This is a genomic window from Spirillospora sp. NPDC047279 (assembly GCF_040643285.1).
GTDB lineage: Bacteria > Actinomycetota > Actinomycetes > Streptosporangiales > Streptosporangiaceae > Spirillospora.
In genome coordinates, this window is record NZ_JBEYUA010000003.1 from 470099 (window position 1) to 580675 (window position 110577).

The 110577-nt window shown below is 72.2% G+C and carries 111 protein-coding genes (2 of these 111 only partly in view); 66 read left to right on the forward strand and 45 right to left on the reverse strand.

Going from position 1 to position 110577, the window contains the following annotated elements; genetic code table 11:
* A protein-coding gene (locus tag ABZ810_RS09425) for a nitroreductase family deazaflavin-dependent oxidoreductase (RefSeq protein WP_358401365.1) crosses the window boundary here: on the forward strand, positions 1–375 show its 3' portion. Its footprint begins 3 nt before the window's first position; 375 of the gene's 378 nt are visible here — the last part of the coding sequence; its start codon lies off the left edge, out of view; the stop codon is at positions 373–375.
* A gap of 57 nt (positions 376–432) precedes the next feature.
* On the opposite strand, the gene ABZ810_RS09430 is transcribed toward ABZ810_RS09425, so the two are convergent.
* The 7 genes from ABZ810_RS09430 to ABZ810_RS09460 all read right to left on the reverse strand — a co-directional run bounded on the left by ABZ810_RS09430 (position 433) and on the right by ABZ810_RS09460 (position 5883).
* Positions 433–1209: an ABC transporter permease gene (locus ABZ810_RS09430; protein ID WP_358401367.1), complete on the reverse strand. Its 777-nt coding sequence runs from the start codon at positions 1207–1209 to the stop codon at positions 433–435.
* Positions 1206–1979 (reverse strand): ABC transporter permease, encoded by a 774-nt coding sequence (locus ABZ810_RS09435; RefSeq protein WP_358401369.1) that lies wholly within the window; start codon positions 1977–1979, stop codon positions 1206–1208. The genes ABZ810_RS09430 and ABZ810_RS09435 overlap by 4 nt, the downstream gene beginning before the upstream one ends.
* A complete protein-coding gene (locus tag ABZ810_RS09440; RefSeq protein ID WP_358401371.1) occupies positions 1976–2893 on the reverse strand; it encodes an ABC transporter substrate-binding protein in 918 nt (305 codons plus the stop codon). Before ABZ810_RS09440 ends, ABZ810_RS09435 begins: the two co-directional genes overlap by 4 nt.
* Before the next feature lie 159 nt (positions 2894–3052).
* A complete protein-coding gene (locus ABZ810_RS09445) occupies positions 3053–3700 on the reverse strand; it encodes a TetR/AcrR family transcriptional regulator (protein WP_358401373.1) in 648 nt (215 codons plus the stop codon).
* Between the two features lie 102 nt (positions 3701–3802).
* Positions 3803–4465 (reverse strand): TetR/AcrR family transcriptional regulator, encoded by a 663-nt coding sequence (locus ABZ810_RS09450; protein ID WP_358401375.1) that lies wholly within the window; start codon positions 4463–4465, stop codon positions 3803–3805.
* Between the two features lie 98 nt (positions 4466–4563).
* Positions 4564–5268: a lytic transglycosylase domain-containing protein gene (locus ABZ810_RS09455; RefSeq protein WP_358401377.1), complete on the reverse strand. Its 705-nt coding sequence runs from the start codon at positions 5266–5268 to the stop codon at positions 4564–4566.
* Positions 5269–5370: 102 nt separating this feature from the next.
* Complete coding sequence (locus ABZ810_RS09460; RefSeq protein WP_358401379.1) at positions 5371–5883, reverse strand: MarR family transcriptional regulator; 513 nt, start codon at positions 5881–5883, stop codon at positions 5371–5373.
* Positions 5884–6092: 209 nt separating this feature from the next.
* Between ABZ810_RS09460 and ABZ810_RS09465 the strand changes: the two genes are divergently transcribed.
* The 10 genes from ABZ810_RS09465 to ABZ810_RS09510 all read left to right on the forward strand — a co-directional run bounded on the left by ABZ810_RS09465 (position 6093) and on the right by ABZ810_RS09510 (position 15973).
* Positions 6093–6896: an ABC transporter permease gene (locus ABZ810_RS09465; protein WP_358401381.1), complete on the forward strand. Its 804-nt coding sequence runs from the start codon at positions 6093–6095 to the stop codon at positions 6894–6896.
* Positions 6896–7750 (forward strand): ABC transporter permease, encoded by an 855-nt coding sequence (locus tag ABZ810_RS09470; protein ID WP_358401383.1) that lies wholly within the window; start codon positions 6896–6898, stop codon positions 7748–7750. Before ABZ810_RS09465 ends, ABZ810_RS09470 begins: the two co-directional genes overlap by 1 nt.
* Entirely contained in the window at positions 7747–8865 is a 1119-nt protein-coding gene (locus ABZ810_RS09475; RefSeq protein ID WP_358401385.1) for an MlaD family protein, read from the forward strand. Before ABZ810_RS09470 ends, ABZ810_RS09475 begins: the two co-directional genes overlap by 4 nt.
* A complete protein-coding gene (locus ABZ810_RS09480) occupies positions 8862–9950 on the forward strand; it encodes an MlaD family protein (protein ID WP_358401387.1) in 1089 nt (362 codons plus the stop codon). Before ABZ810_RS09475 ends, ABZ810_RS09480 begins: the two co-directional genes overlap by 4 nt.
* Positions 9950–10984: an MlaD family protein gene (locus ABZ810_RS09485; RefSeq protein ID WP_358401388.1), complete on the forward strand. Its 1035-nt coding sequence runs from the start codon at positions 9950–9952 to the stop codon at positions 10982–10984. The genes ABZ810_RS09480 and ABZ810_RS09485 overlap by 1 nt, the downstream gene beginning before the upstream one ends.
* Positions 10984–12039: an MCE family protein gene (locus tag ABZ810_RS09490; RefSeq protein WP_358401390.1), complete on the forward strand. Its 1056-nt coding sequence runs from the start codon at positions 10984–10986 to the stop codon at positions 12037–12039. Before ABZ810_RS09485 ends, ABZ810_RS09490 begins: the two co-directional genes overlap by 1 nt.
* Entirely contained in the window at positions 12039–13157 is a 1119-nt protein-coding gene (locus ABZ810_RS09495; protein ID WP_358401392.1) for an MlaD family protein, read from the forward strand. Before ABZ810_RS09490 ends, ABZ810_RS09495 begins: the two co-directional genes overlap by 1 nt.
* Positions 13154–14464, forward strand: coding sequence for an MCE family protein (locus ABZ810_RS09500; RefSeq protein WP_358401394.1), 1311 nt, complete (start codon positions 13154–13156; stop codon positions 14462–14464). The genes ABZ810_RS09495 and ABZ810_RS09500 overlap by 4 nt, the downstream gene beginning before the upstream one ends.
* A 23-nt stretch (positions 14465–14487) precedes the next feature.
* Positions 14488–15417 carry a hypothetical protein gene (locus ABZ810_RS09505; RefSeq protein WP_358401396.1) on the forward strand — a complete coding sequence of 310 codons (930 nt, stop codon included), beginning with the start codon at positions 14488–14490 and terminating at the stop codon, positions 15415–15417.
* Between the two features lie 91 nt (positions 15418–15508).
* Complete coding sequence (locus tag ABZ810_RS09510) at positions 15509–15973, forward strand: MarR family transcriptional regulator (RefSeq protein ID WP_358401398.1); 465 nt, start codon at positions 15509–15511, stop codon at positions 15971–15973.
* A 61-nt stretch (positions 15974–16034) separates the two neighbouring features.
* Here the strand turns inward: ABZ810_RS09510 and ABZ810_RS09515 are convergent, their stop codons facing one another.
* Together ABZ810_RS09515 and rpsD are read right to left on the reverse strand one after the other, a co-directional pair.
* Positions 16035–16922, reverse strand: a complete 888-nt coding sequence (locus tag ABZ810_RS09515; protein WP_358401400.1) for a TauD/TfdA family dioxygenase — start codon at positions 16920–16922, stop codon at positions 16035–16037.
* Between the two features lie 106 nt (positions 16923–17028).
* Positions 17029–17637, reverse strand: a complete 609-nt coding sequence (gene rpsD, locus ABZ810_RS09520) for a 30S ribosomal protein S4 (protein WP_358401402.1) — start codon at positions 17635–17637, stop codon at positions 17029–17031.
* A 104-nt stretch (positions 17638–17741) separates the two neighbouring features.
* Between rpsD and ABZ810_RS09525 the strand changes: the two genes are divergently transcribed.
* Together ABZ810_RS09525 and ABZ810_RS09530 are read left to right on the forward strand one after the other, a co-directional pair.
* A complete protein-coding gene (locus ABZ810_RS09525) occupies positions 17742–18527 on the forward strand; it encodes a DUF2470 domain-containing protein (RefSeq protein ID WP_358401404.1) in 786 nt (261 codons plus the stop codon).
* 202 nt (positions 18528–18729) lie between these two features.
* Positions 18730–19917: an aminotransferase class I/II-fold pyridoxal phosphate-dependent enzyme gene (locus ABZ810_RS09530; protein WP_358401406.1), complete on the forward strand. Its 1188-nt coding sequence runs from the start codon at positions 18730–18732 to the stop codon at positions 19915–19917.
* Positions 19918–19975: 58 nt separating this feature from the next.
* Here the strand turns inward: ABZ810_RS09530 and ABZ810_RS09535 are convergent, their stop codons facing one another.
* Complete coding sequence (locus ABZ810_RS09535) at positions 19976–21163, reverse strand: DUF5925 domain-containing protein (RefSeq protein WP_358401408.1); 1188 nt, start codon at positions 21161–21163, stop codon at positions 19976–19978.
* Positions 21164–21216: 53 nt separating this feature from the next.
* A complete protein-coding gene (locus tag ABZ810_RS09540; RefSeq protein ID WP_358401410.1) occupies positions 21217–22035 on the reverse strand; it encodes a lysophospholipid acyltransferase family protein in 819 nt (272 codons plus the stop codon).
* Positions 22036–22155: 120 nt separating this feature from the next.
* On the opposite strand from ABZ810_RS09540, the gene ABZ810_RS09545 reads away from it, so the two are divergent.
* The gene (locus ABZ810_RS09545; RefSeq protein ID WP_358401412.1) at positions 22156–23007 is read left to right on the forward strand and encodes a hypothetical protein; all 852 of its coding nucleotides are present in this window, start codon (positions 22156–22158) and stop codon (positions 23005–23007) included.
* A gap of 32 nt (positions 23008–23039) precedes the next feature.
* On the opposite strand, the gene ABZ810_RS09550 is transcribed toward ABZ810_RS09545, so the two are convergent.
* Positions 23040–23717 carry a uracil-DNA glycosylase gene (locus ABZ810_RS09550; RefSeq protein ID WP_358401414.1) on the reverse strand — a complete coding sequence of 226 codons (678 nt, stop codon included), beginning with the start codon at positions 23715–23717 and terminating at the stop codon, positions 23040–23042.
* A 252-nt stretch (positions 23718–23969) separates the two neighbouring features.
* On the opposite strand from ABZ810_RS09550, the gene ABZ810_RS09555 reads away from it, so the two are divergent.
* Positions 23970–25433: a wax ester/triacylglycerol synthase family O-acyltransferase gene (locus ABZ810_RS09555; RefSeq protein WP_358401416.1), complete on the forward strand. Its 1464-nt coding sequence runs from the start codon at positions 23970–23972 to the stop codon at positions 25431–25433.
* Here the strand turns inward: ABZ810_RS09555 and ABZ810_RS09560 are convergent.
* Positions 25420–26418, reverse strand: coding sequence for a hypothetical protein (locus ABZ810_RS09560; protein ID WP_358401418.1), 999 nt, complete (start codon positions 26416–26418; stop codon positions 25420–25422). The genes ABZ810_RS09555 and ABZ810_RS09560 overlap by 14 nt on opposite strands.
* Positions 26419–26725: 307 nt before the next feature.
* On the opposite strand from ABZ810_RS09560, the gene ABZ810_RS09565 reads away from it, so the two are divergent.
* Positions 26726–28012 (forward strand): MFS transporter, encoded by a 1287-nt coding sequence (locus tag ABZ810_RS09565; protein ID WP_358401420.1) that lies wholly within the window; start codon positions 26726–26728, stop codon positions 28010–28012.
* Here the strand turns inward: ABZ810_RS09565 and ABZ810_RS09570 are convergent.
* The 4 genes from ABZ810_RS09570 to lpdA form a co-directional block, all read right to left on the reverse strand.
* Positions 28002–28805, reverse strand: coding sequence for a tyrosine-protein phosphatase (locus tag ABZ810_RS09570; RefSeq protein WP_358401421.1), 804 nt, complete (start codon positions 28803–28805; stop codon positions 28002–28004). The genes ABZ810_RS09565 and ABZ810_RS09570 overlap by 11 nt on opposite strands.
* Before the next feature lie 46 nt (positions 28806–28851).
* Positions 28852–29301, reverse strand: coding sequence for a PASTA domain-containing protein (locus tag ABZ810_RS09575; RefSeq protein ID WP_358401423.1), 450 nt, complete (start codon positions 29299–29301; stop codon positions 28852–28854).
* Positions 29302–29368: 67 nt separating this feature from the next.
* Positions 29369–30211 (reverse strand): dimethylargininase, encoded by an 843-nt coding sequence (ddaH, locus tag ABZ810_RS09580; protein ID WP_358401710.1) that lies wholly within the window; start codon positions 30209–30211, stop codon positions 29369–29371.
* 260 nt (positions 30212–30471) lie between these two features.
* Positions 30472–31878, reverse strand: a complete 1407-nt coding sequence (lpdA, locus tag ABZ810_RS09585; protein WP_358401712.1) for a dihydrolipoyl dehydrogenase — start codon at positions 31876–31878, stop codon at positions 30472–30474.
* Positions 31879–32135: 257 nt separating this feature from the next.
* Here lpdA and ABZ810_RS09590 point away from each other — a divergent pair, with 257 nt between their 5' ends.
* Complete coding sequence (locus ABZ810_RS09590) at positions 32136–32861, forward strand: hypothetical protein (protein ID WP_358401425.1); 726 nt, start codon at positions 32136–32138, stop codon at positions 32859–32861.
* A gap of 97 nt (positions 32862–32958) precedes the next feature.
* On the opposite strand, the gene ABZ810_RS09595 is transcribed toward ABZ810_RS09590, so the two are convergent.
* From ABZ810_RS09595 to ABZ810_RS09605, 3 genes are read right to left on the reverse strand one after another with little or no spacing between them, the layout of a single operon-like run.
* Positions 32959–33387, reverse strand: coding sequence for a DUF4115 domain-containing protein (locus ABZ810_RS09595; protein WP_358401427.1), 429 nt, complete (start codon positions 33385–33387; stop codon positions 32959–32961).
* Between the two features lie 14 nt (positions 33388–33401).
* Positions 33402–34082: a methyltransferase domain-containing protein gene (locus ABZ810_RS09600; RefSeq protein ID WP_358401429.1), complete on the reverse strand. Its 681-nt coding sequence runs from the start codon at positions 34080–34082 to the stop codon at positions 33402–33404.
* Complete coding sequence (locus tag ABZ810_RS09605) at positions 34079–34465, reverse strand: hypothetical protein (protein ID WP_358401431.1); 387 nt, start codon at positions 34463–34465, stop codon at positions 34079–34081. Before ABZ810_RS09605 ends, ABZ810_RS09600 begins: the two co-directional genes overlap by 4 nt.
* Positions 34466–34682: 217 nt before the next feature.
* On the opposite strand from ABZ810_RS09605, the gene ABZ810_RS09610 reads away from it, so the two are divergent.
* From ABZ810_RS09610 to ABZ810_RS09630, 5 genes are all read left to right on the forward strand, one after another.
* Positions 34683–36071: a family 2B encapsulin nanocompartment shell protein gene (locus tag ABZ810_RS09610; RefSeq protein ID WP_358401433.1), complete on the forward strand. Its 1389-nt coding sequence runs from the start codon at positions 34683–34685 to the stop codon at positions 36069–36071.
* The gene (locus ABZ810_RS09615; protein ID WP_358401435.1) at positions 36064–37455 is read left to right on the forward strand and encodes a family 2B encapsulin nanocompartment shell protein; all 1392 of its coding nucleotides are present in this window, start codon (positions 36064–36066) and stop codon (positions 37453–37455) included. Before ABZ810_RS09610 ends, ABZ810_RS09615 begins: the two co-directional genes overlap by 8 nt.
* The gene (locus ABZ810_RS09620) at positions 37452–38495 is read left to right on the forward strand and encodes a family 2 encapsulin nanocompartment cargo protein polyprenyl transferase (protein WP_358401437.1); all 1044 of its coding nucleotides are present in this window, start codon (positions 37452–37454) and stop codon (positions 38493–38495) included. The genes ABZ810_RS09615 and ABZ810_RS09620 overlap by 4 nt, the downstream gene beginning before the upstream one ends.
* Before the next feature lie 87 nt (positions 38496–38582).
* Positions 38583–38834 carry a hypothetical protein gene (locus tag ABZ810_RS09625; protein WP_358401439.1) on the forward strand — a complete coding sequence of 84 codons (252 nt, stop codon included), beginning with the start codon at positions 38583–38585 and terminating at the stop codon, positions 38832–38834.
* Between the two features lie 54 nt (positions 38835–38888).
* Positions 38889–39875 carry an aldo/keto reductase gene (locus ABZ810_RS09630; RefSeq protein ID WP_358401441.1) on the forward strand — a complete coding sequence of 329 codons (987 nt, stop codon included), beginning with the start codon at positions 38889–38891 and terminating at the stop codon, positions 39873–39875.
* Between the two features lie 206 nt (positions 39876–40081).
* Here ABZ810_RS09630 and ABZ810_RS09635 read toward each other — a convergent pair whose 3' ends face one another.
* The gene (locus ABZ810_RS09635) at positions 40082–40429 is read right to left on the reverse strand and encodes a carboxylesterase family protein (RefSeq protein ID WP_358401443.1); all 348 of its coding nucleotides are present in this window, start codon (positions 40427–40429) and stop codon (positions 40082–40084) included.
* 23 nt (positions 40430–40452) lie between these two features.
* Positions 40453–41352, reverse strand: a complete 900-nt coding sequence (locus tag ABZ810_RS09640) for an LLM class flavin-dependent oxidoreductase (RefSeq protein ID WP_358401445.1) — start codon at positions 41350–41352, stop codon at positions 40453–40455.
* A gap of 147 nt (positions 41353–41499) precedes the next feature.
* Here ABZ810_RS09640 and ABZ810_RS09645 point away from each other — a divergent pair, with 147 nt between their 5' ends.
* Positions 41500–41973, forward strand: coding sequence for a hypothetical protein (locus ABZ810_RS09645; RefSeq protein WP_358401447.1), 474 nt, complete (start codon positions 41500–41502; stop codon positions 41971–41973).
* On the opposite strand, the gene ABZ810_RS09650 is transcribed toward ABZ810_RS09645, so the two are convergent.
* Complete coding sequence (locus ABZ810_RS09650) at positions 41888–42475, reverse strand: TIGR03086 family metal-binding protein (protein WP_358401449.1); 588 nt, start codon at positions 42473–42475, stop codon at positions 41888–41890. The genes ABZ810_RS09645 and ABZ810_RS09650 overlap by 86 nt on opposite strands.
* A gap of 68 nt (positions 42476–42543) precedes the next feature.
* Between ABZ810_RS09650 and ABZ810_RS09655 the strand changes: the two genes are divergently transcribed.
* Positions 42544–42990 carry a MarR family transcriptional regulator gene (locus tag ABZ810_RS09655; RefSeq protein WP_358401450.1) on the forward strand — a complete coding sequence of 149 codons (447 nt, stop codon included), beginning with the start codon at positions 42544–42546 and terminating at the stop codon, positions 42988–42990.
* An 81-nt stretch (positions 42991–43071) separates the two neighbouring features.
* Complete coding sequence (locus tag ABZ810_RS09660) at positions 43072–43926, forward strand: class I SAM-dependent methyltransferase (protein WP_358401452.1); 855 nt, start codon at positions 43072–43074, stop codon at positions 43924–43926.
* Here the strand turns inward: ABZ810_RS09660 and ABZ810_RS09665 are convergent.
* Positions 43901–44782 carry a LysR family transcriptional regulator gene (locus ABZ810_RS09665; protein WP_358401454.1) on the reverse strand — a complete coding sequence of 294 codons (882 nt, stop codon included), beginning with the start codon at positions 44780–44782 and terminating at the stop codon, positions 43901–43903. The genes ABZ810_RS09660 and ABZ810_RS09665 overlap by 26 nt on opposite strands.
* 89 nt (positions 44783–44871) lie before the next feature.
* On the opposite strand from ABZ810_RS09665, the gene ABZ810_RS09670 reads away from it, so the two are divergent.
* Positions 44872–46269, forward strand: coding sequence for an MFS transporter (locus ABZ810_RS09670; RefSeq protein WP_358401456.1), 1398 nt, complete (start codon positions 44872–44874; stop codon positions 46267–46269).
* Here ABZ810_RS09670 and ABZ810_RS09675 read toward each other — a convergent pair.
* Both ABZ810_RS09675 and ABZ810_RS09680 read right to left on the reverse strand, forming a co-directional pair.
* The gene (locus tag ABZ810_RS09675; RefSeq protein ID WP_358401458.1) at positions 46258–46917 is read right to left on the reverse strand and encodes a DUF5701 family protein; all 660 of its coding nucleotides are present in this window, start codon (positions 46915–46917) and stop codon (positions 46258–46260) included. The two genes, ABZ810_RS09670 and ABZ810_RS09675, sit on opposite strands and share 12 nt — an antisense overlap.
* A 109-nt stretch (positions 46918–47026) precedes the next feature.
* Positions 47027–47881 (reverse strand): GNAT family N-acetyltransferase, encoded by an 855-nt coding sequence (locus tag ABZ810_RS09680; RefSeq protein WP_358401459.1) that lies wholly within the window; start codon positions 47879–47881, stop codon positions 47027–47029.
* A gap of 95 nt (positions 47882–47976) precedes the next feature.
* Here ABZ810_RS09680 and ABZ810_RS09685 point away from each other — a divergent pair, with 95 nt between their 5' ends.
* Positions 47977–48840, forward strand: a complete 864-nt coding sequence (locus ABZ810_RS09685; RefSeq protein ID WP_358401461.1) for a thermonuclease family protein — start codon at positions 47977–47979, stop codon at positions 48838–48840.
* On the opposite strand, the gene ABZ810_RS09690 is transcribed toward ABZ810_RS09685, so the two are convergent.
* From ABZ810_RS09690 to ABZ810_RS09740, 11 genes are all read right to left on the reverse strand, one after another.
* On the reverse strand, positions 48837–49433 hold the full coding sequence (locus tag ABZ810_RS09690; RefSeq protein WP_358401463.1) for a ThiF family adenylyltransferase: 597 nt from the start codon (positions 49431–49433) through the stop codon (positions 48837–48839). The genes ABZ810_RS09685 and ABZ810_RS09690 overlap by 4 nt on opposite strands.
* Positions 49430–49663 (reverse strand): hypothetical protein, encoded by a 234-nt coding sequence (locus ABZ810_RS09695; RefSeq protein WP_358401465.1) that lies wholly within the window; start codon positions 49661–49663, stop codon positions 49430–49432. The genes ABZ810_RS09690 and ABZ810_RS09695 overlap by 4 nt, the downstream gene beginning before the upstream one ends.
* Positions 49663–50034: a Mov34/MPN/PAD-1 family protein gene (locus ABZ810_RS09700; RefSeq protein WP_358401467.1), complete on the reverse strand. Its 372-nt coding sequence runs from the start codon at positions 50032–50034 to the stop codon at positions 49663–49665. Before ABZ810_RS09700 ends, ABZ810_RS09695 begins: the two co-directional genes overlap by 1 nt.
* Positions 50031–50996: a hypothetical protein gene (locus ABZ810_RS09705; RefSeq protein ID WP_358401469.1), complete on the reverse strand. Its 966-nt coding sequence runs from the start codon at positions 50994–50996 to the stop codon at positions 50031–50033. The genes ABZ810_RS09700 and ABZ810_RS09705 overlap by 4 nt, the downstream gene beginning before the upstream one ends.
* Before the next feature lie 117 nt (positions 50997–51113).
* Complete coding sequence (locus ABZ810_RS09710) at positions 51114–52871, reverse strand: VWA domain-containing protein (protein WP_358401470.1); 1758 nt, start codon at positions 52869–52871, stop codon at positions 51114–51116.
* Positions 52872–53141: 270 nt separating this feature from the next.
* Positions 53142–53276, reverse strand: a complete 135-nt coding sequence (locus ABZ810_RS09715; RefSeq protein ID WP_358401472.1) for a hypothetical protein — start codon at positions 53274–53276, stop codon at positions 53142–53144.
* A gap of 148 nt (positions 53277–53424) precedes the next feature.
* The gene (locus ABZ810_RS09720) at positions 53425–54420 is read right to left on the reverse strand and encodes a helix-turn-helix transcriptional regulator (RefSeq protein ID WP_358401474.1); all 996 of its coding nucleotides are present in this window, start codon (positions 54418–54420) and stop codon (positions 53425–53427) included.
* Between the two features lie 263 nt (positions 54421–54683).
* Positions 54684–55490 carry a hypothetical protein gene (locus ABZ810_RS09725; RefSeq protein WP_358401476.1) on the reverse strand — a complete coding sequence of 269 codons (807 nt, stop codon included), beginning with the start codon at positions 55488–55490 and terminating at the stop codon, positions 54684–54686.
* A gap of 10 nt (positions 55491–55500) precedes the next feature.
* A complete protein-coding gene (locus ABZ810_RS09730) occupies positions 55501–57690 on the reverse strand; it encodes a serine/threonine-protein kinase (RefSeq protein ID WP_358401478.1) in 2190 nt (729 codons plus the stop codon).
* Positions 57691–57714: 24 nt separating this feature from the next.
* Positions 57715–59784, reverse strand: coding sequence for a serine/threonine-protein kinase (locus ABZ810_RS09735; RefSeq protein WP_358401480.1), 2070 nt, complete (start codon positions 59782–59784; stop codon positions 57715–57717).
* A gap of 238 nt (positions 59785–60022) precedes the next feature.
* Positions 60023–61453 (reverse strand): MFS transporter, encoded by a 1431-nt coding sequence (locus tag ABZ810_RS09740; protein WP_358401482.1) that lies wholly within the window; start codon positions 61451–61453, stop codon positions 60023–60025.
* A gap of 108 nt (positions 61454–61561) precedes the next feature.
* Between ABZ810_RS09740 and ABZ810_RS09745 the strand changes: the two genes are divergently transcribed.
* The 13 genes from ABZ810_RS09745 to ABZ810_RS09805 all read left to right on the forward strand — a co-directional run bounded on the left by ABZ810_RS09745 (position 61562) and on the right by ABZ810_RS09805 (position 77012).
* Positions 61562–62350, forward strand: a complete 789-nt coding sequence (locus tag ABZ810_RS09745; RefSeq protein WP_358401484.1) for an SAM-dependent methyltransferase — start codon at positions 61562–61564, stop codon at positions 62348–62350.
* 12 nt (positions 62351–62362) lie between these two features.
* The gene (locus tag ABZ810_RS09750) at positions 62363–63511 is read left to right on the forward strand and encodes a methyltransferase (RefSeq protein WP_358401486.1); all 1149 of its coding nucleotides are present in this window, start codon (positions 62363–62365) and stop codon (positions 63509–63511) included.
* 102 nt (positions 63512–63613) lie between these two features.
* Positions 63614–65332, forward strand: a complete 1719-nt coding sequence (locus ABZ810_RS09755) for a GTPase domain-containing protein (RefSeq protein WP_358401488.1) — start codon at positions 63614–63616, stop codon at positions 65330–65332.
* Positions 65329–66954 (forward strand): YfjP family GTPase, encoded by a 1626-nt coding sequence (locus tag ABZ810_RS09760; protein ID WP_358401490.1) that lies wholly within the window; start codon positions 65329–65331, stop codon positions 66952–66954. Before ABZ810_RS09755 ends, ABZ810_RS09760 begins: the two co-directional genes overlap by 4 nt.
* Before the next feature lie 108 nt (positions 66955–67062).
* The gene (locus ABZ810_RS09765) at positions 67063–67950 is read left to right on the forward strand and encodes a M48 family metallopeptidase (protein WP_358401492.1); all 888 of its coding nucleotides are present in this window, start codon (positions 67063–67065) and stop codon (positions 67948–67950) included.
* A gap of 12 nt (positions 67951–67962) precedes the next feature.
* The gene (locus tag ABZ810_RS09770; protein WP_358401494.1) at positions 67963–68922 is read left to right on the forward strand and encodes a polyphosphate kinase 2 family protein; all 960 of its coding nucleotides are present in this window, start codon (positions 67963–67965) and stop codon (positions 68920–68922) included.
* Positions 68919–71672 (forward strand): HAD-IC family P-type ATPase, encoded by a 2754-nt coding sequence (locus tag ABZ810_RS09775; RefSeq protein WP_358401496.1) that lies wholly within the window; start codon positions 68919–68921, stop codon positions 71670–71672. Before ABZ810_RS09770 ends, ABZ810_RS09775 begins: the two co-directional genes overlap by 4 nt.
* 165 nt (positions 71673–71837) lie before the next feature.
* The gene (locus tag ABZ810_RS09780; RefSeq protein ID WP_358401498.1) at positions 71838–73214 is read left to right on the forward strand and encodes a nucleobase:cation symporter-2 family protein; all 1377 of its coding nucleotides are present in this window, start codon (positions 71838–71840) and stop codon (positions 73212–73214) included.
* Positions 73215–73363: 149 nt separating this feature from the next.
* Positions 73364–74119, forward strand: coding sequence for a nitroreductase family protein (locus ABZ810_RS09785; RefSeq protein WP_358401499.1), 756 nt, complete (start codon positions 73364–73366; stop codon positions 74117–74119).
* On the forward strand, positions 74116–75072 hold the full coding sequence (locus ABZ810_RS09790; protein ID WP_358401500.1) for a zinc-binding dehydrogenase: 957 nt from the start codon (positions 74116–74118) through the stop codon (positions 75070–75072). The genes ABZ810_RS09785 and ABZ810_RS09790 overlap by 4 nt, the downstream gene beginning before the upstream one ends.
* Positions 75069–75797: an enoyl-CoA hydratase/isomerase family protein gene (locus ABZ810_RS09795; protein ID WP_358401502.1), complete on the forward strand. Its 729-nt coding sequence runs from the start codon at positions 75069–75071 to the stop codon at positions 75795–75797. The genes ABZ810_RS09790 and ABZ810_RS09795 overlap by 4 nt, the downstream gene beginning before the upstream one ends.
* Positions 75798–75843: 46 nt before the next feature.
* On the forward strand, positions 75844–76329 hold the full coding sequence (locus ABZ810_RS09800; protein WP_358401504.1) for a MaoC family dehydratase: 486 nt from the start codon (positions 75844–75846) through the stop codon (positions 76327–76329).
* 20 nt (positions 76330–76349) lie between these two features.
* The gene (locus ABZ810_RS09805) at positions 76350–77012 is read left to right on the forward strand and encodes a TetR/AcrR family transcriptional regulator (RefSeq protein WP_358401506.1); all 663 of its coding nucleotides are present in this window, start codon (positions 76350–76352) and stop codon (positions 77010–77012) included.
* 112 nt (positions 77013–77124) lie between these two features.
* Here the strand turns inward: ABZ810_RS09805 and ABZ810_RS09810 are convergent, their stop codons facing one another.
* Genes ABZ810_RS09810 through ABZ810_RS09820 form a run of 3 tightly spaced genes read right to left on the reverse strand, consistent with a single transcriptional unit; the run spans position 77125 to position 79186 of the window.
* Positions 77125–77640, reverse strand: a complete 516-nt coding sequence (locus ABZ810_RS09810) for a flavin reductase family protein (protein ID WP_358401507.1) — start codon at positions 77638–77640, stop codon at positions 77125–77127.
* A complete protein-coding gene (locus tag ABZ810_RS09815; RefSeq protein WP_358401509.1) occupies positions 77637–78455 on the reverse strand; it encodes a VOC family protein in 819 nt (272 codons plus the stop codon). Before ABZ810_RS09815 ends, ABZ810_RS09810 begins: the two co-directional genes overlap by 4 nt.
* A complete protein-coding gene (locus tag ABZ810_RS09820; RefSeq protein ID WP_358401510.1) occupies positions 78452–79186 on the reverse strand; it encodes an enoyl-CoA hydratase/isomerase family protein in 735 nt (244 codons plus the stop codon). Before ABZ810_RS09820 ends, ABZ810_RS09815 begins: the two co-directional genes overlap by 4 nt.
* 206 nt (positions 79187–79392) lie before the next feature.
* Here ABZ810_RS09820 and ABZ810_RS09825 point away from each other — a divergent pair, with 206 nt between their 5' ends.
* Genes ABZ810_RS09825 through ABZ810_RS09875 form a run of 11 tightly spaced genes read left to right on the forward strand, consistent with a single transcriptional unit; the run spans position 79393 to position 91675 of the window.
* Positions 79393–80907, forward strand: a complete 1515-nt coding sequence (locus ABZ810_RS09825) for an ABC transporter substrate-binding protein (protein WP_358401512.1) — start codon at positions 79393–79395, stop codon at positions 80905–80907.
* An 11-nt stretch (positions 80908–80918) separates the two neighbouring features.
* A complete protein-coding gene (locus ABZ810_RS09830) occupies positions 80919–81752 on the forward strand; it encodes an ATP-binding cassette domain-containing protein (protein ID WP_358401514.1) in 834 nt (277 codons plus the stop codon).
* Positions 81749–82759: an ABC transporter permease gene (locus tag ABZ810_RS09835; RefSeq protein WP_358401516.1), complete on the forward strand. Its 1011-nt coding sequence runs from the start codon at positions 81749–81751 to the stop codon at positions 82757–82759. The genes ABZ810_RS09830 and ABZ810_RS09835 overlap by 4 nt, the downstream gene beginning before the upstream one ends.
* 7 nt (positions 82760–82766) lie before the next feature.
* Positions 82767–83657 (forward strand): ABC transporter permease, encoded by an 891-nt coding sequence (locus tag ABZ810_RS09840; protein WP_358401517.1) that lies wholly within the window; start codon positions 82767–82769, stop codon positions 83655–83657.
* A complete protein-coding gene (locus ABZ810_RS09845) occupies positions 83654–84457 on the forward strand; it encodes an ABC transporter ATP-binding protein (protein ID WP_358401519.1) in 804 nt (267 codons plus the stop codon). Before ABZ810_RS09840 ends, ABZ810_RS09845 begins: the two co-directional genes overlap by 4 nt.
* Before the next feature lie 48 nt (positions 84458–84505).
* Entirely contained in the window at positions 84506–85939 is a 1434-nt protein-coding gene (locus ABZ810_RS09850; protein WP_358401521.1) for a hydroxymethylglutaryl-CoA synthase, read from the forward strand.
* Complete coding sequence (locus ABZ810_RS09855) at positions 85936–87120, forward strand: acetyl-CoA acetyltransferase (protein WP_358401523.1); 1185 nt, start codon at positions 85936–85938, stop codon at positions 87118–87120. Before ABZ810_RS09850 ends, ABZ810_RS09855 begins: the two co-directional genes overlap by 4 nt.
* An 11-nt stretch (positions 87121–87131) precedes the next feature.
* Positions 87132–88055 (forward strand): SDR family NAD(P)-dependent oxidoreductase, encoded by a 924-nt coding sequence (locus ABZ810_RS09860; protein WP_358401525.1) that lies wholly within the window; start codon positions 87132–87134, stop codon positions 88053–88055.
* Positions 88056–88068: 13 nt separating this feature from the next.
* Positions 88069–88596 (forward strand): VOC family protein, encoded by a 528-nt coding sequence (locus tag ABZ810_RS09865; RefSeq protein WP_358401527.1) that lies wholly within the window; start codon positions 88069–88071, stop codon positions 88594–88596.
* Positions 88596–90122 carry an AMP-binding protein gene (locus tag ABZ810_RS09870; protein WP_358401529.1) on the forward strand — a complete coding sequence of 509 codons (1527 nt, stop codon included), beginning with the start codon at positions 88596–88598 and terminating at the stop codon, positions 90120–90122. Before ABZ810_RS09865 ends, ABZ810_RS09870 begins: the two co-directional genes overlap by 1 nt.
* Positions 90119–91675, forward strand: a complete 1557-nt coding sequence (locus ABZ810_RS09875; protein WP_358401531.1) for an AMP-binding protein — start codon at positions 90119–90121, stop codon at positions 91673–91675. Before ABZ810_RS09870 ends, ABZ810_RS09875 begins: the two co-directional genes overlap by 4 nt.
* Before the next feature lie 11 nt (positions 91676–91686).
* Here ABZ810_RS09875 and ABZ810_RS09880 read toward each other — a convergent pair whose 3' ends face one another.
* Positions 91687–92571 carry an MBL fold metallo-hydrolase gene (locus tag ABZ810_RS09880; RefSeq protein WP_358401533.1) on the reverse strand — a complete coding sequence of 295 codons (885 nt, stop codon included), beginning with the start codon at positions 92569–92571 and terminating at the stop codon, positions 91687–91689.
* 163 nt (positions 92572–92734) lie between these two features.
* Here ABZ810_RS09880 and ABZ810_RS09885 point away from each other — a divergent pair, with 163 nt between their 5' ends.
* From ABZ810_RS09885 to ABZ810_RS09940, 12 genes are all read left to right on the forward strand, one after another.
* The gene (locus ABZ810_RS09885; RefSeq protein ID WP_358401535.1) at positions 92735–94300 is read left to right on the forward strand and encodes an AMP-binding protein; all 1566 of its coding nucleotides are present in this window, start codon (positions 92735–92737) and stop codon (positions 94298–94300) included.
* A gap of 69 nt (positions 94301–94369) precedes the next feature.
* Positions 94370–95521 carry an acyl-CoA dehydrogenase family protein gene (locus ABZ810_RS09890; RefSeq protein ID WP_358401537.1) on the forward strand — a complete coding sequence of 384 codons (1152 nt, stop codon included), beginning with the start codon at positions 94370–94372 and terminating at the stop codon, positions 95519–95521.
* A 13-nt stretch (positions 95522–95534) separates the two neighbouring features.
* Entirely contained in the window at positions 95535–96593 is a 1059-nt protein-coding gene (locus ABZ810_RS09895) for an acyl-CoA dehydrogenase (protein ID WP_358401539.1), read from the forward strand.
* 102 nt (positions 96594–96695) lie between these two features.
* The gene (locus tag ABZ810_RS09900) at positions 96696–97763 is read left to right on the forward strand and encodes an LLM class flavin-dependent oxidoreductase (protein WP_358401541.1); all 1068 of its coding nucleotides are present in this window, start codon (positions 96696–96698) and stop codon (positions 97761–97763) included.
* Positions 97760–98749, forward strand: coding sequence for an LLM class flavin-dependent oxidoreductase (locus tag ABZ810_RS09905; RefSeq protein ID WP_358401543.1), 990 nt, complete (start codon positions 97760–97762; stop codon positions 98747–98749). The genes ABZ810_RS09900 and ABZ810_RS09905 overlap by 4 nt, the downstream gene beginning before the upstream one ends.
* Positions 98746–100332 (forward strand): class I adenylate-forming enzyme family protein, encoded by a 1587-nt coding sequence (locus tag ABZ810_RS09910; protein ID WP_358401544.1) that lies wholly within the window; start codon positions 98746–98748, stop codon positions 100330–100332. Before ABZ810_RS09905 ends, ABZ810_RS09910 begins: the two co-directional genes overlap by 4 nt.
* Positions 100329–101315: an LLM class flavin-dependent oxidoreductase gene (locus tag ABZ810_RS09915; protein WP_358401545.1), complete on the forward strand. Its 987-nt coding sequence runs from the start codon at positions 100329–100331 to the stop codon at positions 101313–101315. The genes ABZ810_RS09910 and ABZ810_RS09915 overlap by 4 nt, the downstream gene beginning before the upstream one ends.
* Before the next feature lie 39 nt (positions 101316–101354).
* Positions 101355–102329, forward strand: a complete 975-nt coding sequence (locus ABZ810_RS09920) for an enoyl-CoA hydratase/isomerase family protein (protein ID WP_358401546.1) — start codon at positions 101355–101357, stop codon at positions 102327–102329.
* An 8-nt stretch (positions 102330–102337) separates the two neighbouring features.
* The gene (locus ABZ810_RS09925; RefSeq protein ID WP_358401548.1) at positions 102338–103321 is read left to right on the forward strand and encodes an LLM class flavin-dependent oxidoreductase; all 984 of its coding nucleotides are present in this window, start codon (positions 102338–102340) and stop codon (positions 103319–103321) included.
* The gene (locus ABZ810_RS09930; protein WP_358401550.1) at positions 103318–103635 is read left to right on the forward strand and encodes a VOC family protein; all 318 of its coding nucleotides are present in this window, start codon (positions 103318–103320) and stop codon (positions 103633–103635) included. The genes ABZ810_RS09925 and ABZ810_RS09930 overlap by 4 nt, the downstream gene beginning before the upstream one ends.
* Entirely contained in the window at positions 103632–104390 is a 759-nt protein-coding gene (locus ABZ810_RS09935) for an enoyl-CoA hydratase-related protein (RefSeq protein ID WP_358401552.1), read from the forward strand. Before ABZ810_RS09930 ends, ABZ810_RS09935 begins: the two co-directional genes overlap by 4 nt.
* Positions 104391–104427: 37 nt before the next feature.
* The gene (locus ABZ810_RS09940; protein ID WP_358401554.1) at positions 104428–104973 is read left to right on the forward strand and encodes a helix-turn-helix domain-containing protein; all 546 of its coding nucleotides are present in this window, start codon (positions 104428–104430) and stop codon (positions 104971–104973) included.
* Here the strand turns inward: ABZ810_RS09940 and ABZ810_RS09945 are convergent.
* Entirely contained in the window at positions 104951–105778 is an 828-nt protein-coding gene (locus ABZ810_RS09945) for an alpha/beta hydrolase (protein ID WP_358401556.1), read from the reverse strand. The two genes, ABZ810_RS09940 and ABZ810_RS09945, sit on opposite strands and share 23 nt — an antisense overlap.
* Positions 105779–105931: 153 nt before the next feature.
* Between ABZ810_RS09945 and ABZ810_RS09950 the strand changes: the two genes are divergently transcribed.
* Positions 105932–106126 carry a hypothetical protein gene (locus ABZ810_RS09950; RefSeq protein ID WP_358401557.1) on the forward strand — a complete coding sequence of 65 codons (195 nt, stop codon included), beginning with the start codon at positions 105932–105934 and terminating at the stop codon, positions 106124–106126.
* 51 nt (positions 106127–106177) lie between these two features.
* Positions 106178–106819: a methyltransferase domain-containing protein gene (locus ABZ810_RS09955; RefSeq protein WP_358401559.1), complete on the forward strand. Its 642-nt coding sequence runs from the start codon at positions 106178–106180 to the stop codon at positions 106817–106819.
* On the opposite strand, the gene ABZ810_RS09960 is transcribed toward ABZ810_RS09955, so the two are convergent.
* From ABZ810_RS09960 to ABZ810_RS09970, 3 genes are all read right to left on the reverse strand, one after another.
* Positions 106772–107482 carry a helix-turn-helix domain-containing protein gene (locus ABZ810_RS09960; protein ID WP_358401561.1) on the reverse strand — a complete coding sequence of 237 codons (711 nt, stop codon included), beginning with the start codon at positions 107480–107482 and terminating at the stop codon, positions 106772–106774. The two genes, ABZ810_RS09955 and ABZ810_RS09960, sit on opposite strands and share 48 nt — an antisense overlap.
* A gap of 75 nt (positions 107483–107557) precedes the next feature.
* A complete protein-coding gene (locus ABZ810_RS09965) occupies positions 107558–108400 on the reverse strand; it encodes a hypothetical protein (RefSeq protein ID WP_358401563.1) in 843 nt (280 codons plus the stop codon).
* Positions 108397–108807, reverse strand: a complete 411-nt coding sequence (locus ABZ810_RS09970) for a hypothetical protein (RefSeq protein ID WP_358401565.1) — start codon at positions 108805–108807, stop codon at positions 108397–108399. The genes ABZ810_RS09965 and ABZ810_RS09970 overlap by 4 nt, the downstream gene beginning before the upstream one ends.
* 297 nt (positions 108808–109104) lie before the next feature.
* On the opposite strand from ABZ810_RS09970, the gene ABZ810_RS09975 reads away from it, so the two are divergent.
* A protein-coding gene (locus ABZ810_RS09975; RefSeq protein ID WP_358401567.1) for a BBE domain-containing protein crosses the window boundary here: on the forward strand, positions 109105–110577 show its 5' portion. The gene runs 120 nt beyond the window's last position; the window shows 1473 of its 1593 coding nt (coding positions 1–1473); the start codon lies at positions 109105–109107; its stop codon lies beyond the right edge, outside the window.

The window sequence follows — 110577 nt, forward strand, 5'->3', positions numbered from 1 at the left end:
AGCAGAGTGCTGGTGCCAAGGCCGGTCCGAAGGTTCAACCGCGTCGTCACCAACCGGGTGCAGGGGGTCTGGGCGCCCTACCTGCTGCCGTGGGCGGTCATCGTCCACCGCGGGAGGCGGACGGGACGCGAGTACCGGACGCCGGTCACCGCGTTCCGCAGCGGTGACCGCATCCTGGTCGGGCTGCCGTACGGCGCGGACACCGACTGGGTGCGCAACCTGGTCGTGCGGGGGCACGGCGGCGTCGAACGCGCCGGGCGCGTCCGGCGCATCAGCAACCCGCGCGTGCTCGACTCCTCGTCGGCCGGAGAGCTGCCGGCGCCGGCCCGGCACGCCGTCCGCTACATGGACATGCTCGTCGCCGACCTCGACTAGCGCTCCCGTCCGGGACCCCGGGCCGCGGACTGCGGACCCGGGGCCTGGACGGGACGGCTATCCGAGCGCGCGATGCCAGGCGAGGGCGCGGCGTTCGAGCAGCAGGAACAGCGCGTTGAGCGCGACGCCCAGCACGCCGAGCAGGACGATGCCCGCCCAGACCGCCGCGACGTCGAACGAGCGCTGGGCGTCCAGGAGCCGGAAGCCGATCCCGTCGGTGCTGCCGTTCATCTCCGAGATCACCATCAGGATCAGCGCGAGCGAGAGGCTGAGCCGCAGCCCCGCGAAGATCTTCGGCGCGGCGGACGGCAGGTAGACCCGGGTCAGCCGTTCGGCCGGGGAGAAGCGGAAGACCCGGGCGATGTCCAGGTGCTGCGGGTCGATCGAGCGGGCGCCCTCGGCCGCGTTGAGCAGCACCGGCCAGACGATGCCGAACATGATGGTGGCGAGCTGCATCTGGGTGCCGCCGCTGAACAGCGCGATGAAGAACGGCAGCAGCATGATGGGCGGGATCGCGTAACCGAACGCGATCAGCGGGCGGACGTAACCGTACAGGCGCGCGGACCGGCCGAGCGCCGTGCCGATCGCGATGCCGGCGACCGCCGCCAGCACCCAGGCCGCGAGCAGCCGGGTCAGGCTGGCCCGGAAGTCGGCGGAGGCCTCCTCGGTCAGCCACAACCGCGACGCGGGCCCGCTGAACCACAACTCGTGCATGCGGACGACGATGTCCGACGGCGGCGGGAAGTTGGGGTCCTCGGCCCCGCTCGTGACGGTCTGCCACAGCAGGACGGCGAGCGGCACCGGCAGGAGGAGTACCAGCAGCCTGATGATCATGAGGCCTCCGACCGGACCGAGGAGTGCCAGCGGAAGAGCCGCCGTTCGACGCCGCCGAACCCGAGGTTGAACAGCAGCCCGATCATGCCCGCCCAGAGCGTCGCGGCGACGATCATCTCGACCCCGTCGATGCTGCTCCCCGCCCTGATGACGAACGTGCCGATGCCCGCCGTGCCGCCGCCCATCAGTTCCGCGCTGATCGCCAGGATGAGCGCGATCCCGGCGGAGAGCCGGATCCCGGTGGCGATGAACGGGGCGGTGCTCGGCAGCGACACGCGCAGCAGGACGCTCAGCCGGCCGAACCCGAAGCTCCGCAGGGTGTCCTTGGCCAGCGGATCCACCTCCCGCAGCCCGTAGACGGTGTTGATGAGGATCGGCCAGGACGCGCCGTACACGATGATGGCCAGCTGCATGTCGCGGCTCTCGGGCAGCAGCAGGATCGCCAGCGGGATGATCGCGACCGACGGGATCGGCCGCAGGAACTCGATGAACGGACGGGCGGCGGTCTCGGCGAGCGGGACGGACCCGAGGAGGAGCCCGAGCGGTACCGCGACCAGCACGGTCAGCAGCAGCCCCAGCGCCCAGCCCAGCAGGGTCGAGCCGACGTCGGCGAGGAAGCCGGGGTCGGTGGCCAGGCCGGCCGCGCGGTCGAGGATCGCCGAGGCCAGCGGCAGCACCTTGGGGTCGATGGCCCCGGTGCGGCCGACCGCCTCGGCGACCCCGACGAAGATGACGACGCCGAGGACGCCGCGGCGAAGGTCCGGGCTCATCCGTTGACGTCGGCGATCGCGGCCGACGCGTCCGCCTTCTCCTTCAGGTAGCCGTACTGCCGCATCACGTCCGGCACCCGCTGGATCTCGGCGGTGTCGAGCGAGGTCGGGAACGTGGGCACGGCGACGGCCTTGGCCGTGGCCGCGTCGATCGAGGTGTAGGTCGGCAGGATCGCCTCCAGGTTCGCGCGGTCGGCGGCGAGCAGGCCCTGTGCCTTGAGCACCGCGCGCTGGAACGCCGCGGCGGTCTTGGGGTTCTTGCCGGTGAAGCGCTGCGTCATCACCCAGCCCGCGATCGGGAAGTCCTTGAGCGGCCCGGTCATCGTGTCGGCGACGCTGCGCAGGCCCAGCTTGCCCTTGCCGCCGGTGATGAACGGCTCGGTCATCCAGGCCGCGTCGACGTCGCCCTTCTGCAACGCCGGGCCCATGTTGGGCAGCGGGTACTCCAGGAACCGCACGTCCTTGGCCTCCACCCCGGCGGACTTGAGGGTGACGACGCTGGACAGCTCACCGATGTTCTTCAGCGTGTTGACCGCGAGGCGCTTGCCCTTGAGGTCGGCCGGCGTCTTCGCCGGGGAGTCCTTGGTCACCATGATCATGAACAGGTTGGGCTGGGCCGCGGCGGCGGGCGCCACGATCTGGATGTCGTTCTTGCGTTCACGGGCGATGAACAGCGAGACGTAGTTGGACAACGTCGCGTCGAGCGCGCCGCTCAGCAGCTTGGGCGTGGCCGCGGCACCGCCCTGGATGATCTCGACTTTGACGTTCAGGCCCTCCGCCTGGAAGAAGCCCTTGGATCGGGCGAGCATGACGGCGGCGGAGTCGGCGATGGGCAGGACGCCCACGGTCAGGTCCGACTGCTCGAGACCGTTCGGCCCGGAGCCCTTGTCGTCATCGCCGCCGCAGGACGCCAACGTGAGGAACAGAGTGGTCGCGAGTACGGGTGCGAATGCGCGAATGAGCCTCAAGGCCCCTCCCGGGGGAAAGATCGCCATAACCCTCTGTGTAGTGAGTACGCCGAAGCGGCCGCTCCCGCAAGAGCGTGTTATGGCCGTGTTACCGGGGAGGCGCGCTTATTTGGGCGGCGCGAAGAGCGGGCGGATGCCGGCCAGGAACTGCCGGATGACCGGACGCTGGTCGCGCGGCGAACGGCCGCGCAGGTCGAGGACCGGATCGAGCCCGTCGTAGTACGGGGCCAGCGCCAGGTAGGGGAGCGTCATGAGGAACAACGTCGCCAGCACGTCGCGGTCGGCGTCGGCCCGGATCTCGCCGCGTTCCTGCCACAGCTGCAACGTCGGGTGCAGCACCTGGAGGTAGTGCTGGTTGGCGGTGTCGCGCACGACCGAGCGCACCGAGTTGTCGAGCTCGAAGTTGGTGGCCGCGGTGACGGCGCGTTCGAGCGGGTGGTCGGCCATGTACTCGGTCCACTCGCACAGCACGTCGAACAGCCACTCCTCGAAGGACTGCTCGAAGTCGAGGAGCGCGATGCGGCGTTCCATCTCCTCACGGATGCGGCGCGAGGTCTCGTCGCAGACGAACGCGAAGAACTCCAGCTTGTCGGTGAAGTACTGGAACAGGGAGCCCTTGGCGATGCCGGCCTCGCGGGCGATCGTGTTGAGGCTGCCGGTGGAGTAGCCGTGGTCGCCGAACTCGCGCATCGCCACTTCGAGCACGCGTTCCCGCTTGGCCACGTTGAGGCGGAACCAGGTCGACGTCGGCATGGGAGCGGGGGATCTCCAGTCGTGGGACGACGGTGTGCCAGGGGCGTGTCAGGGGCGTGTCAGGGGCGTGTCAGGGGCGCGCGAGTACGTAGAGTAGCGAGCTTATCGGGCGAGGCGGATCAGGATACGGCAGACCTCATCGATGATCTCCGTCGCCTCCGCCTCGTCGTCGGCCAGCGCGATCTCGCGGCCCGCCTCGCCGATGACGGTGGTGAGCACCAGGCTCAGCACCTGCGTCGCCCGTTCGCCCTCGTCCTGGCCGCGCAGCAGCTTGGTGTTCTGGCCGATCCACTGGCGGGCGCGGCCCCGGCGCATCAGCGAGAAGCCGGACGGGCCCTCGCCGCCGTGGAAGAGCCGCGCCGCCTCGCGCTGCTCCCAGCACACCTCCAGGTAGGCGCGGGCGCCGGCGATGAACAGCGTGATCGTGTCGGCCTCGCCGGCCTTGCGGGCGGCCGACACCGCCGCGGCGGCGCTGCGCTCCTGCTCGGCGGTGAGCTCCTCCCACAGGGCGAGGTAGAGACCGGCCTTGCCGCCGTAGTGGTGGTAGAGGCTGCCGACGCTGATGCCGGAACGTTCGACGATCTCGGCGATGCCCGCGTCGGCGTAGCCGCGGTCGGCGAAGACGGTCTGCGCGGCGTTGAGCAGCGCCTGCCGGGTCGCGTCCGCCCGTGCCCACTGCCGTCCGCCGCCGGCGCCTTCGGCCGGGCCGGTCGCGCCGTCGTTCGCGCCGCCGCCGTTGTCGTGCCGCGCCCTGCTGCTCCGCATCCCTCCATGGTCTCGCATGAGCGCCGCCGGGCGCGCGCGGGATCGATTGTCAGCGGTTCAGTACCGGCCGGTCGGAATCGCCGGGCGATATCGGCCGGTCAGTACCAGTTGTGGGATTGCCAGAACGCCCAGGCGCCGCACGGGTCCTTGTAGCGGGCCTTGATATAGCCGAGCCCCCAGGCGATCTGGGTGGGCGAGCTGGTGCGCCAGTCGGCGCCGGCGCTGGCGAGCTTGGAGCCGGGCAGGGCCTGCGGGATGCCGTAGGCGCCGCTGGAGGGGTTCTCGGCCCGCTCGTTCCAGTGGCTCTCCTTCGTCCAGAGGATCTTGAGCGACGGCCAGCAGCGGTCCCAGCCCTTGAGGGCGTTCATCTTCCTGCCGTAGGCCATGTTCTGCGTGGAGCTGGGGTTGGAGCGGGCGAGCCGCTCGCGCTCGCGCTGCGCCTCCAGCTTCCTGCGCGCGGCCGCGTCGCGCTTGGCCTTCTCCTTGAGCTCCTTGAGCTCCTTCTGGTGCTGCTCGTACGCCCGCTTCTTGGCCATGGCGATCGCGTCGGCGGCGACCGGGTCCATGTCGGAGCCGCTCACCTTGGCGAGCATGTCGTTCGCGGTCAGGGCGCTGATGTCGCCCTTGGGGGCGCTCTTGCCGCCGCTCAGCCGTTCGAGGTCGACGAACACGATCCCCGCGGAGATCGCGACGATCGCCACCGCCGCGATCGTCACGTTGCTGGTGAGCACGCGCCGGACGACGCCCGGCCCCTTCTCCTCGGGCAGCGGGGTCTTCCTGCGTGTGCCGTGACTCTGGGGCATGGGAGTAGATTGCCTTATCGCCGGAGTGGTTTCGCCCTCGTTGACCCGGTACGTACGCCGCGTCACTCACGGTTCATCCTGCTGGAGGGCGTGATCGGCGATCTAGAAGTCGTGATCTCCGATCGCCAGCCGGGCCGGCTGCAGCGCTCCGAAGATCTCCTCGTGCATGGCGCCGAGGGCCGCCAGCGCGCCTTCGGGCGCCTCCAGGGCCAGGTTGACCGCGCCCGCCAGGTCCCGCCCGGCGTCGGTGATCTGGACGAGGGTCGCGCGCCGGTCGCGCGGATGCGGGGTGCGCGTCACCAGCCCGGCGGCCTCCAGCTGGTCCACCGTCAGCTTGACCGACGTGGGGTGCACCATGAGGATCCGGCCGAGCGAGCTCAACCGGGCGCGCCCGTTGGTCGTGAGTGCAAGAGTGGTCAGCAGGAAGTAGCCGGGCCGGCTCAGGTCGAGCTTCTTCAGTTCGGCGTCCAGCGCCTTCTTCACGAACTGGTGCAGGCGGCTGATGGAGCAGACGGCCATGAAAGCCCAGGGTTCGCCCGGCATTCCCTGGCCGTCCCAACGGTCATGGATGCCGGCCACCAGCGGGTCCACGCGTCCTTGTGTCTCGGTTCGCACCGGCTGATCGTAGCTTCGGACAAATCAGGAAGTAAGTACTCGCTTCTTAGACCTTCTTCCAATAGAGTGCTCCAAATCACAGCCTGATCCCTGAGTTGTCATGCGATGCCAAAGATCGGGCCGTGGTCATCGGATGGGCGCCAACGTCCGAGACAGAAGGAGGCTGGAGTGACCCTTCCACCTGCCCCCGACGGGGAGGGTTCCGCCAGATGGCCCTGAGCCTCAACAAGGCCCCGGACCTCGCCCGCAGACGGGTCGGGCGCACGCTCGACGAGACCGGCCTGCTCGCCGTCACCTTCCTCGAAGGCATACGGCGGACGTGGGACGTCCGTCAGTGGTGGGGCGAGTTCATCGAGCAGTGCTGGTTCCTCGCCCGCGTGACGAGCGTTCCGGTCATGCTCATCGCCGTCCCCCTGGGCGCGACCATCTCCCTGCAGGTGGGCGACATCGCCCGGCAGCTCGGTGCCGCCTCCGGCACCGGCGCCCTGCTGGTCGCCGCGATGATCCAGCAGGTCGCGCCGCTGGCCGCCGCGCTGCTGGTCTCGGGAGTCGGCGGGTCGGCCATCACCTCGGACATGGGCGCCCGCAACATCCGCGACGAGCTGTCCGCCATGGAGGTCATGGGCATCAACCCGGTCCACCGGCTGGTGACACCGCGGTTGTGGGCGGCGAGCACGGTCTCGATGTTGCTCTGCTCGGTCGTGATCCTGGCCGGCGTGCTGGGCGGCTACTACTTCAACGTCATCCAGCAGGGCGTCAGCCCCGGCGCGTTCTTCGACGGGTCGACCACCCTGCTGCAGTTCTCGGACCTGCTGATCACCCTGTTCAAGGCGTGGATCTTCGGCTTCATCGCCGCGGCGGTCGCCTGCTACATGGGCATGAACTGCGATTACGGCCCGGTCGGCGTGGGGCGCGCGGTCAACCAGGCGGTGGTGGTCACCTCGATCGTGGTGTTCCTCACCAACTACGTGCTGACCATGATCTACCAGGTCCTCTTCCCCCCGAGGTTTTGATGGTCGCCATATCCCCCGTACGCAAGCTCGGCCGGGCGGTCTCGGACCGCTCGGCGGGACTGGTCGCCTCGGCGAACCTCCCGATCTTCCTCGGCCGGGTGCTCTACCACCTGTTCTTCGACATCATCCTGCGCCGCAAGTACGGCAAGACGCTGCTCAAGCAGGTCAGCGACATCACCGTCGGCGTCGGCGCGCTGGTGATCGGCGGCGGCATGATCTTCGTCATCGCGACGATGTCGCTGGCCACCGGGGCCATGGTCGGCCTCCAGGGTTATCCGGGCTTGGAACGTATCGGCGCGGAGGCCTTCACCGGCCTGGTCGCCAGCTACTCCAACGTCCGCGAGGTCACCCCGATCATCGCCGGGGTCGCGCTCGTCGCCCAGGTCGGCACCGGCTTCACCGCCGAGATCGGGGCGATGCGGATCTCAGAGGAGATCGACGCGCTCGAGGTCATGGGCATCAACTCGCTGGCCTACCTGGTGTGCACCCGCGTCGCGGCCGGCGTCATCGCGCTGGTGCCGCTCTACCTGGTGTCGCTCTTCATGGCCTTCTGGGCCACGAGGTTCATCACCATCCAGTACTTCGGCCTCTCGCCCGGCATCTACGACTACTACTTCCACCTGTACCTGCCGCCGATCGACGTGTTCTACAGCGTCATCAAGGTGGCGGTGTTCGCGTTCATCATCATGTTCGTCCACTGCTACCGCGGCTACTACGCGGCGGGCGGTCCGGTGGGCGTCGGCGTCGCGGCCGGGCGGGCGATCCGCGAGTCGACCATCCTCATGATCCTGATGAACCTCGTCCTCTCGTACATCTTCTGGGGGCACGGCAGCACTGTGAGGTTGACCGGATGAGCGAGGAACCTCTCTCCAACCGATCCCGGACGGCCTTCGGCCTGGTGGGCGCGGGCGTCATCGCCGCCGCCGCGGTCTTCGTGGTGCTCGGCTCGCAGCAGGGCACCGCGGGTTCGACCTACTACTCCGCCACGTTCGGCCGGGCCGGGCAGGGACTGGACCCCGGCAAGTCGGACGTCAAGATCCGCGGCATCACGGTCGGCACCGTCGAGACCGTCAAGCTCGACAAGGCGGGCAAGGTCAGCGTGCGGATGCGGGTCGACAAGGGCATCAGGGTGGCCGACACCTCCAGTGCCCGGATCGAGCCGGTGTCGGTGTTCGGCCCCAAGGACCTGGTGCTCGAGCTGGGCGCGCACGAGCTCACCGGCCCCTACCTGTCGAACGGCGGCACCGTCGCGCAGACCACCGACCCCCAGGAGCTGTCCGACACCGCCTGGCCCGCCTACCGGCTCACCAAGGCGATCAACCCGGACGAGGTGGCCGCGATCGTGCACACGTTCGGCGCCGGGCTTTCCGGGCAGGGGCCGGCGCTGCGCCGCACCATCGACAACGGCGGCAAGGTGATCGACGCCGCGCACGCCAACCGCGCGGTGATCCAGAGCCTCATCAACGACATCGGGCTGCTGGGCGGCACGGTCGGCGGCAAGGGCGGCACCATCGTGCGGTTCACCGGCGACTTCAACGACCTGGCCCCCGCGCTGAACGGCAACCCCGACAAGGTCTCCCAGCTGCTCGACGAGGGCGGCGAGCTGGCCGACCGGGTCGGCACGTTCACCGCCCAGCACGGCAACAACCTCAGCTCGGTCATCGACGGCGGCGGCGACGTCATCTCCGTCATGGCGCGCCAGCGGCGCAACATCCCGCTCCTGATCGACAGCGTCAACGGCTTCTTCGCGCTGCTCTCCCAGGTCATCCGGGTGCCGGGCCCCGAGGGGTCGCTGCTCGCGCAGGCGCGCGCACCGCTGCCGCTCGACCTGTGCGGCATCTTCGTGGACGTCTGCCCGCAGGAGCCCAAGCAGACCGCCTTCCAGATCAAGACCGACCCCGACGCCGACCCCAGGGCCGGCAACACGCCGCGCAACGGCACCACCAACGGAACGGGGGCGCGGCCATGAGCCCTCTCAAGCGCACGACCGGACGCGGGCCCCAGTGGGGCGTCACCATCAAGTTCGGCGTCTTCGTCGTGATCACCGGGCTGCTGACGTTCTTCATCGGGCAGCAGATCCTCGGCACCAGCTTCAACAAGCGCTACAAGCTGAGCGCGACCTTCGACGACGTCACGGGCCTGCTCGAGGGTGACGTGGTCAAGGTGGCCGGCGCCCCCGTCGGCCAGGTCAAGAGCATCAAGGTGGAGCGGGGCAAGGCCGTCGTCGGGATGGAGATCGACCACGACGTGCGGGTGCCCGACGACTCGACCGCCGCGATCCGCTGGCGCAACGCGATGGGCCAGCGCATCGTCTACCTGGAGCCGGGCACCAGCCAGGCCAGGCTCGCCGCCGGCGCCCGGGTGCCCAAGACCCGGTCGGTGGTCGACCTGGGCGACGTCGTCAACAGCCTCGGGCCGATCACGCGCAACCTCGACCCGGTCCAGATCAACAAGATCCTCTTCTCGTTCTCGCAGGCGCTGGACGGCAACGAGCAGAACATCAACCTGATGATCCAGAACCTGGACGGCCTGCTCCAGACGTTCGCCGCCCGCAAGCAGACGATCAGTTCGATGATCAAGGACTACGAGACGGTCAGCAGCGCGGTCGCCGTCCGCGACCGGCAGATCGCCGCCAGCGTCGACAACCTCGCCGAGCTGACCAAGGTGTTCGCCAACAACCACAAGCTGCTCGAGAACGCGGTGGTCGAGGTCGCCGGCGTCACCACCAACCTCAACCAGGTGCTCGGCGGCAACGACGCGCAGCTCGCCCGGATCGTCGGCAACCTCGCCAAGTTCGCCGAGACGTTCCGCCTCAACGTCGACAACCTGGAAAAGATGGTCCAGAACCTCCCGCTCACGATGCGCCAGCTGTTCGCCTCCGCCAACGGCGGCAACTTCCTTCGGACGAACGCGCTGTGCCTCAACATCGTGCAGGGGCCGTGCCCCTTCCCGATGGAGTTCCCCAAGACCGAGAGCCAGGCGCAGCAGGGCCCGTCCCAGGCGGACCTCGCCAAGCTCAAGGCGATGCTCACCGGCAAGACGGGGGGCAACTGATGGCGCTCAAGTCGCTCCGCGACGTCAACCACAAGGTCGTCGCCATCGTCTCGCTGAGCGTGCTGGCCGCGTGCTGCGTCTTCGCGTTCGCCGTCGGGCAGCTTCACCTGTTCGACCGGGGCTACACGATGAGCGGGGTGTTCTCCGACACCGCCGGCCTGAAGACCGGCCAGGACGTCCGGGTCGCGGGCGTCAAGGCGGGCCGGATCACCGCGGTCGAGCCCGACTTCAAGCAAGGCGCCGTCATCGTGACCTGGCACATCGACGCGGGCATCGACCTCGGCCCGGCCACCCGGGCCGAGATCCAGACGGCCACCCTGCTGGGCGGCCGCTACCTGCGGCTGACCGGCCCGGTGGCCAAGCCCTACATGTCCGAGGTCACCGAGGGGCGCCGGCGCATCCCGCTCGAGCGCACCAGCGTGCCGTTCACCGTTCCGGACGCCATCGAGGGCGCGCAGAACATCGTCGGGAAGCTCGACCAGAAGAGCATCGACAAGCTGCTCACCCAGGTCTCGAAGATCGAGTCGCCGAACGCGCCCAAGCTCAGGCAGATGCTGGTCAACGTGCAGAGCCTGAGCCGCACGCTCAACGACGCGACGCCCGAGATCCAGAAGCTGATCGAGAACAGCAAGAACATCACCGGCGTGCTCGCCGCCAAGGACGAGAAGCTCAAGCAGATCATCACCGACAGCCAGATCCTGCTCCAGACGCTGGTCGAACGGCGCAACGAGCTGGCCGCGACGATCGGGCAGGGCAGCAGCACGGTCCGCACCCTGTCCAACGTGATCTCGCAGCACCAGCGTGAGCTCAACAACCTGCTCGACAACCTGCACCTGCTGACCACCCGGCTGGCGCCGAACATGGACGCGCTCAACACCGACTTCTCGCTGCTCGGCCCGACGCTCATGCGCGTCGCCGCCCTCAAGGGCAACGGCCCGTGGGTCGAGGGGCTGCTCACCGGGCTCGGGCCGCTCCAGCCACCCGGTCCGATCTCCACCCGGCACGGTTCGGGCACCCAGGGCGGAGGCAACTGATGGCCACGGCAGCCAAGCGCCCCGGAGCGCGCCTCCCGCTCGTCGTCGGGTTGTGCGCCGCCATGGTCACCTCCCTCGGCGGCTGCTCCGCGATCAGCGAGGCGTCCGGCGGCGGCAAGCGCGAGATGACCGTCTACGTGCCCAAGGCCCGCTCCTTCTACAAGGACTCCAAGGTCAAGGTGATGGGCGCCGACGTCGGCCTGGTCGACTCGGTCGAGAACCAGGGCGACAAGGTCAAGGTCACCTTCCACATCCGCGGCGACGTCCCGCTGCCGCAGGGCGTGCAGGCCTCGATCGTGCCGCTCAACCTGGTCGGCGAGCGCAACCTCGTCCTGCACCCGGCCTGGAAGCCGGGGCAGGCCAAGGAGACCTCCGACCAGATCCCGATCGAGCGCACCAGCGTCCCGGTCGAGGTGGACGACGCGCTCAGCTCGTTCACCAACCTGGCCAACGCGCTCGACCCCACCAAGATGCAGAACGCGCTCGGGCAGGCGGCCGGCTCGTTCGAGGGCAACGGCAAGGAGTTCAACGCCACGCTGGAGCAGAGCGCCCGGCTGGTCGAGAACATCGCCGGCCAGGACAAGCAGCTGATCGAGGTCGCGCAGAACCTCAACCGGCTGGCCGGCGTGGTCCGCGGCCGGGAGCAGGTGCTCGGCCAGATGATCCGCAACTTCGGTGAGGCCACCCGGGTGCTCAGCGCCGAGCGCGGCGAGATCCAGGACCTCATCGCCGGCATCCTCGAACTGTCCAAGAACGGCGACAAGCTGATCCAGAAGTACAAGGGCCAGCTCCCGTACGACCTGGCGGTCCTCACCAAGGTCGCGCTCGTGCTGAAGGGCAACTCCCAGCAGCTGGCGCTGCTGGTCAAGGCCCTGCCGGGGATCGACCGGGCGCTGCTCAACGGCTACAACCCCGACAACAAGTCGCTGCAGATCCGCTTCGCCACCGACGCGTTCCTGCGCACCTGGCTCAAGGGGCTGATGAAGTCGGACGAGGTCAACTGCCCGCTGCCCGAGCCCCACTCCAACTGTCCGTGGCAGAACGGAGGCAACTGATGAGGCGGCGGATGAGGCGGCCGGGCCGCACCTCCACGGCGGGCGCGGCGCGCACGCTGCGCGGGCTGCCGTTCGTCATGCTCGCCGCCGTGCTGGCGGTGACCGGCTGTTCCTACCAGACGGCCGGCGCGCCCAAGGGCGGGCTGACCCTGCGCGCCACGTTCACCGACGTGCAGGGGCTGGTCGCCGGGCACAGCGTGCAGATGTCGGACGTCAAGGTCGGCACCGTGACCAAGGTGGAGCTCGACAAGGCCACCTACAGGTCCCGGGTCACGATGGCGATCAAGGACGACATCCGCGTCCCGCGCACCATCACCGCGGAGATCAAGATCACCTCGCTGCTCGGCGAGAACTTCGTCGACCTCCGGCTGCCGCCGGGCGGCCGGCTGGACCAGGGCCCGTTCCTGGCGACCGGCGCCGACATCGCCAACACCAGCGTGCAGCCCGCGTTCGAGGAGGTCGTCGGGCAGACCGGCCCGCTGCTCAAGGCGCTGGCCGGCGACGACGTGGCGAACGTGGTCAACGCCGGGGCGACCGCGCTGGACGGCAACGGCGAGAAGCTCAACTCGATCATCGCCAAGTCCGGTGACCTGGTGAAGGTCTTCGCCGACCAGCGGGCGCAGCTCGGCGCGGCGGTCGACGACTTCGCCAGGCTCGGCAACTCGCTGGCCAAGGGCGGCGGCGAGCTGGAGAGGGCGCCGGTCGAGCTGGAGAAGACCACCCGCCTGCTGCGCGACAACAAGGAGAAGATCCTTGACGTGGTCGAGCGGCTCACCCGGATGGCCAGGGAGCTCAACGACAAGGTCCTCGAAGGCCGCGTCGTCCGGTTCAAGACCCTGCTGAGCGACCTCGATCCGGTGCTCGCCCAGCTCGGCAACAACCGCAAGCGGCTGACCGACCTGGTGAACGGCCTGGTCACGTTCACCGACAAGCTGCCCAAGGCCAGCTATGACGGCCAGCTGCTGCTCTACCCGCTGCTGCGCATCGTGTGGCCGGACGGCAGCGCGGTCATCCCCGGCCTGCCCGGCAACAGCGAGAAGACGAACGCCGATCAGGTGCCCAAGGAACTGCGGGGCGCGCTACCGGACCTCGACAAGATGCTGAGGACGCCGCGATGAACAGACGCCTCACGATCAACCTCGGCGTGTTCGCCCTGCTCGCCGTGGTCATGGTGGTCTGGGCGTTCAACAACGTGGTCCGGTTCGACTTCATCGACCGGCCGTACGCGATCACCGTCGAGTTCCAGTCGTCGCCCGGCCTGCACCCCAACTTCGAGGTCGACTACCTCGGCACCCGGATCGGCAAGATCGACTCGGTGAAGCTGCAGAAGGACAAGGTCGTCGTCCGGCTCGACATCGAGCGCGGCGTGACGATCCCGCAGGGCGTCACCGCCCAGGCCGCCCGCAAGTCGGCGGTCGGCGAGCCGGTCGTCGAGCTGACCCCGCCGGCCGGCGTCGACCCGAACGGGCCGAAGATGAAGCCCGGCACGGTGATCCCGGTGTCGCAGACCAAGGTGCCGCCCAAGTACGGCGACCTGTTCGGCGCGGTCATCGACTCGCTGAAGGCCATCAAGCCCGAGGACGTCCAGGTGCTCACGCACGAGCTGGCCGCGGGCTGGTCGGGGCGGGAGAACTCGCTCCGGCAGGTCATCGCCGGCAGCGACCAGTTGTCCGCCACGTTCGCCGAGAACAGCGAGCTGCTGGACGGGCTGACCAAGGACTTCGGCAAGATCACCAGCGTGCTGGCGCAGAACCGCGGCGACCTGGCGGCCGGCATCGACAACATCGCCGCGCTCACCGCCGCGCTCAAGGCCTCCCGCGGTGACCTCGCCGAGCTGGTCGAGACCGGTCCCGAGCTGCTCAACACGGTGAACGCGCTGCTGGACCGCTCGGGCGCGGACCTGGAGTGCACGGTCGACTCGCTCGGCACGCTGGGCCTGCGCAAGCACAACCCGAACGCGCTGCGCGACCTGAACGACGCGCTGCGCATGGCGCCCCAGCTCCAGGCGGTGCTGGACGGCATCATCGGCACCGACCAGGGCGAACCGGTCCTCAACGTGGCCTTCCTGCTCACCCTCAACACCAAGGCCACGCTCGAGTTCAAGTATCCGCTGCCGCAGCCCACGGTCAGCAAGATGCTCACCTGCCCGGGCGGCCGCGACCCGGTCAAGAACGTCCAGCAGAAGCCCTACAAGGCCAAGAACCCCGGTCAGACCGTCCCGACGCATGACCCGTCGATCCAGAAGACGACGGACATGAAGGCAAAGAATGCCGCGAATCAGGCGCGGGACTCTGCCGGTGGACCGCCCGCTTGGCTAATCTACGTCCCCCCGCTCCTTGCGCTGTTGGTGCTGATCAAGGTCATGATGGGTTCCGTTCCCGTGGTGTCCCGGATCAGGCTGCGACGCCGCAAGGACGACGACTGACCCCCACCCGAGGAGACTCCGAAGTGACTGCCAAGACCTCCAAGGACGCCGACGCCGTGGGGGCGGACGAGACCGAGCCGGACGAGACCACGGAGGCTCGGGCCGAAGAGACCGCTCCCAAGCCCGCCGCCAAGCGCAAGCGCCGCGTCCGGGTCATCGAGGTGCTCGACGACGAGGACCTCGACGAGGTGCTCGAATCCCTCGACGAGGAAGAAGAGGACGAGCCGGCCCCGCGCAAGAGGCCGGCCGCCAAGAAGAAGCCGGTGATCGTCGAACCGGAGATCGAGGACGAGGACGAGGAGGAGGACGAGGAGCCCGCGCCCAAGGCCAAGGCGAAGCCCAAGCCGAAGCCGAAGGCCCCCGCTCCCGACCCCGCCGGGCCGACCGTCCTCGGCCTGCCGCGCACGGCCGCGATCGTCGTGGTCGTCCTGGTCGCGCTGCTGGCGAGCCTGGCGATCTGGCAGTGGCGCACCGCGAGCTCGGCGACCGGCAAGGAGGACGCCCGCGCCGAGATCACCGAGCAGGCGACCGCGTTCGGCAACCTGGCGACGTCCTACAACGCGTCCAACTACCAGAGCCAGATGGAGAAGATCCAGAAGCTCATGACCGGCGACCTGCTGGAGCGGTACAAGTCGCAGACGGCGCCGGGCCTGGCGGGCGCGTTCAAGACCAGCCCCAACGCCTCGCTGGCGTCCAAGACCAAGCAGGTCTTCGTCGGCGGCGTCGACGGCAAGTTCGCCACCGCCGTGGTCTCGGTCGACATCACGGTGAGCGACGGCAAGCAGACCAGCTCGGTGCCGCAGAGCCTCATCCGGCTGGCGTTCGTCAACGAGGGCGGCCAGTGGAAGGTCAGCCAGATGAACGCCTCCGGCGACGACGGCTCGGGCTCCAGCGGCCAGCTGCCCAACGTTCCGAGCACCCAGCCGTCCCCGACGCAGAAGCCGAAGAACTGACCTCCGGCGCGTTCTGAACGCCTCACGACGCCCCGTACGGCATAACTGGAGCCGTACGGGGCGTTGCACGTGTTCGGCATCGGAGGTGCGCATGGAGGGACGCCGGGACCCGGTGGTGCACGAGTTCGGCGCCCTCCTGGGCGCGACCGCCGCGCTGGAACGCATCGCCGGCCGCGAGCTCGAACGCCGCTGCGGCATCAAGCACGCGACGTTCGAGGTGCTGCTCCATCTGGACCGCGCGGGCGCCGACCAGCTGACCATGGGCGAGCTGGCCGAACGCCTGATCCTCACCAGCGGCGGCATGACCCGCCTGGTCGACCGCCTGGAGACCGCCGGCCTGGTGAGCCGTCACCAGGCCCCCGGCGACCGCCGCCGCCAGCTCGTGGCCCTCACCGAGGCGGGGCGGGACAAGCTGGCCGAAGCCGCCGGCGTCCACACCGAGACCCTGAAGGCCCACTTCTCCGGCCCGCTGTCCGGAGAGACCTACCGCACGCTCATAGAGGCCCTCACGGTCCTCCGAGCCCACGCGAGAGTAGAGCTGGGCGACCTGCGCTGAGGGTCCGGGCGCATGACCGGGTGGCCGCGCCCGCGGGCACGGCCACCGGATCGCAGGGGTTTCAGAGGTAGCGAGCGGCGGCGGCTTCGGCGGGGGAGTCCTCGCCGGTGACACCGCCGGGGCCGGTCGGGACGCCGCTGTCGACCGACTCGGGAGCCATGAAGGTGACACGGTGCATCTTGCGGCGCTGGGTGTAGTCGGCGACCGCGTAGTGCTGGGTGGGCCGGTTGTCCCAGAAGGCGAGGGTGCCGGGGCGCCACTTGAGGCGGACCTGGAACTGCGGGTCGCGGACGGCGTCGAACAGCAGGGGCAGGATCGCCTCGTTCTCGCGGCGCGAGAGCCCGATCAGGCGCGTCACCGAGGAGCGGTTGACGTAGAGCGCCTTGCGGCCGGTCTCGGGGTGGACGCGGACGACGGGGTGGATCTGCGGCGGGTTCTTGTCCTGCATGTCGCGCAGGTCGAAGCGGTGACCCTTGTCGATGGCCTTGGAGATGGACATCGTCAGGTCGTGCTCGGCGTACAGCTCGTCGCACAGACGCTGGAGCCAGGGGGCGAGCGAGTCGTACACCAGGTACATGTTGGCCCAGTTGGTGTCGCCGCCCACCTCGGGCAGGATGACCGCGCGCAGCAGCGAGCCGGTCGGCGGGCGCTTCATGAACGTGTTGTCGGAGTGCCACTGGTCGCCGCCCTCGCCCTTGGGCGCGGTCTGGTCGAGCACGTGGATGGCCCCGCCGTCGACGTTCATCTTCGGGATGTCGAGGGTCCCGAAGTTCATCGCGAACGCCTCGTGCTGGGCGTCGTCGATGTGCTGGTCCCGGAAGAACAGCACGTAGTTGTCGAGCAGGCCCTGCCGGACGATCTGGACCTGCTCCTCGTCAAGGGGCTTGGTCAGGTCGATTCCCGTGACCTCGGCGCCGATGTTCGCTGTGACGGGGTGGAATTCGATCATGTCCTGGGGCCTCCATCGGTCTGCGCTGGTCAACACTGTGCCAAGCAATCGCTAGGTTGATGCTAACCGATGGAGGCGGACACCTGTCCAGGCCCAGGGCCCGCCGTTACCGCGAGTAGTGCTCCACCACGAGCTGCTCATCGCAGATCACCGGGATCTCGGCGCGCTCGGGCAGGCGGACGAACTGGGCGGCCAGGGCCTCGTGGCGCACGTCCAGGTACGGCGGCACGTTCTCGGTGTGGGCGCCGGTCGCGGCGACCTGGAACGGCACCATGGAGCGGCTGCGCTCGGCGATCGTGATGACGTCGCCGGGGCGGAGCCGGTAGGAGGGCCGGTCGACCCGGCCGCCGTTCACCAGCACGTGGCGGTGCACGACGAACTGGCGGGCCTGGTAGATCGTGCGGGCGAAGCCGGCGCGCAGCACCAGGGCGTCCAGGCGGCGCTCCAGGTCGACGATGAGGGCCTCGCCGGTCTTGGTGCCCTTGACCTTGTTGGCCTTGGCGAACGCGTTGCGCAGTTGCGCCTCGCGGATGTTGTACTGCGCGCGCAGCCGCTGCTTCTCGCGCAGGCGGACCTTGTAGTCGGACTCGTTCTTGCGCGCCCGGCCGTGCATGCCGGGCGGGTAGGGGCGGGCCTCGAAGTACTTCACGCTCTTCGGGGTCAGCGGAATGCCGAGGGCCCGGGACAGCCGGACCTTCGGGCGGGGGTTGTTCATTGTCCTCCTTCAGTGGTTAGGTGAACCTTAGTTAGGCAAGGCTAACCTACGACGTCAAGGGAGGGTGCGGCGTGGGTCGCAGGTTCAGCGCTATCGGACGAGGTGTGAAACGGCCGAGCGCGGCGGAGAGGGCGCGGACGCTCGCCTACGGGGTCGCCGACGGCGTCCTCGCGGCGCCCGGCGTCCCGTACGCGCCGGTGACGGCGCATGTCACTGAGGAGAACGGCCGGTCGCTGCTGCTCATTCCCGCGGCGTCGCCCGTCGCCGTTGCGCTGAAGGGCGAGCCCGACCTGCCCGCCACCCTGCGGATCTCCGACGTGGCCCCGGTCGCGCTCGCCGACCGCGTGCGCGGGCGGGCCTGGCTGCACGGCTGGGTCACCGAGGTCCCGGCCGGTGAACGCCGCGACGCGGCCGTCCGGCTGTCGCGCCTGCACCCGCGCCCCGAACTGCTCGACCTCGACGGGAACGGCGACTGGACGCTGCTCGCCCTGGAGGTCGCCGAGGTCGAGGTCGACGACGCGTGGGGGACCGCCACCCTGGAGCCGGAGGAGTACGCCGCCGCGTCGCCCGACCCGTTCGTCGCGATCGAGGGCGGCATCCTGGAGCACCTCGACGCCGCGCACCGGCCGGAGCTCGCCGCCCTGGTCGGCGACCGGATCACCGGCCGGATCGGCGGCGCCGACGGCGGACCCGGCCTCGTGCCGGTCGTCCGGCCGCTGTCCCTGGACCGCTACGGCATGTGGCTGCGCTGTAGGTATGTCACCGGATCGGACGGCCATGACGAGCACCTCGAACCGCTCGACCTGCGGGTGGTCTTCCCCGAGCCCGTCAGTGACCTCCACAGCCTGCGGTGCGTCTACCGCAGGCTGCTGGTGCCCCGCGCCTCCTGAGCACGGCGCATGATCCCGCCGTGTGTACGTGGTGGGTGCAGTGGTCGCACGGATGCGGCGCGGCCCCGTTCCGGGCGATGCTCGGATTCGACCGCGGGTCGCCTCTGCCGCGGGGTGCGGAGGCGGCTCCGGTCCCGGGGAGCCAGGCCACATTTCCGAATTGGCCCTGTGGCGCGCGATCACCTCGGCCGAGGCTGGTGCCATGAGCACTGAGCACCCCGAGACCCGCGTCGTCCACCCGGCCGTGACCACGCCCGCCGGCAGCCGCCCGCTGGGCGTGCCGATCTACCAGAGCCACCTCTTCGCGTTCGACGACGCCGACGAGATGGCCGCCGCCTTCGACGGCCCGGACGGCGCCTTCTTCTACAACCGCCTCGGCAACCCGACGGTCCGCGCGTTCGAGAACGCGGTGGCCGACCTGGAGGGCGGCGTCTCGGCGCACGCGACGGCGTCCGGGATGGGCGCGATCAACGCCGTGCTGATGGCCCTGCTGAAGTCGGGCGACCACGTGATCGCCCAGTCGTGCCTGTACGGCGGGACGTACACGCTGCTGAAGGACCTGACCGAACGCTGGGGCGTCGAGGTCACGTACGTGAGCGGCGAGGACCCCGCCGAGGTGCGCGACGCGCTGCGCCCCGAGACCAAGGTCCTCTACCTGGAGACGATCGCCAACCCGACGACCCAGGTGGCCGACCTGCCCGCCCTCGCCGGCGCGCTGGGCGAGGGCTCCGGGGTGCTGACGGTCGTCGACAACACCTTCGCCACACCGCTCCTGTGCCGGCCGATCGAGCACGGCGTGGACATCGTCGTGCACTCGGCGACCAAGTTCCTGAGCGGCCACTCCGACATCGTCGGCGGCATCGCGGTCTTCGCCGACGCCGCCGTACATCGCACGGTGTGGGACCACGCGGTCGAGCTGGGCTCCACCGCCGACCCGTTCGCCGCCTGGCTGGCCCTCCGCGGCCTGGCCACCGTGGGGTTGCGGGTGGCGCGGCAGAACGAGACGGCGCTGGAACTGGCCCGCCGGCTGTCCGGGCACCCGGCGGTGCGCAGGGTCGACTACCCGGGGCTGCCTGAGCACCCCCAGCACGAGGCCGCCGGGCGGCTGCTGGGCGGCAGGGGCGGCGGCGTGCTCTCGTTCGAGCTCGCGGGAGGGCGCGCGGCGGGCCGCACGTTCGTCGAGGCCGTCCGGCTCGTCTCGCTCGCGCCCTCGCTCGGCGACGTCAAGACGCTGGTGATGCACCCGGCCAGCACGTCCCACCGCAAGCTCGACGCCGCCGCGCTGGCCGCCGCCGGGATCGGCGAGGGCACCGTGCGGTTGTCCGTCGGCATCGAGCACCCCGACGACCTCTGGGCCGACGTCGAGCAGGCCCTGGCGAAGGCCGGCTGACGGCCCCGGCCGGACCCGCCGGCCGGACCCGCCGGCCGGAGGTCGGCCGAGGTGCCGGTCAGAGGTAGAAGCCGGTGTCGGTCGCCGGGGCGCTCTCGATCGCGGGGCGTACCTCGCCCTTGCGCAGCGCCACCAGCTCGGCCAGCGTCGCCCCGCCGGGCCCGATCCGGGCCGTGCCGGCCGTGCCCGCCGTGTCCTCGGCGCCGTCCTCCGCGCCCTCGTCCAGCCAGGCGAGGGCTTCGGGGCGGGTGAGCGGGCCGACCTCGATCTGGGCGAGGCACCGGCCGGGCCGGACGACCGCGGGGTGCAGCCGGGCCAGGTCCTCGTTCGTGGTGATCGCGACCAGGACGTCACGTCCCTGGCCGAGCATGCCGTCGGTGAGGTTGAGGAGGCGGGACAGGCCCTGCCCGGCCGCGTCCTTGGCCTCGCCGCGGATCAGCTCGTCGCAGTCCTCCAGGACGAGCAGGCGCCAGCGGCGGTTGTCATCGTCGTCGCCCTCGCCCACCGCGACCTGCATCAGGTAACCGGGCGCGCCGAACAGCGCCTCGGGGTCGAGCACGCAGTCGGACTGGCACCACGCGTTCCAGGAACGCGCCAGCGCCCGCAGCGCCGTGGTCTTGCCGGTGCCGGGCGGCCCGTGCAGCAGCAGGAGCCGGCCCGCGACCTCCTCGCGCGTCAGGCCCATGACCTGGTCGAGCGCCGCGGCGACGGGCGCGGTGTAGTTGCGCCGGATCTCCGTCCAGTCGTCGGCCGAGATCGTGCGCTCGCTGCGGATCGGGCCGCGCCCGCCCAGGTGCCAGAAGCCCATCTGGACCGCGCTCTCGTCCTCCTTGGGCGGCTCGGTGGCGTCCCGGACGCACTCGTCCAGCACCTCCCGGGCCAGCTCGTCGGAGACGGCCGACACCGCGACGTACGCGCTGCCGTGCTTCCACCGGTTGGTGAGCAGGGTCCAGCCGTCGCCCTCGTAGAGGACCGACTCCTTGCCCTTCTCGTGCGCCGTCCGGATCACCCGCGCCGCGGCGGGCCGCAGCGGGGCGTCCGACTTGACCTGGTCGAGCTGGGTGGACCTGGACCAGGGCTGCTCGCCGGACGCGAACGGGCGCAGCGACAGCACGTCCATCACGTCGGCGGGCGAGTTGCCGTCGTTGAGGTTGAGGACCACGGGCAGGCCGAGGTCCGCCCCGGGATCGGCGTGCGGGTCCCGGGGCTCGACGAGATGGAGGATCTCCTGCGGCCGCTCGGTCATGCCTCCGATGATCAGACGCCGGGACGGCCCACGTCCAACGAATTACGCTCCGTTCAGGAGCCGGACCCCTCCTCCTTGCGAGGCCGCCCCTCCTCGAGGGCCTGCTCGGCCTTGCGGGCCTCCCGCGCGGCCTGGCGTTCCTCGGCCTCCCTGGCGTCCAGCTCGGCCGCCTCCTCCGGGGTCGGCGCCGAGCCGCCCAGGTAGGCCGGCTGCCACCAGGTCTCGCCGCCCTTGGGGATCTCCGGATACTCGCGCTGGGCCCTCTCCAGGAGCTCGGCCATGCGGCTGCGCAGCTCCTCGGTGACCTTGTCGTAGTCGTCGCCGCGCTTGGGGTACATCGGCTCGCCGACGAGGATCGTGACGGGCACGTTGCGCTGGAACAGCCGGCGCTTGCGGCCCTTGGTCCAGAGGCGCTGCGGCCCCCAGATGGTGATCGGCACCAGCGGCACGCCGCCGGCCACCGCCATCCGGACCGCGCCGCTCTTGATGTCCTTGACCGTGAACGACCGGCTGATCGTGGCCTCGGCGAAGACGCCGATGATCTCGCCGCCCTTCAGCGCCGTCAGCGCGGCCTTGTAGGAGGCCGCGCCCGCCTGCCGGTCCACCGGGATGTGGTGCATGCCGCGCATCAGCGGCCCGGCGATCCTGTTGTCGAAGATCTCCTTCTTCGCCATGAACCGGACGAGCCGGCCGGCCGGGTGGGTCGCCAGCCCGGCGAAGATGAAGTCGAGGTAGCTGATGTGGTTGCTGACCAGCACCGCGCCGCCGGTGCTCGGGATCTTCTCGGTCCCTTCGAGGCGGAACTTGAGGCCGAGCGCCTTGAAGAGACCCTGCGCCGCCTTGATCACCGGTGGGTACACGATTTCGGACATGGATGCACCGTACCCGTGCAGCTGATGATCAGCGAGCACGGGCGATGCATCCCACATTCGGCCCGATCTCTGAGAGGCTTAGGGCAGGACGTTCCGGGAGAAGGATGAGAGGAGCTGAGCATGGAACCGTTGGACGCGGCGGCGGGCGTGCACGCGCTCATCCGGGACCTGCTGCCGGCGGTCGCGCCGAGCGCCTGGTTCGACTCGGGCACCTCGGAGGTCGTGCTGCCGGTGGGCCGCTCCGAGGCGCGGGCGTCCAGCTGGACCGTCCTGGAGCGCTGCGCCCGCGAGCCCAGGGACGCCTGGCCGGGCGTCATCGACGACTGGCTGCGCGAGGTCGGCGACCGCGCGTTCCTGGCGGTCGGCGAGATGGAGCTGTTCGGCGACGTCCGGGAGCTGCTGCGGCTGCGCATCGTGCCCAAGCTGGCGCCGCGCGACCGCGAGGGCCTGGTGGTCGTCCCGGCCGGCGACCACTTCGACGCCATGGTCATGATCGAGCACCCGCGTTACGGCGGCCCGCTCACCAAGGCCCGCGCCGGCCTGCTGGGCCTGCGCAAGCTCGGCTACGTGATGACCAACACCCACGACCGCGAGCTCGCCGACGTCGAGGTCCGCGACCAGCCGCTGCTGCCCGGCGAGAACGTCCGCGTCGTCACCAAGCCCGGCAGCCGTTACGTCTCCGCCCTCCTCAGCGAGGTCGAGCAGTTCCTGCCCAGCTACAACGAGAACGGCGCCCTGGTCGGCGTGCCCTGTCACAGCACGCTGCTGCTCTACCCGATCACCTCGACGTCCGTCCGCGAGGTCCTGCCGATCTTCTCCGACGTGGTCGCCGAGATGCACGACGCCGCCGACGACCCGTGCGCGAGCGGCGTCTACTGGAGCCACGGCGCGCGCCGCCTGACCCCGCTCCCGCCGGAGGCCGACGACTCCGAGGAGTTCGCGGCCTTGCTCTCCCGGCTTTCCCGGCCCTGACCCGTGCGGGCCGAGGCCGCTGCTCAGGGGGCCTAGGGCAGTTTCCAGTCGACCGGCTGCGCGCCCTGCTGCTCGAGGAGCTGGTTGGCGCGGCTGAACGGGCGGGAGCCGAAGAAGCCGCGGTCGGCCGACATGGGGCTCGGGTGGGACGACTCGATGCAGGGGACCGGGCCCAGCATCGGCTTGAGGTTGCGGGCGTCGCGGCCCCACAGGATGGCGACCAGCGGGCGGTCGCGCGCCGCGAGGGCGCGGATGGCCTGCTCGGTGACCTCCTCCCAGCCCTTGCCGCGGTGCGAGCCGGGTTTGCGCGGCGCGACGGTGAGGGACCTGTTGAGCAGCAGGACACCCCGTTCCGTCCACGGCGTGAGGTCGCCGTTGGAGGGCTCGGGGTGGCCGAGGTCGGAGCAGTACTCCCGGTAGATGTTGATCAGGCTGCCCGGGATCGGGCGGACCTCGGGGGCGACCGAGAAGCTGAGGCCGACCGGGTGCCCCGGGGTGGGATAGGGGTCCTGGCCGACGATCAGTACCCGGACGTCGTCGAAGGGCTGGGTGAACGCGCGGAGGATGTGGGCGCCCGCGGGGAGGTAGCGGCGGCCCGCGGCGATCTCGGCGCGCAGGAAGTCGCCGGCCCGCGCGATGTGGGGGGCCACCGGCTCCAGGGCCGTGGCCCAGCCGGATTCGACGATCTCCGCGAGTGGTCGTCCCGTCATGGGGGACCACCCTAATGCCGCGATCTTGGCCGTGTTGGGCACTGTCTCAGAGTGCGGAAGGATATTGGCCACATGAGGTCGGTGGTCGTCGAAAGTTTCCACCGTTCCACGGTGGGCCTGGGCTGATGACGGTGGTGAAACGCCCTGTTAAGTCGCAGTTACTTCCTCACGACCTTCATTGACCTACGTTCGGGTATTTCGTACTTCCTTGGGGTAGACGCCAGCGCACCCTGAGCAAAGGCAGGAACGAGCATGAGCCAACTGACCGCAGTGGACGCCACCTTCCTGCACGCCGAGACGAGCACTACGCACGCGCACATCGCCGGGCTGGGCATCGTGGACGCCCGCGAATGCCCGGGCGGCAGGCTGACCGTCGACGCCATGGTCGAGCTCATCGGGCTGCGTGCGCATCTCGCGGCCCGTCTGCTCCGCCAGCGGCTGGTGGAGGTGCCCCTCGGTCTCGACCACCCGTACTGGGAGGACGATCCGGACTTCGACCCGCGGCGCCACATCTACGAGATCGCGCTGCCCGCGCCGGGGGACGACCGGCAGCTCGCCGACGCGGTGGCGATCCTGCACGAGCAGCCCCTGGACCGGAGCCGGCCGCTCTGGGAGCTGGTCATCATCCAGGGGCTCTCGGACGGCCGCAGCGCCGTCTACGTCAAGGCGCACCACGCCGCGATCGACGGCGTGATGGCCGCCGAGACGCTGGCCGCGCTCCTCGACCTGTCTCCCGAGCCGCGCGAGCTCCCCGCCGACGACGCCGAGCCCGCCCGCGCGCCGGGCGCCTGGAGCATGCTGAGCACCGGCCTGCTCAAGACGGCGATGCACCCGTTCCGCAGCGCCGTCTCGGTGGCCCGCGCGGCGCCGTACCTGGACGAGATCCCGGGTGTCTCGGCGATCCCCGGCGTCGGCCTCATGACCCAGATGGTCCAGGGAGCGCTCCGCCGGGAGGAGCTGCCCAAGGCGCCGCGGACCAGCGCCCCGCCGACCTCGTTCAACCTGCCGATCGGCCGCCACCGGTCGGTCGCGTACGGCGACCTGCCGCTCGGCGAGGTCAAGGAGATCAGGGCCGCCCTCGGCGGCAGCGTGAACGACGTCGTCATGGCCCTGTGCGCCACCGCGCTGCGGCAGTGGCTCGACAAGCGCGGCGAGCTGCCCGACCGCCCGCTCGCGGTGGGCGTGCCGGTGTCGCTGCGCAGGGGCGACGACGCGGGCGACGCGGGCAACAGCGTGTCGCTGATGGCCGCGCCGCTGGCCGTGCACGTCGCCGACCCGGCCGAACGGTACGCGGCCGTCCGCGCCGACATGGACTCGGTGAAGCGCCGCTTCGTGGCCTCCTCGGGCGGCTGGGTCGCGCAGCTGACCGGCGCGATCCCCGCCGCGTTCGCCGGGCCGATCGCCCGGTTCGCGCTCGGCGCGCTGCCGACGCTCCAGTCGGTGCCGAACGTCAGCGTGCGCCCGATCAACCTGATCATCTCGAACGTGCCGGGCCCGCAGTTCCCGCTCTACCTGTGCCGGGCGCGGGTCCTGGGCTACTACCCGATCTCCGTGGTCACCGACCTCAGCGGCGGCCTCAACGTCACCGTCTTCTCCTACGACGGCCGGGTCTGCGTCGGCATCGTCGCCTGCCGCGACCTGGTGCCCGACCCGTCCGAGGTCCTGGACTACCTGGGCGACGCCCTGAACGAGCTGAAGGACCTCACCCGCGGCTGAGCAGCACGTCCCGGTGCCGCCACGCCAGTTCGAGCGCGGCGGCGCCGGCCGGCTGCATCGGCCGCGGCACCGTCCCGCCGAACGGCTCCGTCGAGACCCGGCCCTCCGCGTTCTCCCGGACCAGGCCGGCGAACAGCTCGTCGAAGACGGCCGGGTCGAGGACCACCACGGCCAGCAGGTCGACGGCGAACGTGAGCGGGTCGGCGCCCAGGCCCAGGACGTGCGCGCGCAGCCGCCCGCCCGCGCGGTGGCGGTCCAGCGCCCCGGCGAGCGCCGCGAACTCCACGTCCCTCCAGTCGAGGACCTCGTCGGCGCCGAGGAACTCCTCGCTGTACTCCCGCTGCATCGACCGCCAGAGATCGAGGTCGGCCACGTCGTCGGTGAGCGGCTGGAAGACCCCGACGGGCATGACCTGGTAGAGCCCGCCGGCGTGCGCGACCTTCCCGGGGTCGCGCCAGTGCAGCACGTAGGAGGCCGGCCGCCCGTTCCGGATCGTCACCGTCGTGATCGCCGTCAGCGCCGTCCGGCGGGTGAGGTCGCACGGGTCGCCGACGCGCGTGCGCAGCGGCAGGCCACCGCCGTCACCGGCGGCCAGCTCGTGGGCGACCGCCTCGCCGACGTTGACCCCGTCGAAGTAGGACGCCGGCCCGAACCGCAACCGGGCTGCCCGCAGGTCGGCGTCGACCAGCCGGTAGGCGGGGCGATCCTCGAAGACGGCCGGGGGCGCCAGCGCCGCCATCGCGTCCGCGTAGGTACGGAAGGCCGGCGGCAGCCCCTCGGCGGGATCCACGACGGCCGGGGGCTCCGGGGCGGGCTCCCACTCCAGCCGTACGTCCTCCAGCGGGATCGGCGCGTCCGGGACCCAGCCCGGCCGCGCCAGCAGGGCGCTCGAACCCACCCGCGGCGCGTCCGGATAGAGCCGGTCGGCCGCCGCCCCCAGCTCGGCCCGCGTCGCGTTCAGCCTCTTCCGCACGTCCGCCCACACGCCGCCCAGCGTACGGACCCGGTGGCTCGCCGGACGGCGGGTGTGGCGTTCACCACGTCGAAGACCTCGCGGGCGGCGTCCGTGAACGCGTCGTGACCGAGCCCGGCGGAGGCCCGGAGCTCGTCCCGCGCGGCACCGCCCGCAGCGGACGCGAGCAAGGCCGGCAACGGCCAGGCGCCGCCCCTGACACCACCGACGACGTGCCGGGGAGGGTCTCCGCCCAGCGCCGGGTGAGCGCGTTCACGGCCCCGATCGCGGACATGACAGGGATCATCGCAGCCCGCCCGGCCCCTTATCGTGATTAATCGTGCAGAACGATCCCCCCACCACGGTTCCCCGGCTGGCCTGGCTCCTGTGGGCGGTGGGCGGCACCGCGTACATCGTGGCGGTCCTGCACCGGACCTCGTTCGGCGTCGCCGGCCTCGAAGCGGCCGACCGTTTCGGCACCTCCGCCGGGATGCTCGCCTCGTTCACCGTCCTCCAGCTCGTCGTCTACGCCGCGCTCCAGGTGCCGGCCGGCCTGCTCCTGGACCGGCTGGGGCCGCGCCGCATGGTCGCGGGCGGCGCCCTGGTCATGGCCGCGGGCCAGGCCATGCTGGCGTTCGCCTCGGACGTGGGCTTCGCGGTGGCCGCCCGGGTGCTCGTCGGGGCCGGCGACGCCATGACGTTCATCAGCGTTCTCAGCGTGGTGACCGCCTGGTTCCCGGTACGGCGCATCCCGGTGTTCACGCAGCTCACCGGCCTGCTCGGGCAGCTCGGCCAGGTGCTCAGCGCGATCCCGCTGGTGGCGCTGCTGCACGGCCCCGGCTGGACGGCCGCGTTCGGCTCGGCGGCGGCGCTCGGCGTCTTCGTCGGGGTGCTCGCGCTGGTCGTCCTGCGGGACGGCCCGCCGCGGAAGGCGGTCCGGGCGTCGGAGGTGGGCCGGAACGTGGTCGAGGCCTGGCGGCACCCGGGGACCCGCCTCGGGCTGTGGAGCCACTTCGTCACGCAGTTCAGCGCGAACACGTTCGCCCTGATGTGGGGATTCCCTTATCTGGTCAGCGGCCATGAGCTGAGCCCCGCGCGGGCGAGCATGCTGATGACCCTGCTCGTGCTGGCCACCATGATCTCCGGCCCGTTCGTCGGCCGGCTGGTGGGACGGTACCCGCTGCGCCGGTCGTGGCTGGTGCTCGGCATCACCTCGCTGAGCGTGGCCGGGTGGGCGGTGACCCTGGCCTGGCCGCCGCCCGCACCGCCCTGGCTGCTGGTGCTGCTCGTGCTGTGCGTCGCCCTGGGCGGGCCCGGCTCGATGATCGGGTTCGACTACGCCCGGACGTTCAACCCGCCCGGCCGGCAGGGCACCGCGACCGGCATCGTCAACGTCGGCGGCTTCGTCGCCTCGCTGGTCACGATCCTGCTGATCGGCCTGGTGCTGGACGCGATGTCGCCGGACGGGGAGTTCACCCCGGAGGCGTTCCGGGTGGCGTGGACGGTCCAGATCCCGATCTGGCTGATCGGCGTGGCGGGCGTGCTGCGCACCCGCTCCCTGGCCCGCCGCCGCATGGCCGCCGACGAAGCCCTTCCCGCCTCGACCGGTGCCGGCCTCAGCCGGTGAGGTTGGCGCGGAGGGCGTCGAGGGCGGCCGGGTCCAGGTCGAGGCCGTCGGCGAGGAAACGGTCGAACGAGCCGTAGCGGCGGTCGGCCTCGTCGAAGGCGGCCTCCAGGTAGGCGGGCCGCTGCTCCAGCAGGGGGCGGAGCAGCTCGGGGTCCTTCATCTGCCCGGTCTCGCCCAGCTGCCGCAGCAGCAGGTCGTAGCCCGCCCGGTGGTAGTCGTTGGATCGCAGGTAGTCGGCCATGATCTCGTCGCGCGGGACGCCCATGACGGTCAGCACGATCGCGGCCATCCAGCCCGTGCGGTCCTTGCCCGCGGTGCAGTGGAAGAGGAGCGGGAGCGACGGCGCGTCGGCGGCGCGGCGCAGCGCCGCGGTGAACTGGGCCCGTTCCTGCGGGATCGCGACGAAGGCGCGGTTGACCTCGGCGAGCACGTGCTCGGTGCGGCCACCGCCGAACGTCTCCTCCTGGCGGGCCGCGTCGCCGCTCAGGATGACCTCGTAGAACACGTCGAGGTTGCCGCCGCCGACCGGGAGCGGCACCAGTTCGGCCCCGGCCGGGAGCCGGTCGCCTCCGTTGAGCTCGATCTCGCTGGGCATCCGGAAGTCGATCACGGTCCGCAGCCCGAGCGGGGCGAGCCGGTCGAGGTCGGCGCCGGTGAGGGCGTTCAGCGCGTCGGCGCGCAGCAGGCGGCCCCGGGCCAGCTCGCCGCCGCCCGGCAGGCGATGGCCGCCCAGGTCGCGGACGTTCGCCGCGCCCTCGAGGACGATGTGGCCGTACCGGTCGCCGTAGTCCATGCCCCAATGATCACTGATGGGCGCCGGTGCCCTCCGGCCAGGGGCGTCATTTCCGGGCGGTCAGCGTGATCTCCTCGCGGACGCCCTGGATGCTGCCCGCCGCGGCGGACTGCCGGGTCACCGTCCAGTTCTTGATCACGAACACCCGCTCGGCGTCCTCCGACTGGAAGCGCAGCTCGGCGCCGGACCGGCCCAGGTAGCCCGCGCCGCGCATCGTGTTGAACGCGTCCCGGCCGTCCTTGCCGACGACGTCGGGCATCGTGAACGTCTGGGGCGTGGACGACGTGGTGGGCGACGTGGTGGGCGACATGCTGGGCGACGTGCTGGGCGACGCGGTCGGCGAGGCCGGGGCCGCCGGCGCGCTCGGCGAGACGGACGTCACCGTGTCGCGCCGGCCGTCGGCGAACTGGGCGGCCCGGTCCTCCGTGCCGCACGCGGTGAGCAGGGAAAGGCCGATCAGGCCCGCCAGGCCGAGGCCCGGCACTGCGGGTTTCATGAGATCCCCCGATTTCTCTATGCGTTCGACTCAATACACAGAGTAATCGGGGGGTTGAGGGCGGTGATCAGGCGGTGCGCAGCTCCAGGGTGCAGCACTTGGGGCCGCCGCCCGCCTTGCGCAGCTCGGAGAGGTCCACCGGGACGGGCCGGAAGCCGCGCTCGTCCAGCAGCTTGATCAGCCCGTCCGCCTCGGCGTTGACCACGACGTTGCGGCCGTCGCTGACGGCGTTGAGGCCGAGGACGGCGGCGTCCGCCTCGTCCGCGATCACCGCGTCCGGGAACAGCCGCTCCAGGACGGCCCGGCTGCCGGGGGAGAAGGCGCCGGGGTAGTAGGCCACGGTGTCCCCGTCCAGCGGGAACAGCGCGGTGTCCAGGTGGTAGAAGCGCGGGTCGACCAGCCGCAGCGTCACCACCGGGCGGCCGAGGTGCTCCTGGGCCTCCTGGTGGGCGGCCAGGTCGGTGCGGAAGCCGGTGCCGGCGAGGATCACCCGGTCGAGCGTGAGGAAGTCGCCCTCGCCCTCGTTGGTGCAGGCGGGCTCCAGCAGGTCGGGGAACCCGTTGCCGCGCAGCCAGTCCGCGTACGCGGGGCCCTCGGCGGCCCGTTCCGCGTGGGTGAAGCGCGCCCCGTAGGCCCGGCCGCCCACCACCAGCGCGCCGTTCGCCGCGAAGACCATGTCCGGCAGGCCCGGGATCGGGTCGATCAGGCTCACCTCGTGCCCGAGGGCGACGTACGCCGAGCGCAGCGCCTCCCACTGCGCCACGGCCCGTGCCGCGTCCGCGCCCGCGGCCGGATCCATCCACGGGTTGATCGCGTACGTGACGGCGAAGTGCTCCGGACGGCACATCAGGTAGTGACGCCGGACGGCCTCGCGCACCGGCGTCCGCGACGCGACGGGGACGGGCTCCATCGTCGCGGCGGACGTCGGTTCCATAGCCGGGGACACGGTCATGCGGGCTCCTGGGGAGGCTTCCGGACGGAGGATTCGAACGATCGAAAGCCTAGGAACCCGGCAGCCCCCCGACCAAGCCGTCGTTCTTGCGCTGACCTGGTGTTTCGTTGCTTCTCAATGGCCTTTCGCGGCAGATCGTTGCGCGTTCACCGGCCGGAAACACCGCGGGCCCCCGCCTGTCGCCAGGACGGGGGCCCGGAGCACTCCGGCGACCGGTGTCACAGGTTGATCATGTGGCCGGCCAGGCCGTGCACGGCCTCCTTGACGGCCTCGCCGAGCGTGGGGTGCGCGTGCACGTTGCGCGCGACCTCCTCCACGGTCAGGTCCCACTGCTGCGCCAGGGTCAGCTCGGGCAGCAGCTCGGTGACCTCCGGGCCGATCAGGTGCGCGCCGAGGAGCTCGCCGTACCTGGCATCACTGATGATCTTGACGAAGCCCTCGCCCTCGCCCATGCCCAGCGCCTTGCCGTTGGCGCTGTAGGGGAACTTGGCGACCTTGACGTCGAAGCCCTGCTCCCTGGCCTGCGCCTCGGTCCAGCCGAAGCTGGCGATCTGCGGCTGGCAGTAGGTGGCGCGCGGGACCATGACGAAGTCGATCTCCATCGTCTCGGCCTCGGCGATGGTCTCGGCGGCGATGATGCCCATCGCCTCGGCCGCGTGCGCCAGCATCAGCTTGGCGGTCACGTCGCCGATGGCGAAGAGGTGCGGGACGGACGTGCGTCCGCGGCCGTCGACCTCGATGGCGCCGCGGTCGGTGAGCTGGACGCCGGTCTTCTCCAGGCCGTAGCCCTCGACGTTCGGCTGGAACCCGATCGCCTGGAGCACCTTGTCGGCCTCCAGCACCTTCTGGGCGCCGTCCTTGCCGGTCACGGTGACCTTGACCTTGTCGCCCGAGTCGTCGATCGCGTCGACGCGGGTGGAGGTGAGCACCTCGACACCGAGCTTGCGGTAACGCTTGGCGAGCTCCTTGGACACGTCGGCGTCCTCGTTGGGCACCATGCGGTCGAGGAACTCGACGATCGTCACCTTGACGCCGTAGTTGTGCAGCACGTACGCGAACTCGACGCCGATGGCGCCGGCGCCCGCGATCACGATGCTCTCCGGCAGCTCGGAGCTGAGGATCTGCTCCTCGTAGGTCACGACCCGCTCCGACAGCGAGGTGCCCGGCAGCAGCTTGGTGTGCGCGCCCGCGGCGATGATGCACGAGTCGAACGTCACGGTGTCGCTCGTCCCGTCGGTGTTGGACACCTGGAGGGTGTTGGGGTCGGTGAACGTGCCCCGCCCGTTGAACGACGTGATCTTGTTCTTCTTCATGAGGAACTGCACGCCCTTGACGAGCTTCTCCGACACCTCACGGCTGCGCTGGTACGCCGTGCCGTAGTCGAAGGACACCTGCCCCTCGACCTTGATCCCGTACTTCTCCTGCTCCGTGGTGAAGATGTGCGCGAGCTCGGCGTTGCGCAGCAGCGCCTTCGAGGGGATGCAGCCGACGTTGAGGCAGACGCCGCCCCAGTACTTCTCCTCGATGATGGCGGTCTTGAGGCCGAGCTGGGCCGCACGGATCGCGGCGACATATCCACCAGGGCCGGAGCCCAGGACCACGGTGTCAAAGTGTGTGCTCATAATCCATGACGATATTCGGCGCCGGCCGGTGGTCGCATCTCTGTACCGTGACCGTGCCCCACCAGGCACGAGGCGTGACCAAGAGGGTCCCATGAAGGGCGGTCCGTCACAGCCTGTTATGGTTTGGAGTTCTTCTCGGCGGCAACACCGTTCTGGAACATCCGGGCCGCCCGCGACGTTAGTCGCAGTCGTCGGCCAACGAATCGAAGACCGACCCCCGCCGGTCCCGGCCGGGCCGTGGTGATCAAGGAGAGGGACGAGTGCGGATTCCCAAGCGCGTCAACACCGCTCTGGACTGGGCGGAGAAGCACTTCGGAGCACTCGCGGTGGTCGTCACGCTGCTCGTCGCTTCGGCGGCGGCGCTGCTGGCGCCCCTGGCGATCGGCCTGCCGGTGGCGGGCTTCATCCTCGGCCTCACGGCCGGCGGCTTCGTCGTGCACACCCGCGGCATCAAGCGGATCGCCCGCGTGCGCGCCGAGGTGGACGACCTGCTGCGTGAGAACGGCAAGTTGCGGCACCGCAACACCGTCCTCAAGAGCGGTGTGATCTCCCGCGAGTCGATGGTGACCCAGGCGATCGTGCCGATCCCCGAGGACGTTCCGGAGGACGACCCGCAGCGCACCACGGTGCTCCCGAGCCTCCCCGACGAGCCCGCCGCGGAGACGGGGACCACGGCCGAGCTCGACGACGGGGCGGAGCCCGAGCCGGCGGCGGTGCCCGAGCCCGCCGCGGAGACGGGGACGACCGCCGAGCTCGACGACGACCTGACCGGCGCCACCGACCCGGGCACGGACGCGGATGCGGCCGCCGACCCGGTCGACGGCGCGACCAAGCCCAACAAGTCCCTCACCACCGGCGGCACCAAGACCGTGGGCAACAAGCCGGGCGGGGGCCGCCCGGGCGGTGCCAAGCCCGGCGGCGCCGCCAAGCGCGGCAAGCCCAGCGGGTCGGCCGCGAGCAAGCGGGCCAGGTCCACCGGCAATTAGCTGTGGTAACCCGCAGGTTTGTTGATACGGGTGATCGGTGGTCGGCCGTTCAGCGCGGTGTGGCCGGGGGGCGGTGCCCTCCGGCGAGCGGCCGGGATCAGCCGGGCTTCGCGACGGTGAAGGCGGCCCGGGTCCCGGGACGGCCGACCGGCCGCAGCACGCCGTTCACGTAGACCTGGACCGCGCCGGCGTCGCTGAGCTCCACGCTGAGCTTCGGCTCGTCGAACTGCACGCTGGTGCCCTCGGTGATCGTCCGGTCGAGCAGGACGCCGCCGGAACGGTCGCGCACGACGATCTCGCAGTCCTTGCCGACCGCGCGCACGACGAGGGTCTGCGGCGCGCCGGCCGTCCTGGTGTGAGAGCCGTTGGGCGCCGGGACCTCACGGTCGCCGGTGGGGGAGATGCCCACGATGAAGAAGACGCCGTAGCCGGCCGCGGCCAGGAGCACGACGAAGACGAGGACGTGGACACCGCTCTGCCGGTGGTTGTCCGAATGCCGCTCGGTCGAGCTCGCGTGCCGGCCCATCGGGGCACAGTAGCCTAAGCCGCCTTGCGTCCGACATAACGGATGCACGTTGGTTCGATGGCTCCTTGGCCGATGGCGGCCCGCTCGTCCGGTTCGGCCTCCGGGAGCCTGCGAAAGAAGTACGGGCCGTACGTGCACGACAGCCGTTCGAAGCGCGCGTCCAGGGCCGTGAGGACCTCGGCGCTCGGGTGGATGCCGTGCCCTTCGGCCCAGCTCGCCAGGTAGTCCGGCCAGGGCAGGCCCGACGCGAGCCAGCCGTCGCGGCGGCGGTGCGTCCAGCCGGGGTCGTCCGGGTCCTCCGGCGGGCCGAGCCGGTCGAAGCACCAGCGGGCGGTCGCCTCGTCCCAGCGTTCCCACGCCCACTCGACGACCACCAGCGTGCCGCCGGGGAGCAGCGTCGCGCGCAGGTGGTCGAGGGCCGCGCCGACATCGCCGACATGGTGCAGGGACGTGCAGGCCACGACCGCCCCGACCGGCCGGGGCACCGTGTGGGACTCGAACTCCGTCCGCCGGTAGGCGGGCCCTTCGGGCGCCTCCGGGTCGACGCCCACCGCCGCGTGGCCGGCGGCCTCCAGGGCGGGCACGAACCCGCCGAGCGGGCCGCATCCGATCTCCAGCACCTCCGCGGGCGGTGGTGGCAGGTGGTCGCGGACGAACGGCCACATCGCCGACAGCCAGTGCTCGTCGGGGGTCATGGGGCCAGCCGCGCCAGCGCGGCGTCGAAGAGCCGCCAGCCGTCGAGTTCCACGGGCCGGTCGAAGGCGGCGCCCTCGGCCAGCGCCGTGTCCAGGACCGCGCGGACGTGCCCCGGCTTGTGCAGGTTGAGGTAGCCGTCGACGCCGGACCTGGCGACCCCGCCGCTGTGCATGTACCCGTCGGGCACGATCAGACCCGGCCCGCCCTGGAAGACGATGTGGACCCGTCCGGACGAGCCCTCCCGGCCCAGCGAGAGGACCTCGCTGCACGGGGCCGTCCCGAGGCCGGTCCGCGGGTCGATGCCGGTGACGTGGCGGTGGATCACCCGCCACCGGTAGACCTCCTGGCCGATCAGCAGCCGGCGGTCACGAGATCGGGTCATCGCCCCAGTATGCCGACATTCTCGACGGTACTGCGGTGGTTACATCGGGTAATGGCGAGGTAAGCCAAGTCTCACATTGCGATCAACTGACTACGCTATGTAACGTCACTCGAGGTGAAGGGCGAGCCATCGAAAGGGATGGCGGGCCGGAAATTCCGGCGCCTTTGCCTGGCTCCCCATTCGCTTTTCTCAATTCCTGAACGGTGGTGTGTGGACAGTGACCGACCAGCAATTGAGTCTCGGCACCGAGGCGGCACGAAATCTCGCGACGACGACCAAGTCCGTCCCCCAGATGCAGGGCATCACCTCGCGGTGGCTGCTGCGGCTGCTGCCCTGGGTCCAGGCGGCCGGCGGCGCGTACCGGGTCAACCGCCGGCTCACCTACACGGTCGGCGACGGCCGTGTCACGTTCGTCAGCACCGGCGCCGACGTCCAGGTCATCCCCCGTGAGCTCGGCGAACTCCCGCCGCTTCGCGGCTTCGACGACGAGGAGGTGCTGACCGGGCTCGCGGAGCGCTTCGAGCAGCGCGAGTACGGGCCGGGCGACGTCATCGTGGAGGCGGGCGGGCGCGCCGACCACGTCTACCTGATCGCGCACGGCAAGCTCACCGAGGTCGCCGCGGGCGAATACGGCGACGAGGCGGTGCTCGACGTCTTGGCCGACGGCGCGTTCTTCGGCCACGAGTCCCTGGTCGAGGACGACCGCGAATGGGACCACACGGTGCGCGCCGTGACGTCCTGCACGCTGCTGGTCCTGTCCGCCGAGCAATTCCGCGAGGTCGCCGGCCGGTCGGAGGAATTGCAGGCGCATATCGACGCCTTCCGCGAACATCCCGAGCTCGCGCAGAACCCGCACGGCGAGGCCGCCATCGAGGTCTCCTCCGGCCACGCGGGCGAGCCCGACCTGCCCGGCACGTTCGTCGACTACGAGGCCGCGCCGCGCGAATACGAGCTGAGCGTCGCCCAGACCGTGCTGCGGGTGCACTCGCGCGTCGCCGACCTCTACAACGAGCCGATGGACCAGATCGAGCAGCAGTTGCGGCTGACGATCGAGGCGCTGCGCGAACGCCAGGAGCACGAGCTGGTCAACAACCGCGACTTCGGCCTGCTGCACAACGCCGACCTGTCGCAGCGCATCCACACCCGCACCGGCCCGCCCACCCCGGACGACCTGGACGAGCTGCTGGCCAAGGTCTGGAAGGACCCGGCGTTCTTCCTCGCGCATCCGCGCGCCATCGCCGCGTTCGGCCGCGAGTGCAGCAGGCGCGGCGTCTATCCCGACTCGGTCGAGGTGCAGGGGCACCGGCTGCCCGCCTGGCGCGGCATCCCGCTCTACCCGTGCAACAAGATCCCGATCAGCCCCACCCGGACCAGCTCGATCATGCTGATGCGCACCGGCGAGTCGGCGCAGGGCGTCATCGGCCTGCACCAGACCGGCATCCCCGACGAGTTCCAGCCGAGCCTGTCGGTGCGCTTCATGGGCATCGACGAAAAGGCGCTCATCTCCTACCTGGTGAGCGCCTACTACTCGGCGGCGGTCCTGGTCCCCGACGCGCTCGGCATCCTCGAGAGCGTCGAGATCTCGCAGGGCGGTGCCGGTGCCTGACACCGCCGGCACGCAGGATTCCGCGCCGCTCAGCCTCGGCACGGCCGCGGCGCGGAATCTGGCGACCACCACCAAGTCCGTCCCGCAGATGCGGGAGATCTCGCCGCGCTGGTTGCCGCGGATGTTGCCGTGGGTGCGGGTCAAGGGGTCCTACCGGGTCAACCGGCGGCTCGCCTACCGGCTCGGCGACGGCCGCGTGACCTGCGTCAACAACGGTGCCGACGTGCGGGTCGTGCCGCAGGAGCTGCGCGAGCTGCCGCCGCTGCGCGGGCTCGACGACCCCGAGGCGCTGGAGGCGCTCGCCGGGCGGTTCGTCCAGCGGGAGTACGCGCCGGACGAGGTGATCGTCACGGCCGGGCGCCCGGCGGGCGAGGTCGTGGTCATCGCCCATGGCAAGGCGGTCAAGACCGGCGAGGGGGCCTACGGCGGCGTGACCGAGCTCGCCGTGCTGGCCGACGGCGAGTTCGTCGGCGACCAGGTCCTGGTGGGGGCGGAGGACGAATGGGCCTTCACCCTGCGGGCCCGCACGCCCTGCGTCGTCCTCGTCCTCTCCCGTGACGCGGCCCACGAGCTGTCCGAACGCGTCGAGAGCCTCGGCGCGCACCTGGAGGAGTACCGCTCCACCCCCGTTCCGGCGCGCAACAAGAAGGGCGAGGCGGAGATCGAGGTCTCCTCCGGCCACAGCGGCGAGCTCAGCCTGCCCGGCACGTTCGTCGACTACGAGACCGCGCCGCGCGAGTACGAGATGAGTGTGACGCAGACCCTGCTGCGCGTGCACACCCGTGTCGCCGACCTCTACAACGGCCCGATGGACCAGCTCGAGCAGCAGCTCCGGCTGACCATCGAGGCGGTGCGCGAACGCCAGGAGCACGAGCTGGTCAACAACCGCGACTTCGGCCTGCTGCACAGCGCCGACCTGTCGCAGCGCATCTCGACGAGCACCGGCCCGCCCACACCCGACGACATGGACGACCTGCTGACCAGGCGCCGCGGCACCCGCCTCTTCCTCGCCCACCCGCGCGCCATCGCCGCGTTCGGGCGCGAGTGCACCCGCCGCGGCGTCTACCCGGCCACGGTCGAGAAGGAGGGGAAGCGCGTGCACGCCTGGCGCGGGGTGCCGGTGCTGCCCTGCGACAAGCTGCCGATCAGCCCCGGCGGCACGACGTCCATCCTCGCGATGCGGCTCGGCGAGGACGACCAGGGCGTCATCGGGCTGCAGCGCGACGGCCTCCCCGAGGAGGTGCGGCCGGGCCTCTCCGTGCGCTTCGCCGGGATCTCCGACAAGGCGGTCCTGTCCTACCTCGTCAGCGCCTACTACTCCGCCGCCGTACTGGTCCCGGACGCCCTGGGCGTCCTCGAGAACGTGGAGGTGGCACGCCGATGACCGCCGCACAGGAGGAGACCGCGCCCGCGCGCACCGCCCGCGAGGTGCTGACCTGGAGCCGCTGCCTGACCGAGCCCGCCCTGCGGGACGCGGTCTGCGGGCTCCCGGCGGCGACGCGGCGCATCGCGGCCTACCACTTCGGCTGGGAGGACGCGGACGGCCGGCCGAGCCGGGCGGGCGGCGGCAAGACCATCAGGCCCGCCCTCGTCCTGCTCGCCGCCGAGGCGGTCGGCGGCGCCGCGGCGACCGCCCTGCCGGCCGCGCTCGCGGTGGAGCTGGCGCACAACTTCTCGCTGCTCCACGACGACGTGATGGACGGCGACGAAACCCGCCGCCACCGTGCCACCGCGTGGCGGGTGTTCGGCACCAGCGCGGCGATCCTCGCCGGCGACGCGCTGCTGTCGTTCGCCTTCGAGCTGCTCGCGGCCGACGACCACCCCGCCGCCCTCGGCGGGATCGCCACCCTGTCGCGGGCCGTGGTCCAGGTCGTCGAGGGGCAGAGCCTCGACATGGACTTCGAACGCCGTACCGACGTCGACCTGCCCGAATGCGTCGACATGGCCGAGCGCAAGACCGCCGCGCTGCTCGGCGCCTCCTGCGCGCTCGGCGCGGCCTACGGCGGCGGCACGCCGGTGCAGGTCGACCGGATGCGGCGGTTCGGCGAACGCCTGGGCCTGGCCTTCCAGCTCGTCGACGACCTGCTCGGCATCTGGGGCGACCCGGCCGTCACCGGCAAACCCGTCTACTCCGACCTCCACAACCGCAAGAAGTCGCTGCCGGTCGTCGCCGCCCTCACCTCCGACACCCAGGCGGGCACCGAGCTGGCGGGCCTCTACCACCGCGAGAGCCCGCTCACCTCCGACGAGGCCGAGCTCGCCGCCGGCCTGGTCGAGCTGGCCGGCGGCCGTTCCTGGACCACCCGCCGCGCCGAGGAGATGCTCGGCCAAGCCCTCGCCGAACTCGACGCCGCCGTCCCGGTGGCCCAAGCAGGCGCCGAACTCCGCGCCCTGGCCCACCTCGTCACCGACCGGGACCACTGACCGGACCACGGGCCCGGAGTGCTGTCTCGGGGTGCTGGTCGTTCTCGGGCATGTTTATCGATCATGTGTTCGAGTACTGTGGGGTGGGTGCAGGGTGATCGGACGAGGCGGGAACGTGATCACGTTCCGTTCCTGTGCCCGCAGGGACATCGGCTGGAGCCTGGGCGGGTCATCGTCGGCTGGTCGCCCTGCACCTGCCCGCCGTGCGCCGCACGCGGCCGCGGGCTGCGCGGCCATCGCACCTACCTGTGTCTGACCTGCAAGGACGAGCACGTGACGACCATGTGCTACCTGCCCTATCACGTGCCCTCCACCGAGAGCGCCTACCGCTGGCCGTGATAGCCCTGGGGTGAGAGATTCCCGGTGGCCTGGGGAGGGCGCATGATGCCGAGGGTGCGGTTCGGGACGACCGGCATGGAGATCACCAGGGTCGGGTTCGGTGCCTGGGCGGTCGGCGGGCGCTGGCAGCACGGCTGGGGCGGGCAGGACGACGCCGACTCGGTCGCGGCGATCCGGCGGGCGGTCGAGGCCGGCGTCAACTGGATCGACACCGCGGCGGTCTACGGCCTGGGCCATTCGGAGGAGGTCGTCGCCGCCGCGCTCGACGGGCTGCCCGAGGCGGACCGGCCGTACGTCTTCACCAAGGGCGGCGAGGTGTGGGACGACGCCGGGCGGGTGACCAGGGTCGCGACGCCCGGCAGCCTGCGCCGGGAGGTCGAGGCGTCGCTGCGGCGGCTGCGCGTCGAGCGCATCGACCTCTACCAGGTGCACCAGACGCCCGAATCGGGCGCCCCGGTGGAGGACTACTGGCAGGCGATGACCGAGCTCAAGGCCGAGGGCAAGGTGCGGGCGATCGGCCTGTCCAACCATGACGTCGCGCGGCTGGAGGCGGCCGAGCGGGTGGGGCACGTCGACTCGCTGCAACCGCCGTTCTCGGCGATCAACCGGTCGCAGGCCGACCGCGTCGCCTGGTGCGCCGCCCACGACACGGCGGTGATCGTCTACTCGCCGATGCAGTCGGGCCTGCTGACGGGGGCGTTCTCGGCCGAACGGGCCGCGGCGCTGCCGGCCGACGACTGGCGGCGGAGCGCGCCCGACTTCACCACGGGGCTCGCCGCCAACCTCGCGCTCGCCGACGCGCTGCGCCCCCTCGCCGAACGGCACGGAGTCGGCCTCGGCGCGGTCGCGGTGGCGTGGGCCCTGGCCTGGCCGGGAGTGACCGGCGCGATCGTCGGCGCGCGGCGGCCCGGCCAGGTGGACGGCTGGACCCCGGCGGCGGGCCTGGCCCTGGACGACGCCGACATCGAGGCCGTCACCGCGGCCATCCGCGCGACCGGCGCGGGCCGGGGCCCGGCGTCAATATCGGAGCTCCCGGCCTGACGGCGTCCGCAGGTCGAGGTCGTTCCCTCGCCGGCGGTGGCGCGCGGGACGCCGGCTGATCCTCACCCGGCGTTGTCCCTGGCGTTCCATCGTGCTCTCCTCTGTCCGTCCTCACACGATGGCCGCCCACGGACGCGAGGGCATCGGTCCGGGGGCGGCTCTCGTACTCGGTCTTCTGGCGCAGGACGGACGGCCGGCCTACCTCCTCAGTGGTAGACGGACCGCCAGAACGTGGAGTCGTGGTCGGCGGCGAAGTCCATCGGGCGCACCCGATCGGGGGCGAGGCTCTGGGCGGAATCGCCGGTGGTCGGGCGCCAGGCGGGGGAGCCGGGGCCGTTCGGGTCGCCGGTCCGGGCGAAGGCCGTCCAGTAGCGGGTCATCTGCGCGGCGAGCCGCTCCTGGGAGGGAGACAGCCGGCGCCCGGCGAAGTAGTCGGTGTCGAACTGGTACCGCAGCTCGGCGGCGTGGAACGCGCCCGTCGGGATGCCCGGCGTGGGCACGTTCGCGACCCATGGCGCCTTGCCGTCGGCGAACTCGTAGGCGTAGGTGGGCACGTGCCGGGCGATCGTACGGCTCCCTACTTCCGGGCGGCGCCGCGTTCCCGGGAGACCTGCTCGCGCACGGCCGGGACGACCTCTTCGGCGAAACGGCGCAGCTGGGTCTCCTGGTCGCCGTCCGGCCACAGGACGTAGGTGTCCATGCCGGAGCCCACGGTCAGGTCGGTCAGCTCCTCCACCCACTGCTCGGCCGGGCCGCGCAGGAACCCCTCCGACGCCCCGCCGGTGATCGTGCCGTTGATGTTGTAGAGGCGCCGGATCTCCGCGGGGTCGCGTCCGGCCTCCCGCGCGGCGGCGTCGATGCGCGCGTGCATCTCGGGCAGGCGGTCCGGCGTGGCCCAGGGCGACGACGGAAGCCAGCCGTCGGCCGCGCGCCCGACGAGCGCGAGCCCCTTCGGCCTGCCGACGCCGAGCCACAACTCCATGCGGTGGGCCGGGACCGGGCCCGCCTTGGCGCCCTTGAGCCGGTAGTGCTCGCCCTCGAACTTCAGGTTGTGCTCGCCGCTCCACACCGCGCGGATGATCTCGACGGCCTCGGCGAGCGCCCCGAACGCCTCGCCGGGGGTGCGGCGCGGACCGCCGAACGCCTCGATCGCGTCCCAGAATCCGCCCGCGCCCAGCCCGAGCTCGGCCCGGCCGCCGCTCAGCACGTCCAGGCTCGCCGCGGCCTTGGCCAGCACCGCGGGCGGCCGCAACGGCAGGTTCGCCACGTCCGGGAACACGCGCACGTGCTCGGTCACCGCGGCGATCATGCTCAGCAAGGTCCAGGTGTCGACATGGCGACGCTGGTACGGATGGTCCTGGACGCCGATGAGGTCCAGACCCAGCCGGTCCACCGTGCGCGCGGTGTCGAGCAGCGGGTCGTCCGCGTTCGGGACGAGGAAATGGCCGAACTCCAGCGGCCTGCCGTAGTCACCCATGACGTCCTCCCCATCGAGGTCCTGCCGTGTTGACGTCCTGCCGCCTGGAACCCGCCGTCCGGCCCGCTTGTTCCCGTCAGCTCGGCCGCGGGGGTCACCGGCAACCTGCTGGCGCTGAGCGCGCTCTTCGCCATCGCCGTCCGGCTCGTGGCCGGGGCGCTGACCGATCGTGCTCCCCGGCACAACCCGGCGGTCATCGCCGTGATGAGGCTGGCGGGCGCGGCCCGCCTCGCGCTCGTCGCCGCCGGGTCGCCCGGCGAGGTTCCTGCCCGGCGCGATCCTGGCGTTCTCCGCCGGGTGGGGACCGGCCTCCTGCTGGCGACCGCCATCCGGCTCCTGCCCGGACGCGCGGAGGACGCCGGGCACACCGTGCAGGTCGGCGTCCACGCCGGCGCGACCGTCGCCCCGTTCGGCTTCAGCGCGCTCGCGTCCGGGCTGGGCTTCGCCGGGGCGGCCCTGACGGCGGCCGGTGCGGCGCTCGCCGCCGCGCTGCTGCTGGCCTGGGGCGCCCGCCTCCTGCGGGCGGCGGAGGACGTCAGCCCGGCCACGACGGTGAACGGCCCAGATGGGTCAGGATCCGCTCCAGTGGATCCCGCGTGCTCGCGGCCAGCGCCGGCCTGAACGGCGAGCCCGGCGTGCGGCGCTGCCCGTCGTCCGGGACGGCGAGGGCGATGGCGAGCGCGGGTTCGGCCAGGTCGTCGTCGAGCGTGTAGGGGAGGCCGAGCGCGCGGGCGGCGTCCCAGCCGTGGACGACGTAGTCGATGAAGTGGAAGCTCATCGCCATCGCGCCGGGGAAGGTCCGGCCCTCGAACTCGGCGAGCGTGAACCCGCGGTCCGCCGCGCCGGGCTCGTGGAACGCGGCGACGACGTCCTCGGCGGCCTCGGCGTAGGCCTTCACCGGGTCGGCGGCGAGCGGGCGCGGCGTCCACAGGGCGGGATCGCCGCCGTGGCCGCGCGCGGCGGCGGCGAAGCCGTGGTGCTGGACGGTCATGTGGGCGAGCAGGTCGGCGACGGTCCAGGCGGCGCAGGGGGTCGGGCGGTCGAGATCGGCGGCGGTCAGCCGGGACACGATCGTCACGCTGGTCTCGACGGCCCGGCGGTCGAGGTCGCGAATGTCTGTCATGTCCAGATAGTAAGCACATGCATATAGTAAGCGCAAGCACATAATCTCGGGACGCGTATCGTTGGGCCGTGGACGACGAACGGCGGCCCGACCTGGCGGCGATGATGGTCCCGCTCGGGCGCATCCTGATGGCGGCCGAGGAGCCGGTGTTGCGGGCGCACGACCTGACGATGTGGGCGTACGCCGTCCTGTACGCGCTGGACGACCGCCCCCTCCGCAACCAGAGTGCGCTCGCCCAGTCCATCGGGGCCGACAAGACGCGCATCATCGGCGTCCTCGACGGCCTGCAGGAGCGCGGGCTCATCCGGCGCGAGCCCGATCCCGCCGACCGGCGCGCCCACCTGGTGTCGCTCACCCCCGAGGGCCGGCGCCTGCGCGACGCCGCGCAGGCGGCGATCCAGGAACGCGAGGACCGGCTGCTCGCGCGGCTGCCCGAGAACGAGCGGCGCGCCTTCCTCCGAGCCCTGCGCACCCTCCACGCCGTGCCGCGCGACGAGATCCTCGGCGACCTTTGACGGCGGCCTTCGAGGCGCGGCCCTTGACGGGAGGCCGCCAGCGGGTGGAGACGGGCTCGCGGCAGGCGTAGCGTCCGCGGCGTGACGTACGTGAGCGGGCTCGCCTACCTGCTGGGCATCGAGGGGGCCGCCCTGCTGCGCGGCATCCGTGAAGGAACGGCCGACCGGGCGTTCGTCGAGGCGCGGATCGCGGAGATCCGCGGGTTCCTGGACGACCCGGCGCTCGCCGAAGGGGAGACGGCGGCCCCTGGCGGCACGGCGGAGCTGTACCGCGACTGGGCGCCGCGCTACGACGTGCCCGGCAACCAGCTGATCGACTCGGAACAGCCGATCGTCCGGCGCATCCTGGACGGGCTGCCCATCGGCGACGCGCTCGACGCCGCCTGCGGCACCGGTCGCCACGCCCGTCATCTCGACCGGCTGGGCCATCGGGTGATCGGTGTCGACGCCTCCCCGGAGATGCTGGCCGTGGCACGCGAGCACCTGCCGGACGCCGACCTCCGGGAAGGGACCCTGGAGGATCTGCCGGTGCCCGGCGACGCGGTCGACCTCGTGGTGTGCGCGCTGGCCCTGTCACACGTTCCGCGGCTGGAGCCGGTGATGGCCGAGTTCGCGCGGGTGCTGCGGCCCGGGGGACATCTGGTGATCTCCGACGCGCACCTGCTGACGTCGTACCTGCGGCCCGCGGTGGCGCGCTCGCCCGACCACCACCGGCCGCTGAGCGCCTACCTCGCGGCGGCCCTGCCGCTCGGGTTCCAGGTGCGGCACTGCGAGGAACCGCCGCGCCCGCGCCCGCTGCACGTCGAGATCGAGCCCGCGCCCGACCCGCTCCCGGTGAACGTCGGCTGGGACATCTGGCACCGGTGCCCGGACGCCGCCGTCGCGGCCGTGGCGGGGGCGCCGATCGCCGTCATCTGGTGCTTTCGACTCGGTTGAGGGCGTCCAGCAGGTGCCGGAGGGCCGGTCCCGGCGGGCCGGGCAGGACGGCCAGCGAGGTGGTGAGCGTCGGCTCGCCGAGCGGGCGGACGGCCACCCGCGGCAGATCGGGAAACCCGCCCACCTCGTAGAACACCGTCCAGGAGGGCGCGCCCGCGCCGATGTCGGCGAGCGTCTCCTGGAAGGTGGTGAACGGCGGGCCGAACGGCGGTTCGGCGCCCGCCGCCCGGCAGGCACCGGTGATGAGGTCGTGGAACGGCGGGTTGTCCTCGCGGGCCGCCAGCCGCAGCGGGAGGTCGGCCAGGTCGGCCAGGGAGAGCTCGGCCCGTTCCGCGAGCGGGTGCGCGGACGGCAGCGCCACGTACAGCGGGTCGGTCCAGACCGGTAGCAGCTCCAGGCCCGGAGCCTTGGGCAGCGCACGGACGAGCGCCGCGTCGAGGGCGCCGGAACGGACGGCGGACAGCCGTTCGGCCAGCGGCAGGCGGCGCGGGCGCACCTGGAGGCGCGGTGCGATCGCGGCCAGCTCGGTCAAGGTGCGGAAGACGCGGTCGCCGGGGCCGTGCACCGTGCCGAGCCGCAGGACGCCGTCGGCGCCGGCGCGGATGTCGGCGGCGACCTGGCGGGCGCGGTGCGCGGCGGCGAGCACCGAGCGCGCCTCGGGGAGCAGCCGCTCGCCCGCGCCGGTGAGGTTGACGTGCCGCGTCGAACGGTCGAAGAGCGGCACCCCCAGCTCCCGTTCCAGCCTCCTGACCTGCTGGCTCACCGCCGACTGGACGATGCTGAGCCGTTCCGCCGCGCGGCCGAAGCCGCCCTCCTCGGCGACCGCCACGAAGTACTCCAGCTGCCGCAGCTCCACCGGCCGTCCCCCGATCCATCTCGATCCGTGATGACTGCGGGTGAGGACCGCTTCTGGTTCGCGGTCCCGGCCCCGGCTCGAATGATCACATGCGAACGGATCACCTTCAGACCCTACGAACCCCGACGAGGAAGCCCGGGCCCGCGGGGACCGCGGTGCGGCTCGGCGCGCTGTTCGGGCCGTCGGTCTTCGGCGTCACCGCCGCGGCCGTGGCGCTCCCCGAGGTCGCCGCGGCCCTGCACGCCGGGCCCGCCGAGGTGACATGGGTGCTCACCGCGCACGCGCTGGCCCTGGGCGTCGGCACCGCCGTCTTCGGGCGGCTCGCCGACTCCTGGGGAGTACGCGGCGCGTTGCTGCTGGGCTCGCTCGTGCTCGCGGCCGGAGCCGTCCTCGCGGCCGTCGCGCCGGGGCTGGGCGTGCTGGTCGCCGGGCGCCTGGTGCTGGCGGCCGGCTCCGGCGCGATGGCGGCGGGCGGCATGGCCCTGCTCGCCGGGGTGGAGGCGGCCGAACGGCCGCGCGTGCTCATCGGGTACGGCGCGATCCTGGCGTTCTTCGCGGCGGGCGCGACGTTCGTCGGCGGCGCGGTGACGACCTGGGCGACCTGGCGGATCACGGTGGTGCTGCCGGTCCTGTCGCTGGCGGCGGTGCCCTTCTGCCTGCGGCCGGGGGTGCGCCCGGCCGCGCGGCGTTCGCTGGACGCGGCCGGCGCCGTCGCGCTGACCGTCACCGTCAGCACGTTGCTGGTCCTGATCCAGGCGCGCACGCTGGACCTGGGCGGGCCGGCCGTCGTGGTGCTCGCGGCCGTCCTGGTCCTCGGGGCCGCCGCGCTCGCGGCCTGGGTCGCGCGGCGGCCGGACGGCTTCGTGCCGCGCTCGCTGATAGGGGACGCGGCGTACGTGCGCGCGGCGGGGCTGGGGATCGGGATCTTCGGCGGGCTCTTCGCCACGATGTACGTGGTCCCGCAGATCCTGGCGCGCTCCCACGGCTGGAGCGTGCTCACCATCGGCGCCGCGCTGCTTCCGGGCGCGGTCGTGGGCGCGGTCCTGGCCCGGCGCGCGGGGATGCTCGGCCCGCGCAGGGCCGGGCTGCTGCTCGGCGCCACGGCGTTCGCGGCCGCGGTGGGACTGGGCGGCGCGGCGACGGGCGAGGGCGGGCCGTGGGCGCAGGTGGCGGCGGCGTCGCTCTGCCTCGCCGCGTTCGCCGTCACCCAGGTCGTGGTCACCGGAGAGATGTCCACGCGCCTGCCGCCGGACCTGCGCGGTGCCGGGATGGGGCTCCTCACCCTGACGTTCTTCGTCGGCGGCGGCGTGGGGTCCGCCCTGGCCGGCACCCTGTCGGAGTCGATGAGCCTGCCGCGCACGCTGGCGGTCGTCGCGGTGTTCCCGCTGGCCGCCGCTGTCCTCGCGGTCCGCCCGGCTCGCACGGCCGATACGGCCGGCACTGCCGGCACGGGAAACACGGCCGAGGCGGCCCGTTCAGCCCAGTGAGCCCGCGCGGCCGGCGGCCGAGGCCATGCCGAGCCAGGTGTGCGGGTTGCCGGCCCAGCACCAGCCCAGCTTGGGCGCGTTCACGCTGATCCAGAGGGCCGGCACGCGGCGGTCGCCGCAGCGCGAACCGCCCAGCGAGAAGCACTTGTTCTTGGCCAGCGCGGCCGGATACTGCGTGACCAGCGCGATGCCCTCCTCCATGGTCAGCAGGGTCCGGCCGCGGCCGGCGACGGCCGCCATCGCGTCGTCGGGAACCGCCCCGCAGAACTCCTCGCCGCGGTCGACGTCGAGGAGCACGTACGCGCGGGCGTCCGGAAGCTCCACGCCCTTCGCCGGAACGAAGCCGGCGATGTCGCCCTCTTCGTAGTGCCGGTCGATGACACCCGGCTTGCGCCTCCGGCCGCCGAGCGTGAGGAGCGGGACCGCCTGCTCGACCGGGGCGAGCTCGCGGGTCACGACCAGCACGAACGGGACGCGGCCCTCCTCCGGCTCCGCCATCCCGGCCTGGCGCGCGGTCACGGCCTCGCGCAGCGGGGCGAGGAGCCGCGCGTACGCCTCGGCGTCGAGGCCGGACAGCTCCGCGAAGCCCTTGTCGATCAGGGTGCGCACCTGGCGGTCGAATTCGGTGCCGGCGTCGAATCGCGTCATGGAGTGCCTCTCCAGAGGGAACAGATTAACTCTGTACAACATACAGAATAATGTCCGCATTCCCGGAGAGGGGGAAGTCTCTCCGCGCCGAGGCGGCCCGGCCGGGCGGTCAGGGTTGCTCGTAGGTCCGGTCGCGGGCGAACCCGCGGAAGCCGACCGAGGTGTACGCCGCGAGCGCGGGCGGGTTGCCGAAGTGGCCGAGGACGCACACCCGGGCGGTCTCGGCGCCCAGGTCGCGGGCCGTGCGGAGCGCCGCCAGGATGGCCGCGCTCGCCAGGCCGCGCCGGAGGTGGCCGGGCGCGGTGCCGACCGGTTCGAGGATCGCGGCCCCGGTGGCCTCGTCCAGCCAGACCAGGCAGAACGAGGCGGGGGAGCCGTCCGGCGCGGTGACGAGCCAGTCGAGGTCGTGCCGGTAGGGCCAGGCGTTCATGACGTCGCGGTAGCTGCCGGCGGTCGCCCTGGCCGCCGGGAACGCGGCGCGGTGCACGGCCGCCCGCGCCGCGGCGTCCTCCGGCCCCACCTGCCGCAGCGTGTAGCCGTCCGGCACCTCCGGCTCGGGCAGTTCCGCCAGGGAGCGCCCGAGATGGAGGAAGAACCCGCGGTCGGTGCGCTCGCGGTAGCCGTGCGCCGCGAGCGCGTCGATCACGGCCTGCTCGTCGTCCAGGACCTTCACCGTGCGCGGCCCCGGGCCCTCGGTGAGCTCGGCGAACCAGGACAGGACGTCGTCGGCGAGGTCGGGGTGGGCGGGGTCGAGCTGGAGGTTCAGGAACCTGCCGGCCGGCTTGGCCCAGGCCCAGGCGACGGCCCTCCCGTCGTGCTCCCACAACGCGGTGCGCCACTCGTCCTCGCGGCCGGAGTACTGGTACCAGGTCCAGGCCAGGTCGCCGACGTGCCATCGGGACGGCCAGAGCCGTGAGGTGAGCGCCTGCATCTCGCGGAGCGTCGTCGCCCGGGGAGTGATCATCCGAAGAACCCTACGCTGCCCTCATTCGGCCAATATCGGGGCGAGAGGTGCAAATGGTGCAAAGCTAGTGGTCAGGCGTTCACTGGGGGTTGCGCATGCTCGCCTTCGACTTTCCCCGCGTCATCCGGCCCGCCGTCGCGCGGCGGCTGATCCGCACGTCCGACGGCGACACCCCGGTGGTCGAGCAGCCGATCCGCATGGTGTCGGTCGACACCCCGGAGAAGGCCGGGTACGCGGGGCTGCCGGCCACCGCCCAGCTCAAGCTCGACCGCACCCGGACACGGCTCACCGACGGCACGTTCGACGGCCTGGTGCCCGACGGGCTGCGCGACCATCTGGTGTCGCGGCTGACCTCGAACGCGGCCGAACGCCACATCAACGCGGGCGTCCGGGCCAGCGCCTACTTCGAGGCGCTGCAGGAACGCCGCCTCACCCGGCCGGGCGGCGCGCGGCGGCGGACCGCGGTGGTCCCGACCGGCGAGCTGATCGACCGGTACGGGCGCCTGCTGGCGTACGTGGCACCGTGGTTCGAGGGCGGCGACCAGGATCCGCTGCCGCCGCGCGACCACCCCGACCGGCGCACGTTCAACCTCGACATGGTCGCCGCGGGCTGGGGCGCGATGTTCCTCATCTACCCGTCCCTCCCGCGCGAGCCCGACCTGCGGCTGCTGGTCCGCGAGGCGGAGTCGGCGTGGAACGAGCGGCGCGGCGTGTGGGCCGAGTTCGGCGAGGACGTGCTGCTGGCCTACGAGTACCGGGCGTGCGTCAAGCTCGGCGAGCGCGACCTCGGCGACCCCGCGGCCGCCGTGGCCGGCGCCTACCAGCGGATCTGCGTCGACTTGCGCGACCTGCGGGTGATGGGGGAGTTCGGCTACCACGAGGTGCCGCCGTCCCGGCGCCTGTGGATCTGGAAGGACGACCTGGACCGCGCCCGCGAGGACCTCAAGCTGCCGGTCTAGAGGCCGCCCGTCTCGCCCTCCGCGGTGGTGCGCACGCCCGTGAGGGTGACCATCGCGTCGCGGCGGATGCCGTCGGCGAGGTGATCCTGGATCACCCGCGCCAGCGTGGCGCAGACCAGGCCGATCAGCGGCAGGTGCTCGCCGCCCTCGCAGGTCGGCTGCCCGGGCCGGTCGGCGGCGTCCGGCGTGAACCGTTCGTCCCACCGCACGAGCCCGAACATGCCGTCGCCGCTCAGCCCGGCGTGGACGAGCGGGGTGCCGGTCTCGCGGGCGTACGCCGAGACCAGGAGGCGGCCCGGCGCGTTGTCGAGGCAGTCGACCAGGAGATCGGCGGAGCCCGCGACCGTGGCGATGTTGGTCTCCTCCAGCCGCACCGGGAACGCCTCGGCCTTCACGCCGTGGAAGTTGTGCAGCTGGAGCTTGAGCGCCTCGGCCTTGTTGCGGCCCACCGCCTGCCGCGTGTACGCCTGCGCGAGCAGGTTCTTGCTCTCGACCCGGTCGTGGTCGGCGAACGCGAGCTCGGCCGGCAGGTTGCGGCAGAGCACCGCGGTGGTCGAGCCGAGCGCGCCGACGCCGCAGAAGAAGATCCTCATGCGCCGAACGGCACCTTCGGGCGCAGGTAGACGCGCCCTCCGCCGAACCGGTCGACCACGAAGTGGCGGAACGCGTTCGGCGGCAGGTCGGGCACGTGCAGGCCCGGAATGGCGCCGGTCCGCACGACCTCGACGGCCAGCGTGCGGATGTCGTCGTCGGTGAGGGACCTCTCGATCGTGCCCGGCAGGTCGCCGGACCGCCCGTCGTAGGTGATGTTGAGCGTCGCCATCAGGATCGTGCTCCTTCCCGGATGCCGGATTCGGCGCGCAGCGGGCCGGCCCACCACGGCTCGTCCTCCGGCGCCGTACGTTCGTCCGAGCCGCAGGGCAGGCGGCGCACCATGGCGGTGGCCGTCACGACGGCGTAGGTCAGGTGGCGTCCCAGCGCCGCGTCGATCGCCGCCATCGTGCTCTCGTCCTCGGCGGAGAACGCCGCCGTCCCGGCGGGGTGCGTGTGCGCGATCTCGGCGAGGTGGTCGCGATGCCGCCAGATCGCCTCCCAGCGCGCACGGGAGTCGGGCAGCGCGTACGGGCTCGCGGACTGGTCGGCCCACAACAACATCCCGTCCGTGCCGATGAGGAAGCACACCTCGACCTTCATGGGTACGCCGTCAGGTAGAGGTCGCGGGTGTCGATCGCCTCGCGGATGACGCCGGGCAGGCTCTCCAGGGTCAGCCGGTCGTCGGCGCCGGCGAGGCAGATCCCGGCGTCGGCCACCCGCAGCGTGTCGGCGTGGACGACGGACAGGAAACGTTCGCCGAGGAACTCGTACCGCACCTCCATCAGCCCGCCGCCGATCGTGCGCAGGTCGTAGAGGGTCGCCCCGGCACGGTCGAGCGCCCGGCCCGCCCGCTCGACCGGATCGGCCGGAGCGGAGGCACTTCGTGGCGCGGAGGGGACCACGGGCGAGGCGGGGGCGGAGCCCGCGGCGGCGGTGCGTTCCGCCTCGATCCGGCGGGCCCGTTCGGCGACGATCCGCTGGACGGCCCGTTCGGCGGCCGGGTCGCCCTCGTCCGCGACGACGCCGACCATCGGGCGGGCCTCGGCGGGCACGATCCGGACGCCCCGGCCGGCCGCCGTACGTTGCAGGACCGCGTGGCCGTAGGCCGCGCGCAGCGTGGCGGGCGCGCCCTTCAGGTTCCCGAGCGGCCGGTGCTCCTCGAACGCCCGCCGCGCCTCCTCCTCCGCCTCGGATTCGAAGTCGAGCCGGTCGGGCAGCAGCGCGCCGGACGGCCAGCGGCGGGCCACGACCGGCGCGAACCGCGGCGGCTCGCCGGTGACCGAGGCGAATGCCGGCCGTTCGGCGTGACCGGCCGCCCGCACCACGTACCCCGAGGTGTAGTGCCCGCGCACGGCGGGCAGGTGGGCGAGGTCGGGCGGGTCCGCGGGCGCCACCGGCCGCGCCCGGCGCCCCTCGACCGCGAACAGCCAGAAACCCGGCTCGGCCGTGCCGTCGACGCGCAGCAGGCGATCCTCGGCGGCGACGAACGGCCCGCCCTGGTACGGCAGGACGAGCTCGACCGCGGGCACGTTCGCCGCCAGGAAACGCCGGTAGTCGGTCATGGCGCCGCCCTGTCTGGACTGAGGAGGGAGGAACGACCGACGAGGGAAGACCGGGCGTCGGTGCGCCATGGCCTGGAGCGGCGGAGCCGCGACCGTGTGCACGTCATGGCGTGGTCCTCACAGCGGCTTCTCCAGGAGGGGAGTGGCCATGACCTTCTCGACCCAGCCGAACGTCGCGCTGGTCGGGACCGGGGCGTCGAGCAGCGCCGACAGGACGCGGGTGACCTGGTACGGGTCGTCGAACTGCGCGACCTCGACCTCGCTGAACGGCACGCCCATCTCGGCGGCCGCGGCGCGGACGGTGTCGCCGCGCTGCCACGCCACGTTGACGATCATCGCCAGCGCCGCCGGGCGGTAGCCGAACATGCTGAACACCGCCGACAACGTCGCGCCGCTCTCGCCCGCCTCGTCCCCGACGACGATCACCAGCAGCCGGTGCCCGGCCGGGATCCGCACGCCCGCGTGGTGCAGCGCGCGGATCGCCGCCCCGTGCGTGGTGCCGCCGCTCGCGCGCACGCCGTCGAGCATGTGCCGGACGGCGACCCGGCTGGCGGCGCGCGGCCGCAGCACCCAGCCGGTGGTGTCGAACGCGGCGATGTGCAGCCGGTCGAGCGGGAACCCGGCGAGGATGCGGGACAGCGCCTCCTTGGACTGCTCGATCGCGCCCTCCATCGACCCGGACTTGTCGATCAGGAACATGATCTCCAGGTCGTCGGCGATCGTCTCCTCGACGGCGGTGCGGGCCGCGTTGTCGGCGGCCTCCTCGAGCTTCTCGCGCAGGCCCCGGTCGTGCACGTTGCGGGCGATGGTGAGGGCGCGCTGGTCGGTGGCGGTCCGCACCGCGCGCTCCCAGCGGGCGCGGACCTCGTCGTCGGCCAGCAGCCCCAGCCCTTCGAGGGTGGGAGTGAGCAGGCGCAGCTCGCGGTCCGACAACGACGGCAGCAGTGCCACCATGATCGCCGCGGTGAGGCCGGTGCCGGCCGGGAGCCGCCCGACGGCCTCCTTGTAGGAGAGCCTCCCCGTGACGATGCGCTCGCAGATCTCGGCCTCGTCCAGCCCGTCGAAGCGTTCCTGGCGGCGCAGCCGCATCCCGCCGTCCAGCCCCAGCGTGCGGTGCCCGCCGCCGGCCTGCTTCTGCGGCCAGCCGAGCACCTCGAAGAAACGTTCGGACTCGGGGCGGTAACCGCTCTTGCGGGCGATCTGCTTGATCGTCTCCTTGTAGCCGGCCTTGACCAGCCCTTCGAGGAGCGGCAGGTTGCGCTCGCGGAACGCCAGCCACTGGCGGGCGGCGCGCGGCCACCGGCCCAGCGGCGGGCGGCGGCCGGCCGGGTCGGCGAAGTCGGCGGCCCGGTTGAGCTCGGCGATGTCGGGGTTCTCCAGGAGCTGGGCGACGCGCAGCACCGACTTGGGCGTCATCATCCGCGATGAGCCCTGCTCGTAGTGGAGGATCATGGCCTCGCCGACGGCGCGGTAGTCGTCGTCGTGGAAGGCGATCGAGCCGTCGTCGTCCCGGACCGGCTGCCCGGACCTGGACTGCACCAGCATCAGCGCCGCGCAGCACACCTTGAGGTCGCGCCACTCGGTCTCGGTGAGCGAGTACGAGGCGAAGTGCGCCATCAGCGCCGGCTGGATCTCGTACAGCTCCAGCAGACTGCCGTACAGGTGCGTGGCCGCGGGAACGAAGAGGCCAGGCGCGACCCGCACGCCCTCGGCGCCGCCGCGCGCACGCCGCCCGTGCGGGCCGGTCTGGCGCCTGGTGGCGGGGAACCACTCGTCGCCCACGGCGAGGCCCGGACGGTTGTGCCACAGGTGCGCGCCGGAGTTGAGAACGAGCGCCAGCAGGCGGTCGGCCGCACTCTGGTCCTCGGCGCGCATCCCTCGGCCCCCCGCCGATCCCGGACGAAAAAGTGGCGTGACAGGCGTCACGCCACCGAAGAGGTCGCGCCCGAGTGAGGAAGCCGTGAATTGTCAGAGCTGCAATCTGATGCTCACAAGGAGCTGCGTGTAAGGCCTTCTCGGCTGGGCGCTGGAACGACTATCCCAAAGCACGCAGAACGGGGTCAACCGAATTACCGGCAGGCATGACCATGGCCCGCCCGGGTCTCCGGGCGGGCCATGGGGAGCACCTGATCGTTCGGACCTGCTTTACTCGGCGTCGCCTTCGGCCTGGGCCGAGGCGGCGCCGCCGGACTGGTCGTCCTTCGCCGGTTCCGGGTCGGCCTGCCGTGAGGGCCAGGCGTCGAGCTTGGTACGGCGGGGATTGGCCAGAGAGTCGCTCATCGTCGGTGTAGTCCTCCTGCGACGGCCCGGTCGCCCGGGCCGAAGAAATCCAGATGGCGGTCACGCCACGGTAGGGAGAGATCTTCTCTGATACCCCACCCCTGTTCGCAACATGGTCTATACCTCTGGGCAGGGCGGACGCGGCCGGTCAGGTGCGCAGGTCGTGCGAGGGCGGCCGGCCGTAGGCGTGCCGGTAGAGCTCGGCGAAGCGGCCGAGGTGGGTGAACGCCCATGCGCGGGCGATGGACTCCACGGTGACGCCGGAGGCGGGGTCGGCCTCGCACAGGTCGACGTGGGCGCCCTCCAGGCGGACCCGGCGCAGGTGGGACATCGGGGTGGTGTCCAGATGGCGCCGGAAGGCGTAGGCGAGGCCGCGGGGGCCGATGCGGGCGGCGGCCGCGATGTCGGTCAGCGTGATGTCGCGGTGGGCGTTCTCCTGGACGAACGCGACCGCCCGGCGGACGACGGCGGGGGTCGCGCTGTCCCGTCCCGTGCCGGGCTCGACGAGGGGGTCGATGGTCGGGTCGAGCGTCATCGCGGTGTTGGTGAACGTGGCCAGCGCCGCGACGGCGAGCGTGCGCGCCGCCTGCCCCAGGACCAGCGGGTTGGCCGCGACCTCCGGGACCGACAGGACGCCCTGGACGACGTGCCGCAGCGCGAGCGTCCAGTGCCGGCGGACCGCGTCGTTGGCCGGGCGGGCCAGCGTGAACGCGAGCTCGGCGGGACGGATGCCGGTGTTCTCGGCGGCGACCCGCGCGATGAGTTCCATGGGCAGTTGCACCGAGTGCGCGCGCAGCCGGTCCCAGCCGCCCTCGGCCGGCAGGTGCGGCGGCTTGGCGGCGATCTCCGCGCGGCCGAGGCGGACCTGCTCCCGCCCGGTGCCGAGCCAGAAGCCCGTCCCGAAGGACTGCGCGATCACCAGGTGCTCGGCGGGCTCCGTGGTCCCGTACGCCGCCATCGAGTGGCGCAGCCAGTTCACGTGGATGCCCGCGAAGGCGACGTCGACGGCGGTGAACCGGAACCCGCCGCCGTCGCCCGAGATCCGCAGTTCCCGGCCGGCGTAGGCCTCCATGAGGAAAGCCGTGGCTTCGCCGGGGTCGGTCGTGGAGAGCACGGACCGGGTGGCGCCGCCTTCGGCACGCATCGGTTTCCCTTCCCCGCGACCATCCGGAAACCGACGCGGATGTCCGGGATTCGACCGGTCGCGGGACGTGTCCTCGCAAGGATCGCACGCATGTGCTGGGCTGTGAAGCGTTCGGATCACCGCCGCGCCGGCGGGCGCCCTTATCCGGGGGCCGGCATGGGAACGTTGACCCAGTGTCCGTGCCAGGCGCCCGCCGCGCGATGGTCCGAGGTCGTCGGCGGCGCCGTCCGCGAGCCGATCGGCCGCCGCGGCGAGCGCCGGGCCTACCGTGCGACGGGCCGGGAACGCGCGGCCGGCCGGGCACCCGCCGTGGACCCCGCGGCGCGCGGGCCGAACCGCCGGGCCCACAGGTAGCCGAGGCTGATGACGGTGAGCTCGACCAGCAGCAGCGTGACCACGTCGGCGTCCACCTGGAGCGTGCCCGCGGTGGAGAGGACGAGCACCAGGCAGCGCAGTGCCCAGGAGACGAGGAACGCCAGGTAGACCGCCAGCGCGGTGCGGCCGGCGGTGCTCCCGAAGTGCAGGCCCGGCAGCGTCACCGCGAGCAGCGGCAGGAACGCGACGATCAGCCAGAACGCGATCAGCGGGTCGTCGCCGAGATCGTCCACCTTCGCCGCCGACACCAGGCGCGCGGTCCCCGAGAGGGCGAGGGCGTGGACGAGCAGGACCCCGCAGGCGGCCCACCCGCGGACGACGGAGAGGCGCCGCAGCCCCGCGAGCACGCTGTGCGTGATGCTGGCCCCGACCAGGAGGCACGCGGAGAAGAGGCCGACGGCCAGCCAGGCGCCCATGAGGTTCTCGGCCAGGACCCAGTCCGCGTCGGCGGGGAGCACGATCATGATGCCGAAGCCGAGGGCCCAGCCGGCGAGCCCGACCCCCAGCCGCAGCGCCGCCCGCGCGAACGGGGAGGCGAGCGGCGACGGCCGGGTGGTGCCGCCGGGCGGGCCGGGGCGCTGCGCCGACCAGGCGGGGCCGGCCCAGAAGCGCAGGTCGGCGATCTGGACGACGCCCCAGGCGGCCGCGAGGACCGTGAGGACCAGCAGGCCGAGGACGCTCGCCACGTTCGACATCAGACCTCCCTCACGCGCGCACCGCGACGAACTCGCCCCTGCGGTGATGGAAGAACAGCGTGGTCCCCATCGCGCAGAGCAGCGACCCTCCGGTGACCTCGCCGTCGGACCCGTCGCGGATCTCGGCCAGCCGGCGCACCACCCGCCCTTCGGCGGGGTCGACCGAGTACAGCGCGTCCTTCCCGCAGAGGTGCAGCAGCCCGCCGAGCAGGACCGGCCGTTCCCCCTGCTCGGCGTTCATCTCCCGCCGCCACAGGGCCCGCCCGTTGGCGAGCTCCAGGTTGACCAGCGCACCGTCGTTGTCGGCGAGGACGACGGCCGATCCGGCGAGCACCGGCCGGGGAACGGGCTGGACCACGGCCCGCGCCGGCCGGAGGTCGAACGCCCAGCGCGACCTCCCCGTGGTGGCGTCGAACGCGCTCAGCTTGCCGGCGAGCCCGCCGTACAGGAGCAGATCGCCGGTCCGGAGGGCGTCCGGCTGGTAGGACCCGGCGGTGCTGGCCTGGTGCCGGAAGAGGATCTTCCCCGTCCGGGCGTCCAGCACGAGGAGCTCGTCGGTGGCGAGCGCCAGGACGCGGTCGCCGGCCACGCGCAGCGCCCGCAGGTTGACCAGGGTGTTCGGCGCCGAGTAGCGGGTCGTCCACACCTGGCGGCCGGTCGCGGGATCGATCGCCCTGACCGTGCTGTCGAGCTCGGCGAACACCATCGGGGCGCCGGTCCCGGTCTGGCCGGCGGCCTGGAGGGCGCCCGCCCCGGGCACGCGCCAGAGTTGCCGCCCGGTGTCGGCGGCGAGCGCCAGGACCCCGGCCATGACCCCCTCGCGCAGGCACACGGCGTTCCCCGCGCGCAGGTGGTGGCTGGTCCCGGGCCGGAGGGGCGAGGTCTCGAACTCCCGCCGCCAGATCACCCGCCCGGTGCCGACGTCGAAGGTCAGCAGGGTCGCGGTGCTCGCCGACCCGCTCCGCGCGACCACATGCCCCAGGCGCCCGCCGGCCTCGATCGCGACGTCCCCTCCCACCCGGTCCCAGGTGTTGTCGGGGGCCTCGCCGACGCGGACGTCCTCCGCGCCGCTCCAGCGGCGCCGGCCGGTCACGGGGTCGAGTGCCACCATGCGGTCGCCGGGCACGACGAAGAGCGATCCGGCGCGGACGGTCGGGCCCGCCCACGGCGTGGCCTTGGCCTCCTGGTAGGTCCAGAGCACCCGGTCCGGGCCGTCCTGGATGAACCGGCTCGCACCCCACACGACGCCCCCGGTCGCGGTGGCGGCCGCGCCGAGCGCCCCGCCGACGAGGAGGACCGTGCGGCGCGAGATCCGGCCGACCGGAGCGGGGATCGGCGCCTCCAGCCGGGCGGAGACGCCCGCCGCCAGCGGTGCGGGGAGCCAGACGGTCCCGCTGGGCACGGGGCCCGGCAGCGCGTTGAGCCGTTCGAGGGCCTGGTCGGCCGTGGGGCGTTCGGCGGGGGCCTTGGCCAGGAAGCCGGCGATCACGGCGCGCAGCGCCGGGTCGGCGACCCCGTCCAGCCAGGGCGGGGCGAGCAGGGTCCTGCGGAGCACGAGGTGGTTCTCGTCGGCGCCGAACGGGCCGGTGCCCGCCGACGCATACACCAGCACCGCGCCCAGCGCGAAGACGTCGCCGGCGGGCCCCGAGTCACCGTCGGCGACCTGTTCCGGCGCCATGAAGCCGGGCGACCCCGCCCCGTCGGCGAGCTCGTCGCCCGGCGCCCTGGCCACCCCGAAGTCCAGCACCTTCGGCCCGTCGACGCTGAGCAGCACGTTGCGCGGCGTGAGATCTCGGTGCACGACCCCGGCCCGGTGGATCGCCGAGAGCGCCTCGGCCAGCCCCACGCCGAGCGCGCGCACCGACGGCGGCGGCAGCGGGCCGTAGGCGGTGACGGCCTCGGCCAGGTGCAGGCCGGGCAGGTACGCGCTGGCCAGCCACGGCCGCTCGGCGTCCGCGTCGGCGTCCACGAACGGCGCGGTGTAGACGCCGCTCACCGAGCGCACCGCGGCGAGCTCGCGCCGGAACCCGTCCCGGACGGCGGGGTCGCCGGCGAGATGGCGGTGCACGACCTTCATCGCCACCTGCCGGCCGCCCGGCGAGCCGGCGAGGTAGACCTCGCCCGTCCCGCCCGTCCCGAGCCGCGCCAGGACCTCGTAGCCGGCGACGCGCCGGGGGTCGGACGACCGGAGTGGTTCCACCGCTGGGCCTTTCGCCGGGGAGCTTCACTGGGGGAGCGCGAGCGCGTGGAGCCGCGAGCGCCCGTCGGAGGAGTCGGCGGTGGACGAGACGTACACGGTCCCGTCCGCCTCGACGGCGTCACTGTGCCGGGGATTCCTGCCCTTGACCGTGTGCCGCCACCGGATGGCGCCCGTCGCGGTGTCGACCGCGGTCAGGTCGCCCGAGCCGGTCGCCGTCACGAAGACGTGCCGCGTGCCCGGGACGAGCAGGTCCCAGGAGCGCGCGGTCGGCGAGTTGTCGCGCAGCTCCCACCGGAACCGCCCGTCGGCCTTCGCCATCGCGGTCAGCGCGCCGCTCTCGGACAGGACGAGCGTGTCCGCGACCAGCACGCCGCGGACGATGTCCGCGCCCACGGCGACGGCCCACGCGTCCTTGCCGTCGCGGACGGCGTGCAGCTGCCCGCCGCCGACCGCGTACACCGTGCCGGCGTCGGCGCCGCAGAGCCGCGCGCCCCGCATCGGGGCCCGCCACGACCGGCGGCCGTCGCGGGCGTCGACCAGGTGGAGGGCGTCCCCGAACGCCACGGCGATGTGGCCGCCCGCCACCGCGAGGTGGGAGAAGGTGGTCTCGTCCGACGTCAGCGGCTCGGCGCGCCAGCGTTCGGCGCCTGTCCGCGGGTCCAGCCCGATCAGCGTCAGGCGGTCCAGCTCGGTGTTGAACGCGGCGAAGCAGACGTTCCCGCCGGCGACGAGGAGATCGGAGAAGCCGACCCCGGACCTGGCGTGGCGCCAGCGTTCCCGCCCGCTCGCGAGGTCCACGGCGAGGAGATGACCGCTTCTCTCCCCGACGACGGCCAGGTCGCCGACGACGACGGGCCGCTGGACGGCGCGCCGGGCCACGCGCCAGCGCGGCGTGCCCGTCCGGGCGTCGAAGGCGGTCAGCTCGCGGGTGTCGGCGGCGAACACCCGGCCAGGCGCGGCGGCCATCCACCCGTACATCGGCATCGGCCGCCGCCAGACCTCCCTGGGGGCCGGCGCGGGGGAGGCGAACGCGCCGGGCGGCCTGGTGCCGGTGGCGGAGGGCACCGCCCGGGTCGGTGCCGTGGTCGCGAACGCCGCCCGTTCGCCCGTCTCGGCGATCTTCCCGGTGACGCGCACGGCGGCGATGCCCCCGGCCGCCGCGGCGGTCACCGCGGCGGCCGTGCCGAGCAGCAGCCTGCGCCGGTCGACCGGCGGCTCGACCGGCTCGTCACGCGCGCGGATCGCGGCGGCGAGCCGGGGCGGCATCCAGCCGACCCCTTCCGGCGACGCCGCGTGCCGGTGCAACGTCTCCAGGATCTGCCAGGTGAGCGGCCGCTGCCTCGGGTCGCGTTGCATGCAGCCGGCCACGAGGTCGCGCAGGAAGCCCTCGCCGATGCCGTCGAGGCGGGGCGGCTCGGTGGTGGCCCTGCGGATGAGCTCCGCGACCGGGCCGCGGCCGAACGGGCCCTCGCCCGTCGCGCAGAAGACGATCACCGCGCCGAGCGAGAAGACGTCGCTCGCCGCGTCCAGGGGCTGCCCGGCGGCCTGCTCGGGGGACATGTAGCCGGGCGAGCCGAGGACCGCGCCCGGCCGGGTGAGCCCGCTCTCCTCCGCGGCGCGGGCGATGCCGAAGTCGATGATCCGCGGGCCGTCCTGGCCGAGCAGCACGTTCGCCGGCTTCAGGTCGCGGTGCACCACGCCGGCCCGGTGCACCGACTGGAGCCCTTCGGCGATGCCCGCCGCCAGCGAGTAGACCGCGGGCAGCGGGAAGGGGCCCTGGGTCTTCACCGCCTCGGACAGCGCCATGCCCGGCAGGTACGCGGTGACCAGCCAGGGCGCGGCGGCGGTGGGGTCGGCGTCGATGACCGGCGCGGTGAACGCGCCGCTGACCCGCCGCGCGTTGGCCACCTCGCGCTCGAACCGCGACCGGAACCGCGGGTCCGCCGCGTAGTGCGGATGGATCACCTTGAGCGCCACCGGGGCACCCGCGGGCGAGAGCGCGAGGAAGACCTGCCCCATACCGCCCTGACCGAGACGGGCGACCAGCCTGTAACGGCCGATCCGGGGCGGGTCCTCCGGGCCGAGTTGTTCCAAGGTGCCCCCTCAGGGCATCCCGAGCTACAAGCGCATCCCGAGCTACGACACGACCATGATGCCGCCGCGCGGCCGGGCGCGGTACTTACCGGTAGGAATGGCAGGAAGCGGCAAAACCGGACGGGGCGCGTGAGCCTCGTGGTAACCACGCGGCGCGCGGTCAGCAGCCTGGACAGGGCCTCCTCGACGAGCCCGCCTGGCACTGGCCGAAACGCTGACCGTCCCGGGGCACCGCCCTTTACGCGGCGGGGCTCCCGGTACGTTCGGGGCGGGGCAGCAGGGCGACCAGGGCGGTGCCGATCGCGGTGATGACCGCGGCCACCAGGAAGGCGGTCGCGTAGCCGTCCGCCAGGTCCGAGCCCGAGCGGGCCGCGGCGGTGGCGAGGACGGTGAGCCCGATCGCGCCGCCGATCGTCCGCGAGGTGTTGACGATCCCGGCCACCGCGCCCGCCTCCTCGGCGGACGCCCCCGTCGTCGAGGCCTCCACCAGCGGCGTCATCAGCAGGCCGAAGCCGATCGCCATCGTCACGCCCGGCCCGAGGATGGAGCCGAGGAACGTGCCGTCCTCGTGCAGCACCGCGCTCTGCCAGGCGAACCCGCCGGCGGCGAGCAGCCCGCCGAGCCCGGCCGGCAGCCGCGCGTCCATCCGGGCCATCAGCGCCGGGGCGAGCTTGGAGCCGATGATGATCCCGGCGGTGTGCGGCAGGAACGAGACGCCGGTGCGGACGGCGCTGTAGTCCAGCACGTTCTGCATGTAGAGCGACAGGAAGTACCAGAGCGCGAAGCCGCCCAGCATGCTGACCAGGGTGGCGAGGTTGCCGACCGCCACGCTGCGCAGCCGGAACAGGCGCAGCGGCACGAGCGGCTGCGCGCTCCGCGCCTCGACCGCGACGAAGGCGGTCAGCGCCGCCAGCCCGGCGAGCAGCGGGACGAGCGAGTCCGCCGACGTCCAGCCGTGCGTCTCGGTCCGGGTGATCCCGAAGTTGAGCGCCGCGACGCCGGCCGTCACCAGGATCGCGCCGGGCACGTCGAGCCGCGGCCGGCCCGCCGTCGTGCGCTCGTCGCGCAGCCAGCCCGCCGCGATGGCGGTCACCACGATGCCGACCGGTACGTTGATCAGCAGCACCCAGCGCCAGTTGAGGTAGTCGGTGAGCAGGCCGCCGACGAGGCCGCCCGCCGCGCCGCCGGCGGTGCCGACGGCCGTCCAGGTGGCGATCGCCCTGGTGCGGGCCGGGCCCGCCGGGAACGTGCTGGTGATCAGTGACAGCGTGACCGGCGCCAGCACCGCCGCGCCCAGCCCCTGCGCGGCCCGCGCCGCGATCAGCGTGCCCGCGTCCTGCGCGAGCCCGCCCGCCAGGCTGGCGAGGGTGAAGATCCCGAGACCGGTGATGAAGACGCGCCTGCGCCCGAACAGGTCCGCGGCCCGGCCGCCCAGCAGCAGGAACCCGGCGAACGCCAGCGAGTAGGCGTTCACCACCCACTGGAGGCCGGTGGCGCCGAGGCCCAGCCCTGCCCGCATGTCCGGCAGCGCGACGTTCACGACGGAGATGTCCAGGACGACGAGGAACTGCCCGACGCTCGCGGCGAGCACGGCGGCCCAGGCCGGAGTCGATCGGCGGGAGCGGGGAGCGGACTCCTTGACGGGTCCTGGCTCGTGTGTCGTGGTCATGGCGTTCATGCTGATCGCCGGGCCCCCGCCGGCGCGTCGGGCGCCGGGACCAGCCGTGCCGGTCCGTTGGACCTAGGACCCCCGCGGATTCAACGGTATATATGGGCAATGCCAGGAGAACCGGACATCGATGCCGGCAAGCCGAGCATCGCGCGGGTCTACAACGCGGCGCTCGGCGGGACGGACAACTTCGAGGTCGACCGCGCGGTGCTCGCCCAGCTCCAGGAGGGCATGCCGGAGGTCCTCACCATGGCCCGCATCAACCGCGCCACGCTGGGCCGCGGCGTGCGCGTCATGGCCGAGGCGGGCGTGCGGCAGTTCCTCGACCTCGGCGCGGGCCTGCCGTCCGCGGAGAACACCCACACCGTGGCGCAGCGCGTGGACCCGCACTCCCGCGTCGTGTACGTCGACCGGGATCCCATCGTCCAGGCGCACGGCCGGGCGATCCTGTCCGCCGACGACCGCGCCACCGTGGTCACCGCCGACCTGCGCGACCCGGCGAGCATCCTCGGCCACCCCGACGTGCCGCGCCTGATCGACTTCTCCGAGCCGGTCGGCGTCATGCTCGTCGCGATCCTCCACCACCTCCACGACGACGAGGACCCCAAACGCCTGGTGGACGCCTACATGGACGCCGTGCCGCCGGGCAGCCACCTGTTCATCACGCACTTCTGCAGCTTCAGCCCGATCGCCGCGGCCATGCAGGAGAAGTTCCTGCGCCTGCTGGGCACCGGCCGTTTCCGCACGCCCGAGGAGATCACCGCCTACTTCGACGGCTACGAGCTGCTGGATCCCGGCGTCGTCCCCAACCCGCGCTGGCGCCCGGACGTGCCGCCGCCCGCCGAGCTCACCGTCGCCCAGCAGCTCCATTACACCGGGATGGCCCGCAAGCTTTAGCCTGGTCAGGCTATGGATCAGCTAGAGACGGCCTGGGGCGCCCGTACGCTCGCGCGTTTCCCGGACGACCCGCGCGACCGGCTGCGTGCCTGGGACGCCGCCGACGAGTACCTCCTGCGCGAGCTCGCCGAGTCCACCGGACCCGCCGGGCCCACCGGCACCGTGGCCGTCCTCGGCGACCGCTGGGGCGCCCTGACCACCTCGCTCGCGGCTCACGACCCCGTCCAGATCTCCGACTCGTTCCTCGCCAGGTCGGCCACCCGCGCCAACCTGGCCCGCAACGGCGCCGGCGCCCCGCTCCGGCTGCTCACCACCCGGGACGCCCCGCCCGAACGTGTCGACACGCTCCTGATCCGCGTTCCCAAGAGCCTCGCGCTGCTGGAGGACCAGCTCCACCGCCTGGCCCCGGCCCTCCACCCGGGCACCCGCGTCCTGGGCACCGGCATGGTCAAGGAGATCCACACCTCGACCCTGCGGCTCTTCGAGCAGATCATCGGCCCCACCCGCACCTCCCTCGCGGTGAAGAAGGCCCGCCTGATCCACTGCACCCCCGAAGACCTGGAGCGGCCGCCCAACCCCTGGCCGCTCACCTACGACCTCCCGGCCGGCATCGGCATCGCCTCCGGCCGCACCGTGGTCAACCACGCCGGGATCTTCTGCGCCGACCGCCTGGACATCGGCACCCGCTTCTTCCTCCAGCACCTTCCCCGGGGCGGCTACGCCCGCATCGCCGACCTCGGCTGCGGCAACGGCGTCGTGGGCCTGGCCGCCGCCCTCGCCCACCCCGGCGCCGAGATCCTCCTCGTCGACGAGTCCTTCCAGGCGGTCGCGTCCGCCGAGGCCACGTTCCGCGCCAACGACCTCCCCGCCAAGGCCGGGTTCCAGGCCGCCGACGCCCTCACCGAGGTCGCGCCCGGCTCGTTCGACCTGATCCTCAGCAACCCGCCGTTCCACTCCCACCAGGCCACGACCGACGCCACCGCCTGGCGCATGTTCACCGGCGCCCACAAGGCCCTGCGCCCCGGCGGCGAGCTGTGGATCGTCGGCAACCGCCACCTCGGCTACCACGTGAAGCTGCGGCGGATCTTCGGCGACTGCGCCACCGTCGCGGGCAATCCCAAGTTCGTCGTCCTCCGCGCCGTCAAGCACGCCGGGCGCTGACGGCCGCGCACCGCGCCGGGAAACCGCCCGCCGAGGTCAAGGGGCGCCCAAGCGCGAGGGTCGCACCACGTTTCGCGAAGGCGGTGGGGGAAGGATCGGGGTGTGTCCGATGACCTGTCGGCGGCGCTGGGGGAACTGCGGCGGCTGCTCGACCATGACCTGTTCCCGCTGGAGATCGGTGCCGTGGCGGAGGACCGCCGCGCGCGCAAGGAGCTGGTGGGGCAGCTCGACGACTACCTGCTGCCGCGGCTGGCCGCGATCGACGCGCCGTTGCTGGCGGTGGTGGGCGGTTCGACGGGCGCAGGCAAGTCGACGCTGGTCAACTCCCTGGCCGGGGAGGACATCACCCAGGCGGGCGTGCTGCGCCCGACGACCCTGGCACCCACGCTGGTGGCGCATCCCGAGGACGCGCCCTGGTTCCTGACGATGAACGTCCTGCCGGGGCTGCCCAGGGTGACCGGTGCCGGGCTCGCCGAGCCGGGCACGCTGAAGGTCGTCACGACGGCGGCGGTGCCGAGCGGGCTGGCCCTGCTGGACGCGCCCGACATCGACTCGGTGGTGACGGCCAACCGGGAGCTGGCGGCGCAGCTGCTGGCCGCGGCGGATCTCTGGTTGTTCGTGACCACGGCGGCGCGGTACGCCGACGAGGTGCCGTGGGCGTTCCTGCGCACGGCGCGCGAGCGCAGCACGGCGCTGGCGGTCATCCTGCAGCGGACGCCGCGGGACGCGGTCGAGCCGGTGAGCCGTGACCTCGCACGGTTGCTGGAGGAGAACGGGCTGGGCGGGACGCCGCTGTTCGTGGTGCCGGAGCTCGACCTGCCGTCGGAGAGCACCAGGTTGCCGGCGGACACCGTCGCGGTGATCAAGGAGTGGCTGGCGGGGCTCTCCGCCGACGCGAGGGCGCGGGGCGAGGTCGTGCGGCGGACGTTGTCGGGGGCGCTCGACAGCCTCGCGGTCAGGTTGCCGGCGCTGGCGGACGCGGTCGAGCGGCAGCGCGGGGCCGAGGGGCACCTGCGGGCGCTGGCCGCGAAGAGCTACGCGGCCGGGATGTCGGCGTTCGACGAGGGCATGCGGGACGGGACGCTGCTGCGCGGCGAGGTGCTCGCGCGGTGGCAGGACTTCATCGGCACGGGCGACCTGATGCGGGCGCTGGAGTCGCGGATCGGGCGGATCCGCGATCGGGTGGTCGCCGCGATCAAGGGCCGTCCGGCGTCGGGCCGGGAGCTGGCGACGGCGCTGGAGAGCGGCGTCGAGTCGCTGATCCGGGCGGTCGCCGACAGCTCGGCGGAACGGGCGGTGGAGGCGTGGCTGGCCGACGCGGCGGGGCGTGACCTGCTGGAACGTTCGGGCGTCGAGACCGCGGGCCGGCTGGGACGGGCGTCGGCGGAGCTCCGGGGGCGTGCGGAGAAGGCCGTCAGGGAGTGGCAGGGGTACGTGCTCGAACTCGTCAGCACCGAGGGCGGCGACCGGCGCGGCCGGGCCAGGGCCGCCTCGTTCGGGGTGAACGGGCTCGGGCTGATGCTCATGCTCGGGGTGTTCGCCTCGACGGGCGGGCTGACGGGCATCGAGATCGGCATCGCGGGCGGGACCACGGTCCTCGGCCAGAAGGTGCTGGAGGCCGTCTTCGGCGACCAGGCCGTGCGCAGGCTGACCGAGGAGGCGCGCGACGACCTGCGGCGGCGGGTGCGCGAGCTTCTGGACGATGAGGAGGCGCGGTTCGCCGGCCTGCTGGACGAGGTGGCCGACCCGGAGGCGTTGCGGGCCGCCGCGGCGGCGGTGCACGCGCATCGCCTGGAGATCCCGGAGGGGACGGCGCTGTGAAGGTCCTGCGGCGCAAGAGCGCGGTCTCGCTGGACGAACGCCTCGCCGCCCTCGAGACGGCGGCGGATCTGGCGGAGGAGCGGCTCGACGGGGCGCCGGTCGAGCGGGCGCGCGATGTCGTGCGGCGGGCGGGGGCGCGGGCACGGCTGTCGGCCGAGCACACGGTCGCCGCGCTGGCCGGTGCGACGGGGAGCGGCAAGTCCTCGCTGTTCAACGAGCTGTCGGGGACCGAGCTCGCCGCGGTCGGCGTGACCCGGCCGACGACCTCGGCCGCGCAGGCGGCGTGCTGGGAGGCCGAGGGGGCCGGGCCGCTGCTGGACTGGCTGGACGTGCCGCGCCGCCACACCGTGGAGGCCGGCACCGATGAGCGGGCCGACGAGCTCGGCGGGCTCGTCCTGCTGGACCTGCCCGACCACGACTCGATCGAGACCGCGCACCGGCTGGAGGTGGACCGGCTCGTCGCGGTCGTCGACATGCTGGTGTGGGTGCTCGATCCGCAGAAGTACGCCGACGCGGCCGTGCACGAGCGCTACCTCCGCCCGCTGTCGCGGCACAAGGACGTCATGGTCGTCGTGCTCAACCAGGTCGACCGGCTGCCGGAGCCGGCCGTCGCGCGCTGCCTGGACGACCTGCGCGGCCTGCTGGAGGCCGACGGCCTCACGGGCGTGCCGGTGGTGGCGGTGTCGGCGCGCACCGGGCAGGGCGTGCCGGAGCTGCGGCGGATGCTGGTCGAACGGGTCGCGCGCCGCCAGGCGTGGGCGGCCCGGCTGGCGGCGGACGCGGGCGCCGCGGCCGACGACCTGGCGACCGCGGCCGGCCTGACCGGCGCGGTGAAGCCGGGCCGGACGCCCGACCGGCTGCGCGCGCCGCTGACGGCCGCGCTCGCTCAGGCCGCCGGCGTGCCGGCGGTGGTGGACGCGGTGGCCAAGGCGCACCGGCATCGTGCCGTGGTCGCGACCGGCTGGCCCGTCACCCGCTGGGTCCGCCGGTTCCGGCCCGACCCGCTGCGCCGGCTGCGCCTGGACGTGCGGGACGGGGGCGGCGCGGGCCGGACGTCGCTGCCGGTGGTGTCGCCCGTCCGGCGGTCGGAGATGGAGGTCGCGGTCCGCGAGGTCGGCGCCGGAACGGCCGAGGACGTGCCCGAACCGTGGGCGCGGGCCGTCCGCGAGGCGGCCCGGTCGCACAACGACGAGCTCGCCGACGCGCTCGACCGGGCCGTGGCGACCACGTCGCTGGGCGCGGCCCGGCGGCCCCGCTGGTGGAAGGCGGTGGGCTTCCTGCAGTGGCTGGTCTTCGCGGTGCTGGCCGCGGGCGCTCTCTGGCTGGGGGCGCTGGCGGTGGTGAGCTACCTGCGGTTGCCGGACGTGCCGACGCCCAAGGTCGGTGAGGTGCCGTGGCCCACCGCGATGTTGCTCGGCGCGGCCGTGGCGGGGATCCTCATCGCGCTGCTCTCGCGCGCCGCGGCGTGGCTGGCGGGCCGCCGCCGGGCGCGCCGGGCGTCCAAGGAGCTGCGCGCCGCCGTGGCGGAGGTGGGCGACCGGCTGGTCCTGGCACCGGCCCAGGCCGAACGGGATCGTTTCACCGGCTTCACCACCGAGGTGCTCAAGGCCCGTACGGCCTGAACGGCGCCGCCCGGTGCCGGGGCGCTCCTCACCCGTTCGAGGTGAGGACCGCGACCGTCGCCGCGGGTGAGACTTCGCCCGATGTCCCATCGGGAGGGGTGAAGCGCGATGTCACATGCAGGGTCGCCGCCGTCGGGCCGGGAACGTCCGGCGACCGGGGAACGTCCCGGCCGCCGGGAGGCCGGGGCCAGGCGGGCGCGAGGGACGCTGCGCACCCCGGGTGAGATGCCGTTCTTCGTCTTCATGGTGGTCCTCAACGTCCTGATCGTCATCGGGATCGTGCAGGCCGCCACGGTGCTGCCCCTGCTGCCCGACCGGCTCGCCGGCACCGCGTGGGCGGACGCCATCCGGTGGGGGCTGATCAGCGTCCTGCTGTTCGTCCCGGCGCTGATCGTGATCCGTGAGACCCAGCGCGCCTCGACGCGCGGCACGGCGGTGCAGCTGTCGCCCGGCCAGTTCCCGGAGATCTACGAGACCGCCGAGGAGTTCGCTGCCGAGCTCGGGCTCAGGCGCCGGCCGGACATCTTCCTCGCCAACGGCAACGGCGCGCTCAACGCGTTCGCCGCGCAGGCGACCGGCCACGACTACGTGGTGTTGTCGAACGAGCTGTTCGCCAACCTCTACAAGAACAACAAGGAGGGCCTGCGGTTCATCCTCGGCCACGAGATGGGGCACATCAAGCTCAACCACGTGGCGCTCTGGTACCAGATCGCCGTCGCCTACTCGCAGCCCATCCCGATCCTCGGCCAGCTGCTGTCGCGGCTGCGCGAGTACTCCGCCGACCGGTGCGGCGCGCACGTGGCCCCGGCCGGGGGTGCGGGCCTGGTCGTCCTGGCGTCCGGCCGCCACACCGAGACCGACGTGAACGTCAAGGAACTGGTCGACCAGGGACGCGCCCTGCGCGGCTTCTGGGTGTGGCTCGCGCAGCTGCCGCGGTCCCACCCGTACACGGTGCGGCGGCTCGAACGGCTGACCGTGCAGCGGCTGCTCCGATAGGAGGGCGGACGGATGGCGACAGACAAGAGGGCCGAACGGATCGCGCGGTTCATCGAGCCGCTGCGGGTGAAGCCCGGGTCCAGGGTGGACCTGACCGAGGACTTCGACCCGGCGTTCAAAGCGGGCATCAAGAAGAAGAAGGACGGCGTCGAACTGCTCCAGACCGGCGTCGAGCTGCTCGCCGACTACCAGCGGCGGCTGGCCGCGCAGGACACCCACGGCGTCCTGGTCTGCCTCCAGTCGCTCGACGCGGGCGGCAAGGACGGCACGATCCGGCACGTGATGAGCGGCGTGAACCCGCAGGGCGTGCACGTGGCCGGGTTCAAGGTGCCGTCCGCCGAGGAGATCGACCACGACTACCTGTGGCGGTACGCGGCGCGGCTGCCCGCCCGCGGCGAGATCGGGATCTTCAACCGGTCGCACTACGAGGAGGTCCTGGTGGTGCGGGTGCACCCGGAGATCCTCGACCGGCAGAAGTTGCCGCCGGAGGCGCGCGGCAAGGGCCTGTGGCGGCGGCGCTACCGCGAGATCAACGACTGGGAGCGGTACCTGACCGACAACGGGTTCACGGTCGTGAAGATGTTCCTGAACCTGTCGAAGGAGGAGCAGCGCGCCCGGTTCCTCCGCCGCATCGACGTGCCCGAGCGCAACTGGAAGTTCTCCGCGTCCGACGCGCGCGAACGGGCCCGCTGGGACGACTACCAGCGCGCGTTCTCGCAGATGTTGTCGGCGACCAGCACCGAATGGGCGCCCTGGTACGTCATCCCCGCGGACCGCAAGTGGTTCGCGCGCATCTGCGCCGCCGCCGTGCTGGCGCACACGCTGATCGAGATCGATCCGCGGTATCCCGAGGTGAGCGACGAGGCCCGGCGCCAGCTGGCCGACGTGAAGCGGGATCTGGTGAAGGAGGCCCCCAAGGGCGCCGCTCCCGACCCGTACCTGGCCTCGGCCGACCGGAAGGGCGCACGATGACCGCGCGGACGGAAGCTCAGAGCGGACCGGGCGCCACGACCTGGTACGCCCGTTCACCGGAGGACGTGGCCGCCGCGCTGGAGGTGGACCCCGGCACCGGCCTGACCGCCGCGCGCGCGGCCGAACGGCTGGCGGCCGACGGGCCGAACGCGCTGCCCGAGGAGCAGCCGGAGCCGGGCTGGAAACGGTTCGCCGCCCAGTACCGCAACTACATGCAGATCATCCTGGTCGTGTCCGCGGTGGTGTCGCTGCTGATCCAGGAGTGGGGCACGGCCGTCCTGCTGCTGCTCCTGACCGTGGTCAACGCGGTGATCGGGATGCGGCAGGAGGGCAAGGCCGAGAGCGCCATGAACGCCCTCAAGTCGATGATGAAGGCGACCGCCAGGGTACGGCGGGACGGCGTCGAGGCGCACATCCCCGCGGAGGAGGTCGTCGTCGGGGACGTCGTCCTGCTGGCGGCCGGCGACCAGGTGCCCGCGGACGGCCGGATCGTCGAGGCGAGCGCGCTGCAGATCGACGAGTCGGCCCTGACCGGGGAGAGCGTGCCCGCCGCCAAGGACGCGCGGACGGTGTCCGCCGGCGACCTCGGACCCGGCGACCAGAGCGACATGGCGTTCATGAACACGCCCGTCACGCACGGCAGCGCGGTCATGATCGTCACAGGCACCGGGCAGGCCACCGAGCTCGGGAAGATCTCCGGGATGTTGTCGGCGACCGAGACGGAGGTCTCGCCGCTGACCAGGGAGCTGGACCGGCTGACCCTGTGGATCGCCGGGGCGGCCGGCCTCACGATGATCGTGATGTTCGTGCTGGGCCGGGCCCGCGGCGAGGCCTGGGACGCGCTGTTCGTGGCCGCGGTCTCGCTGGCGATCGCGGCGATCCCGGAGGCGCTGCCCACGGTCACCCAGACGATCCTGTCGCTCGGCGGCGTCGACCTGGCCAAGCGCAACGCGATCGTGAAGGACCTGCCGTCGGTGGAGACGCTGGGGTTCACCTCGGCGATCAACTCCGACAAGACCGGCACCCTGACGATGAACCAGATGACCGCCGTCGAGGTGATCGACCCGGGCGACCGCTACACGATCTCCGGGATCGGCTACGGGCTCGACGGGCGGGTCCAGCACGCCGCGGGCACGTCGCCGTCGATCGAGGACGCGATCCTGCCGTACCTGATCGCCAGCGACGCCAGGCTCGTGAACGGCAAGGTCGTCGGCGACCCGACCGAGGGCGCGCTGCTGGTCCTCGGGCACAAGGCGGGCCTCGACGTCGACGCCACCCGGGAGCGGTTCCCGCGGCTGGCCACCCTGCCGTTCGACCCGACGTACAAGCTGATGGCCACGTTCAACGACGCCACGGACGCGAGCGGCAAACCGGTCGTGCGGTGCTTCGTCAAGGGCGCGGCGCCCGCGGTGATCTCGCGCGCGGCCACCGCCCTGTCGAACGGGGCGAGCGTCCCGTGGGACGCCGACCTGGACCGGCGGGCCCAGGAGCACGTCGAACGCCTGGAGGGGAAGGGGCAGCGGGTGATGGCCGCCGCCATCCGCGATCTCGACCCGTCCTCGTTCGACCCGGACGGCGACCTGCTCTCCTACGTCGACGACCTGCGGATGACGAGCCTGGTCGGCATGGTCGACCCGCCCCGCGACGAGTCGAGGGCCGCGGTCGAGGCGGCCCAGGCCGCGCACATCCGGGTCCGGATGGTGACCGGCGACGACGTGATCACCGGTGCCGCCATCGCCGAGCAGGTCGGCATCGGGGGCGAGGCCATCCTCGGCGCCGACTTCGCCGCGCTGACCGAGGAGGAACGGCTGGCCCGCATCGACGACATCGGGGTCCTCGGCCGGGTCGCCCCCGAGCACAAGGTGCTCCTCGCCGACACGTTGAAGAAGAAGGGCGACGTCGTGGCCATGACCGGCGACGGCGTCAACGACGCGCCCGCCATCAAGGCCGCCGACATCGGCATCGCGATGGGCTCGGGGACCGAGGTGGCCAAGAACGCCGGCCGCATGATCCTGTCCGACGACAACTTCGCCACGATCGTGTTCGCGGTGGAGCAGGGCCGAAAGATCTACGACAACCTCGCCAAGTACGTGCGCTTCGTGCTGGTGCTGCTGGTGGTCTTCGTGCTGACCTTCCTCGGCGCGACGCTGCTCAACATCGCGGGCGGCGAGCCGTTCACCCCGGCCCAGGTGCTCTGGATCCACTTCTTCGTCAACGCCGCCTTCGGCTTCGCGCTCGGCTTCGACAAGGAGAGCCCCGGGCTCATGGGCCGCCGCCCCCGCCCGCGCGGGGAGCCGCTCCTGACGAGAAGCGTGATGCTCACGGTCGGCCTCGCCGGCCTCGCGATCACCATCGGCCTGCTCAGCCTGATCGAGCTCGGTGAGCGGACCTACGGCGACGTCCGCATCGGCAACTCCATCGCGTTCACCTCGTTCGCGCTGTGCCTGATCGTGGCCGCGCTCGAGTGCCGCAGCGAGACCCAGACGGCGCTGACCCCCGACAGCTTCGACAGCAAGCAGATGAACTGGGCGATCCTCGTCGAGGTCGTGCTGGCCGTACTGGTCACCCAGATGGAGGTCTTCAACAAGCTGCTGAACACGGTCGAGATCAACCTCGAGCAGTTCGCCTGGGCACTGGTGCCCGCGCTGACGCTGCTGGTGTTGTGGGAAGCGGGCAAGTTCGTCGCGCGCCGGCGCATGGCCGCCCACCCGCCCGCGCACGCGGCCGCCCCCGCGACCGTCACCGGCTAGGCGGCCGGGCTCGGTTCGGTCAGTGCGGAGGAGGGGCGCCGGCTCCAGACGAACCGTCTCGGCCGGCGTCCTTTCGGACGAAGCCACAAACCGTTACCTGGACGAAACAGGCTCTTGGATCCGGCGCTCTGACGTCCGGGCACCGCGCACGGTTTTCATACCTCCATGACCCACCCCGTGCACCCCGTGGACGAACGTCTCCCCGCGCAGCAACTCCTGGCCTTCGGCCTCCAGCACGTCCTGGCCATGTACGCGGGCGCCGTCGCCGTCCCGCTGATCGTCGGCCGGGCGATGAAGCTGCCCGCCGAGGACCTGGCCTACCTGATCAACGCCGACCTGCTCATCTGCGGCATCGCCACCCTGATCCAGTGCGTCGGCGTCTGGCGGTTCGGCGCCCGGCTGCCGATCATGCAGGGCGTCTCGTTCGTCGCGGTCTCGCCGATGGTCGTCATCGGCACCACCGGCGGCGGCCTGCCCGCCATCTACGGCGCGGTCATCGTCGCCGGGCTGGCCATGGTGCTGCTCGCCCCCGTCTTCGGGCGGCTGGTCCGGTTCTTCCCGCCGCTGGTCACCGGCACGGTGATCACCGTCATCGGCGTCTCCCTGCTCCCGGTCGCGGTGCGCTGGGCGGCGGGTGGCGCGGGCTCCCCGGACTTCGGCGCGCCCAAGAACATCGCCCTGGCCGCCGGGGTCCTCGTCCTGGTCATCGCGGTCCAGCGTTTCCTGCCGGGGTTCCTCTCCCGCATCAGCGTGCTGCTGGGCATCGTCGCAGGGACGCTCGTCGCGATCCCGCTGGGCTTCACCGACTTCTCCAAGGTCGGCGACGCCGACGTCGTCGGGGTCAGCACCCCGTTCCACTTCGGCGCCCCGGTCTTCGAGATCACAGCGGTGGTCTCCATGCTCATCGTCATGGTCGTCGCGATGACCGAGACCACCGGCGACATCCTCGCGATCGGTGAGATCACCGGTAAGAGGATCGAGCCCCGCACGCTCAGCGACGGCCTCCGCGCGGACGCCGCGTCCACCGCGCTCGGCGGCGTCTTCAACACCTTCCCCTACACCGCGTACGCCCAGAACGTCGGGCTCCTCGGCCTCACCAAGGTCAAGAGCCGCTGGGTCGTGGCCGTCGCCGGCGCGATCCTCGTGGTCCTGGGCCTCTTCCCGGTGGTCGGCGCCCTGGTGGCGGCCATCCCGGCCCCCGTCCTGGGCGGCGCGGGCATCGTGATGTTCGGCACGGTGGCCGCCAGCGGCATCCGTACGCTCTCCAAGACCGACTTCGCCGAGACCGGCAACCTCTTCGTCGTCGCGGTCTCCCTGGGCGTCGGCCTGATCCCGGTCGCCGTCCCCGAGTTCTACGACGAGTTCCCCGACCGGGCCACGGTCTTCCTGGACTCCGGCATCAGCGCCGCGTGCGTCACCGCCATCGTCCTCAACCTCCTCTTCAACCACCTGCGCAAGGGGACCGGTACCGAACCCGCCCCGGGCGAGGGCGCCCCGGAGCCGGAGACGTCCGCCGGAACGCCCGAACCCAGCTCGACCTGAGTCGGCGACCGGCCCGATCTGACCGCCCGCCTCTGGTGGGCGGTCTTTCCGCGCCTCTTGCGGGGGTGCTCGCTCGGCGTGTTAGATTCCTACCAGTCGGTATGAAAGGGAATCGCCATGCCCGTTCGAGCAGGTCGGGGGGTCCGTTCATGACCATCGCGCCCCCGTTCACCGACCTCAACCACGTGCTCACCACCACGCGGGCGGTCAGGCTCCGCCTCGACCACGCCCGGCCCGTGCCCGCCGGCGTCATCGGGGAGTGCCTCCAGCTCGCCCTCCAGGCGCCCACCGGCGGGGCCGCGGAGGACTGGCGCTGGCTGGTGGTCGGCGATCCCGGGCGCAAGGCGGCGCTCGGCGAGCTCTACCTCGCCGCGTACGAGGAGTACGTCCTCGGGCCGCTGCGGAGCGACGAGGGCACGGGCAACCGCGTCGTCAAGGGACGGCTCGGCGGGGTCGGCGCGGACGGGCGGGTCAGCGACCGGACGCGGCGCATCCTGGACGGGGCCGATCACCTCGCCCGCACCATCGGGCAGGCGCCGTACCTGGTCGTCCCGTGCGCCACGCGCCCCGATCCCGCCACGGGCGGCCCGGGGACGGCCTCCGCCCTCTACGGGTCGATCTATCCGGCGGTCTGGCAGTTCAACCTGGCCCTGCGCGCCCGGGGGCTCGGCACCGTGATCACCACGCTGCACCTGCACCACGCCCGGCGGGCGGCGGAGATCCTCGGGATCCCCGAGGACGTCGTCCAGGTCACCCTGCTCCCGGTCGCCTACACCGAGGGCACCGACTTCAAGGTCGCGGCGCGCAGGCCCGTGAACCAGGTCGCCTACCTCGACCGGTGGGGGAGCCCGTTCCCCTACGAGGACAAGCCGTTCGACCAGCTCACCGGGAGGGACGCCGAATGAGGGCCGCCTACGTCACCGCTCCGTCGGCCGACGACCCCGTCAACGCCATCGAGGTCGGGGACCTCGACGTCCCCGAGGTGCCCGGCGGATGGTGCCGCGTCGACGTCCACGCCGGCGCGCTCAACATGCACGACATCTGGATGCTCCGGGGCGTCGCCGCGGCGCCGGGCGGAGGGCCCAGCGTGATCGGCAGCGACGGCGCCGGCGTCTGCGACGGGAGGGAGGTCCTGATCTATCCCGTCCTCCCGGCGGCCGGCGGGAGCAAGGCCGTCCCGCACAGCGTCCTGCTCAGCGACCGCGGGCACGGGCTGCTGGCGGAGCAGGCGGTCGTGCCCGCCGCCGGCGTCGTGCCCAAGCCCGCCCATCTGACGTGGGAGGAGGCCGCGAGCCTGCCCACCGCGTGGCTCACCGCCTACCGGATGTTGTTCACCAAGGCCCGCGTCCAGGCCGGCCAGACCGTCCTCGTCCAGGGCGCCGGCGGGGGAGTCTCCACCGCCGTCATCGCGCTCGCCAAGGCCGCCGGGGCGTCGGTGCTCGTCACCTCGCGCTCCGAGGCCAAGCGTGAACGGGCGGTCGAGGCGGGGGCGGACGCCGCCCTGCCGACCGGCGAGCGGGTGCCCGAGCTCGTGGACGTCGTCATCGAGTCCGTCGGCCCCGCCACCTTCGAGCATTCGGCGATGTCGGCCAGGGCCGGGGGGACGATCGTGGTCTGCGGCGCGTCGACCGGGTTCACCGCGTCGCTCAACCTCGCCCGGCTGTTCGCCCGCGAGATCACGATCCACGGATCGACCATGGGGACCCCGGAGGAGTTCGCCGAGCTGGCGGCCTTCGTCGGCCGGCACCGGATCCGGCCCGTGATCGACAGCACCGTGGAGCTCGGCGACGTCCGCACGGCGGCCGGCCGGATGCTCGCCGGGGACGCGTTCGGCAAGCTCTGCGTGGCCGTCCGATGAGCCCCGTCGTGGTCGAGCGGCGCGAGTCGGCGCTCTGGGCCCGCATCGACCGCCCCGAAGCCGGCAACGCGTGCGGTTCGGAGGTCATGGCGGGGCTCGAGGCCTGGCTCGACCGCGCGGGCGAGCCCGGCGTCGGCGTCCTCGTCCTCACCGGAACGGGCCGGAGCTTCTGCGCGGGCGCCGACCTGACCGAGGGCACGAGCCTGCTGGCCGATCCGCCCGCGCTCAAGGCCTTCCTCGAACGGGGGCGCGACCTCGTGCGGCGCCTCCGTTCGGCGGGCAGGCCCACCATCGCCGCCGTCAACGGCGCCGCGTACGGGGGCGGACTCGAACTGCTCCTCGCGTGCGACATCGCCGTCGCCGCCCGGAGCGCGCGCATCGGCGACCGGCACGTGGCCGTCGGCCAGGTCCCCGGCTGGGGGTCCAGCGCCATGCTGCCCGCGGCCGTCGGCCCGGCCCTCGCGCGCCGGCTCCTGATCACCGGCGAGACCTGGACCGCCGACGAGGCGGCGCACCGCGGCCTCGTCAGCGAGGTGGTCGACGACGCGGGCCTCGCTGACCGCGCGGCCGAGATCGCGCGGGCCATCGGGGCCCTCGACGCGACCGCGGTCACCCGGATGCTGAAGGTGGCCCGGCCCCTCGACGACGAGCGGGCCTGGGCGCGCGAGGCCGACACGCTCGACGAGCACATCGCCCACCAGATCAACGCCCGGCGACCCCGCTGAGGCGTAGAATTACATTGCGACCAGTCGGAATGGAGTACGACCCACCATGCGGACGCCCCAGCGGACCACCCTTCGCGAGCCGCGCCAGCTGCTCGACCTGGTCGACCAGGAGCTCGGTGCCAGCCAGGTGCGGGTGGTGACCCAGGACGAGGTCGACCGGTTCGCCGACGTCACCGGAGATCACCAGTGGATCCACGTCGACGTCGAGCGGGCCGCGGCCGGCCCCTTCGGGGGTACGATCGTCCACGGTTTCTTCACCCTCGCGCTCGTTCCCCGGCTGCTCGAGGACATCCTCACGATCGAGGACTTCTCGATGGGCGTCAACTACGGTCTCGACCGGGTGCGGTTCGTCAGGCCGCTCCCGCCGGACACCGAGATCCAGGGCGTCGCCACCCTCACCTCGGCCAGGCGGATCCCCGCCGTTGACGGCGGATCCGAGGGGGTACAGGCCAAGGCGTCGGTGGTCGTGGAGTTCGCGAACGACGGCACGACCTGCTGCGTGGCGGAGATCCTCTTCCGCTACCACCCATGACCGAGACCACGAGGAGCGCGATGGCAGAGGAAGCCGCGGTGGAGGCGGTGCGCGAGGCCGGATCCTCGCGCACGGCCGACGCCGGCTGGCGGTGGTCCGACGGCTACGACCCGCAGCGGACCCGCCGGGAGATCGTCGACAGTGCGCTCCAGCTGTTCGAGCGGGAGGGCTTCGACCGCACCACGCTCAAGCAGATCGTGGTCAACGCCAACCTCACCAAGGGTGCGTTCTACCACCACTTCCAGAGCAAGGAAGACCTGCTCTGGCAGATCCAGAACGAGTACCTCGACACCCAGATCGAGTCGGCGCGCGCGGTCGTCGAGGAGTCGTCCGACCCGGTCGAGCAGCTGCGCTCGCTCATCGGCCTCAGCCTGGCCGGCGTCGCCACCTACCGGGCGCATGTCGCGATCTTCTACCAGGAGCGGCGGCACCTCACCGGCGACCGGCTCCAGTCGGTCACCGACAAGCGGGACACGCTGGAGGCCATCTTCCGCGAGGCCGTCCAGCGCGGCATCGACGCGGGAGCGTTCCGCCGGGAGATGAGCGACCGCATCATCACCTTCGGCATCTTCGGCATGTGCGCCTCGGCGTTCCAGTGGTTCAACCCGGACGGCAGCCTCGGCATCGACGAGGTCGCGGAGCAGTTCTGCGAGCTGATCCTCATGGGGCTTCTCACCGACTGACCGCGCGGGCCGACCCGGTTGAGCGCGCGGCCCGCGCCGTTCCGCGGCCGGGGGCGCCCGCCCGCCGGGATCGTGTCACCGGCCGGGCGCGTCTGGCCCCGTCGCCGCGGCGTCACTCCGACGCGGCGACCACGGGCGTGGTGAAGCGGCCCTGGTAGAACGACAGGGCTGGGGTGTCGGACGGCTTCAGGTGCACGTGGTCGACGGTCACCAGGATGATCACGTGGTCGCCGCTGAGGATGATCTCGCCGGGCACCCCGGCGAGGATGGCGGGGGTCTCCGGCAGCAGCGGCACGCCGCCGGGGCCGGGCGTCCAGCCGACGCCGTCCAGCCGTTCCTCGCCGGTGAGGCCCGAGGTCGCGAACCGCCGGGCGACGTCCTCCTGGTCCCGGCTGAGGATGTGGATCGCGATGCGCTCCGCCTCCATCAGCGTCGGGAAGCTCGACGACGAGTCCGCCAGGCAGAACAGCACCTTCGCGGGGTCGAGCGACACCGACGTGAACGAGTTGACCGTCAGCGCCGCCACCCTTCCGTCGGGAGTCCTGGCGGTCACCGCCGTCACGCCGGTGGGGAACTGGCCGCACACGCGGCGGAACCGGGTGGAGTCGAACAACGGTTCGGTCGTCATCGGGTCACCGCCGGGGGAGAGGAGACGTAGTCGGGGCGCAGGCCGTCTTCGAGCTGGATCAGGCACACCGTGTGCCCTCCCGGGTCCTTCACCAGGTGCAGCGGGCCGTGCGGGCCGTCGACCGGCCCCACGGTCGGGGTGCCCCCGAGCTCGACCACCCGGGCGACCGCCTCGTCGAGCGCGGTGACGCTGAAATAGGTGATCCACTTCGACGGCACCAGGTTGGGCCACTCGTTGTCCATCTCCAGCACGCCCGCCACGGGGAGGTCGCCGAGGGTCAGGACCGTGTAGGGCCTCCCGGTCGGGGTGTCGCCACGCGACCGGGTCCCGTAGCCGAACAGGGACTGGTAGTAGGCCACCGACTTCTGTGGCTCGCCGGTGTCCAGCTCGTTCCAGCACAGCGCCCCGGGCAGGTTGACCACCTGGACGCCCGCGCGGGCCTCGCCCTGGTAGAGGCCGAACGCGGCGCCGAACGGGTCGATCACCGTGGCGCCCGTACCGGCCGCCGGCAGGTACCGCGGCGCCGTGACCAGCTCGCCGCCCAGGGAGACCGCCTCGTGCGCGCCCCGCTCGATGTCGTCGATGGCGAAGTAGGTGAGCCAGCCGCGCGGCCGCCCGCCGTGCAGGCCGCCGTCGGAGATCCCGGCGACGTCGCGGCCGTCCACGCTGCACATCCGGTACGTGGAACTGCCGATCTTCTCGTGCCGCACCGACCAGCCGAGGAGCGTTCGGTAGAACTCCTCGGCCGCTTCCGGTTCGGGCGTGCACAACTCGACCCAGACCGCTTCTCCCGGCTGGAACACCTGATCCGTCACGACTCACCTCCCTTGTGCCTGCCATCGACGATGGTTCGAGCGGAAATCTCGTACGCGCGGTCGGGCCGGCCGGTTCGCAGGCTGGACTCGACGACCTCGACGACGCCGCGCAGCGCGTCGCCCGGTACCGCCAGCAGCGCGTCGATCACGTCGTCGACGGCCGTGTCGAGGTCGGCGGGCTCGGCCATCCGGGAGGCCAGGCCCCAGGTGAGGAGCTGCCGGCCGGTCGCGGTGGTGAGCCCGCACAGCAGGGCGTACGCCTGCGCGCGCGGCAGCGCCTGGGTCACCACGTGCCCGACGCCGGCCGGCGCGAAGCCGAACTGCACCTCGGGCAGCGACGCGCGGGCGTCCGAGGCGACCACGGGAAGGTGCAGGGCGCTCAGCAGGCCGACGCCGAATCCGATGATCCGGCCGCGGACGCCCGCCACCACCGGCACGGGAAGGGCCCTGATCCGGTCGAGCAGCGCGTCGCTGGCGCGGAGGGCGTCGGCCACGGCCCCTTCGGACTCGTCCAGCAGGCCCGCGAACGACGTGGTGTCCCAGCCACCGCAGAAATGCCGTCCGGCCATGTCCAGCCGGATCACGGCGCGGACCGGCTCGGCCGCCGCGGCCTCCAGGGCCTCGACGAGCTCCCGAAGCTGGGCGGTGCTGAAGCAGTTCCCGCGCGCGGAGTTGTCGTAGGTGAGCCTGGCGACGCGTCCCTCGTGCTCGTACGTCACTGAGATGGACATGACCAAATCATACATGCCGGTCGGTATGAAGTAAGGCTCTGACCATGGAAACCTGGACATTGTGATTCAAGGTGACATGTTCCGACCCATTGACTTGATACCGGCCGGTCGGTACTTTGTGACGACCGTCACGGGCCCGGCTCGGAGTGACACGTGAGGGTTGTCAGTCCGGCGCCGTGGTCAGCCCGACGCTGTGGAGGATCCAAATGACCAAGTACGGCTTGCGCCCCCGGCGACTGGCGGCCGTCGCCGTCGCGGTGGCGACGGCGATCGGTGTCGCCGGCTGCGGAGGCGACCCGGGCACCGGCTCGGAGAGCACTTCCAAGATCAGGGCCCTGCTCAACGCCCAGCCGGCCACGCTCGATCCGATCGCCGGCGCGCGCTCGGCGCAGGTCGTCTGGGCCACGATGATCGAGCCGCTCGTCAGCACCGACACCGACCTCGAACCCGCCCGCACCGGTCTCGTCACCGACTGGAAGCGCACGTCCGACACCAAGTGGACGTTCACCCTGCGCCCGGGCGTCAAGTTCAGCAACGGCGAGGCGGCGGACGCCGCCGCGGTGGCCAACACGCTGACGCTCACGCGTGACGCCCAGACCTCGCTGCTGAAGACTTACTTCACCAACGTCGCCTCCATCGAGGCGCCGGACGCCACGACCGTCGAGGTCACGACCAAGCGTCCGCAGTACGACATCCCGAACCTGCTCACCACCGTGTACCTGGTGCCGCCGAAGTACTACAAGGACAAGGGCCCGGCGGGCTTCTCCGCCGCCCCGGTCGGCACCGGACCGTACGTGTTCGAGGCGCTCAAGCCCGGCCGCGAGATCTCGGTCAAGCCGAACCCCGGCTACTGGGGCCAGAAGCCCGGCAACAACGGGGTGAGCTTCACCTGGGCGACCGAGGCGTCCCAGCGCCTGGCGCTGCTGCAGAGCAAGAGCGTCGACGTCGCGTTCGACCTGCCGCCGGCCCAGGCCGACCAGGCCAAGGACGCCGGGCTCAAGGTCGTCAGCACCGAGAGCGCCCTGAAGATCACCGCGGTGCTCGAGTCGACCAAGCCGCCGTTCGACAATGCGACCCTGCGTGAGGCCGCGGCGCTCGCGATCAACCGGGACGAGATCGTCAAGGGCATCTTCAACGGCAAGGCCGTCGCCGACGGCGGGCTGCTGAACGTCAAGCCCGGGACCCAGCCCAAGAGCAAGGTGGACGCCGACCCGGCCAAGGCCAAGCAGCTCGTCGGCTCGTCGTCCCCGGCGGTCAACCTGACCTACCCGGCCGCGCAGTACACCAACATGAAGGAGGTCGCGCAGGCCGTCGGCGCGAGCCTCGAGCAGGCCGGGTTCAAGGTCAAGTACCTGCCCGTCGACTACGGCACGCTGGTCAAGCAGGTCGTCGGCCGCCAGATCGACGGCATGTACATGCTCGGCGCGGTGCCGAACGTGGCGGTGCCCGACTTCTTCGCCAGCGGCTACCTGAAGTCGGCCTCGATCACCGGCAACTGCCCTGACCCGGCGATCGACAAGAAGATCGGCGAGGCGCTGGAGCAGAAGGACGGCGCCGCGGCGCAGCCCCTCTACGACGAGCTCGACAACACCGCCGTGGTCCAGAAGCACTGCTTCGTCCCGCTCTACAAGCAGATCTACAACTACGGGCTCGGCTCGGGCGTGGACGGCATCGTGTACGGACCGCTGAACAGCGTCGACTTCACGAAGGCGACCCGCTGACGATGGCAGAGATGCTGGAGAAGGAAGCCTCGGCCGGCGACGGCCGGGGCCTCCCCACTCCCGACAACGCGCCGGTCCTCGTCGTCGACGGGCTCGTCGTCGAGCACCGCAACCGCACCACGGGCGAGGTCTTCCGGGCGGTCGACGGGGTCTCCCTGCGCATCGCCGCCGGTGAGAGCGCCGCCGTGGTCGGCGAGTCCGGCTCCGGCAAGACCACGCTCGCGATGGCCGCCACGGGGCTCGGTCCCCGTGGCGAGGGGGACGTCCGGCTCCTGGGGCATTCGCTGGCCACGCTCGGCCGGCGCCGGCTCCGGGCGCTGCGCCGCGAGGTGCAGATCGTGTTCCAGGACCCGCACGGGTCGCTGGACTCGCGGCAGTCCGTGCGCTCCGGGCTCAAGGAGCTCCGCGGGCTGCAGCGCGAGCGCACCTCCTGGATCGACGACGCGGGGCTGCTCGAACGGGTCCGGCTGTCCCCGGACCTGCTCGACCGGTACCCGCACCAGCTCAGCGGCGGCCAGGCGCAGCGGGTCTGCATCGCGCGCGCCCTGCTCATGCGCCCCCGGCTCATCGTCGCCGACGAGCCCACGTCGGGACTCGACGTCTCCGTCCAGGCCGACGTGCTCGAGCTCCTCCGCGAGGTGCGCGAGACCACGGGGGCCGCCCTGCTCATGATCAGCCACGACCTCGCGGTCGTCCGGTCGGTCTGCGACTCCGTCCACGTCATGCAGCGTGGGCGGGTCGTGGAGTCCGGGCCCTGCGAGACCGTCTTCACCGACCCCGCCGACGGGTACACGCGCGAGCTCCTCGCCGCGATGCCCGGAGCACGATGGAGGGCTCGACGATGAACGCTCCGTCCCTGAACGCCGCGCTGCCGGACGAGCCGCCGGACGGGCCGCCGAAGGCCCAGGCCGCGAAGAAGCCGCCGTCGATGGCGGCGGGCCGCGTCAGGCGGGTCGCCGCCCGCCTCGGGACGCTCTTCGCGTCGTTGTTCATCGCCCTGACGATGGCGTTCGCGCTCGGCCGGCTCTCCGGCGACCCGACGGCCAACATCCTCGGCCCGACCGCGCCGCCCGACCAGCGCGAGGCGCTGCGGCAGCAGCTCGGCCTCGACCGGCCGCTGCTCACCCAGTACTTCGACTACATCAAGGGCGTCTTCACCGGCGACCTCGGCGAGTCGTTGCAGTTCTACCAGTCCAACACCACGATGATCTTCGACCGGGTGCCGTACACCCTGCAGCTGGTCGCCGGGGGCATGGCCGTCGCCATCCTCATCGGCGTCCCGCTGGGCGTGCTGGCGGCGACCCGCGAGGGCACCTGGTGGGACCGGGCGGCGTCCACCGTCGCGCTGCTCGGCCAGTCCGTCCCGGTCTTCTGGCTCGGCATGATGTTCGTCGTCCTGTTCGCCGTGAAGCTGGGCTGGCTGCCGGCCGGCCAGTCCGGGACGCCGAAGCACCTCATCCTGCCGGCGTTGACGATGTCGCTGTATCCGATGGCGCACATCGCGCGGCTGACACGGGCGTCCATGAGCGAGGCGCTCGGCGAGCCGTTCATCGACTCCGCCCGCGCGCGCGGGATCAGCCGGGCGCGCGTCGTGTGGCGGCACGCGTTCAAGAACGCGCTGATGCCGGTGCTGACCATCGTCGTGCTCCAGACCGGGATCCTGCTGTCCGGCGCCGTCGCGATCGAGTACGTCTACTCGTGGCCGGGCCTGGGGCAGCTCGCCCTCCAGGCGGTCCAGTTCCGCGACTTCCCGCTGGTCCAGGCCATCGTGGTGTTCGGCGCCGTGGTCTTCGTCTGCTTGAACCTGATCGTCGACGTCATCCACTCCGTCGTCGACCCGAGGGTGAGGTGACACCGCGATGAGCCAGATCGAACTCGAACCCCTCACCCAGGGCGACGCTCCGGAGGCCCGCAAGGGCCGGCGCTCCCGCACCTCGGTGTTCTGGCTGTCCGTGCCGCTGGTGGTGATCGCGGCGCTGGTCTTCATCCTGCCGATCACCGGCCTGCTGCCCGAGGGCGGGCAGGACCTGTCTAACACGCGGCTGCCACCGGCGTTCCTCGACGGCGGCACCTGGGCCCATCCCCTCGGCACCGACAAGCGGGGCCAGGACATCCTCACCCAGCTGGTCACCAGCGGCCGGCTGACGATCATGATCGGGCTCGTCGGCGCGCTCGTCGCGATCGGGCCCGGGGTCCTGATCGGCCTGGTCGCCGGGTACTTCCGCGGCTGGGCCGACAAGGTGATCTCGATCCTGATCGACGCCCAGCTCGCGCTGCCGTTCATCCTCATCGCGCTGGCGATCATCTCCAACCGGGGCAGCTCGCTGCCGATCCTGTTCCTGGTGCTGGCGCTCACCGGCTGGGCGGCCTGCGCCCGGGTGACCCGGTCGACGACCATGGCCATCCGGGAACGCCAGTTCGTGCTCGGCCTGCGCGCGGTCGGGGCCTCGGAGGCCCGGATCGTGTTCCGGCACGTGCTGCCCAACCTGGCCGGCACGATCGTCGCGCTCGGCACCCTCCAGGTCGGCACCGCGATCCTCGTCGAGAGCGCGCTCAGCTTCCTCGGCCTCGGCGTCGTGCCGCCCAAGTCCAGCTGGGGCTCCATGCTCGCGTCGGGCCAGGACGAGCTGAGCCAGGCGTGGTGGATCGCGTTCTTCCCGGGGCTCGCCATCACCGTCCTGGTGCTGCTGGTGAACCTCCTCGGCGACGCACTGCTCACCCACCACGACCCACGAAAGCGGCGCCGATGACCGAGCCGACGAAGGAACTGCTGAACGTCTCGGGCCTGTCGATCACGGCCCGGGTCGGGGACCGCGACCTGCGGCTGCTGGAGGACGTCGACCTGGAGATCGGCCGCGGCGAGATCGTCGGGGTGGTGGGCGAGTCGGGCTCCGGCAAGACCACCCTGGCCAGGGCCGTGGTCGGGCTGCTGGAGAAGAACGTGCGCGTCGGCGGCGGCTCGATCTCCCTCTCCGGGGACGAGATCGTCGCGCCGGGCGTCGACCGCACCGGCAAGGTGCGCGGCACCGCTGTCGGCATGGTCTTCCAGGACGCGTCCCGTTCGCTCAACCCGCTGATGAAGGTGCGCGCGCACCTCGCGGAGGTCCTCCGGCGGCACGTCAAGGAGATCACCAAGGACGAGGTCGAGCGCCGCTCGGTCGAGGTGCTCGAGCAGATGCGGATCACCGACGCCGCGCGGGTGCTCGACAGCTACCCGCACCAGCTGTCCGGCGGCCTGCGCCAGCGGGTCGCCATCGGCCTGGCGGTGGTCACCCGGCCGTCGATGGTCATCGCCGACGAGTGCACCACCGCGCTCGACGTGACCACCCAGACCAAGGTGGTCGGACTGTTCAGGACCCTCGTCGACGAGCTCGGCATCGGCCTCCTGTTCGTCACCCACGACCTGATGCTGGCCAGCGACCTGTGCGACCGCATCGCCGTCATGAACAGCGGCCGCGTGGTCGAGCAGGGCCCCGCCATGGAGGTCCTCGACCGGCCCCGGGAGGACTACACGCAGCGCCTGCTCGCGGCCATCCCGACCTGGACCTGACCTGACCGGACCGGACCTGACCCGGACCTGAGGAGGCACGACCCACCCATGCCCGAGCAGAACGGCATCGGCGCGTACGCGGCGTACCTGCCCGCGTACGCGCTGAGGAGCAACAGTCTCGACGGCGCCGGACCGCGCGCCGGCGGCCCGGCGCGCAGCGTCGCCGCGTACGACGAGGACAGCGTGACGATGGCGGTCGAGGCGCTGCGGGAGATCTCCGCCGGCACGCCGCCGGGGCGCCAGCTGCTCCTCGCGACGACCAGCGCTCCCTACGACGGCAAGACCTCGGCGGGGATCGTGCACGAGGCCCTCGGCCTGGACCCGGGCGTGGCCGCCGCCGACCTGCGCGGCCACCGGGCGGGCGCGACCGCGCTCGACCTGGTGCTCCGCGCCGGTGCCGCCGCGGCCCTCGCCGACGTCCGCACCACCCGGCCGGGCGCGCCCGACGAGCTCGGGCAGGGGGACGCCGCCGCGGCGTTCACCGCGGGCGCCGCCGCCGCCGTCCTGCTGTCGCGCGCGGGCCGGACCGCCGAGGTGCTGGACCGGTGGAGGCTCTCCGGCGAACGCCACGACCGCGTGTGGGACGAGCGGTTCACCGCCGAGATCCTGGTCGCCGCCGCCCGGGAGGCCGCGCGTCAGGCCCTGGCCGACGCCGGCCTGGACGCCGCCGACCACGTCGTCGTCGCGTCCTCCAACGCCCGCGCCGCCGCCGTGCTGCGCAAGGTGCTCGGCGGCTCCCGCGCGGACGCCGAGATCGAACGGCTCACCGGCTACACCGGCGCCGCCCACCCGGGCCTGCTGCTCGCCGCGACGCTCGACGAGGCGCGGCCGGGCCAGACCATCCTGCTGGTCTCGGCGGCCGAGGGCGCGGACGCTTTCGTGTTCCGGACCGGCGACGGCGTGCGGTCCGCGCGCGGCGGCCGTCCCGTGCGCGACCAGCTCGCCGGCCGCGAGGAGCTCGGCTACGGCCGCTACCTGCGGTGGCGCGGCCTGCTCGACGTCCAGGGCCCGGCCCGGCCGGCCGCGCCGTCCCCGGCGGCGCCGCCGATGCACCGCCGCGCCGGCTGGAAGTACCGGCTCGAAGGCAGCCTGTGCGACGCCTGCGGCGGCGTCACCACGCCGCCGAGCCGGGTGTGCGCGTCCTGCGGCACCCCCGGCGGCACCGCCCAGGGCGCCGACGTCCAGGGCAAGGTGTCGCTGCGCGACCGGGTCGCCACCGTCGTCTCGGTCACCCAGGACCACCTGACGACGATGCCCGAGGCCCAGGTCGCGATCGTCATCGCCGACTTCGACGCCGGCGACACCGGGGGCGGTGGCCGGCTCAACGCCTACGCGGCCGACGTCGCGCCGGACGCCGTGCACGTCGGCATGCGCATGCGGCCCACGTTCCGCCGCCTGTGGACCACCGACGCGATCCACAACTACTTCTGGAAACTCCGTCCGTGGGAGGCCGCGACCAATGTGGAGGGCCACGACCGATGACGACTAACCGCATGGCCCACGACGTCGCCATCGTGGCGATGGGCTGCACGCCGTTCCGCGACCACTGGAACTCCTCGGCCGACGACCTCCTCGTCGACGCCGTCGGCGACTGCATGACGGCGCTGCCGGGCCTGTCTCTGGACGACATCGACGCGTTCTGGGTCGGCACGCAGGGGACGGGCCTGTCCGGCCAGGTCCTCGCCCGGCCGCTGCGCCTGGTCGGCAAGCCGGTGACCCGGGTCGAGAACTACTGCGCGACCGGGTCGGAGTCGTTCCGCAACGCCGTGTTCGGCGTCGCCTCCGGCGCCTACGACATCGTCATGGCGACCGGCGTCGAGAAGCTCAAGGACAGCTCGCAGTCCGGCCTGTCCGCGAACCTGCCGCCCGCCGACGGCACCGACGTCGACTGGACGGCCCCGGCCGGGTTCTCGCTGCTCAGCCCCGCCTACCAGGCGGCGCACGGCGTGGGCGAACGCGACATGCGCAGCACGCTGACCCACGTCGCGGTGAAGAACCACGCGAACGGGGCCCTCAACAAGCGCGCCCAGTTCCAGAAGGCCGTCACGGCGGAGGTCGTCGAGAGGTCCCCGCGCATCGCGGGCCAGCTCGGCGTCATGGACTGCTCCGGCGTCTCCGACGGCGCCGCGGCGGCGGTCATCGTCCGTGCGGAGGACGCCCACAAGTACACCGACAGGCCGGTCTACCTGAGGGGCATGAGCTTCGTCGCCGGCTCCGGCGCCGGGCTCGCCTCCACCGGATACGACTTCACCACGTTCCCCGAGGTCGTCACCGCCGCGGCGCAGGCCTACGAGCAGGCGGGCGTGACCGACCCGGCGACGCAGATCTCGCTCGCCGAGGTGCACGACTGCTTCACCCCGACCGAGGTCGTGCTCATGGAGGACCTCGGGTTCTCCGAACGCGGCAAGGCCTGGCGCGACATCCTCGACGGCCGGTACGACCTCGACGGCGCCCTGCCGGTCAACACCGACGGCGGGTTGAAGTCGTTCGGTCACCCGATCGGCGCGACCGGCCTGCGCATGATGTTCGAGTGCTTCACCCAGCTCCGCGGCGAGGCGGGGGAACGGCAGGTGGCCGGGGCCAGGCTCGCGGTCGCGCAGAACCTGGGCGGGCAGCCCGGCTCCTCGGTCGCCTTCGTCGCCGTGCTGGGGAGTGAGCTCTGATGGGGGATCAGATGGGGGATCAGGTGGGGGAACAGGTGGGACGGGTCAGTCTTGACGGCAGGGTCGTGATCGTCACCGGCGCGGGCAACGGCATCGGCCGGGCGCACGCGTTCGCATTGGCCGGGCGCGGCGCGCAGGTGGTCGTGAACGATCTCGGCGGCGCGGTCGACGGCTCGGGAGCCTCGGGCGCCGCCGAGCGGGTGGCGTCGGAGATCCGTGAGCAGGGAGGGCTCGCCGTCGCCTCCACCGACTCGGTGGCGACCGTCGAGGGCGGCGCCGCCCTGGTCCGGAAGGCGGTGGACGAGTTCGGCCGCGTCGACTCGGTCATCCACAACGCCGGGATCCTGCGGGACCGCACGTTCGGCAAGATGGCCGACGACGACGTCACCGCCGTCCTGGACGTGCACCTCGGCGGCGCGTTCAACGTGCTGCGCCCGGCCTGGAAGCACATGGTCGACCAGAAGTACGGCCGCGTCGTGCTCACCACCTCGTCGTCCGGGCTGCTCGGCACGTTCGGGCAAGCCAGCTACGCCGCCGCGAAGGCCGGCCTGGTCGGCCTGATGAACGTGCTGTCACTGGAGGGCGCCCGCCACGGGATCCTCGTCAACGCGCTGTCGCCGACGGCGGCCACGCGCATGACCGAGGGGCTGCTCGGCGACCTGGCCGACCGGTTCGACCCGCGGCACGTCGCGGCGGTCGCGACCTACCTCGCGTCCGAGCAGTGCGAGCTCAACCGGCACATCCTCACCGTCGGCGGCGGCCGGGTCGGGCGGATCTTCCTCGGCGTGACGCCCGGCTGGTACTCGGGGCCGGAGCCCGCCTCGCCCGACGACGTCCTCGGCGCGATCGGCGAGATCCGCTCGCTCGACGACCACATCGTTCCCCGGAGCGGTGAGGACGAGGTCGCGCTCATCCAGAAGGTCCTCGGCGCTTAGGAGAGAGAAGAACATGCCTGTCAGCGAAGTCCACCACGTGGCGATGACCGTCTCCGACGTCGACCGCGCCGCCGACTTCTACGAGAAGGCCCTCGGCTACAAGAAGACGCTGCGCTCCAACGTCGGCGGCTCCGGGATCGAGGAGTCGCTCGGGCTCCCGGCGGGGACCACCGGCAAGGTCCAGTACATGCAGGGCCCGTCCCAGGTCGGCCAGCTCGAGCTCATCGAGTGGAACGGTACAAAGCGGCGCACCGCGAGCGCCGGGCATCTGGAGCTGGGCACGTTCCTGCTGAGCTTCCAGGTCCCGCACGACGAGATGGACGAGGTCCACAAGCGGGTCGCCGACCTCGGCGCCGAGGTCCTGGGCCCGCCCAACCGGGTGCTCCTGGAGAACTACGGCCACATCACCGCGTTCGCCGCCCGCGACCTGGACGGCAACCTGCTGGAGTTCGTCAGCCTGCCCAGCCGGGAGGAGATCCGGGCCTTCCGCGCGCAGGCGGCCGGGGGGACCGGCGAAGCCCAGGGGGAGGCCGCCGGCTGATGGCCACCAGCAACTTCAGCGAGACGCTTCGGGTCCAGGCGCTGCGCCGGGGCGACCGCGAGGCCCTCGTCGGCGGCGACGGCCGGCGCTGGACGTACGCCGAGCTCGACGCCGACGTCGACCGGCACGCCGCCGCCCTGCTCGGCGCGGGCGTCACGGCGGCGGACATGGTCGGCGTCCTGGGCCGCAACACGGCCACCTACGTCATCGAGCTGCTGGCCGTCAGCCGTCTCGGCGCCGTCGTGGTGCCGCTGAACTGGCGGCTGCACGCCAACGAGCAGGCGTACGTCATCGACCAGGCCGGGATCACCTGCCTGCTGTACGACGACGACTTCCGGGACGACGCCGCCCACCTGGCGGCCGGGACAGGCCTGCGGGTCGTCGTCGCGAACGGGCGCGACGCGGTGCCCGGCGCCCGGCGGCTCGACGAGCTGCTGGCCGGGCAGCCGGCGGGCGTCCGGGTCGCCGACGCGGAGAAGGGCCCGGACGACATCCACCGGCTCCTCTACACGTCCGGGACCACCGCCCGGCCCAAGGGCGTCGTGCACACGTGCGGCAACCTGGTCGCCAACCACCGCGCGCAGATCCTCGAACTGGAGCTCACCCAGAACGACCGGATCCTCGTCTCGGCCCCGCTGTTCCACGTCAGCGGGCTGGAGGCGCCCGGCCTGGCGACCTTCGTCGCCGGGGCCACGATGGTCCTCACGCCGACGTTCAAGGCCGAGGACATCGCCCGGATCGCCGAGGAGGAGCGCGTCACCGGGATGGTCCTGGCCGCCCAGATCCTCTTCGGGATGATGGACCTCGACCCGCGCCCCGATCTCGGCGCCCTGCGCTACCTGCTGTTCGCCGGGGTGGCCCCGAGCGTGCGCCGCAAGGTCAAGAGCCTGCTCCCGCATGTGCGCACGGTCGACACGTTCGGCATGACCGAGCTGTGCAACGGCGTCTGCTACATGGACGAGGCCCACGAGGAGTCCAAACTCGGCGCCCTGGGAGCCCCGTTCCCCGGCGTGCACATCCGCATCGTCGACGAGGAGTTCCGGGAGGTGCCGCGCGGCACCGAGGGCGAGATCATCGTCCGCGGCGACAAGATCTCGCCCGGGTACTGGAACGACGACGCGGCCAACGCGCGCACCCGCCGGGACGGCTGGTTCCTCACCGGCGACGTCGGCCGGATGGACGACGACGGCTACCTCTGGTTCGTCGACCGCCGCACCGACCTCATCAAGTCCGGCGGCGAGAACATCGCCAGCGCCGAGGTCGAGCGGGTCATCGCGCAACACCCGGAGGTCGCCGAGGTCGCGGTCATCGGGGTGCCGGACGAGAAATGGGACGAGGTTCCCAAGGCTTTCGTCATCCTCCGCGAGCCGTCCGCCGCCGGGCCCGAGGACATCCGGGACCATTGCCTGGGCAACCTCGCCAAGTACAAGGTGCCCAAGCACGTCGTGGTCGTCGACTCCCTCCCTCGCAACGACTCGGGCAAGGTCCTGAAGAAGAGGCTCAGGGAACAGGAGAACGCGACATGAGCACGGCGAACCTCGCCCGGATGCTCGGCGTCAACGCCGTCCGCTTCGCCGGCGACGACGCGCTGGTCTTCGAAGACCGGCGCTGGACGTACCGCGAGCTCGACATCGAGGTGAACGCGCTCGCGGCGGGTCTCGCGGCGGAGGGCGCGCGGCGCGGCACCCGGGTCGCCGTCGTCGCCAACAACGTCCCGGAGTTCCTGATCCTGGCGCTGGCGCTGGCCAAGCTCGGTGCCGTGTGCGTCCCGCTGAACTACCGGTTGACGCCCGGCGAGCTCGCGCGGCTGATGGAGCGCGCCGGGGTGACGGCGGTCGCGACCGTTCCCGAGTTCGCGGAGCTGACGGCGGACGCCCTCGCCGGGCTCCCGGAGGTCCGGCGGCTCGCGCTGGAGCCCGTCGACGACTCCTGGGCGGACCTGCGCGCGCTCATCGAGGTCCACCGGGGCGAACGGGTCCCCGACGCCGAGCTGGACGACGACGCGCTCCAGCGGATCGTCTACACGTCAGGGACGACGAGCCTGCCCAAGGGCGTGATGCTGACGCACGGCAACGTGAACGCCAACATGCACGCCCAGATCGTCGAGCTGGGCCTGCGCCCGACCGACCGGATCCTCAACTTCGCGCCGCTCTACCACGTCGGCGGGACCGACCTGCCCGGGTACGCGATCTGGCACGTCGGCGGCCGCATGGTCGTCCACCGGCGCTTCGACCCCGCCGAGATCCTGCGGACGATCGAGGCCGAGGGCATCACCGGCATGGTGGTCGCGGCGACCATGCTCGACATGATCCGACGGGCGGCCGACACCACGCAGGCCGATCTCTCCTCGGTCCGTTGGCTGATCTTCTCGCAGGTGACGTCCGCGCTGTTCAAGGTCGCCCGGAGGTTGTTCCCGAACGCCCGCCTCATCGAGGGGTACGGGCTGACCGAGACCTGCAGCGGCCTCACGTACCTGGACGAGGCCCACATGGAGAGCAAGCAGGGCTCGGTGGGCCTCCCGGTGCCCTGGGTGGACGTGCGGGTCGTCGACGCCGAGGGGAACGACGTCGCGGTGGGGGAGAACGGCGAGGTGATCGCCCGCGGCCCCAAGGTCAGCCCGGGGTACCTCGACGACCCGGGGGCCACCACCGAGACGTTCCGCGACGGCTGGTTCCACACCGGGGACGTCGGCTGCTTCGACGAGGACGGCTACCTCTACATCCGGGACCGGCTGAAGGACATGATCCGCAGCGGTGGCGAGAACATGTCGAGCGCGGAGATCGAGAACGTGCTCGCCGACCATCCGCTGGTGCTCGCGGCCTCGGTGGTCGGCGTCCCGCATCCGAAGTGGGTCGAGGTGCCGGTCGCGTTCGTCGTCGCCAGGCCGGGGCTCTCGCCCGGCGACCTCATCGACCACGCGCGCGAGCGGCTCGGCAGGTTCAAGGTCCCCAAGGAGGTCTACGTCGTCGAGGAGCTCCCCACCAACCCCTCCGGCAAGGTCCTCAAGCGCACGCTCCGCGAGCTCCGCCCGGGCATGACCCCTGATTGGGCCTATGCCGAGCGGGGCTCCAGCGGTTGATCGGCGGTCGGTCAGGAGGTGACGCCGCGGATGAGCGACAGCGTATGAACCAGGGCGAAGCGCTTGGTCCCCGGGCCGAGCTCGTCCCACGGCTTGGCCCAGGTCAGGTGCGGGACGACCTCCCAGGCGGTGTCGTAGGTGCGCAGCAGCTCCGCGACGGTGTCGAGCTCGGCCTGGTGGTGGGCCTTCAGCTCCGCGGCACGGGCGGGGATGTCCCGGTAGGGGAACTGGTGCGCCGGGCAGGCGATCCGGGCGCCGAGCCCGGCGATCCGGTCCAGGGACGCCAGCAGGTCTCCGGCCGGGTCGTCCAGGGGGAGGCTGGGGATGGCGAGCTGGGTCGGCCCCTCGGCCATCATCGTGTCGCCGGTGAACACCACGCCGCGCGCGGTGTCGACGTACACGGCGTGCCCGTAGGTGTGGCCGGGCGTGGGGACGCCGCGGATCGTGACGTCGCCGAGGACGTGCTCGGAGCCGCCCTCGGGGGCGTCGTCGAGCTCCAGGTCCTCGGCGTGCCTGGCGACGCCGACCGCGGCGGCGTACATGTCCGCGATCACCTCGTCCGGCGCGCCGGTCTGCTCCAGGGCGCGGCGCAGCTGGACCAGGAACCCGCCGCCGCGCACGCGCCGCTGGTGGGCGAAGTCGTCGGCGCGCTGCATGACGATCCTGGCGCCGGACGCCTCGCGGACCCGGCCGGCGAAGCCGACGTGGTCGGGATGGTTGTGGGTCAGCAGGACGAGCCGGACGGCGTCCAGATCGTGCCCGATCTCGGCGAGGGAGGCGGTGAACGACTCCCAGCAGGAGGGGTGGTCGTAGCCGGCGTCGATGAGGACGAGCCCCTCGGACGTCTCGACGAGGAAGACCGTGATGGACCGCAGGGGGCTGCCGTGGAGGGGCACCGGAACGGCCCAGATCCCCTCCGTGACTCGCAGCGGACCTGGAACCTCACGGGCCCGGTAAGCAGCGGCATGTTGTCCGCTGACAGGTATGGACATGGCGGGTGATCCCATCTACTCTGCGAGAAAGATACCGAATGGTCGGAATGTAGTTCAAGGGAGCGAGATGACCGAGGAGACGCGGGAGCAGGTGGGCTTCCGGCTGTGGGCCGTGTCCGACCCGGACCTGTGCGCGATCATCACGGCCGACGACGGGCGCATCACCTACGGCGAGCTGTTCGCCGAGGTGAACCGGATCTGTCACGGCCTGCGCGCCCGCGGCGTGGCCGAGGGCGACACGGTCGCGGTGGTCATGAACAACAGCGCCGCCCTGGCCGCCGCCTACCTGGCCGCGATGCAGTCCGGCATCTACCTCGTCACGATCAACTACCACCTGACCACGCCGGAGATCGCGTACATCCTGGAGGACAGCGAGACCAAGGTCGTCCTCTGCTCGGCCCGCGCGGTGGACACGGTGCTCGCGGCGGCCGGTCCCGGAGTCGACGTCTTCGTCGACGGCGGCGTCGGCGCCGACGGCGGCTTCGGCGCGGGCCGGGCACGGCCGCTGGCGGAGCTGACCGACGGCATGCCGGCGACCGACCCGGAGCACACCCCGAACGGGTCGCTGATGATGTACACGTCCGGCACCACCGGGCGGCCGAAGGGCGTCAAGCGCCCGCTCAGCGGCATCAGCGCCGACAAGGGCGCCCTCACCTACGTGTGGCTGTTCAACGAGTTCGGCATGCACCGCGAGGCGTTCGCCGCCTGGCTCGTCTCGGCCCCGATGTACCACTCGGCCAACATCACGCCCGCGATCGGCGCGCTGAACTGGGGCGGCACCCTCGTCCTGATGGACGGCTGGACGCCGGAGGGTTTCCTCGACCGGGTCCAGAAGCACCGGGTCACCGGCACGAGCATGGTGCCCACGCACTTCAACCGGCTGCTGCGGCTCCCCGAGGAGACCCGCGCCCGGTACGACGTCTCGTCCCTGCGCTACGTGCTGCACGGCGCCGCGCCCTGCCCGGTCGAGGTCAAGCAGCGCATCCTCGACTGGTTCGGCCCGGTGGTCTACGAGTACTACGGCTCGACCGAGGTCGGCACGACGATCGCGCGGCCGCACGAGTGGCTCGCCCACCCGGGCACCGTCGGCCGGCCCGCGTCGATCTCGACGCTGAAGATCCTCGACGACGCCGGCGCCGAGGTCCCGGTGGGCGAGACCGGCATCGTCTACATGCGCCAGGGCGAGGACCGGGTCGAGTACCACAACGACCCCGGCAAGACCGACGGCTCGCGCCGCGCCGGCCTGATGACGGTCTGGGACGTCGGCCACGTCGACGAGGACGGCTTCCTCTACATCACCGGCCGGGCCGCCGAGCTCATCCTGGTGGGCGGCGTGAACGTCTACCCGGCCGAGATCGAGGGCACCCTGATCGCCCACGAGTGGGTCGCGGACGCGGGCGTCGTCGGCGTTCCCGACCCCGACCTCGGCGAGGTCCCGGCCGCGCACATCGTGCTCAGCGACTCGGCTCCGGACGCCGCCACCGCCGTGGCGGCGATCCGCGACGACCTCGCCGGCCGCCTCGCCAAGCCCAAGCTCCCCAAGGACTACGTCGTGCACCCGGCGCTGCCGCGCGACCCGAACGGCAAGCTCTACAAGGCGCGGCTGGCGGACACCGAGGAGGTCTCCGCGTGACGACCCGCGTGACGACCCGGGTGACGACCCGCATGACGGCCCAGAACGACCGTGAGATGGCAGGTGAACATGGACTTCGATGACAGCCCCGGCGAGCTGGCGTTCCGGCGTGAGGTCGGCGGCTGGCTCGACGAGGCGCTCAGGGACGTCCCGGATCAGGAGGACCTGACCGAGGACGAGCGGACCCACTGGTCCCGCGTGTGGCAGGACCGCATGTGCGAGGCCCGCTGGGCCGGGTTGTCGTGGCCGGTCGAGCACGGCGGCCGCGGCATGGACGCGATCTCGCAGGCCATCTTCAACGAGGAGGCCGAGCTCCGCGGCGCGCCGTACCCCCTGAACGGCGTCGGCATGATGCTCGCCGGGCCGACGATCATCGCGCACGGCACCGCCGAGCAGCAGGCCCGCCACCTGCCCGGCATCCTGAAGGGCACCGACTACTGGTGCCAGGGGTTCAGCGAGCCCGGCTCAGGGTCCGACCTGGCGAGCCTGCAGACCGCCGCGGTCAAGGTGGACGGCGGCTGGCTCGTCAACGGCCAGAAGATCTGGACGTCGAACGCGCACAACGCCACCAAGTGCCTGCTCCTGGCGCGCACCGACCCGGACGCGCCCAAGCACGAGGGCATCAGCTACCTCCTCGCGCCGATGGACCGGTTCGAGGTCCGCTCGCTCGTCATGATCAACGGCGACACCGAGTTCAACGAGATGTTCCTCGACGACGTGTTCGTCCCGGACGAGGACGTGCTCGGCGGTGTCGGGAACGGCTGGCGGGTCGCGCTGACCACCCTGGCGTTCGAGCGCGGCAGCATGGCGCTCAACCTGTGGGTGTGGGCGCGGCAGGCCGTCGACCGCCTCACCGACCTCGCCCTGGAGCGGGGGATGGCCGACGACACCTCGTTCCTGGACGCGATCGGCGCCCTGCGCTGCGACGCCGAGGCCGTCCGCATCGGATCCCTGCGCATGGTCGGCGAGACCCGGGCCGGCAGCGCGCCGGGCCCGGAGACCTCGGCGCTGAAGAGCCTGTGGGCCGGCGTCGTCCAGGACGCCAACCGGCTCGCCGTGCAGCTGGACGACTCCGGCGGCGTGCTGCTCGACGGCAGGGGGGCCGCCGCCCGCATGCGTCACTACCTCCGTGCGCGCGCCCACACCATCGAGGGCGGCACCGAGGAGGTCCAGAAGTCGATCCTGGCGGAGCGGGTGCTGAGCCTGCCCCGTTCACGTTGAGGGGGCAGGCGTAGTGGAAGCGACATTCACCCAGGAGCAGCGGGACATCGAGGCGTCCCTCCGCTCCATCGCCAAAGAGGAGAAGGTCACCGCGCGCGACGCGCTGGAGGGGGAGTGGGCGCCGCCGGCGTGCGACGCCGTCCTGCTGGCCGACTTCGGGCTGCTCGGCGTGCCCGAGGCGGCGGGCGGCATGGGGTCGCCCCTCGTCGATCTGCTCGTGGCGGTCGAGGTCCTGGGCGAGCACCTGGTGCCGAGCCGGTTCCCGGCGCACGCCGCGGCCGTCCAGCTGGCCGCCGGCCTCGGGGCGCTCCCCGATGACGTGATCGAGGGCCGGAAGGTCCTCACGCCCGCGGTCGACGTCCCCGGCGCGTCCGGCTGGTCCGGTCAGGGCGCCGGCGCGCCGCCGCGCGCCGCCGCGGCCGCCACGGACGCGGCCGCCGCCGACGGGCTCGTCCGCACGCTGGTGCCGTACGCGGCGCAGGCGGACGGCTTCGCGGCGCTCGGCGCCGACGGCGTCTGGATCGCGGTCCCGGCCGGCATCACGGCGCGGGAGTCGTTCGACCCGTCCGTGCCGCTGTCCGACGTCACCTTCTCCGCGCCGCTGGACGCCGCTCCCGCCGGCTCCGGACCCGGGCGGGCGGCGCTCGTCGCCGCCGCCGAGCTGTGCGGAGTCGCGGCCGGGGCCATCGAGCTGGGGGCGGAGTACGCCCGGACCCGCAAGCAGTTCGGCCGGGTCATCGGATCGTTCCAGGGGGTGGCGTTCCAGCTCACCGACGCCGTCAAGTACCGCAAGGCGGCCTGGGATCTGACCCTGTACGCCGCCTGGGCGATCGACAAGGGACGTCCCGAGGCGGCGGGCCTCGTCCACGCCGCGAAGGCGGCGGCGGGCAAGGCCGCGGTCTTCGCCGCCGAGCGCTGCATCCAGGTGCACGGCGGCATGGGCATCACGATGGAGGCCGACCCGCACCTGTTCCTGCGGCGGGCCCACGTGCTCGACGCGTGGCTCGGCAGGGGCTCGTGGCACCGGCGCCGCGTCGGTGAGCTGCAGGTCCAGCAGCGGCGGGGCGCCTAGGGGCCGGGGGACCGCCCGCGGGGCGGTTCCTTGCGGGCCTTCAACTCGACAGATAACATACCGACTGGTCGGAATATAGGAGTCACAGTGAAGTTCGGGATCATGAACTTGTTCCCCGTGAACGACGGGGTGTCGGACCACCAGGTGTTGCGCGAGACCCTGGAAGAGATCGAGCTCGCCGACCGGCTCGGCTTCGACTCGGTCTGGCTGGCCGAGCACCACTTCTCCAAGTACGGCATCCTCGGCAGCCCGATCAACTTCGCCATGGCGGTGGCCGAGCGCACCACCTCGATCACCATCGGCACCGCCGTGCTCGTCCTTCCGCTGCACGACCCGCTCCGGCTGGCCGAGGACATCGCGGCCCTGGACGTGCTCTCCGGCGGCCGGGTCGTGATCGGCGTCGGCCGCGGCTACCAGCCGGCCGAGTTCGCCGGCTTCGGCATCCCGCTGGAGGAGTCAAAGGTCCGGTACAAGGAGACCCTGGACGTCCTGCGGCTGGCGCTGACCCAGGAGAACTTCAGCTACCACGGTGAGGTGCTCCACTACGACGACATCACCACCTACCCGCGGCCGTTCACGCCGGGCGGGCCGCCGATCCTCCAGGGCACGGTGTCCCCGGACAGCTTCCGCGAGCGCGGCGCGATCGGCGAGCCGATCATCACCTCGCCCAACTTCACGCCGCTCGGCATCATGCAGAAGAACTACGACCTGTACCGCGCGGCGATGAAGGAGAACGGCTTCGACGTCACCACCTACGACCTGCCGTACATGCAGCAGGTCTGGTGCGGCGACGGCGAGGAGGGCCTCCGCGACGCCGCCCAGTCCGCGCTGAACTACTACCGCTCGGTGGGCAAGGTCATCCCGGGCTCCGAGCAGGCGATGGAGAAGGAGCGGTCGTACTACGAGGCCGTCGCCCAGAACATCAAGCTGCTCACCCTGGAGCAGACGCTGACCCACGGCGGCAACTTCGGGTCGGCCGACCAGGTCATCGAGACCATCGGGATGCTGGGCGACCAGCTCGGCATCAACCACTACATCGGCTGGTTCCGCATCCCGTCGCTGGACCGCAAGGCCGCGCTGCGGTCGATGGAGGACTTCGCCGAGAAGGTCATCCCGCACTTCCGCGGGCAGCGGACCGTCGGGGCCGGCGCCAAGGCGGTCGCCGGGTGAAGATCAGCGCCTTCCTGAGCGCCCAGTTCGACCCGTCGGCGTCCGCGGTCGAGGGCCTCGACGACGTGCTCCGCCAGGCCGCCGCCGCCGAGGAGGCCGGCTTCCACGCCGTCTACCTCGGCCACCACTACCTGGCGAAGTCGGCGTTCATCCAGCCCGTCCCGCTCGCCGGTTACCTGGCCGGCGCGACCGAACGGCTCCGCATCGGGTTCGGCGTGCTGCTGGCGCCGCTGCTGAACCCGGTCGCCCTCGCCGAGGACCTCGCGTCCCTCGACGTGATCACGGGCGGCCGGCTGACGGTCGGCCTCGGCGCCGGATACCGCAAGCGCGAGAACGCGGCGTTCGGCGTCGCCTGGAACGACCGCCTGCGGCGGCTGCGCGAGTACGTGCCGATCATGCGGTCGTTGTGGGCGGGCGAGACCATCGACATCGCGGGCACCTGGGGCGAGGTTCCCGGCGCCGCGCTGCCGCTGCGGCCCGTCCAGCCCGGCGGCCCGCCGATCTGGATCGGCGCGTTCGCCGAGCCCGCCGTCCGGCGCGCGGCGCGCCTGGACGCGCCCTGGCTCATCGGCCCCAAGGGCGACGACGAGCAGCTCGCGGCGATGCTGAAGATCTACCGCGACGAGCTGGCCGAGCACGGGTTCACGCGCGAACGCGAGTACCCGATGGCGCGCGAGGCCTACATCGCCGACACGCGCGCGGCGGCCGTCGCGGGCGTGCGGCCCCACATGGAACGGCAGTACGCGGGCTACAAGTCGTGGGAGGACGCGCAGAGCCTCGACATCGACAGGTACATGGCCGAGGACTGCCTGGTCGGCACCGCGGACGACATCGTCACCAAGCTGCGCCGGTGGGAGACCGACCTCGGCATCACCGAGGTGTCCCTGCGGCTGCAGTTCGTGGGTGGCGGTCAGGAGGAGACGATGGAGCAGATCCGGCGGTTCGGAGCCGAGGTCGTGCCCCGGCTGGCGGGGGGATCACGATGACCGGCACCGACCTCAGCGACCTCACGAACCTCGCGGGGATCCTCGAGGCCCGCGCCCGCGACCGCGGCGAGACCGTCGGCCTGCACGGCGAGGACGGGCGGTCCTGGACGTTCGACCAGATCGACCTCATCTCCGGCGGCGTCGCGAACGCGCTGGCGGCGGAGGGCGTCGGCGCCGGCGACCGGGTCGCGTTCTACCTGACCAACGGCCCGGAGATCGTGTTCTTCCTCTTCGGCGCCTGGAAGGTCGGCGCCGTCCCGGTGACGATCAGCAGCCTCTACAACGCCGCCGAGCTGGCCGAGTCGGTCGCCAAGACCGGCCCGCGGCTCCTCCTGGTCGACGCCCACCGCACCGGCGTCCTCGGCGACCTCGACGACGCGGTGACGGTCCGCTCGGTGGGACCGCCCGGAGCGGCCCCGGGCACGCCGGTGGCCGGCGTCCGGCCGCTGCCCTGGGGCGAGGAGGCCCGGGTCGCCGCGGTGGACGTCCCGGAGGACGGCGAGTCGTGCATCCTCTTCACCGGCGGCACCACCGGACGCCCCAAGGCGGTGAGCGTCACCCACGGCGGGACGCTCGGCTCGCTGCGGCGGCTCGCCCGGGTGTCGACCGGCAGCGAGGAGCAGGGGACGGCGGCGCCCGACGCCAGGCCCAACCTGATCGCGCTGCCGCTGTTCCACTCCGGCGGCCAGCACTCGCTGCTGTTCGCCTACTTCGTCGGCCGCGGCGCGGTCGTCTGGGAACGGTTCGGCGTGGACCGCCTCGCCGGGCTGATGGAGCGGTTCGCGTTCGACAACTTCTTCTTCCTGCCCACGATGGTCTACGACATCGTGCACGCCGACCGCGACCTCCCCTTCGAGGGCGTGAAGCACGTCCTCGTCGCCGGTCAGGCGATCTCCTGGGCGGTGCGCCGCGACTTCGAGCAGCGGTACCACGTCCCGATCCTGGTCAGCTACGGGTCGACCGAGTCGGGCCACATCGCCGGCTGGAACGGCAAGGACATGAAGGCCGGGTTGTGGAAGCCGGGCTCGGCCGGCCGCGTCTACCCCGGCGTCGAGCTGGAGATCCGCGACGACGACGGCGCCCCGCTGCCGGTCGGCACCGAGGGCGAGGTCGTCGTCAGGTCCGAGCTGACCAAGGGCTACGTCGACGACGCCGAGGCGTCCGCCGCGCTCGTCCGCGACGGCTGGGTGCACACCGGCGACATGGGCCACGTCGACGAGGACGGCGTGCTCTGGCTGTCCGGCCGCAAGCGCGACATGATCAAGTGCGGCGGCTTCCAGGTGTGGCCCGAGGAGATCGAGGACGTCCTGCGCGAGCACGCGCTGGTCCGCGACATCCGCGTCTTCGGCCGGCCCGACGACCGGCTGGGCGAGATCCCGGTCGCGCTCGTCGTCCGCGACGGCGACCCGGCGGTCTCCGACGACGACCTCACCGCCGACCTCGTCGCGTTCGCCCGCGAGAAGCTGGCCCACTTCAAGACCCCGCGCCGGGTGGAGTTCGTCCCCGAGCTCGAGCGCAGCGCGGCCGGCAAGGTCAGCCGCGCGTCGGTACCCGACCTCGAGGAGAAGGGCTCGCCCGCATGAAGTTCGGCATCATGGCGTCGCACCAGTACCCGCACGAGGACGACCTCGGCCGGCACCTGGACGACCTGTTCGGGACCGTCGAGCTCGCCGCGGAGCTGGGCTACGACTCGGTGTGGACGATCAACCACTTCCAGTCGAACCTGGCGACGCCGCAGCCCATCTCGATGATGGCGAGCCTCATCCCGCGCACCGGCGACATGACGATCGGCACCGGCATCCTGCTGCTGCCGCTGTTCCACCCGGTGCACGTGGCCGAGGAGTTCGCCACCCTCGACCACCTGTCCGGCGGGCGGGTCGTCCTCGGCGTCGGCGCCGGCTACCGCGAGAACGAGTTCGCCGCGTTCGGCGTCGACCCCGAGACCCGCTTCCGCCGGTTCGACGAGGGCATCCGGCTCGTCCGCGAGTTGTGGACCGGCGAGACCGTGAACCACGACGGCGAGTTCTACCCGCTGTCGGACGCGTCCATCGGCGTGCGCCCGCTGACGCCCGGCGGCCCGCCGATCTGGGTCGGCGCCGGCGGCAAGAAGGCGGTGCGCCGCGCCGCGCGCCTCGGCGACGCCTGGTACGCGCCGGGCAACTCGCCCAGCCGGAAGTACCTGCCCGAGCACCTGGCCGTCTACAACGACGCGCTCGCCGAGTTCGGCAAGGACCCCGCGTCCGTCGAACGGCCGATCGGCGTCGAGCTGTACTGCGCGCCGACCGACGACGCGGCCGTGGACGTCGCGCTGCCGCACGCCCGGGTCGAGTACTCGACGTACGCCGAGTACCCCGCCCTGCGCTGGCAGCGCGACCGGTTCGACGACCTGGTGCGCAACACGCTGCTGCTGGGCTCGCCGGAGTTCCTGATCGAGCGGATCTCGGCGTTGCGGGACATGGGGTTCAACCACCTGATCTTCCGCCCGGGCTGGCTCGGCATGCCGGCCGACAAGGTCCGGGACTCGCTGCGGCTCTTCGCCGCCGAGGTCTTCCCCGCGTTCCGCTGACGCACCCCAGACCACCACCGAGAACAGTCGAGGAGAGCCATGAAGAAGACCGAAGCAGAGCTCCTGGAGAACCAGTGGGACGTCGCGAACATGGAGGTGGACCCCGACGTCATCGCGTCGTACGTCAAGTACGACGTGGACGAGAAGCGCTCGGTCGCCACCATCACGTTCGACCGCCCGGACCGGCTCAACGCCATCCCCGTCGCCGCGTTCGAGCGCGTCGGCGACCTGGTCCGCGAGGCCGAGGCCGACGACCGGGTGAAGGTCATCGTCTTCAAGGGCGAGGGCGACCACTTCGGCACCGGCGCGGACGCCTCCGAGCTGGGCCACTACATCGGCTACAAGTCGGGCACCGACAAGGCCTCCCGCCGCCGTCCCGCCCAGCGGCAGCGCATCCTGCCCGACCGCAACGTGCTCAGCTCGGGCTTCACCCGCCCGATCATCGAGTCGCTGAAGGCCACCATCTGCCAGGTGCAGGGCTACTGCTACGGCGGCCACTTCCAGATCGCGCTGTCCGCCGACATCGTCATCGCGACCCCGAACGCCAAGTTCACCCACCCGGCGTTCCGCTACCTCGGCCCCGGCCCGCAGGACATGTACCACTGGATCGAGAAGGTCGGCCTGACGACCATGAAGGACGTCATGCTCACCATGCGCGCCATCGGCGCCGAGGAGGGCGAGCGCAAGGGCCTGGTCACCAAGGTCGTCGAGCCCGACGAGCTGGAGAAGTGGGTCGACGACTACGCCGACGCGATCGCGGTCATGCCGCTCGACTCGCTGATGATGGGCAAGTCGATGATGCAGATCGTCATGGAGGCCCGCGGCAAGGGCCTCGGCGCGATGACCGGCTGGGTCGGGCACGGCTGGGCCACCAACGTCGCGTTCGAGGACGGCGACTGGAACTTCCTCAAGGCGCGCCGCGAGAAGGGCGTCGCCAAGGCCCTCGAAGAGCGCGACATGCTGGTGGCGCCGTACTTCCGCCTCAGCGAGACCCGTTCGGCCGAGGAGGAGTAGGAGCCGCCGTGAAGTTCGGGATCCTCCTCGACCACCAGTACGAGTTCGGCGACGACATCAACCGTCGCACCGGCGAGCTCGTGGAGTTCACCCAGCACATCCGGGACCTCGGCTACGACTCGGTCTTCGGCATCCACCACTACCTCTCGTCGCTGAGCACGCCGCAGCCGCTGCCGCTCCTGTCGCGGCTCATCGACCACACCGGCGACATGCAGATCGGGACCGGCATCCTCATCCTCCCGATGGGGCACCCGGTGCACTGGGCCGAGGAGATCGCGACCATCGACCAGATGTCCGGCGGCAGGTTCGTGCTGGGCATCGGGTCGGGGTACCGCGAGGACGAGTTCAACGCGTTCGGCATCGAGCGCCGCACCCGCGTCTCGCGGATGAACGAGTCCCTCGAGGTCATGCGGAAGCTGTGGACCGGGGAGAAGGTCACCCACAAGGGCAAGCACTTCGACCTGGAGGGCGTGCGGTGCAGCGTCCTGCCCGCCCAGAAGCCCGGCCCGCCCGTCTGGGTGGGCGCGAACGGCCCGATCGGCATCAAGCGCATCGCCGGCCAGGGCCACCCCTGGATCGCGCCGTCGAACGTCCGCCGCAACTGGGCCGTCGGCAACCTCGGCGATTATCGCGCCGAACGCCTGGCGGCCGGCTTCACCGAGGAGGGCGCGGTCTTCCCCATCCACCGCGACCTGTGCGTGGCCGACTCGTTCGACCAGGCCTTCGAGATCGCCGGCACCGCCGTCCGCGCCTCCTACAACGAGTACGTCCAGTACGGCATGGACTACTTCGACACCCAGTGGGAGGGCATCAAGCACAAGGCGCTGTTCTTCGGGTCGCCCGACGACATCGCCGCCAAGATCGAGGACTTCGCGCAGGCCGGCTTCGACCACTTCGTCTTCCGGGCGCAGTGGCTCGGCCTGCCCATCGAACGGTCCGTCGAGATCGTCGAGAGGTTCGCCCGCGACGTCATGCCGAGGTTCCGCCCATGAAGATCGGACACATCATCGTCCCGGCCGGCGACCTGGACGCCCAGCTGGCGTTCTACGAGTCGCTCGGCCTGACCACCCGGTTCCGCGACGGGGACCGCTACGCCGCCGTCACCGACGGGACCACCACCGTCGGCCTGGCCGACGAGTCCCAGCAGCCCGTCCCCGGCCGGACGGTCCTCACCCTCCAGGTGGACGACCTCGACGCCTGCCTGGAGTCCCGCCCCGCCACCGAGCCGGTGGAGGGCCCCCACGAACGCCGGGCCGTGGTCACCGACCCGTCCGGCAATCCCGTCGTCCTCTACGAGCGCCTGTGAACGTCGACCTGCGCCTCACCGACGCCGTCGCGACGGTCCGCCTCGACCGTCCCGAGGCGGGCAACGCCCTGAACGACGCGCTGAAGACCGACCTGCTGGCCGTGCTCCAGAAGGTCGCCGACGACCCCGGCGTCCGGGCCGTGATCCTCACGGGCGCCGGTTCCACGTTCACCGTCGGCCAGGATCTCCGGGAGCTGAAGGCGCACCCGGAGACCGCCGACGGGACCGTGGAACGGCACTACAACCCGATCACCCTGCTCCTCGCCACCATGCCCAAACCGGTGGTCGCGGCCGTGAACGGCACCTGCGTGGGCGCGGGACTGGGCTTCGCCCTGGCCTGCGACCTGCACGTCTGGTCGTCGAGGGCGACGCTCTCCACCGCGTTCCACAAGGTGGGCCTGACCTGCGACTCCGGCCTCTCCTCGACGCTGGCCCGGTCCGTCGGGCTGGCCCGGGCCGCCTCGCTGATCCACCTGGCGGAGCCGTTCTCGATCCAGCAGGCCATCACCTGGGGCTTCGCCGGCGAGGTCGTCGAACCCCTCGAAGTGGAGCCCGTGGCGGCGAAGCTGGCCCGCCGCCTCGCCGCGGGCCCCACCCGGGCGTTCGCGGCGTCCAAACGGCTCCTGGCCCGCCCCCTCGCCGAGGCCCTCGAAGCCGAGGCCCTCGAACAGAACGCCCTGGCCGCGACCCACGACCACACGGCCGCCGTCGCCGCGTTCCTGGCCCGCGAGGAGCCGGTGTTCAGGGGCCGCTGAATTACGGTAACGAACGTTTCCGATATCCTCGCCCATGATGAGCACCGAACGGAGACGGGGAAGGCCCCGAGATCCCGCCGTCGACGAGGCGGTCCTGCGGGAGACGCTCGCCCAGCTGGACGCCCACGGCTACGAACGCCTGCGCGTCGCCGACGTCGGCCGGAACGCCGGCGTCGGCCTGGGCTCCCTGTACCGGCGCTGGCCGACCAAGTACGCCCTGGTCGTCGAGGCCCTCCGCGCCGCCGCCCCGGCCCAGGCCCTCCAGCCCACCGACGACCCGGCCGCCGACCTGCTCGCCACCCTCCTGGCCCTCGCCGAGGAGCTCCGCCACCACGGCCCGCTCCTGGCCGTCCTCCTCGCCGACCCCACCTCGGAGGTCGCCGCCGCCGTACGCGAGGCCAAGCTCCAGCCCCTCCACGAGGCCACCCGCGCACGCCTCCGGCGCATCACCGGCCCGGCCCCCGACCTCGACGCCCGCGCCGCCTCCGGCCCGGCCCTGATCTTCCACCACCACCTGCTCCACGGCGTCCCGCCCACCGAAGACCGGATCCGCGCCGAGATCATCCCCCTGATGACCCGCTGAACGCCTCCCGCACCGCGGCGATCCGCGCCCGCACGTACTCCCGCGACACCCCCGCCCGCCGCTCCACGAGATCGAACCCGTGGTAGGCGCCCTCCACCGTGTGAACGTCACAAGGGACCCCGGCCTCCCTCAGCCGTTCCGCGTAAGCCAGATCCTCGTCCAGGAACAGATCGTTGGTCCCGACCCCGATCCACGCGGGCGGAAGCCCCGACAGATCCTCGTACCGCGCGGGCGCCGCCAACGGAGGCACCTCCCCGGCCGCCCCCAGATAAGCCCCCCACCCGAACCGGTTGGCGTTCAGGCTCCACAACCGCAGCGACCGCGGATCCACGTCGGTCCGCTCCGAAGTCCGATCGTCCAGCATCGGATACGACAACACCTGAAGGATCGGCCGGACCTCCCCGCGTTCCCGGGCGAGCAGTGCCAGCGCCGCGGCCAGCCCGCCGCCAGCGCTCTCACCACCGATCACGATGCGCTCCGCGTCAACGTCCGGCTGCGCCGCCAGCCACCGCAACGCGGCATAGCAGTCCTCCAGCGGCGCGGGGAACGGATGCTCAGGCGCCAGCCGGTACTCCACCGCCGCCGCGACGCCCCCCAGATGCCTGGCCACACCACGGCAGAACGGATCCGCCATCGCGGCGGACCCGATCACGTACCCGCCCCCGTGAATCCACAACAACCCCGGCGCCGGCCCCGAGCCAGGCCGGAACACCCGCACCGAAACGTCCTCGTCGACCCGTTCGACGCTCCCACCCGAAGGCGCCCGCTTCCCCGCCGCCCCCGTGAGCCCGCGGACCACCCCCACCGTCCGCGGCGTAACGATCGCCCGAGGCATGACCCGAGCCCACCGCAAATCCGAATGGAAACCACTGTCGGCCATGGGACCTATCATCCCTGGAATGACGGTGGATCTACAGGCCGGGCCGGCTGCCAGCGGGCTTATTGGCAGGGAGTGGGGATGAGCAGGCAGGCGTTCTCCAAGCGGACGCGGACGAGGGATGGTCGTACGTACTACGACAACGTCTACGCGGACTCGCTTGAAGAGGCTTACGCGTTGTACGGCGAGAGCTACATGGACGGGGCCGAGGTCGACATCGTCCCGGCGGGGCCTGAGGATCTTGAGCGGGGTGACCGGGGGCTGAGCCATCCCTGACGAGCGAATCGTTCAAGACGGTGCGGTGCGGTCCGGCGCAGACTGCCGGGCATGAGCGAACGGACTTTCACCCCGGCCGCGGGCCGGTTCGCGCCGGCGCGTCTCTACGACCCTGTGATCACGTTGACCCGCGAGCGGTTGTGGCGGGCGCTGCTGGCCGCACATGTGGCGCCCCGGCCGGACGACGTGATCGTGGACGTGGGGTGCGGCACCGGGTCGCTGGCGGTGCTGCTCCACCGCATCGAGCCGCGGGCGCGCATCATCGGCGTCGACCCCGACCGGGAGGTGCTGGCGGCCGCGCGCCGCAAGGCCGGGGGCGTGGAGTGGCGGGTCGGCATGGGGGACGTGCTGCCGGAGATCGTGGGCGCCGCGTCGGCGACGACGGTGGTGTCCAGCCTGGTGCTGCACCAGTGCCCGCTCGCGATGAAGCGGGCGGTGCTCGCCTCGATGTACGCGGTGCTGGGGGACGGGGGAAAGGTGGCGATCGCCGACTACGGGCTGCAACGGACGAGGCGGATGCGGCTGGCGTTCCGTACCGTCCAGATCGCGGACGGCAGGAGGGACACCCAGCCGAACGCCGACGGTGTCGTGCCCGGCCTGATGTCGGAGGCCGGGTTCGAGGACGTGCGGGAGGCCGAGGTCGTGTCAACGGTCACCGGCTCGATCTCGGTCTATGCCGGGCGCCGTGCCTGAACGGCGCAGCAACGGCAGGACCTCGGCCGGTGTCAGGCCCATCATCTCGCGCAGCCGGCGGGTGAAGTGCGCCTGGTCGGCGAAGCCTCCCGCCTCCGCGGCCTCGGCCAGCGACCGGCCCTCGCGCACCGCCTCCGTCGCGCGGCGGAGGCGGTGCCAGATGCGCCAGCGCTGGAGCGGCATGCCCAGCTCGGCCCGCGCCAGGGCGCGCAGGCGCTGGGTCGAGAGCCCGACCCGCGCGGCGATCTCCGGCATCGGGTCCGGCCGGTCCTCCATGAGGGCGCGCATCGCCGCCATCAGGCGGGGATCGAGCGTGTCCGAGGGGCGCCCGCCGCCGTGCCGGACATCGTCCTCGCTGATCCCGCGCAGCTGGGGAACGGCGACGACGCCGGCGGCGCAGTGGTCGCGCACCCGGTCGGCGAACGCGCAGTGCGGTTCGACGAAGAACGCGCGCAGGTGGACGGCCGCGAGCATGCGGTGCGGTGCCATCGGCGCCACGGCCAGCGCCGCCCCCCGATGTTCGGTGCCGGCGGCGTCCACGATGGACACCTCCCCGTCCACGGCGACGGCGATCTGGAACGCGGCGTGCCGGTGGACGCCGCTGTCCCTGGTCGGCCCCTGGTAGAACGCGTACCCCTCGCCGATGCCGAGGCGCGGTGTCATCAGGCTCGTTGCCGGCACCCGTCCTGTCTACCGGATGAAGGAGCGCCGAGTCGTGGCGGGGGTTCGAGTGCCGGATCAGCTCCGGGAGCCGCCCTGGCAGGGACCGAAGTCGGGGTACAGGGTGCTCAGCGGCGCCCCGCCGAGGACGTGGTCCACCCCGGCGAACACGACCGCGATCACCGCCAGCACGACGACCCAGTGCCCGATCGTTCCGGCGCCGCGGCTCTTGGCCATCGAGGCGCCGAGGTAGGCGATGAGGCCGCCCGCCCCGAAACCGAGGAAGTAGACCACGCCCACCTGGACGCCGCTCGGCAGGCGCCGCCCCAGCATCGCGTCCGGGCCGCTCCCGCAGTGCGTCATGATCAGTGACGCCCAGCCGGCGAAGAAGAAGCAGGTGATCAGCACGCCCAGGACGCCGAGGAGGCGTCCCGGCCCCTTGCCGCTGACGAGGGCCTGGAACACGTCGCTGTCGAAGAAGTTGGTCTGCTGGACGTCCTGCCGGACGTGCATGTCGCGCCCGGCGGCATAGACGCGGCCCCGTCCGCGGGCGTTCGCGTTGATCAGGACGCTGACCCGCGCCTCCTCGTCCGGCGGGAGCAGCGGCGTCAACCGGCGCACCATCAGCCTCAGGTCGGGGTCTCCGACGGCCGAGCCGTCGCGCACCAGCCGCCCGAGCCGCAGCTGCCACTCCCGCACCAGATCAGCCTGCGCCGCCCGGTCACCGGAACCGCGCGCGGCCAGCAGGTGCGCCCGGGTCTCGGCGAGATCCTCTTCGATCATCGGGACCCGCTCCGGGTGGGCCCCGGCCCACAACTCCGAGGCGAACGTCCGCGCCGCCGTCCACTGCTGCGTGGCCATCGCCTGGTCGAGTGCCTGCCCCGCGGCGAGCACCAGCGGGTCCAGTCCCGGCGTCGTCATTCGTTGATCCGCAGATCGCCGCCGGCCGCGTAGTTGCGGCCCTGGCCACTCGCGTGCTGGTTCACGATGAGCTCGGCGTTCTGCGAACGGTCCTGTGGCACGATCGCCGGGCGCCACGCGTCCTCCAGGAGGCCCCGCAGCACCTGCGCCGCCTGCGGGTCCTGGCGCAGCAGCCGGAGCAGCCGCGCGCACCACTCCCCGGCGATGGCCTCCTCGGCCGCCCCGTCCCGGGCGCGGCGGGCCCGCAGGATCTCGTCGCGCACCTCCGCCAGCTCCGCCGCCACGGCGTCCGCCCGGTCGGGGTACACGCGCCGCCAGAGTTCCACCGCGGACTCCTGCGCCCGCATCCACCCGTCGCTCGCCATCGCGCCGACCAAACCCGTGCCGGCCATGGCGGCCAACGTCATCGGATCCACCCGATTCCTCTCATGCCAGGAGATGACCAGAGGACCGCATTCTCCGCGACGTCCCGTCCCGCGGACGTGGAATCGCCGTTTTCACTCTTGATCCGGGAAAGGCGGCCCGAGGGGAGGGGGGTGAAGCATGACAATGGCTGTATTTTTATGGCGAAAGGGTGGAAATGGGGCTGCGGTCCAGGGGGAATCTTCCAACGATCTAACCGGTGGGGACAGTTGAATTCTTTCGGGCGGCAACGAATGAGAGGGAGAGCCTTCTTGCCCCGCTCGTCGTGGAGACCAGATCGCATGAACGACATTTCGGCGAAGTCGCCCGTCACCACCGTCGTCAAGCCCGCCGATGGCCGCTACCCCGCGCTCAGCCGCGGCTTCAACCAGCGCTGGATCGCCCATCCCGAGTACGTGCGGATGGTGACCTCGCCGCAGGACGTCGTCACGGCGTTGAAGGAGGCGCTCGCCCACGAGCCGGCGGATCCGCGGCGCACGCGTATCACGGTGCGGTCCGGCGGCCACTGCTACGAGGACTTCGTGTGCGGCGACGACGTGCGGGTGATCCTGGACGTCAGCCCGATGTGCGCCATGTACTACGACGAGAAGATGAAGGCGTGGTGCGTGGAGGCGGGCGCCACCAACTGGCACGCCTACAGCCACCTGTTCCCGCTGTCGGGGCGCGCCCTGCCGGGCGGCTCGTGCTACTCGGTCGGGCTCGGCGGCCACATCACCGGTGGCGGCTACGGGCTGCTGTCGCGCCAGGCCGGGCTGACCGTGGACTACCTGTACGCCGTCGAGGTCGCCGTGGTCACCGCGCGCCGCAAGGTCGAGCTGGTCACCGCCACCCGCGACGACTCCCGCTCCGACCTGCTGGACCTCTGGTGGGCGCACACCGGGGGAGGCGGCGGCAACTTCGGCGTGATCACCCGGTTCTGGTTCCGGGACCTGCCCACGCCGCCGCGCCGGGTCCTGATCACCGCCCGCGCCTGGGACTGGAAGACGTTCACCCAGGAGCACTTCACCAGGCTGGTCGAGGACTACGGCGACTACTTCGCCGCCCACCAGGACCCCGCCACCCCGGCCGGCCGGCTGTTCGCCCTGCTGACCCTCACCCACAGCAACCAGGGCACCAACAAGATCGGCCTGCTCGCGCAGGTGGACGCCGACGGCACCGACCCCGCCGCCGACCCGGGCGCCGCCGCCATGAGCGACTTCCTGGACAAGGTCGACAGCGACGCCATCCCCGATTCGCAGCCCATGCGGGAGTCGGTGGCCGAGCACGCCCCGATCCCCGACGCCTGGACGCCGCGGCTGATGCCCTGGCTGACCGCCACCCAGGCGCTCAACAGCTCGGGCGAGAACCGCTGCGGCAAGTACAAGTCGGCGTACGTGCGCCGGCCGTTCACCCCGGAGCAGATCCAGGCGATGTGGGACTACCTGGGCAACAAGTACTTCATCGACTTCACCAACCCGCAGGCGGTCATCCAGGTCGACTCCTACGGCTCGGCGATCAACCACCCTCCGCGCGAGACCGCCTGCCCCCAGCGCGACTCCATCCTGAAAATGCAATACCAGGTGTACTGGAACCGCCCCACCGACGCCGACCCCGGCCCCCAGGCCAGGAACCTGGAATGGATTCGCGACACCTACCAGGCCACCTTCGCCGGCACCGGCGGCGTTCCCGTCATCGGTGAGATCACCGACGGCTGCTATGTCAACTATCCCGACGTCGACCTGAGCGACCCCGTCTGGAACGCCTCCGACCAGCCC

Excerpts from the sequence above, each read along its gene's own strand:
- ABZ810_RS09825 (WP_358401512.1), top strand. The coding sequence starts at position 79,393 with ATGACCAAGTACGGCTTGCGCCCCCGGCGACTGGCGGCCGTCGCCGTC.
- ABZ810_RS09950 (WP_358401557.1), top strand. The coding sequence starts at position 105,932 with ATGAGCAGGCAGGCGTTCTCCAAGCGGACGCGGACGAGGGATGGTCGT.
- ABZ810_RS09865 (WP_358401527.1), top strand. The coding sequence starts at position 88,069 with ATGCCTGTCAGCGAAGTCCACCACGTGGCGATGACCGTCTCCGACGTC.
- ABZ810_RS09445 (WP_358401373.1), bottom strand. The coding sequence starts at position 3,700 with ATGCCGACGTCGACCTGGTTCCGCCTCAACGTGGCCAAGCGGGAACGC.
- ABZ810_RS09745 (WP_358401484.1), top strand. The coding sequence starts at position 61,562 with ATGCCAGGAGAACCGGACATCGATGCCGGCAAGCCGAGCATCGCGCGG.
- ABZ810_RS09450 (WP_358401375.1), bottom strand. The coding sequence starts at position 4,465 with ATGCGGAGCAGCAGGGCGCGGCACGACAACGGCGGCGGCGCGAACGAC.
- ABZ810_RS09670 (WP_358401456.1), top strand. The coding sequence starts at position 44,872 with ATGCGAACGGATCACCTTCAGACCCTACGAACCCCGACGAGGAAGCCC.
- ABZ810_RS09455 (WP_358401377.1), bottom strand. The coding sequence starts at position 5,268 with ATGCCCCAGAGTCACGGCACACGCAGGAAGACCCCGCTGCCCGAGGAG.
- ABZ810_RS09810 (WP_358401507.1), bottom strand. The coding sequence starts at position 77,640 with ATGACGACCGAACCGTTGTTCGACTCCACCCGGTTCCGCCGCGTGTGC.
- ABZ810_RS09830 (WP_358401514.1), top strand. The coding sequence starts at position 80,919 with ATGCTGGAGAAGGAAGCCTCGGCCGGCGACGGCCGGGGCCTCCCCACT.
- ABZ810_RS09555 (WP_358401416.1), top strand. The coding sequence starts at position 23,970 with ATGAGCCAACTGACCGCAGTGGACGCCACCTTCCTGCACGCCGAGACG.
- ABZ810_RS09740 (WP_358401482.1), bottom strand. The coding sequence starts at position 61,453 with ATGACCACGACACACGAGCCAGGACCCGTCAAGGAGTCCGCTCCCCGC.
- ABZ810_RS09640 (WP_358401445.1), bottom strand. The coding sequence starts at position 41,352 with ATGGGTGACTACGGCAGGCCGCTGGAGTTCGGCCATTTCCTCGTCCCG.
- ABZ810_RS09955 (WP_358401559.1), top strand. The coding sequence starts at position 106,178 with ATGAGCGAACGGACTTTCACCCCGGCCGCGGGCCGGTTCGCGCCGGCG.
- ABZ810_RS09790 (WP_358401500.1), top strand. The coding sequence starts at position 74,116 with ATGAGGGCCGCCTACGTCACCGCTCCGTCGGCCGACGACCCCGTCAAC.
- ABZ810_RS09470 (WP_358401383.1), top strand. The coding sequence starts at position 6,896 with ATGGTCGCCATATCCCCCGTACGCAAGCTCGGCCGGGCGGTCTCGGAC.
- ABZ810_RS09600 (WP_358401429.1), bottom strand. The coding sequence starts at position 34,082 with ATGACCCCCGACGAGCACTGGCTGTCGGCGATGTGGCCGTTCGTCCGC.
- ABZ810_RS09915 (WP_358401545.1), top strand. The coding sequence starts at position 100,329 with ATGAAGTTCGGCATCATGGCGTCGCACCAGTACCCGCACGAGGACGAC.
- ABZ810_RS09970 (WP_358401565.1), bottom strand. The coding sequence starts at position 108,807 with ATGACGTTGGCCGCCATGGCCGGCACGGGTTTGGTCGGCGCGATGGCG.
- ABZ810_RS09765 (WP_358401492.1), top strand. The coding sequence starts at position 67,063 with ATGTCACATGCAGGGTCGCCGCCGTCGGGCCGGGAACGTCCGGCGACC.
- ddaH (WP_358401710.1), bottom strand. The coding sequence starts at position 30,211 with ATGGAGCCCGTCCCCGTCGCGTCGCGGACGCCGGTGCGCGAGGCCGTC.
- ABZ810_RS09705 (WP_358401469.1), bottom strand. The coding sequence starts at position 50,996 with ATGACCGACTACCGGCGTTTCCTGGCGGCGAACGTGCCCGCGGTCGAG.
- ABZ810_RS09785 (WP_358401499.1), top strand. The coding sequence starts at position 73,364 with ATGACCATCGCGCCCCCGTTCACCGACCTCAACCACGTGCTCACCACC.
- ABZ810_RS09870 (WP_358401529.1), top strand. The coding sequence starts at position 88,596 with ATGGCCACCAGCAACTTCAGCGAGACGCTTCGGGTCCAGGCGCTGCGC.
- ABZ810_RS09495 (WP_358401392.1), top strand. The coding sequence starts at position 12,039 with ATGAGGCGGCGGATGAGGCGGCCGGGCCGCACCTCCACGGCGGGCGCG.
- ABZ810_RS09485 (WP_358401388.1), top strand. The coding sequence starts at position 9,950 with ATGGCGCTCAAGTCGCTCCGCGACGTCAACCACAAGGTCGTCGCCATC.
- ABZ810_RS09890 (WP_358401537.1), top strand. The coding sequence starts at position 94,370 with ATGGACTTCGATGACAGCCCCGGCGAGCTGGCGTTCCGGCGTGAGGTC.
- ABZ810_RS09475 (WP_358401385.1), top strand. The coding sequence starts at position 7,747 with ATGAGCGAGGAACCTCTCTCCAACCGATCCCGGACGGCCTTCGGCCTG.
- ABZ810_RS09965 (WP_358401563.1), bottom strand. The coding sequence starts at position 108,400 with ATGACGACGCCGGGACTGGACCCGCTGGTGCTCGCCGCGGGGCAGGCA.
- ABZ810_RS09840 (WP_358401517.1), top strand. The coding sequence starts at position 82,767 with ATGAGCCAGATCGAACTCGAACCCCTCACCCAGGGCGACGCTCCGGAG.
- ABZ810_RS09550 (WP_358401414.1), bottom strand. The coding sequence starts at position 23,717 with ATGACGGGACGACCACTCGCGGAGATCGTCGAATCCGGCTGGGCCACG.
- ABZ810_RS09570 (WP_358401421.1), bottom strand. The coding sequence starts at position 28,805 with ATGGACTACGGCGACCGGTACGGCCACATCGTCCTCGAGGGCGCGGCG.
- ABZ810_RS09800 (WP_358401504.1), top strand. The coding sequence starts at position 75,844 with ATGCGGACGCCCCAGCGGACCACCCTTCGCGAGCCGCGCCAGCTGCTC.
- ABZ810_RS09695 (WP_358401465.1), bottom strand. The coding sequence starts at position 49,663 with ATGGCGACGCTCAACATCACCTACGACGGGCGGTCCGGCGACCTGCCG.
- ABZ810_RS09910 (WP_358401544.1), top strand. The coding sequence starts at position 98,746 with ATGACCGGCACCGACCTCAGCGACCTCACGAACCTCGCGGGGATCCTC.
- ABZ810_RS09700 (WP_358401467.1), bottom strand. The coding sequence starts at position 50,034 with ATGAAGGTCGAGGTGTGCTTCCTCATCGGCACGGACGGGATGTTGTTG.
- ABZ810_RS09690 (WP_358401463.1), bottom strand. The coding sequence starts at position 49,433 with ATGAGGATCTTCTTCTGCGGCGTCGGCGCGCTCGGCTCGACCACCGCG.
- ABZ810_RS09860 (WP_358401525.1), top strand. The coding sequence starts at position 87,132 with ATGGGGGATCAGGTGGGGGAACAGGTGGGACGGGTCAGTCTTGACGGC.
- ABZ810_RS09855 (WP_358401523.1), top strand. The coding sequence starts at position 85,936 with ATGACGACTAACCGCATGGCCCACGACGTCGCCATCGTGGCGATGGGC.
- ABZ810_RS09715 (WP_358401472.1), bottom strand. The coding sequence starts at position 53,276 with ATGAGCGACTCTCTGGCCAATCCCCGCCGTACCAAGCTCGACGCCTGG.
- ABZ810_RS09540 (WP_358401410.1), bottom strand. The coding sequence starts at position 22,035 with ATGTCCGAAATCGTGTACCCACCGGTGATCAAGGCGGCGCAGGGTCTC.
- ABZ810_RS09770 (WP_358401494.1), top strand. The coding sequence starts at position 67,963 with ATGGCGACAGACAAGAGGGCCGAACGGATCGCGCGGTTCATCGAGCCG.
- ABZ810_RS09500 (WP_358401394.1), top strand. The coding sequence starts at position 13,154 with ATGAACAGACGCCTCACGATCAACCTCGGCGTGTTCGCCCTGCTCGCC.
- rpsD (WP_358401402.1), bottom strand. The coding sequence starts at position 17,637 with ATGAACAACCCCCGCCCGAAGGTCCGGCTGTCCCGGGCCCTCGGCATT.
- ABZ810_RS09510 (WP_358401398.1), top strand. The coding sequence starts at position 15,509 with ATGGAGGGACGCCGGGACCCGGTGGTGCACGAGTTCGGCGCCCTCCTG.
- ABZ810_RS09885 (WP_358401535.1), top strand. The coding sequence starts at position 92,735 with ATGACCGAGGAGACGCGGGAGCAGGTGGGCTTCCGGCTGTGGGCCGTG.
- ABZ810_RS09940 (WP_358401554.1), top strand. The coding sequence starts at position 104,428 with ATGAGCACCGAACGGAGACGGGGAAGGCCCCGAGATCCCGCCGTCGAC.
- ABZ810_RS09595 (WP_358401427.1), bottom strand. The coding sequence starts at position 33,387 with ATGGGCCGGCACGCGAGCTCGACCGAGCGGCATTCGGACAACCACCGG.
- ABZ810_RS09480 (WP_358401387.1), top strand. The coding sequence starts at position 8,862 with ATGAGCCCTCTCAAGCGCACGACCGGACGCGGGCCCCAGTGGGGCGTC.
- ABZ810_RS09680 (WP_358401459.1), bottom strand. The coding sequence starts at position 47,881 with ATGATCACTCCCCGGGCGACGACGCTCCGCGAGATGCAGGCGCTCACC.
- ABZ810_RS09530 (WP_358401406.1), top strand. The coding sequence starts at position 18,730 with ATGAGCACTGAGCACCCCGAGACCCGCGTCGTCCACCCGGCCGTGACC.
- ABZ810_RS09930 (WP_358401550.1), top strand. The coding sequence starts at position 103,318 with ATGAAGATCGGACACATCATCGTCCCGGCCGGCGACCTGGACGCCCAG.
- ABZ810_RS09605 (WP_358401431.1), bottom strand. The coding sequence starts at position 34,465 with ATGACCCGATCTCGTGACCGCCGGCTGCTGATCGGCCAGGAGGTCTAC.
- ABZ810_RS09710 (WP_358401470.1), bottom strand. The coding sequence starts at position 52,871 with ATGCGCGCCGAGGACCAGAGTGCGGCCGACCGCCTGCTGGCGCTCGTT.
- ABZ810_RS09515 (WP_358401400.1), bottom strand. The coding sequence starts at position 16,922 with ATGATCGAATTCCACCCCGTCACAGCGAACATCGGCGCCGAGGTCACG.
- ABZ810_RS09780 (WP_358401498.1), top strand. The coding sequence starts at position 71,838 with ATGACCCACCCCGTGCACCCCGTGGACGAACGTCTCCCCGCGCAGCAA.
- ABZ810_RS09920 (WP_358401546.1), top strand. The coding sequence starts at position 101,355 with ATGAAGAAGACCGAAGCAGAGCTCCTGGAGAACCAGTGGGACGTCGCG.
- ABZ810_RS09750 (WP_358401486.1), top strand. The coding sequence starts at position 62,363 with ATGGATCAGCTAGAGACGGCCTGGGGCGCCCGTACGCTCGCGCGTTTC.
- ABZ810_RS09430 (WP_358401367.1), bottom strand. The coding sequence starts at position 1,209 with ATGATCATCAGGCTGCTGGTACTCCTCCTGCCGGTGCCGCTCGCCGTC.
- ABZ810_RS09675 (WP_358401458.1), bottom strand. The coding sequence starts at position 46,917 with ATGACGCGATTCGACGCCGGCACCGAATTCGACCGCCAGGTGCGCACC.
- ABZ810_RS09875 (WP_358401531.1), top strand. The coding sequence starts at position 90,119 with ATGAGCACGGCGAACCTCGCCCGGATGCTCGGCGTCAACGCCGTCCGC.
- ABZ810_RS09960 (WP_358401561.1), bottom strand. The coding sequence starts at position 107,482 with ATGACACCGCGCCTCGGCATCGGCGAGGGGTACGCGTTCTACCAGGGG.
- ABZ810_RS09435 (WP_358401369.1), bottom strand. The coding sequence starts at position 1,979 with ATGAGCCCGGACCTTCGCCGCGGCGTCCTCGGCGTCGTCATCTTCGTC.
- ABZ810_RS09725 (WP_358401476.1), bottom strand. The coding sequence starts at position 55,490 with ATGTCGAACGTGGCGAGCGTCCTCGGCCTGCTGGTCCTCACGGTCCTC.
- ABZ810_RS09850 (WP_358401521.1), top strand. The coding sequence starts at position 84,506 with ATGCCCGAGCAGAACGGCATCGGCGCGTACGCGGCGTACCTGCCCGCG.
- ABZ810_RS09820 (WP_358401510.1), bottom strand. The coding sequence starts at position 79,186 with ATGTCCATCTCAGTGACGTACGAGCACGAGGGACGCGTCGCCAGGCTC.
- ABZ810_RS09835 (WP_358401516.1), top strand. The coding sequence starts at position 81,749 with ATGAACGCTCCGTCCCTGAACGCCGCGCTGCCGGACGAGCCGCCGGAC.
- ABZ810_RS09805 (WP_358401506.1), top strand. The coding sequence starts at position 76,350 with ATGGCAGAGGAAGCCGCGGTGGAGGCGGTGCGCGAGGCCGGATCCTCG.
- ABZ810_RS09795 (WP_358401502.1), top strand. The coding sequence starts at position 75,069 with ATGAGCCCCGTCGTGGTCGAGCGGCGCGAGTCGGCGCTCTGGGCCCGC.
- ABZ810_RS09900 (WP_358401541.1), top strand. The coding sequence starts at position 96,696 with ATGAACTTGTTCCCCGTGAACGACGGGGTGTCGGACCACCAGGTGTTG.
- ABZ810_RS09685 (WP_358401461.1), top strand. The coding sequence starts at position 47,977 with ATGCTCGCCTTCGACTTTCCCCGCGTCATCCGGCCCGCCGTCGCGCGG.
- ABZ810_RS09620 (WP_358401437.1), top strand. The coding sequence starts at position 37,452 with ATGACCGCCGCACAGGAGGAGACCGCGCCCGCGCGCACCGCCCGCGAG.
- ABZ810_RS09545 (WP_358401412.1), top strand. The coding sequence starts at position 22,156 with ATGGAACCGTTGGACGCGGCGGCGGGCGTGCACGCGCTCATCCGGGAC.
- ABZ810_RS09650 (WP_358401449.1), bottom strand. The coding sequence starts at position 42,475 with ATGACAGACATTCGCGACCTCGACCGCCGGGCCGTCGAGACCAGCGTG.
- ABZ810_RS09720 (WP_358401474.1), bottom strand. The coding sequence starts at position 54,420 with ATGCGTGCCGAAGGCGGCGCCACCCGGTCCGTGCTCTCCACGACCGAC.
- ABZ810_RS09575 (WP_358401423.1), bottom strand. The coding sequence starts at position 29,301 with ATGAAACCCGCAGTGCCGGGCCTCGGCCTGGCGGGCCTGATCGGCCTT.
- ABZ810_RS09490 (WP_358401390.1), top strand. The coding sequence starts at position 10,984 with ATGGCCACGGCAGCCAAGCGCCCCGGAGCGCGCCTCCCGCTCGTCGTC.
- ABZ810_RS09845 (WP_358401519.1), top strand. The coding sequence starts at position 83,654 with ATGACCGAGCCGACGAAGGAACTGCTGAACGTCTCGGGCCTGTCGATC.
- ABZ810_RS09465 (WP_358401381.1), top strand. The coding sequence starts at position 6,093 with ATGGCCCTGAGCCTCAACAAGGCCCCGGACCTCGCCCGCAGACGGGTC.
- ABZ810_RS09775 (WP_358401496.1), top strand. The coding sequence starts at position 68,919 with ATGACCGCGCGGACGGAAGCTCAGAGCGGACCGGGCGCCACGACCTGG.
- ABZ810_RS09535 (WP_358401408.1), bottom strand. The coding sequence starts at position 21,163 with ATGACCGAGCGGCCGCAGGAGATCCTCCATCTCGTCGAGCCCCGGGAC.